The sequence below is a fragment of the Janthinobacterium sp. FT14W genome (assembly GCF_009208755.1).
Lineage (GTDB): Bacteria > Pseudomonadota > Gammaproteobacteria > Burkholderiales > Burkholderiaceae_D > Janthinobacterium > Janthinobacterium violaceinigrum.
On the sequence record NZ_WFLL01000014.1, the window covers coordinates 1 to 115343 of the forward strand.

101 protein-coding genes and 1 tRNA gene (1 of these 102 running past the window's edge) are annotated in these 115343 nt (G+C 63.6%); 40 read left to right on the forward strand and 62 right to left on the reverse strand.

Features of this window, described 5'->3' with window-relative positions; translation table 11 throughout:
• Window positions 1-68 precede the first annotated feature (68 nt).
• The 5 genes from GCN74_RS11740 to GCN74_RS11760 all read left to right on the forward strand — a co-directional run bounded on the left by GCN74_RS11740 (window position 69) and on the right by GCN74_RS11760 (window position 2529).
• Window positions 69-269 carry a hypothetical protein gene (locus tag GCN74_RS11740; RefSeq protein WP_152256858.1) on the forward strand — a complete coding sequence of 67 codons (201 nt, stop codon included), beginning with the start codon at window positions 69-71 and terminating at the stop codon, window positions 267-269.
• 25 nt (window positions 270-294) lie between these two features.
• The gene (locus tag GCN74_RS11745) at window positions 295-501 is read left to right on the forward strand and encodes a DUF4224 domain-containing protein (RefSeq protein ID WP_152256859.1); all 207 of its coding nucleotides are present in this window, start codon (window positions 295-297) and stop codon (window positions 499-501) included.
• On the forward strand, window positions 498-1613 hold the full coding sequence (locus GCN74_RS11750; protein ID WP_152256860.1) for a tyrosine-type recombinase/integrase: 1116 nt from the start codon (window positions 498-500) through the stop codon (window positions 1611-1613). The genes GCN74_RS11745 and GCN74_RS11750 overlap by 4 nt, the downstream gene beginning before the upstream one ends.
• Before the next feature lie 243 nt (window positions 1614-1856).
• On the forward strand, window positions 1857-2144 hold the full coding sequence (locus GCN74_RS11755; RefSeq protein ID WP_139091618.1) for a BrnT family toxin: 288 nt from the start codon (window positions 1857-1859) through the stop codon (window positions 2142-2144).
• A complete protein-coding gene (locus GCN74_RS11760) occupies window positions 2125-2529 on the forward strand; it encodes a BrnA antitoxin family protein (protein WP_223278990.1) in 405 nt (134 codons plus the stop codon). Before GCN74_RS11755 ends, GCN74_RS11760 begins: the two co-directional genes overlap by 20 nt.
• A 172-nt stretch (window positions 2530-2701) precedes the next feature.
• On the opposite strand, the gene GCN74_RS11765 is transcribed toward GCN74_RS11760, so the two are convergent.
• From GCN74_RS11765 to GCN74_RS11785, 5 genes are all read right to left on the reverse strand, one after another.
• Window positions 2702-2778 (reverse strand) — tRNA-Pro (locus GCN74_RS11765).
• Between the two features lie 102 nt (window positions 2779-2880).
• The gene (locus GCN74_RS11770) at window positions 2881-3495 is read right to left on the reverse strand and encodes a TetR/AcrR family transcriptional regulator (RefSeq protein ID WP_152256861.1); all 615 of its coding nucleotides are present in this window, start codon (window positions 3493-3495) and stop codon (window positions 2881-2883) included.
• Window positions 3496-3557: 62 nt separating this feature from the next.
• The gene (adeC, locus tag GCN74_RS11775; protein WP_152256862.1) at window positions 3558-5006 is read right to left on the reverse strand and encodes an AdeC/AdeK/OprM family multidrug efflux complex outer membrane factor; all 1449 of its coding nucleotides are present in this window, start codon (window positions 5004-5006) and stop codon (window positions 3558-3560) included.
• Between the two features lies 1 nt (window position 5007).
• On the reverse strand, window positions 5008-8172 hold the full coding sequence (locus tag GCN74_RS11780) for an efflux RND transporter permease subunit (protein ID WP_152256863.1): 3165 nt from the start codon (window positions 8170-8172) through the stop codon (window positions 5008-5010).
• Between the two features lie 15 nt (window positions 8173-8187).
• A complete protein-coding gene (locus GCN74_RS11785) occupies window positions 8188-9402 on the reverse strand; it encodes an efflux RND transporter periplasmic adaptor subunit (protein ID WP_152256864.1) in 1215 nt (404 codons plus the stop codon).
• 445 nt (window positions 9403-9847) lie between these two features.
• Here GCN74_RS11785 and GCN74_RS11790 point away from each other — a divergent pair, with 445 nt between their 5' ends.
• Together GCN74_RS11790 and GCN74_RS11795 are read left to right on the forward strand one after the other, a co-directional pair.
• Window positions 9848-11335 (forward strand): ATPase domain-containing protein, encoded by a 1488-nt coding sequence (locus GCN74_RS11790; RefSeq protein ID WP_152256943.1) that lies wholly within the window; start codon window positions 9848-9850, stop codon window positions 11333-11335.
• A gap of 8 nt (window positions 11336-11343) precedes the next feature.
• Window positions 11344-12879 (forward strand): ATP-binding protein, encoded by a 1536-nt coding sequence (locus GCN74_RS11795; RefSeq protein ID WP_152256865.1) that lies wholly within the window; start codon window positions 11344-11346, stop codon window positions 12877-12879.
• A 3-nt stretch (window positions 12880-12882) separates the two neighbouring features.
• Here GCN74_RS11795 and GCN74_RS11800 read toward each other — a convergent pair whose 3' ends face one another.
• Window positions 12883-14769: an MFS transporter gene (locus GCN74_RS11800; protein ID WP_152256866.1), complete on the reverse strand. Its 1887-nt coding sequence runs from the start codon at window positions 14767-14769 to the stop codon at window positions 12883-12885.
• A 244-nt stretch (window positions 14770-15013) separates the two neighbouring features.
• Between GCN74_RS11800 and GCN74_RS11805 the strand changes: the two genes are divergently transcribed.
• Both GCN74_RS11805 and GCN74_RS11810 read left to right on the forward strand, forming a co-directional pair.
• Window positions 15014-18223 carry a DUF2339 domain-containing protein gene (locus GCN74_RS11805; RefSeq protein ID WP_152256867.1) on the forward strand — a complete coding sequence of 1070 codons (3210 nt, stop codon included), beginning with the start codon at window positions 15014-15016 and terminating at the stop codon, window positions 18221-18223.
• Entirely contained in the window at window positions 18220-19722 is a 1503-nt protein-coding gene (locus GCN74_RS11810; RefSeq protein WP_152256868.1) for a DUF3999 family protein, read from the forward strand. The genes GCN74_RS11805 and GCN74_RS11810 overlap by 4 nt, the downstream gene beginning before the upstream one ends.
• Window positions 19723-19809: 87 nt before the next feature.
• On the opposite strand, the gene GCN74_RS11815 is transcribed toward GCN74_RS11810, so the two are convergent.
• Complete coding sequence (locus tag GCN74_RS11815) at window positions 19810-20604, reverse strand: helix-turn-helix domain-containing protein (protein WP_226939001.1); 795 nt, start codon at window positions 20602-20604, stop codon at window positions 19810-19812.
• Window positions 20605-20764: 160 nt separating this feature from the next.
• Between GCN74_RS11815 and GCN74_RS11820 the strand changes: the two genes are divergently transcribed.
• The 3 genes from GCN74_RS11820 to GCN74_RS11830 are packed head-to-tail and all read left to right on the forward strand — an operon-like array spanning window position 20765 to window position 22422.
• Window positions 20765-21187, forward strand: a complete 423-nt coding sequence (locus GCN74_RS11820) for a hypothetical protein (RefSeq protein WP_152256869.1) — start codon at window positions 20765-20767, stop codon at window positions 21185-21187.
• Between the two features lie 27 nt (window positions 21188-21214).
• A complete protein-coding gene (locus GCN74_RS11825) occupies window positions 21215-21631 on the forward strand; it encodes a hypothetical protein (RefSeq protein WP_152256870.1) in 417 nt (138 codons plus the stop codon).
• Window positions 21632-21636: 5 nt separating this feature from the next.
• Window positions 21637-22422 carry a DUF2145 domain-containing protein gene (locus GCN74_RS11830; protein WP_152256871.1) on the forward strand — a complete coding sequence of 262 codons (786 nt, stop codon included), beginning with the start codon at window positions 21637-21639 and terminating at the stop codon, window positions 22420-22422.
• Here the strand turns inward: GCN74_RS11830 and GCN74_RS11835 are convergent.
• The 6 genes from GCN74_RS11835 to GCN74_RS11860 all read right to left on the reverse strand — a co-directional run bounded on the left by GCN74_RS11835 (window position 22419) and on the right by GCN74_RS11860 (window position 29612).
• Window positions 22419-23465: an AbrB family transcriptional regulator gene (locus GCN74_RS11835; RefSeq protein WP_226939002.1), complete on the reverse strand. Its 1047-nt coding sequence runs from the start codon at window positions 23463-23465 to the stop codon at window positions 22419-22421. The two genes, GCN74_RS11830 and GCN74_RS11835, sit on opposite strands and share 4 nt — an antisense overlap.
• A 2-nt stretch (window positions 23466-23467) precedes the next feature.
• On the reverse strand, window positions 23468-24541 hold the full coding sequence (locus GCN74_RS11840) for an ABC transporter ATP-binding protein (RefSeq protein WP_152256873.1): 1074 nt from the start codon (window positions 24539-24541) through the stop codon (window positions 23468-23470).
• Window positions 24542-24561: 20 nt separating this feature from the next.
• Entirely contained in the window at window positions 24562-26352 is a 1791-nt protein-coding gene (locus tag GCN74_RS11845; protein ID WP_152256874.1) for an ABC transporter permease, read from the reverse strand.
• Window positions 26353-26420: 68 nt separating this feature from the next.
• Entirely contained in the window at window positions 26421-27518 is a 1098-nt protein-coding gene (locus GCN74_RS11850; RefSeq protein ID WP_152256875.1) for an ABC transporter substrate-binding protein, read from the reverse strand.
• Between the two features lie 48 nt (window positions 27519-27566).
• Complete coding sequence (locus tag GCN74_RS11855; RefSeq protein ID WP_193317050.1) at window positions 27567-28547, reverse strand: Bug family tripartite tricarboxylate transporter substrate binding protein; 981 nt, start codon at window positions 28545-28547, stop codon at window positions 27567-27569.
• Window positions 28548-28550: 3 nt separating this feature from the next.
• Complete coding sequence (locus GCN74_RS11860; protein ID WP_152256876.1) at window positions 28551-29612, reverse strand: porin; 1062 nt, start codon at window positions 29610-29612, stop codon at window positions 28551-28553.
• A 214-nt stretch (window positions 29613-29826) separates the two neighbouring features.
• Between GCN74_RS11860 and GCN74_RS11865 the strand changes: the two genes are divergently transcribed.
• From GCN74_RS11865 to GCN74_RS11880, 4 genes are all read left to right on the forward strand, one after another.
• A complete protein-coding gene (locus GCN74_RS11865) occupies window positions 29827-30549 on the forward strand; it encodes a response regulator (protein ID WP_152256877.1) in 723 nt (240 codons plus the stop codon).
• An 8-nt stretch (window positions 30550-30557) separates the two neighbouring features.
• Complete coding sequence (locus GCN74_RS11870; RefSeq protein ID WP_226939003.1) at window positions 30558-32060, forward strand: sensor histidine kinase; 1503 nt, start codon at window positions 30558-30560, stop codon at window positions 32058-32060.
• Between the two features lie 168 nt (window positions 32061-32228).
• The gene (locus GCN74_RS11875) at window positions 32229-32789 is read left to right on the forward strand and encodes an outer membrane beta-barrel protein (RefSeq protein ID WP_152256878.1); all 561 of its coding nucleotides are present in this window, start codon (window positions 32229-32231) and stop codon (window positions 32787-32789) included.
• A 145-nt stretch (window positions 32790-32934) separates the two neighbouring features.
• Entirely contained in the window at window positions 32935-33300 is a 366-nt protein-coding gene (locus GCN74_RS11880; protein ID WP_152256879.1) for a ribonuclease E inhibitor RraB, read from the forward strand.
• 63 nt (window positions 33301-33363) lie between these two features.
• On the opposite strand, the gene GCN74_RS11885 is transcribed toward GCN74_RS11880, so the two are convergent.
• Both GCN74_RS11885 and GCN74_RS11890 read right to left on the reverse strand, forming a co-directional pair.
• Window positions 33364-34686 (reverse strand): homoserine dehydrogenase, encoded by a 1323-nt coding sequence (locus tag GCN74_RS11885; RefSeq protein WP_152256880.1) that lies wholly within the window; start codon window positions 34684-34686, stop codon window positions 33364-33366.
• 72 nt (window positions 34687-34758) lie between these two features.
• Window positions 34759-35988, reverse strand: coding sequence for a pyridoxal phosphate-dependent aminotransferase (locus tag GCN74_RS11890; RefSeq protein WP_152256881.1), 1230 nt, complete (start codon window positions 35986-35988; stop codon window positions 34759-34761).
• Window positions 35989-36413: 425 nt separating this feature from the next.
• Here GCN74_RS11890 and GCN74_RS11895 point away from each other — a divergent pair, with 425 nt between their 5' ends.
• The 9 genes from GCN74_RS11895 (at window position 36414) to GCN74_RS11935 (ending at window position 46411) form a co-directional block, all read left to right on the forward strand.
• A complete protein-coding gene (locus tag GCN74_RS11895) occupies window positions 36414-36806 on the forward strand; it encodes an Mth938-like domain-containing protein (protein ID WP_152256882.1) in 393 nt (130 codons plus the stop codon).
• Window positions 36803-38476 (forward strand): glycosyltransferase family 39 protein, encoded by a 1674-nt coding sequence (locus GCN74_RS11900; RefSeq protein ID WP_226939004.1) that lies wholly within the window; start codon window positions 36803-36805, stop codon window positions 38474-38476. Before GCN74_RS11895 ends, GCN74_RS11900 begins: the two co-directional genes overlap by 4 nt.
• Window positions 38477-38682: 206 nt before the next feature.
• Window positions 38683-39819 (forward strand): DegT/DnrJ/EryC1/StrS family aminotransferase, encoded by a 1137-nt coding sequence (locus tag GCN74_RS11905; protein WP_152256883.1) that lies wholly within the window; start codon window positions 38683-38685, stop codon window positions 39817-39819.
• Between the two features lie 11 nt (window positions 39820-39830).
• Window positions 39831-40826, forward strand: coding sequence for a glycosyltransferase (locus tag GCN74_RS11910; RefSeq protein ID WP_152256884.1), 996 nt, complete (start codon window positions 39831-39833; stop codon window positions 40824-40826).
• The gene (locus GCN74_RS11915) at window positions 40826-41743 is read left to right on the forward strand and encodes a formyltransferase (RefSeq protein ID WP_152256885.1); all 918 of its coding nucleotides are present in this window, start codon (window positions 40826-40828) and stop codon (window positions 41741-41743) included. The genes GCN74_RS11910 and GCN74_RS11915 overlap by 1 nt, the downstream gene beginning before the upstream one ends.
• A gap of 21 nt (window positions 41744-41764) precedes the next feature.
• The gene (locus GCN74_RS11920) at window positions 41765-42817 is read left to right on the forward strand and encodes a bifunctional UDP-4-keto-pentose/UDP-xylose synthase (protein WP_152256886.1); all 1053 of its coding nucleotides are present in this window, start codon (window positions 41765-41767) and stop codon (window positions 42815-42817) included.
• The gene (locus GCN74_RS11925; protein WP_152256887.1) at window positions 42817-43776 is read left to right on the forward strand and encodes a polysaccharide deacetylase family protein; all 960 of its coding nucleotides are present in this window, start codon (window positions 42817-42819) and stop codon (window positions 43774-43776) included. The genes GCN74_RS11920 and GCN74_RS11925 overlap by 1 nt, the downstream gene beginning before the upstream one ends.
• Window positions 43777-43850: 74 nt before the next feature.
• On the forward strand, window positions 43851-44321 hold the full coding sequence (locus tag GCN74_RS11930) for a peroxiredoxin (RefSeq protein WP_152256888.1): 471 nt from the start codon (window positions 43851-43853) through the stop codon (window positions 44319-44321).
• Window positions 44322-44611: 290 nt separating this feature from the next.
• Window positions 44612-46411 carry a PhoH family protein gene (locus GCN74_RS11935; RefSeq protein ID WP_152256889.1) on the forward strand — a complete coding sequence of 600 codons (1800 nt, stop codon included), beginning with the start codon at window positions 44612-44614 and terminating at the stop codon, window positions 46409-46411.
• Between the two features lie 90 nt (window positions 46412-46501).
• Here the strand turns inward: GCN74_RS11935 and GCN74_RS11940 are convergent, their stop codons facing one another.
• Window positions 46502-48184: a serine hydrolase gene (locus tag GCN74_RS11940; RefSeq protein ID WP_152256890.1), complete on the reverse strand. Its 1683-nt coding sequence runs from the start codon at window positions 48182-48184 to the stop codon at window positions 46502-46504.
• Here GCN74_RS11940 and GCN74_RS28725 point away from each other — a divergent pair.
• The 4 genes from GCN74_RS28725 (at window position 48183) to GCN74_RS11955 (ending at window position 50426) form a co-directional block, all read left to right on the forward strand.
• The gene (locus GCN74_RS28725) at window positions 48183-48335 is read left to right on the forward strand and encodes a hypothetical protein (RefSeq protein WP_193317051.1); all 153 of its coding nucleotides are present in this window, start codon (window positions 48183-48185) and stop codon (window positions 48333-48335) included. The two genes, GCN74_RS11940 and GCN74_RS28725, sit on opposite strands and share 2 nt — an antisense overlap.
• Window positions 48336-48380: 45 nt before the next feature.
• Window positions 48381-48905, forward strand: coding sequence for a membrane protein insertion efficiency factor YidD (gene yidD / locus GCN74_RS11945; protein ID WP_152256891.1), 525 nt, complete (start codon window positions 48381-48383; stop codon window positions 48903-48905).
• 268 nt (window positions 48906-49173) lie between these two features.
• A complete protein-coding gene (locus tag GCN74_RS11950) occupies window positions 49174-50115 on the forward strand; it encodes a bestrophin family protein (protein ID WP_152256892.1) in 942 nt (313 codons plus the stop codon).
• 110 nt (window positions 50116-50225) lie between these two features.
• Window positions 50226-50426 carry a heavy-metal-associated domain-containing protein gene (locus tag GCN74_RS11955; protein WP_152256893.1) on the forward strand — a complete coding sequence of 67 codons (201 nt, stop codon included), beginning with the start codon at window positions 50226-50228 and terminating at the stop codon, window positions 50424-50426.
• A gap of 44 nt (window positions 50427-50470) precedes the next feature.
• Here the strand turns inward: GCN74_RS11955 and GCN74_RS11960 are convergent, their stop codons facing one another.
• The 8 genes from GCN74_RS11960 to GCN74_RS11995 form a co-directional block, all read right to left on the reverse strand.
• The gene (locus GCN74_RS11960; protein ID WP_193317052.1) at window positions 50471-51199 is read right to left on the reverse strand and encodes a glutathione S-transferase family protein; all 729 of its coding nucleotides are present in this window, start codon (window positions 51197-51199) and stop codon (window positions 50471-50473) included.
• Window positions 51200-51220: 21 nt separating this feature from the next.
• Window positions 51221-51640 carry a Cu(I)-responsive transcriptional regulator gene (gene cueR, locus GCN74_RS11965; protein WP_152256895.1) on the reverse strand — a complete coding sequence of 140 codons (420 nt, stop codon included), beginning with the start codon at window positions 51638-51640 and terminating at the stop codon, window positions 51221-51223.
• A gap of 1 nt (window position 51641) precedes the next feature.
• Window positions 51642-54089 (reverse strand): heavy metal translocating P-type ATPase, encoded by a 2448-nt coding sequence (locus GCN74_RS11970; RefSeq protein ID WP_152256896.1) that lies wholly within the window; start codon window positions 54087-54089, stop codon window positions 51642-51644.
• Between the two features lie 105 nt (window positions 54090-54194).
• Window positions 54195-54911, reverse strand: coding sequence for a FecR family protein (locus GCN74_RS11975; protein ID WP_319633459.1), 717 nt, complete (start codon window positions 54909-54911; stop codon window positions 54195-54197).
• A 4-nt stretch (window positions 54912-54915) separates the two neighbouring features.
• Window positions 54916-61551: a YDG domain-containing protein gene (locus GCN74_RS11980; protein WP_152256897.1), complete on the reverse strand. Its 6636-nt coding sequence runs from the start codon at window positions 61549-61551 to the stop codon at window positions 54916-54918.
• A 16-nt stretch (window positions 61552-61567) separates the two neighbouring features.
• Window positions 61568-63178: a ShlB/FhaC/HecB family hemolysin secretion/activation protein gene (locus tag GCN74_RS11985; RefSeq protein WP_152256898.1), complete on the reverse strand. Its 1611-nt coding sequence runs from the start codon at window positions 63176-63178 to the stop codon at window positions 61568-61570.
• Window positions 63179-63389: 211 nt separating this feature from the next.
• A complete protein-coding gene (locus GCN74_RS11990) occupies window positions 63390-65660 on the reverse strand; it encodes a CHASE2 domain-containing protein (protein WP_193317056.1) in 2271 nt (756 codons plus the stop codon).
• Window positions 65660-67282, reverse strand: coding sequence for a GAF and HD-GYP domain-containing protein (locus GCN74_RS11995; RefSeq protein ID WP_152256900.1), 1623 nt, complete (start codon window positions 67280-67282; stop codon window positions 65660-65662). Before GCN74_RS11995 ends, GCN74_RS11990 begins: the two co-directional genes overlap by 1 nt.
• A gap of 187 nt (window positions 67283-67469) precedes the next feature.
• Between GCN74_RS11995 and GCN74_RS12000 the strand changes: the two genes are divergently transcribed.
• The gene (locus GCN74_RS12000) at window positions 67470-68366 is read left to right on the forward strand and encodes an MBL fold metallo-hydrolase (RefSeq protein WP_152256901.1); all 897 of its coding nucleotides are present in this window, start codon (window positions 67470-67472) and stop codon (window positions 68364-68366) included.
• 46 nt (window positions 68367-68412) lie between these two features.
• Here the strand turns inward: GCN74_RS12000 and GCN74_RS12005 are convergent, their stop codons facing one another.
• The 7 genes from GCN74_RS12005 to rpsF all read right to left on the reverse strand — a co-directional run bounded on the left by GCN74_RS12005 (window position 68413) and on the right by rpsF (window position 73223).
• Window positions 68413-69423 carry an inorganic phosphate transporter gene (locus GCN74_RS12005; protein ID WP_152256902.1) on the reverse strand — a complete coding sequence of 337 codons (1011 nt, stop codon included), beginning with the start codon at window positions 69421-69423 and terminating at the stop codon, window positions 68413-68415.
• Between the two features lie 42 nt (window positions 69424-69465).
• Window positions 69466-70092, reverse strand: coding sequence for a DUF47 domain-containing protein (locus GCN74_RS12010; RefSeq protein ID WP_010400015.1), 627 nt, complete (start codon window positions 70090-70092; stop codon window positions 69466-69468).
• Between the two features lie 94 nt (window positions 70093-70186).
• Window positions 70187-71572 (reverse strand): replicative DNA helicase, encoded by a 1386-nt coding sequence (locus tag GCN74_RS12015; protein WP_034750488.1) that lies wholly within the window; start codon window positions 71570-71572, stop codon window positions 70187-70189.
• Between the two features lie 145 nt (window positions 71573-71717).
• A complete protein-coding gene (gene rplI, locus GCN74_RS12020; protein ID WP_034783456.1) occupies window positions 71718-72173 on the reverse strand; it encodes a 50S ribosomal protein L9 in 456 nt (151 codons plus the stop codon).
• Window positions 72174-72200: 27 nt separating this feature from the next.
• Window positions 72201-72491, reverse strand: coding sequence for a 30S ribosomal protein S18 (gene rpsR, locus GCN74_RS12025; protein ID WP_010400024.1), 291 nt, complete (start codon window positions 72489-72491; stop codon window positions 72201-72203).
• 25 nt (window positions 72492-72516) lie between these two features.
• Window positions 72517-72816 (reverse strand): primosomal replication protein N, encoded by a 300-nt coding sequence (gene priB, locus GCN74_RS12030; protein ID WP_086144118.1) that lies wholly within the window; start codon window positions 72814-72816, stop codon window positions 72517-72519.
• A gap of 20 nt (window positions 72817-72836) precedes the next feature.
• Window positions 72837-73223 carry a 30S ribosomal protein S6 gene (gene rpsF, locus GCN74_RS12035; protein WP_010400028.1) on the reverse strand — a complete coding sequence of 129 codons (387 nt, stop codon included), beginning with the start codon at window positions 73221-73223 and terminating at the stop codon, window positions 72837-72839.
• A 275-nt stretch (window positions 73224-73498) separates the two neighbouring features.
• Between rpsF and lexA the strand changes: the two genes are divergently transcribed.
• On the forward strand, window positions 73499-74134 hold the full coding sequence (gene lexA, locus GCN74_RS12040; protein WP_152256949.1) for a transcriptional repressor LexA: 636 nt from the start codon (window positions 73499-73501) through the stop codon (window positions 74132-74134).
• 70 nt (window positions 74135-74204) lie between these two features.
• Here the strand turns inward: lexA and GCN74_RS12045 are convergent, their stop codons facing one another.
• The 16 genes from GCN74_RS12045 to leuC all read right to left on the reverse strand — a co-directional run bounded on the left by GCN74_RS12045 (window position 74205) and on the right by leuC (window position 92110).
• Entirely contained in the window at window positions 74205-75446 is a 1242-nt protein-coding gene (locus tag GCN74_RS12045) for a cystathionine gamma-synthase family protein (RefSeq protein ID WP_152256903.1), read from the reverse strand.
• Window positions 75447-75526: 80 nt separating this feature from the next.
• Window positions 75527-77050 (reverse strand): amidophosphoribosyltransferase, encoded by a 1524-nt coding sequence (purF, locus tag GCN74_RS12050; RefSeq protein ID WP_152256904.1) that lies wholly within the window; start codon window positions 77048-77050, stop codon window positions 75527-75529.
• Between the two features lie 39 nt (window positions 77051-77089).
• Window positions 77090-77578 (reverse strand): CvpA family protein, encoded by a 489-nt coding sequence (locus GCN74_RS12055; RefSeq protein WP_092795381.1) that lies wholly within the window; start codon window positions 77576-77578, stop codon window positions 77090-77092.
• 20 nt (window positions 77579-77598) lie between these two features.
• Window positions 77599-78591 (reverse strand): SPOR domain-containing protein, encoded by a 993-nt coding sequence (locus GCN74_RS12060; RefSeq protein ID WP_152256905.1) that lies wholly within the window; start codon window positions 78589-78591, stop codon window positions 77599-77601.
• Window positions 78592-78615: 24 nt separating this feature from the next.
• Window positions 78616-79914, reverse strand: coding sequence for a bifunctional tetrahydrofolate synthase/dihydrofolate synthase (gene folC, locus GCN74_RS12065; RefSeq protein ID WP_152256906.1), 1299 nt, complete (start codon window positions 79912-79914; stop codon window positions 78616-78618).
• Window positions 79915-80029: 115 nt separating this feature from the next.
• Window positions 80030-80902, reverse strand: a complete 873-nt coding sequence (accD, locus tag GCN74_RS12070; protein ID WP_152256907.1) for an acetyl-CoA carboxylase, carboxyltransferase subunit beta — start codon at window positions 80900-80902, stop codon at window positions 80030-80032.
• A gap of 199 nt (window positions 80903-81101) precedes the next feature.
• Entirely contained in the window at window positions 81102-81899 is a 798-nt protein-coding gene (gene trpA / locus GCN74_RS12075) for a tryptophan synthase subunit alpha (protein WP_152256908.1), read from the reverse strand.
• 114 nt (window positions 81900-82013) lie between these two features.
• A complete protein-coding gene (gene trpB / locus GCN74_RS12080; protein WP_152256909.1) occupies window positions 82014-83264 on the reverse strand; it encodes a tryptophan synthase subunit beta in 1251 nt (416 codons plus the stop codon).
• Window positions 83257-83940 carry a phosphoribosylanthranilate isomerase gene (locus tag GCN74_RS12085; RefSeq protein WP_152256910.1) on the reverse strand — a complete coding sequence of 228 codons (684 nt, stop codon included), beginning with the start codon at window positions 83938-83940 and terminating at the stop codon, window positions 83257-83259. Before GCN74_RS12085 ends, trpB begins: the two co-directional genes overlap by 8 nt.
• Before the next feature lie 28 nt (window positions 83941-83968).
• A complete protein-coding gene (gene truA, locus GCN74_RS12090; RefSeq protein WP_152256911.1) occupies window positions 83969-84772 on the reverse strand; it encodes a tRNA pseudouridine(38-40) synthase TruA in 804 nt (267 codons plus the stop codon).
• Window positions 84773-84845: 73 nt separating this feature from the next.
• The gene (locus GCN74_RS12095) at window positions 84846-87311 is read right to left on the reverse strand and encodes a FimV/HubP family polar landmark protein (protein ID WP_413541538.1); all 2466 of its coding nucleotides are present in this window, start codon (window positions 87309-87311) and stop codon (window positions 84846-84848) included.
• Window positions 87312-87561: 250 nt separating this feature from the next.
• Window positions 87562-88689, reverse strand: a complete 1128-nt coding sequence (gene asd / locus GCN74_RS12100) for an aspartate-semialdehyde dehydrogenase (RefSeq protein ID WP_152256913.1) — start codon at window positions 88687-88689, stop codon at window positions 87562-87564.
• Between the two features lie 45 nt (window positions 88690-88734).
• Window positions 88735-89805 carry a 3-isopropylmalate dehydrogenase gene (gene leuB, locus GCN74_RS12105; RefSeq protein ID WP_152256914.1) on the reverse strand — a complete coding sequence of 357 codons (1071 nt, stop codon included), beginning with the start codon at window positions 89803-89805 and terminating at the stop codon, window positions 88735-88737.
• 11 nt (window positions 89806-89816) lie between these two features.
• The gene (gene leuD, locus GCN74_RS12110) at window positions 89817-90464 is read right to left on the reverse strand and encodes a 3-isopropylmalate dehydratase small subunit (protein ID WP_152256915.1); all 648 of its coding nucleotides are present in this window, start codon (window positions 90462-90464) and stop codon (window positions 89817-89819) included.
• Window positions 90465-90515: 51 nt separating this feature from the next.
• Window positions 90516-90638, reverse strand: coding sequence for a lipoprotein (locus GCN74_RS12115; RefSeq protein ID WP_010400408.1), 123 nt, complete (start codon window positions 90636-90638; stop codon window positions 90516-90518).
• 68 nt (window positions 90639-90706) lie between these two features.
• Window positions 90707-92110: a 3-isopropylmalate dehydratase large subunit gene (gene leuC, locus GCN74_RS12120; RefSeq protein ID WP_152256916.1), complete on the reverse strand. Its 1404-nt coding sequence runs from the start codon at window positions 92108-92110 to the stop codon at window positions 90707-90709.
• 338 nt (window positions 92111-92448) lie between these two features.
• Between leuC and GCN74_RS12125 the strand changes: the two genes are divergently transcribed.
• Window positions 92449-93579: a S41 family peptidase gene (locus GCN74_RS12125; protein WP_152256917.1), complete on the forward strand. Its 1131-nt coding sequence runs from the start codon at window positions 92449-92451 to the stop codon at window positions 93577-93579.
• Between the two features lie 76 nt (window positions 93580-93655).
• Here the strand turns inward: GCN74_RS12125 and GCN74_RS12130 are convergent, their stop codons facing one another.
• Both GCN74_RS12130 and GCN74_RS12135 read right to left on the reverse strand, forming a co-directional pair.
• A complete protein-coding gene (locus GCN74_RS12130; RefSeq protein WP_152256918.1) occupies window positions 93656-95533 on the reverse strand; it encodes a chemotaxis protein CheA in 1878 nt (625 codons plus the stop codon).
• Window positions 95533-96396 (reverse strand): protein phosphatase CheZ, encoded by an 864-nt coding sequence (locus GCN74_RS12135; RefSeq protein WP_152256919.1) that lies wholly within the window; start codon window positions 96394-96396, stop codon window positions 95533-95535. The genes GCN74_RS12130 and GCN74_RS12135 overlap by 1 nt, the downstream gene beginning before the upstream one ends.
• A gap of 465 nt (window positions 96397-96861) precedes the next feature.
• Here GCN74_RS12135 and GCN74_RS12140 point away from each other — a divergent pair, with 465 nt between their 5' ends.
• The 6 genes from GCN74_RS12140 (at window position 96862) to GCN74_RS12165 (ending at window position 101394) form a co-directional block, all read left to right on the forward strand.
• On the forward strand, window positions 96862-97329 hold the full coding sequence (locus GCN74_RS12140; RefSeq protein ID WP_152256920.1) for a universal stress protein: 468 nt from the start codon (window positions 96862-96864) through the stop codon (window positions 97327-97329).
• A gap of 156 nt (window positions 97330-97485) precedes the next feature.
• Window positions 97486-98130 carry a response regulator transcription factor gene (locus GCN74_RS12145; protein WP_034750556.1) on the forward strand — a complete coding sequence of 215 codons (645 nt, stop codon included), beginning with the start codon at window positions 97486-97488 and terminating at the stop codon, window positions 98128-98130.
• 341 nt (window positions 98131-98471) lie between these two features.
• Window positions 98472-99275, forward strand: coding sequence for a Crp/Fnr family transcriptional regulator (locus GCN74_RS12150; RefSeq protein ID WP_152256950.1), 804 nt, complete (start codon window positions 98472-98474; stop codon window positions 99273-99275).
• Between the two features lie 244 nt (window positions 99276-99519).
• Complete coding sequence (gene hemP, locus GCN74_RS12155) at window positions 99520-99717, forward strand: hemin uptake protein HemP (protein WP_034750559.1); 198 nt, start codon at window positions 99520-99522, stop codon at window positions 99715-99717.
• 85 nt (window positions 99718-99802) lie between these two features.
• A complete protein-coding gene (locus tag GCN74_RS12160) occupies window positions 99803-100129 on the forward strand; it encodes a hypothetical protein (RefSeq protein ID WP_152256921.1) in 327 nt (108 codons plus the stop codon).
• 38 nt (window positions 100130-100167) lie between these two features.
• Window positions 100168-101394 carry a DUF2325 domain-containing protein gene (locus GCN74_RS12165; RefSeq protein ID WP_152256922.1) on the forward strand — a complete coding sequence of 409 codons (1227 nt, stop codon included), beginning with the start codon at window positions 100168-100170 and terminating at the stop codon, window positions 101392-101394.
• 43 nt (window positions 101395-101437) lie between these two features.
• Here the strand turns inward: GCN74_RS12165 and GCN74_RS12170 are convergent, their stop codons facing one another.
• The 6 genes from GCN74_RS12170 to GCN74_RS12195 all read right to left on the reverse strand — a co-directional run bounded on the left by GCN74_RS12170 (window position 101438) and on the right by GCN74_RS12195 (window position 106544).
• Window positions 101438-101989: a glutathione peroxidase gene (locus GCN74_RS12170; RefSeq protein ID WP_152256923.1), complete on the reverse strand. Its 552-nt coding sequence runs from the start codon at window positions 101987-101989 to the stop codon at window positions 101438-101440.
• Between the two features lie 71 nt (window positions 101990-102060).
• Window positions 102061-103425 carry a sulfite reductase subunit alpha gene (locus tag GCN74_RS12175; protein WP_152256924.1) on the reverse strand — a complete coding sequence of 455 codons (1365 nt, stop codon included), beginning with the start codon at window positions 103423-103425 and terminating at the stop codon, window positions 102061-102063.
• Window positions 103426-103437: 12 nt separating this feature from the next.
• Complete coding sequence (locus GCN74_RS12180) at window positions 103438-104478, reverse strand: FAD:protein FMN transferase (protein WP_152256925.1); 1041 nt, start codon at window positions 104476-104478, stop codon at window positions 103438-103440.
• 26 nt (window positions 104479-104504) lie between these two features.
• Window positions 104505-105329, reverse strand: a complete 825-nt coding sequence (locus GCN74_RS12185; protein ID WP_152256926.1) for a DUF4198 domain-containing protein — start codon at window positions 105327-105329, stop codon at window positions 104505-104507.
• Window positions 105330-105342: 13 nt separating this feature from the next.
• A complete protein-coding gene (locus GCN74_RS12190) occupies window positions 105343-105858 on the reverse strand; it encodes a DUF2271 domain-containing protein (protein WP_152256927.1) in 516 nt (171 codons plus the stop codon).
• A 32-nt stretch (window positions 105859-105890) separates the two neighbouring features.
• A complete protein-coding gene (locus tag GCN74_RS12195) occupies window positions 105891-106544 on the reverse strand; it encodes a PepSY-associated TM helix domain-containing protein (protein WP_152256928.1) in 654 nt (217 codons plus the stop codon).
• 283 nt (window positions 106545-106827) lie between these two features.
• Here GCN74_RS12195 and GCN74_RS12200 point away from each other — a divergent pair, with 283 nt between their 5' ends.
• Both GCN74_RS12200 and GCN74_RS12205 read left to right on the forward strand, forming a co-directional pair.
• Window positions 106828-107325 (forward strand): pyridoxamine 5'-phosphate oxidase family protein, encoded by a 498-nt coding sequence (locus GCN74_RS12200; RefSeq protein ID WP_152256929.1) that lies wholly within the window; start codon window positions 106828-106830, stop codon window positions 107323-107325.
• A gap of 82 nt (window positions 107326-107407) precedes the next feature.
• Window positions 107408-108010 (forward strand): DUF2239 family protein, encoded by a 603-nt coding sequence (locus GCN74_RS12205; protein ID WP_152256930.1) that lies wholly within the window; start codon window positions 107408-107410, stop codon window positions 108008-108010.
• A 15-nt stretch (window positions 108011-108025) separates the two neighbouring features.
• Here GCN74_RS12205 and GCN74_RS12210 read toward each other — a convergent pair whose 3' ends face one another.
• The 7 genes from GCN74_RS12210 to GCN74_RS12240 all read right to left on the reverse strand — a co-directional run.
• Complete coding sequence (locus GCN74_RS12210) at window positions 108026-108289, reverse strand: hypothetical protein (RefSeq protein ID WP_152256931.1); 264 nt, start codon at window positions 108287-108289, stop codon at window positions 108026-108028.
• 242 nt (window positions 108290-108531) lie between these two features.
• The gene (locus tag GCN74_RS12215; protein ID WP_152256932.1) at window positions 108532-108894 is read right to left on the reverse strand and encodes a KGG domain-containing protein; all 363 of its coding nucleotides are present in this window, start codon (window positions 108892-108894) and stop codon (window positions 108532-108534) included.
• 382 nt (window positions 108895-109276) lie between these two features.
• Window positions 109277-109675, reverse strand: coding sequence for an MAPEG family protein (locus tag GCN74_RS12220; protein WP_152256933.1), 399 nt, complete (start codon window positions 109673-109675; stop codon window positions 109277-109279).
• A gap of 50 nt (window positions 109676-109725) precedes the next feature.
• Window positions 109726-113130, reverse strand: a complete 3405-nt coding sequence (locus GCN74_RS12225; RefSeq protein ID WP_152256934.1) for a PAS domain S-box protein — start codon at window positions 113128-113130, stop codon at window positions 109726-109728.
• Window positions 113127-114251, reverse strand: coding sequence for a hybrid sensor histidine kinase/response regulator (locus GCN74_RS12230; protein ID WP_152256935.1), 1125 nt, complete (start codon window positions 114249-114251; stop codon window positions 113127-113129). Before GCN74_RS12230 ends, GCN74_RS12225 begins: the two co-directional genes overlap by 4 nt.
• Window positions 114252-114357: 106 nt before the next feature.
• Entirely contained in the window at window positions 114358-114987 is a 630-nt protein-coding gene (locus GCN74_RS12235) for a chemotaxis protein CheB (RefSeq protein ID WP_152256936.1), read from the reverse strand.
• Window positions 114988-114991: 4 nt separating this feature from the next.
• On the reverse strand, window positions 114992-115343 hold the final stretch of the coding sequence (locus tag GCN74_RS12240; protein WP_152256937.1) for a CheR family methyltransferase. 470 nt of this gene lie beyond the right edge of the window; the window shows 352 of its 822 coding nt (coding positions 471-822); its start codon lies off the right edge, out of view — the gene reads right to left on this strand; its stop codon occupies window positions 114992-114994.

Genomic DNA, 115343 nt, shown 5'->3' on the forward strand with positions numbered 1-115343 from the left:
GGGAGCTGTTTCCCTTCGACGACGCCTTAACCGATTGTGGATGCACGGACTAGAAGGAGATTACGAAAATGGACCAATACAAAGAATTCTGCCGGCTGCGCGACTACCGCAAGCCTGGCGTCGAAGTGCCTCAATACACGGAGGCAGAGGCGTTTTCCTTGGCCACTGGTCAACCAGGCTACGACGACCATTCTTCTGTGGGTTTGACCTACGTCGGCGTGCTGGACCACAGCGCCCGGCACCAATTCGAGCAGACAAGAACTATTTGATGAAGAAGAAAGGAGAAACACAGATATGAGCGAATTGGCATTGAGCGATCAAGAGGTTATCGACCTGACGCACTACCGGCGCGCGGCAGAGCAGCTGCGCGCCTTGAGAGAAATGGGCGTCCCCGCCACCAGATTGCACGACAACACAGTGCGCGTGCTGCGCATGCATCTGATCCATCCCGCCACGATGCCGGCGGCTCCCGCCCCTGTAAGGAAATCTGCCCGAAAATGAATCGTCACCGCAAAACCAATCGCGGCCTGCCGCGCCGGGTCTATCTGAAAAACGGCGCGTATCGCTACCTGGCGGCCGCGCCCATGCGTAACCCGGCCAATGGCAAAATACAGAGCTGGATTCACCTTGCCTACGCGGTCGAGGGCGAAAGCAAGATGCTAACTGCGCTGGCCGCGCTGCTGGGCAGTCCGCAACTTGTGGAAGGCTCGATGCCACATGCCTGCGTGGAGTTCAAAGAAAATAAGCTGGGCAGCTACGGCAAGGACACGCAAGATGCCTACCGTCGTTACTTAGACGTGATCGCCGACGAGTTCGAAGAATTCCACGCATCCCAGGTGACAACCAAGGACTGCGCCGGCTTCTTGCGCGACAACTTCAAAAACACGCCGAACACAGCGAAAAAGTACGCTGCACTGATGAGCCGCTTGTTCAAGTTCATCATCGGTGAGCTGGGCTTGCGCCAAGACAACCCTATCGATCAACTCGACATGTCCAGCTACAAGACCGGACGACGCGAGGTGCTGGCCACGCATGCGCAAGTGCAAGCGATACGCGAAGCAGGCATGATGAGCAAGGAACGCAAAGGCACGGGCTTGAGCATCCCGACGGCCAGCGGCCCCATGTTCGCCTGCATCATCGACATGTCCTACCTGCTGTGGGCACGCGGCATCGATATCCGCATGCTGAAAGAATCACAGATCGAAGATGGGCGGATCAGGATCAAGCCAAGCAAGACGCAAAAAACCAGCGGCAAGGCCGTCGATATCGTTGTCACAGCTGAAATTGCCGAAGTGATCGCCCGCGCCCGTGGATTGAAAATCAAATATGGGCTAATCAGCCAGTTCGTGTTCCCGACACAAAAAGGCGGCGCCTACACCCGGTCCGGCCTCAGTTCGATGTGGGACCGCGCAAAGGAGCGCATTGGCATGAAGGATGACGTGGTATTCCGCGATATCCGGGCTTTGGCGGCCACGGATGCTGCACGGCGCGGCGAGAACCGCAGCGACATTCAAAAGCGCCTGGTGCACACGTCAGGCAAGACCACAGATATCTACATCAAGGAAGTGATTGCGGATGTTTCCGAGATTCCGATGGCCTTACCATGGATCTAAAATACCAAGATCGGCAAAGACCGCGTATATACGCTATGATCTCAGTCCGATGCATACTTTCGCAGCAAGCTCAGGTGTTGCGCTGCGATGAGACAGATCCGAAAAGTACCGAAAAATACCGAAAAAACGTAGTTATCCACAGCTTTTTACAAGTTTACACAAAATTGTCACCGTTTTCTGTTGATAACTACATTGCAATTTGTACTGTGCGGCCTTATATTTTGTATATACAAAGGGGACAAGATGCGGATCATAGTTATTACACCGCGCATTGATCAAAAATTAGACGCCAAGCATGACGTAACACCCGAAGAGGTGGATCAATGCTTCGACAATAAATGTGGCGTAAACTTAATTGATGAACGCGAAGACCACAAGTCAGATCCACCGTCGCTGTGGTTCATCGCCGAAACAAACAAAGGTAGGTTACTCAAAATTATTTATGTTTACCGTGACGGTAAATATTTCCTCAAATCAGCTTTCGAGCCAGGTGCCGGAGATATCGACACCTATGAAAATGAAGGAAAATGAAATTAGCAACATGGAGAAAATGATGAACGCCCCCGTCAAAATTGAAGGTAGTGTAGAGAATTGGGAGTCTGGCGCACTTGGTCGCGACCGAGCACATGCGAAGCGGGCCCCAAAGGAACTTGAGCAACAAATGGATGAAGCACAGGGGCTTCAGGCCATTTCGATTCGCCTGAAGAAAGAACTGATTGAAGATTTTAAGTTTATTGCTAAGCAACACGGCATGGGCTACCAGCCGCTGATGCGTGAAGCGCTGCGACGTTTTGCCGAGTCAGAATACAAGCGTATTGCAGTACAACTTGCAAATGAAAAAGCCGCCAAGGAGGCAGCCTGCCTGCAGGTGTTGGCAGAGCATGAGGGAGAAGCGCCAATGATGGCTGCTGCTTGATCTTACTGCAACTGTGCAACAAAAAACCCCGTCATAGTGCGGGGTTTTTTATTGCCAAGCTCCACCGTAAAACCCCCGACCCAACGGAAAAACCCAGCACCGATATTATACAAACGTATAATATACAGTACTGGGTTTCTATACAGCTTGCGCTGTAACTCCTTGAATCTAATGGTCGGGGCGAGAAGATTCGAACTTCCGACCCCATGCACCCCATGCATGTACGCTACCAGGCTGCGCTACGCCCCGACGAGGTGAGAATTATAGCAGACGCTTTTAGGTTTTTGCCATGCTTTGCGCATGATTCATATCGAACTGCGCAAACTTTTTTGCATGTCCGTGGCAAGCGCCCTATTCGTTCAGCAATAAGGCCGTCAGGATGATGCGAAAACCGGCGATCAGGGGCTCGACCTTGACGTCCGGATTGTGAATGAAACGCACCGGCAATCCCTGGTACAGGGCCACCAGGGCGTTCAGGCGCCCTTGCAGCATTTCCTCGTCGGCCGGCAAGCCCCGCTTGATGCGCGCATCGCGGATGATGGAGAGAAATAACTGACGCGAACGCTGGTCCGAGCATTGCAGCATTTCGGCGATCGCCGGATTGCGCGACGCTTCGGCAAAAATTTCCAGCGGCATCATCCACGTTTTCGGGTCCAGCGCTTCGAGCACATGCTCGCCCGCATTGTCGATCACCGCCTGCAGCGGGTCTTCGCGCTGCGCCAGGTCCTGCATCAGGTTCGACACCCGCTCCGTATTCTGCATGACGAAGGCGGCGATGATCGCATCCTTGCTGTCGAAATAATTATAGATGTGGCCCGCGCTCATGCCGGCCGCTTTCGAGATCTCGGCCATGCTGGCGCCGTGGAAGCCGCGGCGGCTGAAACAGCTCTCCGCCGCATCGAGCACCTGCTTGCGCCGCGTGTTGGCGCGCTCGGGATCCGGATGCTTCTTTTCAACTTGGTTCATGATTTTCCAGTAGCGCGCCGGCCCTGCCCTTGCGGGCAAGGCCGGCGTCGGCGTCCCCGTGATTATTGGACGCCGCCAGCCGCCGCGACGGCTGTCTGCTCAGGCTGCCAACCGCCGCCCAGCACCTTGTACAGGGTCACCAGGTTGGTCGACTTGGCCAAACGCGCCGTGATCAGGCTTTGCTGCGCCGTGTACAGCGCGCGCTGGGCCACCAGGGCGTTCAGGTAGGACTCGGCGCCCTGCTTGTAGCGCGCGTCGTGGATAGTGTAGCTCTTCGTCGACGCCTCCACCAGCGAGACCTGCGACTGCAGGCGCTCGTCGATGGTGCCGCGCTGGGCCAGCGCATCGGACACTTCGCGGAAGGCGACCTGGATCGCCTTTTCATATTGCGCCACGGAGATTTCACGCTGCACCTTGGCGATATCGAGGTTGGCGCGGTTCACGCCGCCATCGAAGATCGGCAGGCTGATCTGCGGAATGAAACTCCACGTGCCGCTGCCCGCCTTGAACAGGCCGGACAGGTTGTCGCTCAGCGAACCGGCCGTCGCCGTCAGCGAAATGCGCGGGAAGAAGGCCGCGCGCGCCGCGCCGATGTTGGCGTTGGCCGCGCGCAGGGTGCGCTCGGCCGCCAGCACGTCGGGACGGCGCTGCAGCACGTCCGACGGCAAGCCGGACGGAATCTCCGCCAGCGCCGTCACCGTGCCGAACTCGCCTTGCGGCAGCAGGTCGGCCGGCACGGGGCCGCCCACCAGCAGGACCAGTGCGTTTTGATCCAGCGCAACCTGGCTCGTGTAGACGGCCACGTCGGAACGGGCCGACTCGACGCTGGTCTGCGCGTCGTACTTGTCCAGGCCCGACGTGGCGCCGGCACTGAAGCGGCGCACGGCCAGGTCATACGACGACTGCTGGCTCTTCAGGGTGTCCTGCGCCACGCGCAGGCGCTGCTGGTCGGCCACCAGGTTCAGATAGGTGCTGGCCACCTCGGCCACCAGGCTGATCTGCTGGGCACGGCGTGCTTCTTCCGTGCCCAGGTATTGCTCGAGCGCGCTGTCGGACAGGCTGCGCACGCGGCCGAAGAAGTCCAGCTCGTAAGCCGACACGCCCAGGTTCGCCGTGTACTGGCGATTGATGGACGCTTCGCCGGTGGCGCTGGCGTTCTTCGGCACGCGGCTGGCCGTCTGGCCGCCCGACGCCGACAGGGTCGGGATCAGGGCGGCGCGTTCGATGCCGTAGGTGGCGCGCGCCTTCTCGATGTTGAGGATCGAGACGCGCAGGTCGCGGTTGTTGGCCAGCGCCAGTTCCAGTACCTGGCGCAGGCGCGCATCGGCAAAGAACTCGCGCCAGGCGATGTCCGCCACCGGCTTGGCGTCGGCGGCGGCCGTGTCGGCCTTGTAGGAAGGACCCGTCGGCCACGCCGTGGGCGCCGGCGCTGCCGGACGCTCGTACGTGGGGGCCAGGCTGCAACCGGCCAGCAAGGCCAGTGCCGCCATCGAGAGTAGCGATTTTTTCATATTAATGTGCATCCTTGGAAAGCGTGACGGCTGGCGCGCCAGGCGTCGCCGGCGTGGCAGGCGCGTCCGGCTTCGAAAAGAAGCCGCGCACCAGCACGAAGAACACCGGCACGAAGAAGATACCGAGGAACGTGGCCGTCAACATGCCGCCCAGCACGCCGATACCGATGGCGTTCTGGCTGCCGGAACCGGCGCCGCTGGAGATAGCCAGTGGCAACACGCCCAGGCCGAAGGCAATCGAGGTCATCAGAATCGGACGCAGGCGCAGACGCACCGCATGCAAGGTCGCGTCCAGCAGCGACATGCCCGATTCCTGCATTTCCTTGGCGAACTCGACGATCAGAATCGCATTCTTCGCCGACAGGCCCACCACCGTGAGCAAGCCCACCTGGAAGTATACGTCGTTCGACAGGCCGAACATCCACGTGCCCAGCACGGCGCCGATGACGCCCAGCGGCACGACCAGCAGCACGGAGAACGGAATCGACCAGCTTTCATACAGCGCAGCCAGGCACAGGAACACGATCAGCAGGGACAGCGCGTACAGCTGCGGCGTCTGCGAGCCGGATTCGCGCTCTTCCAGCGACACGCCGGTCCAGCTGAAGCCGATGCCAGGCGGCAGCTGCGCCACCATCGCTTCCATCGCGTTCATGGCCGCGCCCGTGCTCTGGCCCGGTGCCGGCGTCCCCAGGATCTCTACCGACGGCAAGCCGTTGTAGCGTTCCAGGCGTGGCGAAGCGTAAATCCACTTGCCCGTAGCAAAGGCCGAGAACGGCACCATCTGGCCAGCGCTGTTGCGCACGAACCACTTGTTCAAGTCTTCCGGCTGCATGCGCGATTCGGCATTGCCTTGCATGAACACTTTCTTCACGCGGCCACGGTCGAGGAAGTCATTCACATAGGAACTACCCCAGCCCACGCTCAGCACGCGGTTGATTTCCGAGATCTGCAAGCCCAGCGCGGTTGCCTTCTGCTGGTCGATGTCGATCTTGTACTGCGGCGTATCTTCCTGGCCGTTCGGGCGCACGCCCACCATGGTGGGATTTTGCGAGGCCATGCCCAGCAACTGGTTACGCGCCGCCATCAGGGCGTCATGGCCGACGCCGCCGATATCCTGCAGCTGCATGTCGAAACCGGTGGCGTTACCCAGTTCCAGCACGGCAGGCGGGGCAAAGGTAAACACCATCGCGTCCTTGATCTGCAACAACTTGCCCATGGCGCGGCCCGCCACTGCCGGCGCTTTTTGCGCCACGTCCTTGCGCAGCGCCCAGTCTTTCAGGCGCACGAAGGCGATACCCGTGTTCTGGCCGTTACCGCCGAAGCTGAAACCGGCGACGGCAAACACGGAGGCGACGTTGTCTTTCTCGCTGTTCATGAAGTGGTCTTCGACCTGCTCGATCACTTTCAGGGTGCGCTCTTGCGTGGCGCCCGTCGGCAATTGAATCTGCGTAAACAGGATGCCCTGGTCTTCTTCCGGCAGGAAGGAGGTCGGCAAGCGCATGAAGATGAACACGAGACCGGCCAGCAGCAGCACATACAGCAGCATCGAGCGGGCGCGGTGCGTGATCATGGCGCCGACCAGGCCCTGGTACTTGTTGCTGCTGCTGTCGAAGCTGCGGTTGAACCAGCCGAAGAAACCCTTGTTCGTCGCGTGATGGCCTTTTTCGACCGGTTTCAGCAAGGTGGCGCACAGCGCTGGCGTAAACACCAGCGCGACGACGACGGACAGCACCATCGACGACACGATCGTGATCGAGAACTGGCGGTAAATCACGCCCGTCGAACCGCCGAAGAAGGCCATCGGCACGAACACGGCCGACAGCACCATGGCGATACCCACCAGCGCGCCCGTGATCTGCGTCATGGACTTGCGCGTCGCTTCCAGCGGCGACAAGCCCTCTTCGCTCATCACGCGCTCGACGTTTTCCACCACCACGATCGCATCGTCGACCAGCAGACCAATGGCCAGCACCATGGCGAACATGGTCAAGGTGTTGATCGAGTAGCCGAACGCGTTCAGGATGCCGAAGGTACCGAGCAGCACGACCGGCACGGCCATGGTGGGGATCAGGGTGGCGCGGAAGTTCTGCAGGAACAGGTACATCACCAGGAACACCAGGATGATCGCTTCGACCAGGGTCTTGACCACTTCCTCGATCGACAGTTTCACGAACGGGGTGGTGTCGAACGCCACCTGGTAGCTCATGCCTTCAGGGAATTGCTTGCTCAGGTTGCCCAGCATGGCTTTCGCCGCGTTGGCCGTATCGAGCGCATTCGCGCCCGTCGCCAGCTTGATCGCCACGCCGGTGGCCGCATGGCCGTTGTAGCGGGCCACGGTATTGTAGTTCTCGCGGCCCAGTTCCATGCTGGCCACGTCCTTCAGGTACACCATGGCGCCGTTGGTCGTGGTTTTCAGCAAGATGGCGCCGAACTGCTCGGCCGTCTGCAAGCGGCTTTGCGCCGACACGGTGGCGTTCAGCTGCTGGCCCTTGACGGACGGCGTGCCGCCCAGCTCACCGGCCGACACTTCCGCATTCTGCGCCTGCACGGCCGTGATCACGTCCGTCGGGGTCAGGTTGAAGCTTTGCAGCTTGGCCGGGTCGAGCCAGATACGCATCGCGTACTGCGAACCGAACAGGGTCACGTCGCCCACGCCCGCTACGCGGCTGAGCGGATCGACGACGTTGGCGGCCACGTAGTCGCTCAAGTCGGTCTGGTCCATCTTGCCGTTTTCGGAAATGAAGCCGAACACCATCAGGAAGTTCTTCGTGGCTTTCGACACGACGAGACCCTGCTGCGTGACAGCCGTCGGCAGCAGTGGCGTGGCCAGCTGCAGCTTGTTCTGCACTTGCACCTGAGCGATGTCAGGATTGGTGCCGCTGGTGAACGTCAGGGTGATGCTGATGCCGCCAGTCGCATCGCTCGACGAAGCCATGTAGCGCAAGCCGTCGATACCCTTCATCTTTTGTTCGATGACCTGGGTCACGGCGTCTTCCACGGTCTTGGCGGAGGCGCCAGGATAGGAGCCGCTGATCGAAATCGACGGCGGAGCAATGCTCGGGTACTGCGCGATCGGCAGGCTGAGGATCGAAATCACGCCGGCAAGCATGATGACGATCGCGACCACCCAGGCAAAAATCGGGCGGTCAATGAAAAAACGGGCCATTAATATTCTCCTGAATTAGTGGGCGCTGGCAGCCGATGCTGCGGCAGAAGCGGCAGCGGCGGGCGCAGGAGCAGCTTCGGCCTTGGCCGGCACGGCAACGGCCGGGGCGCCTGGCTTGATTTTTTGCAAGCCTTCCACGATCACGCGGTCGCCTGCAGCCAGACCGGACGTCACCAGCCAGTTGGTGCCGACCGTGCCGCTGGTGGTCAGCACGCGCTGCTCGACCTTGTTTTCCTTGTTCAGGATCATGGCGGTGGCCTGGCCCTTCTGGTTACGCGTCACGCCCACTTGCGGCACGGTAATGGCTTTTTCATCCACGCCCGTTTCCAGCTGCGCACGTACGTACATGCCTGGCAGCAATTCGCCTTTCGGGTTCGGGAACAGCGCGCGCAGGATCACGTTGCCGGTGGTCGGGTCGACCGTCACGCCGGCGAACTGCAGCTTGCCCGATTCGCTGTACTTGCTGCCATCCGGCAAGATCAGATCGACCTTGGCCTGGCCTTCGCCCACTTTTTTCAGCGAGCCGTCGGCCATCTGGCGCTTCAGGCGCAGCAGGTCCGTGCTCGACTGGGTAACGTCGACATAGATGGGATCGAGTTGCTGCACGGTGGTCAGCGCGTCGGCCTGGCCCGCCGTGACCAACGCGCCGGCCGTCACGGTCGAGCGGCTGGTGCGGCCGCTGATCGGCGCCGTCACGGTGCTGTATCTCAGGTTGATGTTCGCCGTTTCCAGCGCCGCGGTAGCAGACTCGACGTCGGCCTTCGCTTGCTCGAACGCGGCCACGGCATCGTCGTATTCCTGGCGGCTCACGCCTTCGATGGCGACCAGCTCCTTGTAGCGCGTGGCTTTCGGGCCGGCCGTCAGCAAGTTGGCCTTGGCTTTCGACAACGCGGCCTTGGCCGAATTGTAGGCAGCCTGGTAGGTGGCCGGATCGATCTGATACAGGGCCGTGCCCGCTTTCACATCGCTACCTTCGACGAACAGGCGCTTCTGGATCAAGCCGCCCACCTGCGGGCGCACGTCGGCGACCTGGTAGGCATTCGTGCGGCCGGGCAATTCGGCGCTCATCGGCAACGCGGCCGGATTAACAGTAAACACGACCACCTGCGGCGCTTGCTGCGCGTGAGGTGCTTCCTGCTTTTTACTGCAGCCGGCCATGATTACAGTGGCGCACAGAACGGCAATAGCGCCGCTCGTACGCGGCGACGTCAAGGAAAAGGTTGGTTGCATCTTGGACTTTCTGAAAAAGAAGCTGGCTAGTGTCGTTAGAAATGACTAAATTTATTAACGCAGGTCAAAGAATGAACGATCATTCTAAAATCGTCAAGCATCGTTACAATTGAAACATAGTAACCATCAAGCGAATTAAATTATCAATGAAGCAATGAAATGAGGACAGCGACAGCGGCAGCACGCCAGCAAAGTTGAGCAGAAACAAGGCGAGCGATGCAAAAAAAGGCAATGCGGAAAAGGTGGATTGGGTGATTACTTTAGCAGGGTCAAGATTTCTTTGCTGAACTGGCCGACAAGGACGCAACACCATCCCTCGTGGCAGGCGTGGCAAAATAATTATTTACCAATGGTATCGAAAAGACATCCCTCGCCGGACGCGCTAATATGGTGGTCACGGTCTGGCACAGCAGGAGGGGCGATGACGGCACAGGCGCAAAGCAGCATGCAGGACGATGGCGCGGGCGGCCCGGGCGCGCCGCCGCTGCTGTCGACGGGCGTTGCCGGCCTCGACACCATTCTCACGGGCGGCTTGCTGGCCGAGCGCCTGTACCTGGTCGAAGGCGAACCGGGCACGGGCAAGACCACCCTGGCGCTGCAATTCCTGGCCGAAGGGGCGCGCAGCGGTGCGTCCGTGCTGTATATCGCCCTGGCCGAATCGGAAATCGAATTGCGCGACGCCGCCCTGTCGCACGGCTGGAACCTGGGCGGCATCGCCATCGAAGAAGTGGCGCCCAGCGACGACATCCTCGATCCCGGGCGCCAGTACACCATCTTTCATCCGTCGGAAATCGAACTGGCCTCGACCAACCAGCGCATCCTGGCCGCCATCGAAAAGCACCGCCCGGCCCGCCTCGTGCTCGACTCGCTGTCCGAACTGCAGCTGCTGGCGGAAAACCCGTTGCGCTACCGGCGCCAGGTTCTGGCTTTGAAGCAATACCTGGCCAGCCGGCACTGCACCACCCTGTTGATCGATGACCGCTCCGCGCTGGACGACGGTTTGCAGGTGCGTAGCGTGGCCCATTGCGTGATCTCGCTGGAACGGCAGAACCAGGCGTACGGCAACGACCGGCGCCGCGTGCGCGTGGTGAAATACCGGGGCGTGCCGTTTCGCAGCGGCACGCACGACTACAAGATTTCCCATGACGGCCTGGTCGTCTATCCCCGCCTGGTGGCCGCCGACACGCGCCGCGACGGCAACCACCGGCGCCTGTCGAGCGGCATCCCCGAACTCGACCTCATGATAGGCGGCGGCCTGGAAGAAGGCATGAGCACCCTCATTTCCGGCCCCGCGGGCAGCGGCAAGTCCACCCTGGCGGCGCAATTCGTGCACGCGGCCACCGAGCGGGGCGAACCGTGCGCCATGTTCCTGTTCGAGGAAGCGCGCAGCAAGCTGCTGAACCGCGCCGGCAACGTGGGCATGCGCCTGCAGGCGGCGCTCGACGCAGGCCTGCTGAGCGCACAGCAGGTCGATCCGGCCGAGCTGACGCCGGGCGAATTCGCCCAGGCCGTGGTCGACGCGGCGGAACGGGGCGCCCGGGTCATCGTCATCGATAGCCTGAACGGCTACATGCATGCCGTGCCCGACGAACGCTTCCAGAGCACCTACCTGCATGAGCTGCTCAATTACCTGGGCCAGCGCGGCGTGGCCACCCTGCTCGTCGGCGTGCAGCAGAACATGCTGGGCACTTCGATGTCCACTTCGGCCGACGCCAGCTACCTGGCCGACAGCGTCGTCATGCTGCGCTACTATGAAACGGAAGGCGAGGTGCGGCAAGCCATTTCCGTCTTCAAGAAACGTGGCAGCGCGCACGAACGCAGCATCCGCCGCTTCGAGATCAGCCCGCAGGGCATCCGCATCGGTCCGGCCCTGGCCGGCTTTCATGGCATCCTGTCGGGCTTGCCTACCATCGGCGGCACGCCCTTCCCCTAGGAATCGCCATGGAGCAGCGCATCCTGATCTACGCGACGGCCGGCCAGGACGCCAGCCTGGCCGGCACGGTATTGGCTGGCAGCGCCATCGCCAGCCACGCCTGCAACTCCCCCGGCGAACTGGCCGAGCAGCTGGCGCTGGGCGCAGGCGGGGTGCTGACGGTGGACGAGGCGCTGCATGCCGGCGTCTACTCCGTGCTCGATGCCTACGCCCGCCAGCAGCCGGACTGGTCCGACTTGCCCATCACCGTGCTCACGCACGCGGGACTCGATTCCCTGCCCTTGCAGCAAGCCATTGCCACCCTGGGCAACCTGACCTTGCTGGAACGCCCCGTGCACATACTGACCCTGATCACGTCGGCGCACGCCATGCTGCGCGCGCGCCAGCGCCAGTATCAGGTGCGCGAGACGCAGCGGCGCAAGGATGAATTTCTTGCCAGCCTCGGGCACGAACTGCGCAATCCGCTGGCGCCCATCCAGTCTTCGGTGGCCCTGCTCAGGCACCTGTACCCGGCCTCGGAGCAGGTGGGCAAGGTAAGCGACGTGATCGAACGCCAGGTGACGCACCTGACGCGCCTGGTCGATGACTTGCTGGACGTGGCGCGCATTACCAGCGGCAAGGTGTTGCTGCAGCTCAAGGATTTCGAACTGCAGCAAGTGCTCGACCACGTGACCGAGCTGTGCCAGCCGGCCGCCAGCAGCCGGCACATCAGCATCGCACTTGCCATGCCGCCGCAGGCCGTCACGCTGCACGCCGATTATGCGAGGGTGGTACAGATCTTCGCCAATATCGTGTCGAACGCCGTGAAGTTCACGCCGGACGGCGGCCACATCCGGATTACGGCGCGCCTGGCGCAGGGCCAGCTGCAGGTGGCCATCGAAGACGATGGCATCGGCATCGAGCCGAAGGCCATTCCGCGTCTCTTTTCCATGTTCGAACAAGGCCCCACGGTGGCGGGCCAGATGGCCAGCGGCCTGGGTATCGGCCTCAGCCTGGCGCGCCAATTTGCCGAAATGCATGGCGGCAGCATCGAGGCCCAAAGCGACGGCCCCGGCCGCGGCAGCCGCTTTATCGTCACCTTGCCGGCCAGCGCCGGCAACGCCCTGGGCCCCACGGCCGCCGCCGGCAGCGCGTCGCCCGCCGGCGCGACGCTGCCGTTGCAAGTGCTGGTAGTGGACGACAACCGCGACGCGGCCGATTCCCTGCAGAGCCTGTTCCAGCTGGAGGGCTATGCCGCCAGCGTTGCCTATGACGGCGCGCAGGCGCTGGCGGCCGTGGATATGGCGTGGCCGCAACTGGTCGTGATGGACCTGGGCATGCCGGACATGGATGGCTATGAAACGGCACGCCGCATGCGCCGCAAGGCACAGGGACGCGACGTGCTGATGATCGCCCTGACGGGCTGGGGCCAGGGCGAGGCGCGCTCGCGCACGGAGCAGGCGGGTTTCGACCATCACCTGACGAAACCCGTGGATTTCGCCGCCATCGCCGCCCTGCTCAGTGCGCACCTGGCGCAGCAGGCGGCGGCGGGACGGCCGCAGTGAGCGTTACTTCCACTTGCCCCGCAATTCCTGCACCTTTTGCTGCAGCAATTCCGGCGTGGCGGCCTCGGGCGGCACGGGCATGCCCACGGCCAGCGACAGACGGGAACGCAAGCCCGCCTTGAAGGCGCGCTCGAACAAATGGCCATTGCGGTGGCTCAACAAATGGCCCCACAAGCCGCGCAGCGCCAGCGGAATCACGGGCACCTTGCTGCGCTCGACGATCTTGGCGATGCCACCCTTGAATTCGCTGATCTGGCCCGTGCGGGTCAGCTTGCCTTCGGGGAAGATGCACACCAGCTCGCCTTCATGCAGCGCTTGCGCGATATCGATGAAGGCCTTTTCCATCAGGAAAGGATCTTCCTTGGCCGGCGCGATGGGAATGGCCTTGGCCGTGCGGAAGATCCAGCCCATCAGCGGCATCTTGAAGATGCGGTGGTCCATGACGAAGCGGATGGGGCGTGGGCTGGCCGCCATGATGACAATGGCATCCACATAGCTGACGTGATTGCATACCAGCACCGCCGCGCCTTCCGCGGGGATGCGCTCGCCATCGACCACTTTGACCCGGTGCACGGTCTGGATAAGAATCCACGCGAGGAAGCGCATGAGGAATTCCGGCACCAGCGAGAAGATGTAGGCGGCCACCAGCGCATTCAGGATGGCCGTGACGAGGAACAGCTGCGGGATCGTAAACCCCTGGCCCAGCAGCACGATGGCCACGCCGGCCGCCGCCACCATGAACAGGGCGTTCAGGATATTCATGCCGGCAATCGTGCGCGAAATGTGTTTCGGGTCGCAGCGCGTCTGGATCAGGGCGAACAGGGGCACGATGAAGAAGCCGCCGAACACGCCGATCATGACGATGTCGAGCAGGATGCGCGGCACGCCCGCCTGGCTGACAAAGGCCAGCGCGTCGACCACTTGCGTATTCGCATACGCATTGCTGGCGAAATACAGGTCGATGCCGAACAGCGACAGGCCGATGGAGCCGAACGGCACCAGGCCGATTTCAATCTTGTGGCCGGACAGGCGTTCGCACAGCAGGGAACCCGTGCCGATGCCGACGGAAAACACGGTCAGCAGCAGCACGAACACGCTGTGGTCGCCATGCAGGAAATCCTTCGAATACACGGGGAACTGGGCCAGGATCAGGGCGCCGTAAAACCAGAACCAGGAGTTGCCCAGCATGGCCAGGAAGACGGGGCGGTTCTTGCGCGAGAAATTCAGGTTGCGGAACGATTCGGCGACGAAGTTCAGGCTGACCTTCAAGGCCGGCTCGGGCGCCGGCGTGCGCGGCACGCGGTAGCTGGCGATCAGGCCGAACACGGCCACGGCAATCGTCGCGCCCGCCACCAGCTCCACGCCCAGCGGCTTGTGCACGATCAACACGGCGCCGAGGATCTCGCCCAATAGAATGCCGACAAAGGTGCCCATCTCGATCAGGCCATTGCCGCCAACCAATTCTTCAGGCTTGAGCTGCTGCGGCAGGTAGGCATACTTGACGGGACCGAACAGGGTCGAGTGCACGCCCATGCCCACCACGGCGGCCACCAGCAGCCACAGCGTATGCGTCATCCAGCCGGCGGCCGCCACGGCCATGATGGCCAGTTCCATCCATTTGACGAAACGGGCCAGGCCCGCCTTTTCAAACTTGTCGGCCAGCTGGCCCGCCGTGGCCGAAAACACGACGTAGGGCAGGATGAACAGGCCGGGGATCAGATTGGTGATGGTGGACGGATCGAGCGTGGTCCAGCTCAGCGCATCGTAGGCGAGGATCACCATCAGGGCCGTCTTGAACAGATTGTCGTTGAAGGCGCCAAAGAACTGGGTCCAGAAGAAGGGCCCGAAACGGCGCTGCGACAATAAGGAAAACTGGCTGCTTTGACTCATGGCATGGGGACTGGCTATTAAGGAATTGCTAAAATACAGCACTATCCTGCGCACGACAATCTGAATGTCGTCATCTTGCTTGGCATCAATATGAAAAGCCCGCTCCGGCTCCATGCCTGCCTTGCCGCCGAACACACTTCCTGACACTTGCCCTGACACGACAGAAATCGCTTGTTTCTTGATAATAAGGTAATGTGCGCATACCTCGGGCGCCTTCGCCCTGCCCTTTCAGGAAAGCTGCCCCATGTTTGGATTGATCACGCTGTTCATCCTTGGCTTGCTGATTACCGGCTTCGTGCTGGTGCTGCAGTACCGCCGCAAGGTGGCGGATCTGGAATTGCTGACGGCCCGCCTGCGCAAGGAAGTCGACGGCATCCACAAGCGCCTGCAAACGCTGGAAGGCCAGGGCGAAGCGCCCGCTGCCGTTCCCGCCGTGGAGAGCGCTGCGCCGCCGCCGGTACCAGTGCCGGCGCCTGTTGCGCTTGCCCCGCCGGTGCCTGCGCCGCCACCGCCAGCCGCCCCCGCGCCGCAAGCGGCCGCAAGCGAGCCCGTCGCCCTGGCAAAGGCCGCGCCAGCCGCCACCTCCGCACCGGCACCATCGGCGCCGCCGCCCCCCGCCAGGCCCGCCCCTGCCGCGCCAAATACCCCGTCGTGGATCGCGCGCCCCGACGGCCTCGTTGCCAAGGCGAAGAACTGGCTGTTTACGGGCAACCTGGTGGCCAAGCTGGGCTTGCTGATCCTCTTCCTCGGCGTCAGTTTCCTGCTCAAGTACGTGTCGGCGCAGGTGACCGTGCCCATCGAACTGCGCCTGGCCGGCATTGCGCTGGCCGACATCGCCCTGCTGGCCTGGGCCTGGCGCATCCGCCTGAAACGCCCCGGCATCAGCCTGCCGCTGCAGGGCACCGCGCTGGCGATATTGATGCTGGTGACGTTTGGCGCCTTCCGCCTGTATGAACTGATCCCGGCCGGCCTGGCGTTCGCCGTGCTGTTCGTGCTGACGGCCTTCACGTGTCTGCTGGCCGTGCTGCAAAACGCCGTCTGGCTGGCCGTCTTCGGCATCGTGGGCGGTTTTGCCGTGCCCTTGCTGGTGTCGACGGGCAGCGGCAACCATATCGGCCTGTTCAGCTATTACGCGCTGCTCAATGCGGGCGTCTTCGCCATCGCCCTGCGACGCGCCTGGCGCGTCCTGAATGTGCTGAGCTTTGGCTTCACCTTTGTCGTCGCCACCACCTGGGGCCTGCTGCGCTACACGCCCGAGCACTACCTGTCGACGCAGCTGTTCCTGATCCTGTTCGTGCTGTTCTATGTCGGCATCGCCATCGCCTACTGCGCGCGCCAGGCGCCGCGCCTCAGGCATTACGTGGATGGCACCCTCGTCTTCGGCACGCCGCTGGCGGCCATGGGCCTGCAGTACGGCCTGGTGCGGCACTTTGACTTCGGCCTGGCGTTTTCCGCGCTGATTGCCGGCCTGTGCTACACGGGACTGGCCGTGGCGCTGTGGCGCAGGAATGGCTTCAAGCTGCTGGCCGAAGCCTTCCTCGCGCTAGGCATCGTCTTCGGTACCCTGGCCATCCCGTTCGCCCTCGACGGCCGCTGGACGTCGGCCGCCTGGGCGCTGGAAGGCGCGGGCATCGTCTGGGTCGGCTTGCGCCAGCGCCAGATCCTGGCCTGGGCTTTCGGCCTGCTGGTGCAGGGAGCCGCCTGGCTTGCCTTCCTCGGCGCCATGCTGGAACTCGATACGGCAGCGGCCCTGCACGCCAACATCTGGCTGGGTTGCGCGCTGCTGGCCGCCGCCGCGCTGGTGATGGCCTACAATTTCCGCCGCCACGGCAGCCACTTGCATCCCGAATTCATGAGCAGCCTGTCCGTGCTGTTCCTGACGGCCGCCACCGTCTGGCTGCTGGGCGGCATCTGGAGCGAAGTCCTGCTGCGCACGGAAGCGGCCACGCAGCTGAACCTGCTCACCGTCAGCGCGCTGGCCGTGGCCGCCCTGCTGGCGTGGCTGGCGCGGCGCGAGCAATGGCATGCGCCGCGCGCGCTGCTGCTGGCCGTGCAGGTACTGGCCGGCATGATCATGTTCAGCCGCGCCAGCTGGGTCTGGGACCAGCATCCGGCCAGCCTGTTCGAGGGCTCCTTCCTCAGCGCCCTGCTGCTGGGCGCCGCCGCCTTTGCCAGCGCCCGCATCCTTGCGCTGCGCGCGCGCGGCGGCGACGAGCTGCTGGCCCTGGTCGCGCGCCCCCTGCTGGCCTGGAGCGGCTTGCTGTGGTTTGCCGCCATCCTCGTGCCATTCGTCAGCTGGCTGCTGCGCCTGCTCGACGGCGACCTGTCCCTGCAGCCGCACGCGGGCGAGCACTGGCTGGCGCTGTACCTGATTGCCGTGTGTATCACGACACCCGTGTTCGCCATCCTGGCGCGGCGCCTGGACTGGCCGCAGCTGCGCTGGTTCAGCGTGGCCGCCTGGCTCGGCCTGGGCCTGTGGAGCGCCAACCTGCTGCTGGCGCTGTACCTGCGCGATTACCTGCCCGGCGACTTGAGCTGGCTGGCCCTGGCCAGCGCCCTGGCGGCCGGCGAATACCTGCTGATGGCCTGGCCGCAAGCGGGCTGGCAGCTCGATGCGCGCGCGCTGCGCCTGCTGCATACGCTGCGCACGGCCGCGCCATGGCTGATGCTGTGGCCCGTGGGCGCCATGCACGTCAACGCCTGGCTGGCGGGCCATGCCGGCAGCGTCAGCCCTGCCTGGGCCCGCTACTTGCCGGCCTGGGCCATGATGCTGGCCCTGGCCTGGCTGATCCGCCGCTGCCGCGCGGGCGCCTGGCCCGTGGCGCCGATTGCGGCGTGGTACCAGTGCACCCTGATACCGCTGGGCGCGCTGTGGTCGCTGCTGCTGATCGCCGCGTGGAATATCGTCGACGACGGCGCCATGGCGCCCCTGCCCTATTTGCCGCTGCTCAATCCGCTGGACCTGAGCACGGGCTTTGCCATCCTGCTGGCCATTGCCAGCTACCGTTTGCTGCCAGCAAGCCAGGTCCCCCTGCCCGCCCTGTGGCAAGCACGTTTGCCTGCCGTGGCCGCCTGCTGCGTGTATGTCTGGTTCAACCTGATGCTGCTGCGTACGGTCTCGCACTACCTGGGCGTGCCCTACACCTTCGATGCCATGCTGGCCTCGCAGTTCGTGCAAGCGATGCTGTCGCTGGTGTGGAGCGTCACGGCCCTGCTGCTGATGCGCCACGCGGCCCGCCGGCAGCGGCGCCAGCAGTGGAGCCTGGGCGCCGTGCTGCTGGGGCTGGTCGTACTGAAACTGTTCGCCATCGACCTGTCGAACGTGGGCGGCATCGAACGCATCGTGTCCTTCGTGGGTGTGGGCTTGCTGATGGTGTTGATCGGCTACCTGGCGCCTTTCCCCAAGGCTGCCGCGCCGGCCGCGCCGGCTGCACCACAGCAAGGAGCAGCATGAAAGCGTCACTCCTCTTTTGCAACATGCTGCTCATGGGTGCCGCGCTGGCCGCGCCAACGGGCCAGGCGCCGGACCGGCCGCATGACTATGGCTGGAGCATGCCCGTGCATGTACCCGCTGGCGCAGGCATCGTCCAGCTGCCCCTGCCCCGGGAAGTCTACCTGCACGCCAGCTCGGCCAGCCTGGCCGACGTGCGCCTGTTCGATGGCGACGGCAAGCGCCTGGCCTATGCCATGGTCGCGCCTTCCGCGCAATCGGCCACGCAGCGGACCAGCATTGCGGCGCGTATCTTCCCCGTGACGGGCAGGTCCAGCCTTGGCGTGCAGGGCATCGATATCCGCACGGCGGACGATGGCCGGCTGCTGTCGGTCAGCACGCGGGCCGGCACGACGGCCGGCACGGCCGCGCTGCAGGCGCTGATCCTCGACCTGGGCAAGCAGGCGCAAGGCAGCCGCATTGCCGCCCTGCGCTTCACGGCGCCAGCCCGCACGAACAATTACAGTGCGCAAGTGCTGCTGGAAGTAAGCGACGACCTGAAGCAATGGGACGCCATCGGCACCACTACCCTGAATTGGCTCAGCAACAACGACACGCAAACCCTGGCCAACGACAGCATCGCCTTCGCGCCGCGCGCGTTCCGCTATGCACGCCTGAGCTGGCAAGCGGGCGAACCGCGGGCCTTTGAAGCGATCACGGCGCAAGCCGTCAGCGAAACGGAAGTCGCCGCGCCCCGCGCCGCCATCGTGCTGCAAGGCGTGCCCGGCCAGCAGGACCATGAATGGCGCTATCCCGCGCCCATCGCCATTCCCGCCGACAGCATCGCCCTGCAATTTACGCAAAGCAACGTGGTCTTGCCCGTGACCCTGGGCGTGTATCGCCAGAACAGCTACGTTCCCCGGCACCGCCTGCACCTGCGCCAGCAGACGCAAGCGGTACAAGGCGCGTATTTTGATGCCTTGCTGAGCACCACGTTTTACCGCATCGGCCTCGATGGCAAGGAAAGGATCTCGGGCGACCTGGCCATGCCCGTGACGCAGACGGCACTGTGGGTCATGCAGACACCGGCCGAACACCCGCTCTCCGCCGGCAATGCGCCCGCCTTGCGCCTGGGCTGGACGCCGGCCACCATGGTATTGCTGGCCAGCGGCAAGCCGCCCTATCAACTGGCATTCGGCAAGAGCGATGCGGCAGCCGTGGCGCAGCCGCTGTCGCAGGTGGCGCCCGGCTTCCAGGCCGATGAATTGCTGGCCCTCAAAACGGCCAGCACGGGCCCGCTCCAGGCCAACGGGAGCAAGGCGCCTGCACCCGTCGCCAGCCAGGATGCAGCACCATGGCGCCTGGCCGCGCTGTGGGCCGCCCTGCTGCTGGGCGTGGGCGTGCTGGGCTTTTTTGCCTGGCGCTTGCTGAGCCAGATGAAACAGGAGCAAACAGATCCGGAACAAGCGGGCCAGGAACAAGCCGACCAGGAGAAAACGGACGGCGGCAAGCAGCGCGGCTAGCGGCCAGGAAGCGCCTGCCTACTGGCTTGCTGGCTGGCGTGATGTGCTGGGCTAACTGGCTGGCTGGCTGGTTGGCTGGTTGGCTGACTAGCTTACTGGCCGACTAGGCTGACTGACCAACTGGCTAACTGGCGCAGCCGTATGCCGCAGCAGCGCCTTGAACGTCTGCGGCATCCACGGCCGCGCCGCCAGCATGAAGCTGATGGCCAGGCGCTCATCGCCGGGCAGGCGCGCGTCTTCCTGGTGTTGCTGCGAAAATTCCACCGCCACTTGCTTCAGGCGCTCCAGCAAGGCCGCCGTGGATTTCTTCGACAGCATCACGTTCACCAGGCGCAGCAATTCCGTCTCGCCATCGAACTGGGAATTCAAATAGTCGCCATACGCCTCCTGCTTGAAATACGTGTGGATGGGGCCGTTCGGTATCCACGCAAACGTGCGCGCCACCAGCAGTTTGACCCGGTTATTCGGCAGCAGTTCCAGGAAACCGATCTTGTCGAGGCGCAGCAGGTATTTGACGGCTTGCGCTTCGCTGATGTCGTAGATGGCGACGATCTGTTCCAGCGGCAGCAAGTTCAGGGCGGAGACGGCCACCACGAACAGCCGGGTGTCTTCGATGATTTCCTTTTCCTGCGCATACGTCAGCCCCGTGATCAGGGTGGGGGCGGCCTGCGCCGTCTGCACGGCCAGCGCCAGCTGCTGGAAATCGCTGCCGATGGCCACCAGTATCTGGTCCAGGCGCTGCAGGGTAAATTGTTTCTGCGAAAACATCCGCTTGACGCTGGCTTCAGAGACGCCGATGCGCTGCGCCAGCTCGGCATAGGTGACGGCGCGCGCCTTCAGCAGGCGTTTCAAGGCTTCGATCAGGGCGTGGGTTTGCGGCATGCACTTCCTTTATAAAAATAGCATCGATTCAAGCGGCAAAAAAGTAGCGCAATACGCTACCTGCGGTATGCCTTCCCGCTACGAGTAGCGTTTTCATTGACCAATTGCCCACAGTCTACAATGATGGCGTTGCCACTTGGCACACTTGAAGGAGAAACACATGAAACGCCTGCTGCCCCTCTGCCTGTCCCTGTCGCTGCTGACGTTCTCCATGGCCGCCCCCGGCCTGGCGCACGCCGCCGCGTCCGAGAACCTGTCGAAAGGCTCGCAAAACCTGAGCCAGGGTTCCGCCATCGTTGTCGCCGGTTCCATGTCGATGCTGGTCGCGTCCGGCCAGGTGGTGGTCGCCAGCGTGGAAACGGTGGGCGAAGGCATCGTCATCGTGCTCAAGGGTGCTTCCGAAGCGGGTGGCGCTTCCATCCAGATGAGCACGCAAGCGGCCAAGGGCCTGTCGCTGGCGGCCGGCACGGTGGTCAATGTGGTGGCGCTGTCCACCGGCCATATGCTGGTGCTGTCCGGCAAGGCCATCGCCTTCATCCCGAACGAACTGGGCAAGGCGCTGCTGCACCACTCGAAAGTGTAACCATCAACAATGAAGAACGGACATCCCATGAAACACCTGCTCGCCACCGCCCTGCTGTGCGCCACCACCCTGGCGCCGCTGGCCCAGGCCGCCAACTCCGACACCGCCAACGCGTCCGACAACGCCAGCATGGCCTCGGCCATCGTGCTGCTCGGTTCCATGTCGGTGCTGGCCGCCGCCGGTGAAGTCGTCGTCGACAAGGTGGAAGATGTGGCCGACGGCAGCGTGCTGGTGCTGAAGAGCGCGACCAAGGGGGCGTCCTCCGCCGCCACGGCTTCCGTCAAGCTGAGCCAGAAAGCCATGCAAGGCCTGTCGCTGGCAGCCGGCACGGTCGTCAACGTGGTGGCCGTCTCCACGGGCCACGTGCTGGTGCTGTCGGGCAAGACCATCGCCTATGTGCCGAATGCAGCCGGCCAGGCCATCCTCCACCATTCGAAAGCGTGAACCCCATGAAACGCCTGACCGTGATTGTCATCAGCCTGGCCCTGGCCGGCGCCGCCCATGCGGGACGCTCGTGCGAGGAAAAGCAAACGGATGCGACCACCCTCGTCAAGTCGATGGACCTGGCGCAAAAGACCCTGCAAGCGCTCGATGGCTCGGGCGCACAGGTGGCGCTGGTGGCGCGCGCCGGGCAGGACTTGTCGAAATACAATCTGCGCTATTCGCACATGGCCCTGGCCTGGCGCGACCACCCGCAAGGGCGCTGGCTGGTCGTGCATGAACTCAATGAATGCGGCACGGCACAATCGTCGCTGTACAACGAAGGCTTGGGCAATTTCTTCATGGATGACGTGTTCATGTATGAAACGCTGATCCTGGTCCCGGGCCAGGATACGCAGCAGCAACTGGTGCGCCTGCTGACCAGCAACACGCCGAAGCGCCTGCATGAGCCGCACTACAATATGCTGGCCTACCCGTTTTCCACCAAGTACCAGAACTCGAACCAGTGGGTGCTGGAAAGCCTGGCCGCCGCCAGCAACGAGCCGGGCAAGATCGAAACGCGGGCCGAAGCGCAAGGCTGGCTGCGCGGCGCCAGCTATGCGCCGCAAACGCTCAGCATCCCCGCCGTCACGCGCCTGGGCGCGCGCATGTTCCGCGCCAATATCGCCTTCGACGACCATCCGTTCGAGCGCCGCATGACGCGCCAGATCGACGTCGTCACCGTGGACTCCATCGTGCGCTTCATGCGCCAGCGCGAGCCGCAGATACAGGAAATCGTGGTGCGGGGAAATTAGAACCGCTGCAGCAGGCGAAACAGCGGACCGATCGCCAGTACCAGCACCACCATGCGCGCCACGTGAAAGGCCGTGACGATGGGCACGCCCAGGTGCAGGGTCTTGGCCGTCAGCGACATCTCGGCGATGCCGCCGGGCGAAGTGGCCAGGATGGCCGTGCCGGGATGGATGGCCAGCCAGTGCGACAGGCCCAGTCCGAAGACGGCCGCCAGCAACAGCATGAGCACGGTGCACAGGGCCACGCCGGCCAGGTAGCGCGGGGCCGCATGCAGGAAGGCGGGGCTGAAGCGCGTGCCCAGCGCGATGCCGATGAACAGCTGGCCCGCGCGTATCACCCACTCGGGCAGGCGCGACAGATGGATGCCGCAGGCCGTCAGCAGCAGTGCCGCCAGCAGCGGGCCGATGACCCAGGCGTTGGGCAGCCTGCCCCGTTTGCATGCGAGAGCGCTCGATACGGTGACGAGTACCAACAGCGCCAGCCCGCCATGGTCGATCAGCGCGGCGCCGGGCACGAAGCTTTCATGTCCCGCTTCCAGCCCGTGGCTGCCCCAGTAGCGCACGCCGAACGGGATGGTCGCCACCACCAGCATCATGCGCAGGCTGTGCGCGGCGGCCACCTTGCCCACGTCGGCGCCATGGCGCTCGCTCTGCACCGCCATCTCGGACGCGCCGCCGACGGCCATGGCAAAGAAGGCGGTGGCGTGGTCGACGCCGGACAGGCGCCGCAGCAGCATGGCGCCCGCAGCGCCCAGCGCCAGCGCGAACAGCACGGCGCCGGCGATCCACGGCGTGTAGTCGAGCAGCACGGCCAGCACGGGCGCCGTGAAATACAGGCCCAGCGCCGTGCCGATGGCCCATTGGCCCGCCTCGCGCACGCGCACGGGGCAAGCCAGTTCGCGCCCCGCCAGGCGCAGCCCCGCCGTGGCAAACAGGGGGCCGATCATCCACGGCAGCGGCGTGTGCAGCCACAGGCAGATGGCGGCGCCCGCCAGGCCGGCGGCCAGCGCGGCGCCGACGGCGCGCCAGCGAGGCCGCCACGGCACCGTTAAAACACCCAGAGCTTGTCGGCCGGCATATGCAGCCAGTACTTGCCCGCTTCGAGCTTGTGGCGCGAATAGGCGCGCAGGCTGATGTTCTCGGCGCCGCCCCGCTCGAACAGGCATTCCCAGCGGTCGCCCAGGTACATGCAGGTCAGCAGCGGCAGCTCGATGGCGTTGTCCACCTGCGTGGCGCTGATCTTGACTTCCTCGACGCGTATCATGGTCGTCACTTCCGTGCCCACGTTGGCGCCGCGCGCCACGCCCTGCATGGAGGCGCCGTCGACGAGCAGCCGCACGGCGCTGCCGTCGCGCTGCACCACCTTGCCGGGCAGGCGGTTGTTACTGCCCATGAATTCGGCCGTAAACAGGGTGTCCGGCGTTTCATACATGCTTTGCGGCGTGCCCTGCTGCTCGATCTTGCCGTTATTGAGCAGCAAAATGCGGTCGGAAATGGCCATCGCCTCGCCCTGGTCATGCGTGACCATCAGGGCCGACAGGCCCAGGCGCACGATCAGTTCGCGCAGGAAGGCGCGCGCTTCCTCGCGCAGCTTGGCATCGAGGTTCGACAGCGGTTCGTCGAGCAGGATCACGGGCGGGTTGTACACCAGCGCCCTGGCGATCGCCACGCGCTGCTGCTGGCCGCCGGACAGCTGGTGCGGATAGCGCTCGCCCAGGTGCCCCAGTCCCAGCTGCGTCAGCACTTCCTTGATGCGCGCGGCGATTTCCGTGCTGCCCATCTTGCGCAATTTGAGGCCGTAGGCGACGTTGTCGAACACGGTCTTGTGCGGCCACAGCGCGTACGACTGGAACACCAGGCCCAGGTTGCGCTGCTCGGCCGGCATCTCGAAGTGCTTCGCGCCATCGTAGACATTGCGCTCGCCGATCTGGATGGTGCCCGCCTTCGGGCTTTCCAGTCCCGCGACGGCGCGCAGCAAGGTGGTCTTGCCGCTGCCCGAAGGTCCCAGCAGGGCGACCACTTCGCCCTTTTTCAGGTGCATCGAGACACCCTTCAGGATGGGGTTGGCGGATGCGCCCGTGCCGTAGTCCAGGTGCAGCTCATTGACGGTCAATTCATTCATGATGTGGTCTCAGTCTTCTATTAATTATGGAGTTTCACGCCGAAACGCAAGGCGATGCCCAGGCCGATGGCCACCAGGGTGATGTTGATGAAGGACAGCGCCGCCACCAGGTCGGTCGAACCGCCCGCCCACAGCGACACCAGCATGGCGCCGATCACTTCCGTGCCTGGCGAGAGCAGGTACACGCCCGTCGAATATTCGCGCTCGAAGATCAGGAACACCATCAGCCAGGCGCCCAGCAAGCCGTACTTGATCAGCGGCAGGGTCACGTCGCGCGTCACCTGGCCGCGGCTGGCGCCGACGGCGCGTGCCGCCTCTTCCAGTTCCGGCCCCACCTGCAGCAGCGCGGTGGAAATCAGGCGCATGCCGTAGGCCATCCACACCACCGAATACGCCAGCCACAGGGCGAAGATCGTCGAGCGCAGTTCGCGCAGCACGGGGATCACATGGCCGCTGAGCCACAGGGCCACGCCGTTGTCCATGCCCTTCAATACGCCATCGAGCCAGGCCGGCACGAACAGGAACACCCACAGGAACGACAGGCCGGCCAGCAGGCCCGGCACGGCGCGCGGCACCAGCACGCTGTAGTCGAGCAGGCGCGTGATGCCGTCCTGCTTGCGGTGCATGGCCAGCGCGATAAAGCTGTAGCAGCCCACGGCCAGGGCGCCGCCGACGACGCCGATCAGGATGGTGTTGACGATGCCGCGCACCAGCGAGGGCTGGTCGAAGATATCGCGGAAATGCTGCAGGGTCAGCACGTCGGCCAGGTGCACGCCCTCGCCCCAGTACTGCACGAAGGAGCGCAGCACGATGCCCGTCAACGGCAGGATGATGGTGAAGACCAGCCATCCCGCCAGCAAGGCGAACGCCAGCCACTTCCAGCGGCCCAGCGGCATGGCCTTGCTGCGCGCGCCCTTGCCCTTGATCGACACATACTTGTTGGCGGACTTGAGCAGCCAGCGCTGTATCATCACCAGCGGCATGGTCACCATCACCAGGCAGACGGCGACGGCGGCCATCAGGTGGTACGACGGCGTGCCCAGCTTGTTCGTCAGCTTGTACAGATAGGTCGGCAGCACCAGATGGCCTTCCGGGTCGCCCAGCACCAGCACCAGGCCGAACACTTCAAAACCGAGGAAGAACACCAGCACGCCCGCATAGGCGAGCGCCGGCATGATCATCGGCAGCGACACATTGAGCATCACCTGGACGGGCGAGGCGCCGGCCACGCGGGCCGCTTCTTCCACGTCCGAGCCCAGGCTTTTCAGGGCCGACGAGGCATACAGGTAGACGTGCGGCACGTGCGTCAGGCCGGCGATGATGACGATGCTGGTGAACGAATAGATATTCCAGGGCACGAAGCCGAGCAGCTCCTTGGCCCAGATCGAATAAAAGCCCACGGGGCCCATCGAGACGACGTAGCCGAAGCCCATCACCATCGGCGAGACGAAGATGGGCACCAGCAGCATGGGCGCCACCCAGCCGCGCCCCGGCAGGTCGGTGCGCACCATCAGGAAGGCCAGCATGCCGCCCAGCGGCACGGCGATGACGGTCAGGCCGAAGGCCAGCATCAGGCCATTCTTGAAGGCCATGGAGAAATCGGGATCATCGAAGATGAAACGGTAGGAATCAAAGCCGAATTCGCGCACGGGCATGAAGAACGGCGCGTTCAAAAAGCTCTGGTAAAAAATCAGGAAGAGCGGCAGGAAGATGGCGATCAGCGTGATCGTCACGACCACGCCGCGCGGCCAGTTCAGGCGCGACAAGAGAGAGCGCGACCGTGCAGGCAGCGGCAGGATGGCAGTTTGCATGATGAATCCAATGAATGAAGGGTGCGGCGTGCGCCCGCAAGCCAGGCTCGCGGGCGGCTAAGTCGGCGTTATTTTTTGCCGGCTGTTTCTTTCCATTGCTTCAGGAAGGCCATGCGCTTGGCAGGTCCCAAAAATTGCAGGATGATCGGATGCACGGGAATCGGCTTGACGTTGGCCGCGCCGATTTCCTTGATCAGTTCAGCCGACGTCGTTTCGCCCGTGACATCGGCGCGGATGGCAAACAGCTTGGCGCCGTTGGCGATGATGGTCTGGCCGCGGTGCGACAGCACGTAATCGAGCCACAGCTTGCTGGCGTTGACGTTCTTCGCGTTCTTGTTGATGAACTGCACGCGCGACAGGATCAGGGTGTAATCCTTGGGCAGCACGACGCCGATCGATGGATCGGTCTTGGCGCGCACCAGCGCATAGGAACCGAGCACGTTGTAGCCGATCAGATTTTCACCGGACGAGATGCGCTCCATCATGGTGCCCGTCGACGACTGCACGCGCACCTTGGCCGTGCCGAACGCGTTTTGCAGCGCCAGGAATTGCGGGTATTCCTTGGCATCCTGCGCCATGAACATGAAGCCCACGCCCGATTTCTCGATGTCGTAGGTGGTGACCTTGTCCTTGAATTTCGGCGTGGCGATCAGCTTGACGAAATCGTCGTGGTTCTTCGGCACTTCCTTAGCATCGAGCAGGCGCTTGTTGTAGACGATGGCGGCCGGCTCGAACGTGGTGCCGTAGGCCTGGTCGTCCCACATCGCCCAGCCGGGAATCTTCGACGCTTCGACGGACTTGTATTTCAGGGCGTAGCCATCCGAGGCCAGGCGCATCTGCAGGTCCATCGCCGACGACCACATCACGTCGGCCGTGTTGCCGCCGGCGGCCACTTCGGAAATGAAGCGGTTGTACACTTCGGTGGAATTCATGTCGTTGTATTCGACCGTGATGCCCGGGTACAGGGCGCTGAAATCCTTGATCAGCGGCGCGGCGGCCTTGCTGTCGGTGGCGCTGTAGATCACGACCTTGCCTTCCTTCTTGGCCGCATCGATGATCTTCTGGTAATCGGCCGGATAGCCGGCCGGCACTTGCGCGAAAGCGGCGCCGGCCAGGCTGGCAAACGCGGTGGCAAGGGCGGCTTGAAGCAGGGTCTTGGTTTGCATGGGGTTGTCTCCGTCTGTGAAATAGATTTTTTTAAAATGGGATGCCGTTCAGCGCATGAGCCCAAGTTCCGTCGCCTGCCGCGCATATTCATCGACGGCCTTCCTGACATACGCGGTCAGCTTCGCTCCCGTCAGCGCGAACGGATACAGGCCGGCCTGCGCGCGCCATTCGGCGAACTGCGGCGTGGCCATGGCGCGCTCGAACGTGGCGACCCAGCGCTGGTAGTCCGCATCGGGCACCTGCGGCCCCATCCACACGCCGCGGATGATGGGCCAGACCACGTCGACGCCCTGCTCGCGCGCCGTCGGCACGCCGGCCAGCACGCCCGGCAGGCGTTTTTCCGACAGCACGGCCAGCACGCGCGCATGGTTGGCGCTGGCGTTCAGCGTGGCTTCGGACGTGTCGCCCGAGACCACCTGCACGTAATCGGCCTGCATCGCCGTGAACACTTCGCCGCCGCCTTCCAGCGCGACGAAGCGCAGCACTTTCGGATCGATGCCCGCATGGCGCGCCACCAGCGCCATCTTCAGCCAGTCCTGGCTGCCGATGGTGCCGGAGACGCCGATCAGCACCTTGTCCGGATGCTGGCGCAGCGCGGCGATCAGGTCGGCCAGCGTCTTGTAGGGCGAATCGCTGCGCACGGCGATCATGCCGTAGTCGGCGCCCAGCGCCGCCACCCAGCGCACGTCGCCCGCCTTCGCATTGCCGAACTTGCCCTGTGCCAGGTTGAGCAGCGAACCGCCCGAAAACGCCACCAGGGTGTTCGGCTCCGCGCGGCGCCGTTGCGAGGCCATCGAATGCCATGCCACGGCACCGATGCCGCCGGGCAGATAACTGATGCGCATCGGCGCCATGGCGGCTGCCGCGCCCTCCTGCGCCAGGCCTTTTTTCGCCAGCTTGCAGGTCAGGTCCATGGCGCCGCCCGGTTTGGACGGCACCACGCACTCGGCTGGTGCGGACGCCTGCGCCCCCGCCACGGCGGGCAGCAGGCACAGCAAGGACAGCAACAGGGAGCGCAGCGTCGTCATGGCTTAGAAGCGGTGCTGGATGCCGGCGATCAGGCCGCGCTGCGTGTCGCCGAAACCGGCATCGTCGCGCGACAGGCTGACCAGCTGGTTGTGCTTGGCCTTGGCGTAGGCGCCGGCCACATACAGGTCGGTGCGCTTGGACAGGGCGTAGCGCAGGCGCGCCACGTACATGATCGGATCGGCATCGAGGTTGGCGGCCACGTTTTTCACGTCCTGATAGTAGATCACGCCCGTCAGGGTGATGACCGGCGTGGTCTTGTAGCTGACGCCGCCCCAGTACAGGGTGCCGCGCACGTCGGCCTTGCCGGCGGCAGCGGGATCGAGCTTGTAGTCGCGCGCTGCCGCCTGCACCTTCCACGGGCCGTCGTCATACATGGCGCCCAGGTGGTACACGGTGGTCTTGTCGCGCGCGCCGCCGGCGATGGCGTTGCCGTTGACCTGTTCATACGTGGCCAGCAGGCTGACAGGTCCCGTCTTGTAGGTGACGGCGGTCGACAGCTTGGCGCTGTCCGAGGCGCCCGTCGTCTGTTCGCCGAAGCCGTACGATGCGCCGTAGCTGAAATCGCCCGTCTTGCCCGAGTACTTGACCATGTTGTCGAAGGCCGTCGTCATGCCGTACTTGCTCGGCCCCGTCGCGTTGCCCGAGGTGGCCCACGAGTAGTACGGCGCATACGCCATCGGATCGAACGGCAGCACGAAGTCATATACGGTGGTGAACGAGCGGCCCAGCACGACGCGGCCGAATGCGCCTTCCAGGCCCACGTTGGCCTGGCGCTTGAACAGCGCGCCGTCGGCAGCGCCCGTGTCGACCAGGATGCCGCCTTCCAGATTGAACACGGCTTTCAGGCCGCCGCCCAGGTCTTCGCTGCCCAGGATGCCCCAGCGCGAGGTGTTCATGCCGCCCGAGCTCACTTGCGTCATCGAGCTTTTGTTCGGACCGGCATTGCTGGTGGTGCTGACGCCCGCGTCCAGGCGGCCGTACAGGGTGACGTTCGATTCGGCCTGGGCGCTGCCTGCAGCGGCGAGTACCGCCATGGCGGCCAGCGAGAATGCAGTTTTCTTCATGTAGAGTGTCTCCCTTAGATATAGTTATTAGTGATATGCCTGATCAATTTCATGAATCAGGATCACACTATATGAGCGCGATCCTTTCAATTCGCTTTCAGACTGACAGGTGTCGCCGGCCAGCCACAAGCCATACCAACAAATTCATTGCCGCCCCTGTCGGCGCAGCGCCGGCAGGCTTACACTGCATCGTTTCAAACGAATGGCGGAGACCATGCGCATATTATTAGTGGAAGACCATCTGGAGCTGTCGCACTGGCTGGCAAAGGCCCTGCGCGACGCGCACCTGACGGTGGAGACCGCCCACAACGGCGCCGATGCCGACGCCCTGCTGCACACGCAGGAATACTCATTGGTGCTGCTCGACCTGACCCTGCCGAAGATGGACGGCCTGGACGTGCTCCGCCGCCTGCGCGCGCGCGGCGGCACGCGCGGCAAGACTCCCGTCATGATACTGACGGCACGCGGCGGCCTCGATGAAAAAGTGCAGGGCCTGAACCTGGGCGCCGACGACTACATGGCCAAGCCGTTCGAACTGGCCGAACTGGAAGCGCGCGTGAAAGCCCTGCTGCGCCGCAGCCAGGGCAACGAAGCGCTCGTGCACGCCTGCGGCGCCCTCAGTTTCGACACCGTCACGCGCATGTTCAGCTATGCTGGCGCCCCGTTTCCCCTGACGCCGCGCGAACACGCGGTGCTCGAAGCGCTGATCACGCGCTCGGGGCGCGCCGTGTCGAAGGAAAAACTGTTCGACGAAGTCTTCGCGCTGGCCGACGACGCCAACCTGGACGCCATCGAACTGTACATCCACCGCGTGCGCAAGAAGCTCGAAAACGGCGTGGAAAGCGGCTCGCCCGACGGCGCCGTCATCACCACGCTGCGCGGCATCGGCTACCTGCTGCAGCCGCGCAGCGCCATGGCGCCGGCCGCGCCGAAATGAGCGCCGCCATGCAGCACCCGCGTCCGCGCCCGCCCCTGCTCGAGCGCCTGCGCCGGCGCTGGACGCAGGGCCGGCCGCTGGGCAGCCTGCGCAGCCAGTTGCTGCGCTGGCTGCTCATTCCGCTGGTGATGCTGGTGCTGCTCGATGCCGTTTTCGTCTACCGCAACGCGCTCGACGCGGCCGACATGGCCTACGACCGCTCCCTGCTGGCGTCGACGCGGGCGCTGGCCGAGCGCGTCTCCATCGTGGGCGGCAAGGTGGTGGCCGAAGTACCCTACGTGGCGCTCGACAGCTTCGAGACCGACACCCTGGGCCGCATCTACTACAAGGTCACGGGCATCAACGGCGAACTGGTGTCGGGCTATGGCGACCTGCCGCCCGTGCCGAAAAACGTGCCCCGCTCGCAAAACTATCCGGCCCTGGTGCGCTTCTACCACGCCGACTACCACGGCAAGCCGATCCGCATCGCGGCGCTGCTGCAGCCCGTGTATGACGATTCGATGCGCGGCATCGCCCTGATCCAGGTGGCCGAGACGCTGGACGCGCGGCGCGGCCTGTCGAACCAGATCCTGTTCGATACCCTGCTCTGGCAGGCAGCGATGATACTGGTGATGGGCGCCCTCGTGTGGTTTGCCGTGCGCCTGGTGCTGCAGCCGCTGATGCGCCTGAAAACGGAAGTCGAGACGCGCACCCTGTCCGACCTGTCCGACGTCGATCCCGCACTCGTGCACCGGGAAATGCGCCCGCTGGTGAGCGCCATGAACGGCTCCATGTCGCGCCTGCAGCAGCTGATCGCCAGCCAGCGCCGGTTCATCGCCGACGCCTCGCACCAGCTGCGCACGCCGCTGACGGTGCTGAAAACCCAGGCCGAGCTGGCCATGCGCGAATGCGACCGCCAGGCGGGCGCGCCGCCGGACATCGCCGCCTTGCGCGACATCGTGCGCTCGATCGCCGCCACCACGGATTCGACGGTGCTGCTGGCCAACCGCCTCCTGACCCTGGCACGCATCGAGCATGGCGGCGACAGCCTGGCCATGGAAACCGTGCCGCTGCGCGACGTGGCGCAGCAGGTAGGGCTGGAAATGGCCATGGCCGCCGTCGGCAAGCATATCGACCTGTCGCTGGAAGCGCCCGACGAAGCGCCCGTGCATGGCCAGGCCCTGCTGCTGCACGAACTGGTGGCCAACCTGGTCGACAATGCGCTGCGCTACACGCCGCACGGCGGCAACGTGACCCTGCGCGTGCGCGTGACGGAAACGGATGGCGCCAGCGCCGAAACGGTGCTGGAAGTGGAAGACAGCGGCGCCGGCATCCCGCCGGCCGAACGCGAGCGCGTATTCACGCCGTTCTACCGCGTGGGCGCGGCGCTCGAGAGCAACCCCGGCGGCGCCGGACTGGGCCTGGCCATCGTGCGCGACATCGCCGCCCTGCACGGCGCCCGCCTGGCGCTGGCGACGGCGGCGAATGGCCACGGATTGAAGGTCAGCGTGCATTTCGGAGGCACCGCATGATGGCCGGCACAGATAGTTCTTCGATAGCAGCTGTTGCCCAAAAACAACACATAATTTATTTCTAATATTTTTAAGATAATTGCCTTACATAAACATATTCATCCCTATACAATTCGGCTCCCATTAAGCGGCGAGACAGTCTCTCCGCATTAATTACCTAGGATTAATATGAAAAAGCAATTGTTTGCAGTAGTCGTCGGCGCCGCCCTGGCATTCCCTTTGTTCGCACAAGCTGAAAACATTTATGTCGGCGCGAATGTGGGCCGTTCGGAATTGAAATTGTCGGGTGATGAAGTTTCGGGCAAAGAAAACAAAACCGGCTTTAAAGCTTACGCTGGCTACGATTTCACGCAAAACTTCGGCGCAGAAGCAGGCTACGTCAATTTCGGCAAACTGAAAGAAAGCGAAGGCAAGGAATCGCTGAGCATGGAAACCAGCGCTTTCTACGTAGCAGCCACGGGCACACTGCCACTGAACGAACAATTCTCGCTGTTCGCAAAAGCTGGTGTAACACAAAACCACACCAAAGTTAAATTGAACTTGGTCGGTTTCAACGCCAGCGGCTCGAAAAACAAAACTGCCGCCCTGTTTGGCATCGGCGCAGCTTATAACTTCAATAAAAACCTGTCGGCCGTTGCCGAATACGAAAACTTCGGCAAAACGCTGAGCCAGGATGGTATGAAACTGAAAGCCGACCTGCTGTCGATCGGCCTGCGTTACAAGTTCTAATTCACGCTCACGCGAATTGGAATCAAGCCGTTTTTAACGGCTGATAAAAAAACCGGCATGCAGCCGGTTTTTTTATGGGCGCATGGCGTACACGCGGCATGAATGCTAAGATCGCGCCCTGAGATTTTAATGAAGGCAGATTGCCATGATGACCAAAGAAGACGTAAGCGAACTGTTCGCCAACATCGCCGAGAACGCGCCCTGGGACCTCTCCCAGCCGCTGCTGTGGGGCTATTACTTCACCAATCCCACGTCCGAACCGCTGGAGCAGGCGGCCGCCCTGCTGGCCATCCAGGGCTACCGCCCCGTGGAACTGTACCAGCCGGAACTCGACGATCCGGCGGCACCGCCCGTGTGGGTGCTGCACGTGGAAAAGGCCGAAGTGCATGGCGTCGACAGCCTGCACGCGCGCAATGGCGAACTGATGGCGTTTGCCCAGGAAAACCAGCTGGCCAGCTATGACGGCATGGACGTGGGCCCCGTCGGCGCGCCCGCCGCGCCGCAGCTGTAAGACAGTCATCGGATGAAAAAACGGCGCCCGCGGGCGCCGTTTTGCATGGATCGCCGCAAACGGTCAGCTGAGGTTTTCCAGGCGGATCTTGGTGACCGTGCCCACCACGCTGTTGAGCGCTTCCATCTTCTCGATGGCGGCCGTGACGTTCTTTTCCTGCGTCTGGTGCGTCAGCATGATGATGTCCGTGTGCGTCTCGCCTTCGGCCGGCTCTTTTTGCAGCATGGCGTCGATCGAGATGCTGCGCTCGGCCAGGATGCGCGTCAGGTCCGCCAGCACGCCCGGCTGGTCGGCCACGTGCATGCGCAGGTAGTAGCTGGTGGTGATTTCCGACATCGGCAGGATGGCGATGTCGGTCATCGCGTTCGGCTGGAACGCCAGGTGCGGCACGCGGTGTTCCGGGTCGGCCGTGGCCAGGCGGGTGATGTCGACCAGGTCGGCGATCACCGACGAAGCGGTCGGCTCGGCGCCCGCGCCGCGGCCCGAGTACAGGCTGGCGCCGACGGCGTCGCCATGCACCAGCACCGCATTCATGGCACCTTCCACATTGGCGATCAGGCGCTTGGCCGGGATCAGGGTCGGATGCACGCGCAGTTCGATGCCTTCCACGCCATTGACGGTGGTGCGCCTGGTGATGCCCAGCAGCTTGATGCGGTAGCCCAGCTGCTCGGCGTAGCGGATGTCGACGGCATTGAGGTTGCTGATGCCTTCCACATAGGCCTTGTCGAACTGCACCGGAATGCCGAAGGCGATGGCGGACATGATGGTGGCCTTGTGCGCGGCGTCGACGCCTTCGATATCGAAGGTGGGATCGGCTTCCGCGTAACCCAGTTCCTGCGCCTGTTTCAGCACGGTGGCGAAATCGAGGCCCTTGTCGCGCATTTCGGACAGGATGAAATTGGTGGTGCCGTTGATGATGCCGGCGATCCATTCGATGCGGTTGGCCGTCAAGCCTTCGCGCAGCGCCTTGATGATGGGGATGCCGCCGGCAACGGCCGCCTCGAAGGCCACCATCACGCCCTTGTCCTGGGCGGCGGCGAAGATTTCATTGCCGTGCACGGCCAGCAGTGCCTTGTTGGCCGTGACCACGTGCTTGCCGTTGGCGATCGCCTGCATCACCAGGGTTTTCGACAGGTCGTAGCCGCCGATCAGTTCGACGACGATGTCGATCTCGGGATCGTTGACGATCAGGTGCGGATCGCTGACGACCTTGCAGGCGCCGGCGACCAGCGCTTCGGCGCGCGCCACGTCGCGCACGGCGACGGCGACGACTTCGATGCCGCGGCCCGCGCGGCGCTTGATTTCTTCCTGGTTGCGTTTCAGGACGCTGAACGTGCCGTAACCGACATTGCCCAGGCCCAGCAGGCCGATCTTGATGGATTTCATAGTGTGCTTGACTGCTCATAAGTGGCGCCCCGTTGGGCGGCGCCAGGTTGATCGATATTGCTACTGGCCGGCTCAGCCCCGGCTGTGACGCTTGCGGTAACCTTCGAGGAAGCGCGCAATGCGGCCCATGGCCTCGGTCAGGTCATCGGAATTGGGCAGGAAGACGACGCGGAAATGGTCGGGCGCGATCCAGTTGAAGCCCGTGCCCTGCACGATCAGGACCTTCGCTTCGGCCAGCAATTCATAGGCAAACTGCTGGTCGTCGGCGATCGGATAGATCTCCGGGTCCAGGCGCGGGAACATGTACAGCGCGGCCTTCGGCTTGACACAGGTGACGCCCGGAATATCCGTCAGCAGCTTGTGCGCCAGGTCGCGCTGTTTCAACAGGCGCCCGCCCGGCCCCACCAGGTCTTGTATGCTCTGGTAGCCGCCCAGCGCCGTCTGGATGGCAAACTGCCCCGGCGCGTTGGCGCACAGCCGCATCGAGGCCAGCATGTTGAGGCCTTCGATGTAATCCTTGGCGTGGCGCTTTTCGCCCGAGACCACCATCCAGCCGGAGCGGTAGCCGCAGGAGCGGTAATTCTTCGACAGGCCGTTCATGGTGATGAACAGCACGTCGTCGGCCAGCGAGGCGATCGACACGTGCTCGGCTTCGTCGTACAGCACCTTGTCGTAGATCTCGTCGGCGAAAATGATCAATTGGTGCTGGCGCGCCAGTTCGACGATCTGCAGCAGCACGGACACCGGGTACAGCGCGCCCGTCGGATTGTTCGGGTTGATGACGACGATGGCCTTGGTGTGCGGCGTGATCTTGCGGCGCATGTCCTCGATGTCGGGATACCACTCGTTCTGCTCGTCGCACACATAATGCACGGGATTGCCGCCCGACAGGCTGACGGCGGCCGTCCACAGCGGGTAATCAGGCGCCGGCACCAGCACTTCGTCGCCGCTGTTGAGCAGCGCGTTCATCGACATGACGATCAGTTCCGAGGCGCCGTTGCCCAGGTAGATGTCATCGATGGTCACGCCGGCGATATTCTTGCCCTGCGTGTAGTGCATGACGGCCTTGCGCGGCGCGAACATGCCTTTCGAATCCGTATAGCCGGCCGCATTCTGCAGGTTGAGCATCATGTCGCGCACGATCTCGTCGGGCGGATCGAAGCCGAATACGGCCAGGTTGCCGATATTGAGCTTGGTGATCTTGTGGCCTTCTTCTTCCATTTGCCTGGATTTTTCCAGGACCGGGCCGCGGATGTCATAGCAGACGTCCGCCAATTTATTCGATTTCTGAATCGGTCGCAAAATAAATCCCTGTCGTGATGCGGCGCGGAGAACCAAGCTTGCAGCATGGTAGCCGCGCCAGAACTGTGAACCCGTGAAACTGCAATGCGAAAGACTGCAAGGCGAAAACAACCATTCTCGCCGAAAACAGGCCATTTTATCAAATTAAACATGGTGAACGGCCGCATTTGACGCCGATTCTGCCACGCCGGGCCATTTGAACGGCAAGCGGGCGGGCGCCCTCTTCATCTTCCCTTAATCTTGCCCCATTACCATGGTACAAGCACGCACTGCCGCTGTGGCGCCGAACATTGCGATTTGGAAAGGATGTTGCTTTTCAGTCGCTCTTTTCTGTCATTTATGGCATGCTTACGCCCTTGGCCGCGGCCCCCAGTTTGGCCCCGCGCGTACCGATCAACCGACACGACCAGCCCCCCGATATCGCCATGAAACTCCATGCCAGCAGCACCCAACAATACCAGACTGTCACCGGCTATGACGAAAACGGCGTCGAGATCAATGCCCAGCCGTACAACTACAGCCTGATCGTCATGCCGGAAACGCCGCCACGCGCGTGGGAAGTGGCCAGTTTCGAGCAGCTGAACGAGGCGCATTTCGCGCAGATCCTGGCCGACGCCCCCGACGTGGTCATCCTCGGCACGGGCGAGCGCCAGCGTTTCGTGCATCCGAAGCTGACGGCCGCGCTGACCATGCGCCGCATCGGCGTCGAATGCATGGATAGCCAGGCAGCTTGCCGCACATACAACATCCTGATGGGCGAAGGCCGCAAGGTCACCCTGGCCCTGATCCTGGCCCCGGGCGCGGGCAGCGCTGCATGAAGCTCAATATTAACGAACTGCACTCGTCGCGGGTGCTGATGTGGTCCCTGCTGGGCATCTTCATCGTCGTCACCCTGTATGCGCTGGGCGTGCGTACCCTGGTACCGCCCGACGAGGGCCGCTACGCGGAGATGGCGCGCGAAATGTTCGTCACGGGCGACTGGATCACCACGCGCCTGAACGGCATCAAATACTTTGAAAAACCGCCGCTGCAAACGTGGATGAATGCGCTGACCTTCGCCGCCTTCGGCCTGGGCGAATGGCAGGCACGCCTGTGGACTGGCCTGTGCGGCATCATCGGCGTGTGCATGACGGCGTATGCGGGCAAGAAAGTGTTCGGTCCCCGCGCGGGCCTGTATGCGGGCCTGGTGCTGGCATCGAGCCTGTTCTGGCTCGCTTCCGGCCAGATCAATTCGCTGGACATGGGCCTGTCGGGCATGATGACGCTCACCCTGGGCAGCCTGCTGGTGGCCCAGCGCGACGAGGCGACGGCGCGCGAGCGGCGCAACTGGATGCTGGCCTGCTGGGCCAGCATGGCGCTGGCCGTGCTGGCAAAAGGGCTGATCGGCATCGTGTTGCCGGGCGCCGTGCTGGTGCTGTATTCGCTGTGCGCGCGCGACTGGCGCATCTGGACGCGCTTGCACCTGGTCAAGGGCTTGCTCGTCTTCTTTGCCATCGCCACGCCATGGTTCGTGCTGGTCGCCCTGCGCAATCCGGAGCAGCCGCATTTCTTCTTCATCCACGAGCACTTCCAGCGCTTCCTGATGAAGGGCCACAAGCGCGAAGGCGCCTGGTACTACTTCCTGGTCCTGCTGATCCCCGGCACCCTGCCATGGATAGGCGTGCTGCCGCAAAGCCTGGCCGCCGCCTTCCAGCGCCAGGATGGCGCTTTCCAGCCCCGCTTGATGCTGCTGGTCTGGGCCGTCTTCATTTTCTTCTTCTTCAGCTATTCGACCTCGAAGCTGCCCGGCTACATCGTGCCCATCTTCCCCGCGCTGGCGCTGATGGTGGCGCTGTACCTGGAATCGGCCTCGCGCCGCCAGCGCATGCTGGCCGCCGGCCTGCTGTGCGTGCTGGGCGCGGCCATCCTGATCGGCGGACCGATCGCGTTCGGCAAGGCCAGCGCACGCGATGCGCAAGCCCTGATCGCGCTCAAGGGCTACCAGCCCTGGCTGATGGCGGCCGGCTTCTTCGCCCTGGCCGGCGGCGCCCTGGCCCTGCTGCATGCGCGCCAATTACGCCGCGACATGACCGTGCTGACGATCGCCGGCGCCGGCTTCCTGGCCACGCACTGCATCCTGGCCGGCTCCGAACTGTACGGCCAGAACCGCGCCGGCACGGACATGCTGCCGCAGATCCAGGCGGAACTGACGGCCGATACCAAGCTGTACTCGGTAGGCATCTATGAACAGTCGCTGACCTATTATCTGCAGCGGCCCGTGATCCTCGTCGATTACTGGGATGAGTTCACGTTTGGCCTGAAACAGCAGCCCGAACTGTCCATGCCGACCATCGAGCCGTTCATTGCGCAGTGGACCAACGATGCCAATGCGGGCGTGCACGACATGGCCATTATCAGCCTGAACCGTTACAAGGATTTGCAGCAACGTGGCGTGCCCATGCGTGTCATTGCCGAAGATGCGCGCCGCATGGTCATTGCCAACAAATAAATAGTTAACAGGGGCGCGAGGCAGTACGGATCGCGCCCCCGGCCAGCTTTGCCCCGCCCCCGCACCAGCAGGATTTTTCACCGCTGAATGGGCTGCGCCACCATACTAACGATATAAAATAGCCATGCCTGCCGGCGGCCCTGACCGTACTGGCAGCCTTGGCGATACCGATACCCTGACAAAATACAGACCCAAGAACCGCGCCCATGACCTCTACCCTGCCCTTTTTGCCTTTTTCCAAACCCACCATCGATGAAGCGACCATCGCCGCCGTCGGCGAGGTGCTGCGCTCGGGCTGGATCACCAGCGGCCCGAAAGTGCAAGCCTTCGAAGCCCAGCTGTCCGAATATTTCGGCGGACGCCCCGTGCGCACCTTCAATTCGGGTACCTGCACCATGGAAATCGCGCTGCGCATCGCCGGCATCGGCCCCGGTGACGAAGTCATCACCACGCCCGTGTCGTGGGTAGCGACGGCCAACGTCATCATCGAAGTGGGCGCCACGCCCGTGTTTGCCGATATCGACCCCGTCACGCGCAATCTCGACCTCGACAAGCTGGAAGCGGCCATCACGCCCCGCACGAAAGCCATCATTCCCGTCTACCTGTCGGGCCTGCCCGTCGACATGGACCGTTTGTACGCGATTGCCGACAAGTACAAATTGAGAGTCGTGGAAGACGCGGCGCAAGCGTTCGGCTCCACCTGGAAAGGCAAGCGCATCGGTTCGTTCGGCGACTTCGTCTCGTTCAGCTTCCAGGCCAACAAGAACATCACCACGGGCGAAGGCGGCGCGCTGGTCCTGAACAACCTGGAAGAAGCCAAGCTGGCCGAGAAATACCGGCTGCAGGGCGTCACGCGCAGCGGCGTCGACGGCATCGACGTAGATGTGCTCGGCGGCAAATACAACATGAGCGACATCATGGCCGCCATCGGCCTGGGCCAGTTTGCCAATATCGAAGCGATCACGGCCCACCGCCGCGCGCTGGCACGCCACTATTTCGCGCAATTCGGCAGCGATTTCGAAGCGCAGAGCGGCGCCCAGCTGCCCGTGCAAGACTTTGAGAACAGCAACTGGCATTTGTTCCAGATCATCCTGCCCGACAATGGCCCCGGCACGCGTGCCGCGTTCATGCAGCAAATGGCGCAGCAAAACGTGGGAACGGGCTATCATTACGCACCGATCCACTTGTTTACCATGTACCGCGAGCGCGGCTTTACCGAGGGCATGTTCCCCGTCTCGGAAAAGATCGGCCGCCTGACCGTGACCTTGCCGATGTTCTACGCCATGACGACACAGGACGTGGAACGGGCCGTCGCCACCGTCAAATCCATCCTCATCAAGTGAGCAGCGCGCCGATGAAACCTGAACTGTCCATTATTATTCCCATCTACAACGAGCAGGATGGCCTGGCCAGCCTGTTCGCGCGCCTGTATCCGGCCCTGGACGCCTTGCAGACCAGCTACGAGATCCTCTTCGTCAATGACGGCAGCCGCGACAATTCGGTGGCCATCCTGGCGGAACAGTTCCGCCAGCGCCCCGACGTCACGCGCGTGATCTTATTCAACGGCAATTATGGCCAGCACATGGCCATCCTGGCCGGCTTTGAAGCCTCGCGCGGGCAGATCATGATCACGCTCGACGCCGACCTGCAGAATCCGCCCGAAGAAATCGGCAACCTGGTGGCGAAGATGCGCGAAGGCTACGATTACGTGGGTTCGATCCGCCGCAAGCGCCAGGATTCCGCCTGGCGCACCCTGGCCTCGAAGATGATGAACCGCTTGCGCGAGCGCATCACCAACATCAAGATTACCGACCAGGGCAATATGTTGCGCGCGTATGGCCGCAATGTCATCGACCTCGTCAACCAGTGCGCCGAAGTCAATACCTTCGTGCCCGCCCTGGCCTACACGTTTGCCCGCAAGCCCACGGAAATTACCGTCGAGCACGAGGAACGCTCGGCCGGCGAGTCGAAATACTCGCTGTACAGCCTGATCCGCCTCAATTTCGACCTGGTCACGGGCTTTTCGCTGATTCCCCTGCAAATCTTTTCCATGCTGGGCATGGCGATGTCGCTGGGTTCGGCATTGCTGGTGATCTTCCTGCTGGTACGCCGTTTCCTGCTGGGCGCGGAAGCCGAAGGCGTATTCACCCTGTTTGCCATCGCCTTCTTCTTCATGGGCGTGATCCTGTTCGGCATCGGCCTGGTGGGCGAATACGTGGGACGCATCTTCCAGCAAGTGCGTGCCCGTCCCCGCTATGTGGTGCAAACCATCTTGCAGGACGGCATGCCCCAGGCGGAAGCCGAGGTGCCGTCGTATGTGCGCCTGGAAAAACGCCAGGTGGGCCGCTGATGGGCGCCCCGCGCGCCGTCGTCTTCGGCTACCACAATGTGGGCGTGCGCTGCATCAAGGTGCTGCTGGCCGGCGGCGTCGATATCGCCCTGGTCGTCACGCATGAAGACAGCCCCACGGAAAACCTGTGGTTCGAATCCGTCGCCAGCCTGTGCCGGGAAGAAGGCATTGCCTACATCACGCCCGGCGATGCCCGCGCGCCCGAACTGCTGGCGCAAGTGCAGGCAGCCCGGCCGGACATGCTGTTCAGTTTTTACTACCGCCACATGTTGCCCGCTAGCATCTTGGAAGTCGCTCCTGCCTACAATATGCACGGCTCGCTGCTGCCGCAGTTCCGCGGCCGCGCGCCCGTCAACTGGGCCGTGCTGCATGGCGCCACGGAGACGGGCGCCACCCTGCATGAAATGACGGTCAAGCCCGACGCCGGCGCCATCGTGGCGCAGACGGCCGTGCCCATCCTGCCCGACGACACGGCTTTCGAAGTCTTCGGCAAGGTCACCGTGGCGGCGGAACAGACGCTGTGGGGCGTGCTGCCGACCTTGCTGGACGGCACGGCGCCACGGCGGTTGAACGATCTGCGCCAGGGCGGCTATTTTGGCGGCCGCAAGCCGGAAGATGGCCGTGTCGACTGGAAGTTACCCGCGCAACAGGTGTACAACCTGCACCGGGCCGTGGCCCCCCCCTATCCCGGCGCCTTCACCGAAGTCAACAATGTCATTTACATCATCGAAAAAGCCCGTTTGAGCAAGCGTTCCGCAGGAAGTTTGCCACCGGGCTTGGCGGTAGTGGATAATTGCATCTTTGGCGTCTGCGGAGACGGCCGCATGCTGGCCATTTCCGCGCTGAGGGCTGCCGGGGAGCCGGTTTCGGCTCAGCAATTGCAAGCAAGTCTGACCGCCCGCGTCAGCACACACTGATATCACACAAGAGAATCTCATATGAAAAAAGTCCTCATCTTAGGCGTCAACGGCTTCATCGGCCACCACCTGTCCAAGCGCATCCTGGAAACCACCGACTGGCACGTGTATGGCATGGACATGAACACGGACCGCATCACGGAATTGCTGGAAGATGACAACTACAAGTCGCGCATGCACTTCTTCGAAGGCGACATCACGATCAACAAGGAATGGGTCGAGTACCACATCAAGAAATGCGATGTGATCCTGCCGCTGGTGGCCATCGCCACCCCATCGACCTACGTCAAGCAGCCGCTGCGCGTGTTCGAACTGGACTTCGAAGCCAACCTGCCTATCGTCCGCTCGGCCGCCAAGTACGGCAAGCACCTGGTCTTCCCGTCGACCTCGGAAGTGTATGGCATGTGCCACGACGAAGAATTCGATCCGGAAAACTCGGAACTGATCTGCGGCCCGATCAACAAGCCGCGCTGGATCTATTCGAACGCCAAGCAGCTGATGGACCGCGTGATCTGGGGCTACGGCATGGAAGGCTTGAACTTCACCCTGTTCCGTCCGTTCAACTGGATCGGCGCCGGCCTGGACTCGATCCACACGCCGAAAGAAGGTTCCTCGCGCGTGGTGACGCAATTCTTCGGCCACATCGTGCGCGGCGAGAACATCTCGCTGGTCGACGGCGGCGCGCAGAAACGCGCGTTCACCTATATCGACGACGGCATCGATGCATTGATCCGCATCATTGCCAACAAGAATGGCATCGCCAGCGGCAAGATCTACAACATTGGCAATCCGGTCAACAATTACTCGATCCGCGACCTGGCCGGCATGATGCTGACCCTGGCTGCCGAGTACCCGGAATACGCCGAAGGCGCGAAACACGTGAAAATCGTGGAAACGACGTCGGGTGCCTACTATGGCGCCGGCTACCAGGACGTGCAGAACCGCGTGCCGAAAATCACGAATACCTGCGAAGAACTGGGCTGGGTGCCGACCACCACCATGGCCGATTCCCTGCGCAATATTTTTGACGCCTACCGCAGCCAGGTAGCCCAAGCCAAAGCCTTGATGGATTAATGTTGAGCAAGCCGTTCCTGACCCTGAAGATCGACGTCGATACCTATCGCGGCACCCGCGAAGGCATGGGCAATCTGGTGCGCATGCTGGCCGCGCACCAGGCCAAGGCCACCTTTCTGTTCTCGCTGGGCCCCGACCACACGGGGTGGGCCTTGCGGCGCGCCTTGAAGCCCGGTTTTTTCAGCAAGGTGTCGCGCACTTCGGTGGTCGAGCACTATGGCTTGAAAACATTGATGTACGGCACCCTGTTGCCGGGACCCGATATCGGCAAGCTCTGCGCGGCGCAAATGCGCGCCGTGCGCGATGCCGGTTTCGAGTGCGGCATCCACACCTGGGATCACACCCTGTGGCAAGACAATGTGGCCAGGCGCAACGCTGCCTGGACCATCAACATGATGCGCAAGGCCGCCAGCCGCTACGAGCAGGTGTTTGGCGTGGCGCCGCACACGCACGGCGCGGCCGGCTGGCAAATGAATGTCAGCGCCTTCGTCGAACACGATACGGCAGGCTACCGCTTTGCCTCCGATGGCCGCGCCATGCTCGACGCGCGGGGCGCCATGCTGCATCCGACGAATGGCCCGCACCGCGTGCGCAATGGCAACACGATACTCAGCTGCGTGCAATTGCCCACCACCCTGCCCACCCTCGATGAGCTGCTGGGCTGCGAAATCGACGGCAAACTGATCACGACCGGCAATGTCGCCGCGCATATCCTGTCGCTGACGGCGGAAAATCCGCGCGACCACGTATATACCTTGCATGCGGAACTTGAAGGACAGAAACTCGCCCCCATTTTCGAACAACTGCTGGCTGGCTGGAAAGCCCAGGGCTACCAGTTTGCAGCGATGGGCGATTATTATGAAAAGATAAAAAATACGGACTTGCCCGTTTGCCCCGTCACCTGGGATGAGTTGCCTGGGCGTTCCGGACGCCTGATTGTGCAGGGCAAAGCGGCTTGAATGCTGTATTGTTGCACCTGGATGCGTTGCCAGATAAAAAACAGCGCTGATGATCACCGTTCAGGAGAGAACCTGTGGCTGATAGCCAATCCCTCGTTAGCATACCCGACTTTAGCGCCGCCATGACCAGCGGCAAGACCTTTCAGTTGCTGGGCCGCCCGGCCAAGGCCACGGTGCTGTTTTTCTATCCGAAGGACAACACCCCTGGTTGCACTACTGAAAACATCGCCTTCCGTGACGCCTATCCGCAATTTACCGCCGCCGGCGTGGAAATCTACGGCATCAGCCGCGATTCCCTGCGTTCGCACGAAAGCTTCAAAGCCAAGCTGGACCTGCCGTTCGAGCTCATTTCCGACCCGGACGAAGCCGTTTGCCTGCTGTTTAACGTCATGAAGATGAAACAGATGTACGGCAAGACGGTCCGCGGCGTCGAACGCAGCACGTTTGTGATTGACGCCCAGGGCCGATTGGTGAAAGAATGGAGAGGCGTGAAGGTCGCAACTCACGTGGAAGAAGTGCTGGAATTCGTGGCGCGTCTGAATTGATCGGCTGTTTTGATCACATGCGCGTTGCCAGCTTCCAGCGAGCTTAGTTCAACCGCAGTCCAGTTCACGCTACCTATCGCCATTTTGAGTCAACGAAGCGCCTCCACCCACTCCGCCAGGCGGGCCTGCAGCCCGCCGATGGCGTCCATGACCGGCCATGCCGCCGGCCTTCCGGCAGTTATTCGTCCTGTAGCATTGTTGTTTCCCCCGCATCCACCCCATGAGAAGTGCCGCCAGAAGCTGGCTGCCCATGGGCGATTCATTCCAGAAATTTTTTGATTGAGATCCTGATGCCACTGCCAAAATTACCGAGCAAGCCAGCCACCATCCTGGCCACCCAAGATTACCCAACCGCAGGCGCAGCGCGCCCGGCCACCAAAACCCCGGCAGCCAAGAAAGTGGCTGCACCGATTATTGAAGCGGCGATCGCCGAAGTTGCCAAGCCGGTCCGCAATGCGGCCACGAAGATCAAGCAAGTGGCGGCCCTGATGGTCGCCAAGCCGGCGCCGGCTGCGGCCGCCCCCGCTGCCGCGCCTGCCGCCCCTGCAAAAGCCTCGCCGGCGGCAAAAGGCAAGGTCACGCCGATCAAGTCTGTCAAGCAGGCCGAGCAGCCGCATCCGGCCAAGCACAAGGCCGTGGAAGTGCAGCTCAAGTCGTCCGCCAGCCGCGCCGCCGACCAGCGCGGCATCAGCAAGCTGTTCGTGCTCGACACCAACGTGCTGATGCACGATCCATCGTCGCTGTTCCGCTTCGAGGAACACGATGTGTACCTGCCGATGATGACCCTGGAAGAACTGGACAACCACAAGAAGGGCATGACGGAAGTGGCGCGCAATGCCCGCCAGGTCTCGCGCACCCTCGACGCCCTGATCAGCAATACGGATGACGACGCCATCGAGCACGGCATCCCTCTGTCCAAGCTGGGCAACAAGGATGCCAAGGGCCGCTTGTTCTTCCAGACCCGCCTGCAAAGCGCCGACCTGCCGGCTGGCTTGCCTGTTGGCAAGGCCGACAACCAGATCCTGGCCGTCGTGCGCTCGCTCGAGGCGGAACAGGATGGCCGCCCCGTCGTGCTGGTGTCGAAGGACATCAACATGCGCATCAAGGCGCGCGCCCTGGGCTTGCCGGCCGAAGATTACTTCAACGACCATGTGCTGGAAGACACGGACCTGCTGTACTCGGGCATCGTGCAATTGCCGGACGACTTCTGGAACAAGCACGGCAAGGACATGGAATCGTGGCAGGAAAGCAAGAACGGCTACAGCTCCACGTTCTACCGCGTGACGGGCCCGTTCATTCCATCGCTGCTGGTCAACCAGTTCATCTACCTGGAACCGAAAAACGGCGAAACGCCGTTCTACGGCCAGGTAAAACAGATCAACGGCAAGACGGCCGTGCTGCAGACGCTGCGCGACTTCAGCCACACGAAGAACAATGTGTGGGGCGTGACGGCGCGCAACCGCGAGCAGAACTTCGCGCTGAACCTGCTGATGAACCCGGAATGCGACTTCGTCACCCTGCTGGGCCAGGCCGGTACCGGCAAGACCCTGCTGGCCCTGGCCGCCGGCCTGGCGCAGGTGCTGGAAACCAAGCTCTACAATGAAATCATCGTGACCCGCGTGACGGTGCCCGTCGGCGAAGACATCGGTTTCCTGCCAGGCACGGAAGAAGAAAAAATGTCGCCATGGATGGGCGCCTTCGACGACAACCTGGAAGTGCTGAACAAGTCCGACTCCGATGGCGGCGAATGGGGCCGCGCGGCAACGCAAGACCTGATCCGTTCGCGCATCAAGATCAAGTCGCTCAACTTCATGCGCGGCCGCACCTTCGTCAACAAGTTCCTGATCATCGACGAAGCGCAAAACCTGACGCCGAAACAGGTCAAGACCCTGGTCACGCGCGCCGGTCCCGGCACGAAGATCTTGTGCCTGGGCAACATCGCCCAGATCGACACGCCATACCTGACGGAAGGCTCGAGCGGCCTGACCTACGTGGTCGACCGCTTCAAGGGCTGGACCCACAGCGGCCACGTCACCCTGGCCCGCGGCGAGCGTTCGCGCCTGGCCGACCACGCCAGCGAAGTGCTGTAGGTTGTACCGGGCAGCGCCAGCCGCCTGCCTATCGAAAAGCCCCGCCTGCAGCGATGCCGGCGGGGCTTTTTTCATGCCTGCAAAGTACGCTTAATTCACCCGCCTGGCCGGCATGTCCTGCCCTTCCTGGCGCAGTACCAGCTGCTCGGTCTTGCCGTCGGCATTCTTGCTGAAACGCACTTCTGCATCGACTTCGTTCGAGAAGAAGGCCGTCTCGCTCATGGGCAGCATGGCCAGCTTGCGGAAACCCGTCACCTGGGCAAAGAACTTGTCGCCCTCGCGCGTCACTTCCAGGTACACCTCGGGCGCCAGCGCGTAGCGGCCCACATAGGCGTCGAATTGCGCGGGCGTCATGGCAACCACGGCCCGGGCCGGCTTGACGGCGCTGGCCCGCTCATGCACGGACTTCGACTCGCCGCCATCGTTGAGGATCAGCTGGGCTTCGCCTTTCGGCCCCCGCTCGAACTCGGCAGTGGTGAGCGTGTTTTCAATCAGAAAACCATTGGGCGAGTAGGCCAGCATGCGCTGCGCCGGGCGTCCTGTGCGCTGCAGCAGCAAGGCGCCTTCGAAGTTGCGGATCGTGTAGCCCGCCTTGTCATTGATGGCGTACACGCCCGCATACGCATCGAGGATGGCGGGCTTGAGCGTGATGACCTTGATCTCCGGATAGGGCCGGCCCACGGCGATGGCGGCCGCCTTGCGGGCCACCACGTCCGGGTCGACCAGGCCCGTGTCCGAGTTTTCCAGCACGGCCACGTAGACTTTTTCCTTCGGCAAGCGCATCGCATACGTGGCAAACCCATTGATGCCGCCGCTATGGTGGATGACGGGGGTGTTTTGCCAGGTACCCACCTTCCAGCCCAGGCCGGAACGGGTCGCCTTGCCATCGTTCAGCCTGGCCGGCGTGAACGCCAGCTGCCAGGTGGCGGCCTTGAGCAGCTTGCCATCCGAAATGGCCGCATCCCAGCGCGCCAGGTCGTCCACGGTGGAAACGAGGGCGCCGGCCGCATATGGCTGCGTCATGCTTAGGGGCAAGTTCGGCACATAGGCCTCGCCCGAACGGATATGCCCGGCCGCGCGCTTGGCAGGCTGGCGCTCGTGGCCTTCATAAGCCGTATCGTTCATGCCCAGCGGCACGAAGATCTGCTGTCCCACAAACGTGGCATACGGCTGGCCCGACGCCTTTTCAATGATCGCGCCCAGCAGGAAATAGCCGGAGCTGCTGTAGTTCCACCGCGTGCCCGGTTCAAAGTCGGGCGGATCGTTCTTGAAGAAGTCGATCATCTGCGCCACGCTCAAGTCTTTCGTGCTGTTGGGCACGAATTCCGGCTTGCGCGTGTAGTCGTGGATGCCGGACGTGTGCGCGAGCAGCTGCCCGATCGTGATTTTCCTGCCGTGGGTCGGGTAATCGGGCAAGTAGGTCGTGATGTCATCGGTGATGGCCAGCTTGCCCTGGTCGGCCAGCAGCAGGATGGCGACGGCCGTGAATTGCTTGGAAATCGACCCCAGGCGCAGCGTCATGTCCGGCGTCAGCGGCGTGCCTTCCTGCACGCTGGCCAGGCCATACGCCTTGCGCAGCAGCGGCTGGCCATCCTTGACGACGATGACGACGGCGCCGGGATCGCCGGCCTTGTAATACGGCGCGATGCTGGCGTCGATTTGCGCAGCCAGCGCTTGCTGCTGCTGGCTCAGGGGCGCTGGCTGGCCGGCCCAGCCGGCTGGCGCTGGCAACAGGATCAGGGTGGCGAGACAGATGCTGGAAATTTTAAACATGCAGATCACTTTCACAGGAAGGATAAACAAGCTTGGTCGCTCCCCTGGCGGCGGCTATCGGGATGGCGTATTTGCTTTAGGAAATATTTCCAAATCGCTCATTCAGCCTAACAGACGCGATCTGCGCAATTCTATCCATTTGTCACATTGACAATTCACGCTGGCCCAACGCTATGCATTTCGGCCTAGCTGTCGTATGCTCGAAGCATTGCCTGACGGCCATCGCAAAGGATGCATCATTTTCACGCTCGATACCTGCGGCAAGCACCTGGCCCTGTGGGCCATTCGCGCCTACCAGCGCTGCTTATCTCCATGGAAAGGTTATTCCTGTGCCTACCGCATGCTGAACGGACGCGACAGCTGTTCCGCCTACGGCTACCGGGTCATCGCCCGCCATGGCTTGCGCACAGGTTTGCCCTTGCTGCAACGGCGCCTGCGCGCCTGCGGAGAACGGCATCGCCAGCACCTGGCGCTGCCGCCACCGGCACGGCGCAGCGTGCGGCGCCAGGCACAGGCAGGGTATTGCGATCTGCCTGCGCCCGATTGCGGCGAGTGTGCCTGCGACTGCGCCGATATCGCCAGTCTGGCCGATTGCAGCTGGCCGGGCCGCGGCAGGCACCCGAAGTGGTTCCGCAACGACTATGCAGCCAGTGCCGCATTGAAACGGCAGCAGGAAGAACACCGCAAGAAGCTCCGGCAAGGACGGGATGCAGGCCACTGAAATTCACGCGCCAATTTACAAATGAAATATTCATTCATAAAATGAATAATACCCATTATCACTGTGAATTGGCGGGAAGCGGAACGGCGGCCTATACTCATGCCGTCTCCCCTACACTGCGTCCCATGCACACCCAGCTCAGCCCGCACACACTGCGGGCTTTTTGTTCCCGGCACTTGCCACTCTGCCATTCCACACAATGGTTTTTCCATAACAAGAACAGGGCGCGGTGTCTCCCGCCAGCCCAGCACCCGACAGGGAGCCCAGCATGATCGTGCGCGAGCGTCCATCGGCGCTAAGGCTGTTCCTCGTGGTGCGCGGCTCCGTCCTGCCGCGCATCCGCACCACCCTCATCGTCAACACCCTGATCGCCACCCTCGTCACCTGGTGCCACGGCACCCTGTTCGATCACAAGGTCATCCTCACCACCATCCCGTTCACCCTGATCGGCTTGCCCCTGGCCATCTTCCTGGGCTTTCGCAACACGGCCGCCTACGACCGCTATTGGGAAGCACGCAAGCTGTGGGGCGAACTGGTGTTGCGCAGCCGAAATTTCTCGCGCCAGTGCCAGACCATGATACGCAGCGACACGCCGGCCCACGCCAGGCTGGGCCTGGACGATGTCCGCGTGCGCATGATTTACCGCACCATCGCCTTTTGCCACGCGCTGCGCCACCAGCTGCGCGACACGCGCGGGCCCGACGAATTGCAGCCGCTGCTGCGCCCCGCCGAATGGGACGCCGCTTGCAAGGCCGCCAATCCGTCCGACTACCTGATGCTGCAGATGGGCCACGACCTGGCCGGCTGCGTCCAGCAGGGCCGTATCGACAGCATCCTCGCCACGCAGATCGATAACACGGTCTCGGCCATGGTGGCGGCGGGCGCCTCGTGCGAACGCATCCGCAGCACGCCGATTCCCTTCTCGTACTCGCTGCTGCTGCACCGCACGGCGTATCTGTACTGCTTCCTGCTGCCCTTCGGCCTGGTCGATTCGCTGGGCTTCATGACGCCCTTCGTCGTCGCCATCGTCGCCTACACTTTCTTTGGCCTCGATGCCCTGGGCGACGAGATCGAGGAACCGTTCGGCGAAGACGCCAACGACCTGCCCCTGTCGGCCATGTGCCGCGCCATCGAAATCAGCTTGCGCGAGTCCGTGCAAGACGACAATCTGCCGCCGCCCATGCAAGCACACGACTATCTGCTCCATTGATGGCCTGCGCCGTTGACATACGAGAAGAAACGCGATCCCGCTTCCGCTTGACCTTACCACCGGGGCAAGGATTACAGTGGAAGCACTTAACCATTGAAGGAGTGCTTGCCATGTATCAGTTACAAGTTGAAAACATGAGCTGCGGCCATTGCGTCGGCTCGGTCACGAAGGCGGTGCACAGCATCGATCCGCAAGCGCAGGTGCAGATCGACCTGGCCAGCAAGCGCGTCACGGTGGAATCGCCGGCCGAACTGGGCGCCATCAGCGCCGCTATCGTCGATGCCGGTTATCCCGTGACCAGCGCGCAATAAACAGCAAGAACACGACAGCCGGCCTATGCGCCGGCTGTTTTTGTTTACCCGTCCAGTTCAGGGTAATGGCGGAAGATGCCGTCCTCATTGAACGAAACGCGGCGCTTCGACCGCAGATAGCGGGCGATATTCGGACGCGCCGCCACGGCGTCGTGCAGCGCGCACAGGGCCGGGTACCGGGGCGCCAGGCGCGCCATGGCTTGCGGAAACGCATAGCGCAGGCCCGCCAGCATCTGGAACAGCGACAGGTCGCCATACGTGAGCCTGGCGCCGACCAGATAGCGGCCGCGGCTGCCATTGCTCAGCAAGACTTGCGTGAAATAATCAAGAAACCTGGGCAAACGTGTTTCGCGGAAATCCGCGCTGCGCAGCATGGCCGCCTGCTTTTGCTCCGCGTAATATTGATTCATCGACAGCGGGTGGTGCGTGTCGTGCACTTCCGTCAGCCAGTCGGCCATCGTCAGCTGCAGCTGGTTCAGCCACAGCCGGCCGCTTTCCGCGCGCGGCGCCAGGCCCAGGCGCCGGCCCAGGTACAGCAGGATGTTCGGCGTCTGGCCGATCAGCAAGTTGCCGTCGCGCAGCACGGGCGGCGCGTAGGCGGCATGGGGCACGCTGGCACCGTCGAGGCAGGCCAGCATGGCGGGCATGCCCTGCCCCTGGCGTGCGGGCAAGCGGGCGATGTCGCGGTAGTCGGCACCCGCCTCTTCCAGCGCCAGGCGGATGAACTCTCCGCGTCCCTGGATCGTGGGCCAGTAGTACAGTTCATAGGCCATACCCACCTCCGTCGATTTACATCAATGGCAACATGCTTTCACGTCCGCTTCGCCGGCCAGCCCCAGGCTTTGCAGGATGGGGCAATCGGGCTTGTCGTCGCCGTGGCACGATTGCGCCAGGTGGGCCAGGGTATCGCGCATTTCCGTCAGTTCGGCGATGCGCTGATTCAAATCGGCTACGTGGGCCAGGGCGATGCCTTTCACGTCCGCGCTGGCGCGCTGGTCGTTTTGCCACAGCGACAGCAGCTCGCGGATCTGCTCCAGGGAAAACCCCAAGCCCCGCGCGCGCTTGATGAATCGCAAGGCGTGCAAGTCGTTCGGCGTGTAGATGCGGTAACCCGCGTCGCTGCGGGCGCTGGGTTTTAATAAGGAAATGCTCTCGTAGTAGCGTATCATTTTCGCCGATACGCCCGTTTCGCTGGCTGCCTGGCCGATATTCATCCTATGACTCCTTGCTATGCGCGCTACCTGCATGATTGCGCGCTTTCCAGCGGCGCAGCAGCAGGGCATTGCTGATCACGCTGACAGAACTGAAGGCCATCGCCGCACCCGCCACCATGGGGTTGAGCAGGCCGAACGCGGCCAGCGGAATGCCGATCAGGTTATAAATAAAGGCCCAGAACAGATTCTGCCGTATCTTGCTGTACGTGCGGCGCGAGATATCGATGGCATCCGCCACCAGGGCCGGATCGCCGCGCATCAGGGTAATGCCGGCCGCATGCATGGCCACGTCCGTGCCCGTCGACATGGCGATGCCCACGTCGGCGGCCGCCAGCGCGGGTGCATCGTTGATGCCGTCGCCCACCATGGCCACCTTCGCACCCTCGCCTTTCAAGGCAACGATTTTAGCGGTTTTATCGGCCGGCAGCATTTTCGCCGCCACCGTGTCGATGCCCAGGGCCTTGCCGACGGCGTCCGCGCTGCCCTGGTTATCCCCCGTCAGCATCACCGTGCGGATGCCCAGGCTGTGCAGATGGGCAATCGCCTGCTGCGCGTTGGGCTTGACCTGGTCGGAAAAGGCGAACAGGCCCAGCAATTGTGTGCCCGTCGCCAGCCACGAGATCGTGTTGCCCGTGGCTTCCAGGGACAGGGCCTGGGCCGCCAGCGGCGTCATGTCCACCTGTAACTCCTGCATCAGCCGCGTGCTGCCCAGCTTCAACTCCAGGCCGTCGACCTGGGCCGCCAGTCCCCGGCCCGGCAAGGCCGACAGGGCCATGGCGGGCAAGGGGGCGATGTGGCGCAGGGCAGCAGCATCGAGTACGGCCGTAGCCAGGCTGTGCTCGCTGCCGCGCTGGATGCTGGCCGCCAGCTGCAGCAGCCGCGTTTCCTCGATGCCATGCGCATGCAGGGCCGCCAAGGCAGGTTTTCCCACCGTCAGGGTGCCCGTCTTGTCGAACACGACGGTATTGACGGCGTGCGCCACTTCCAGCGCTTCCGCATCCTTGATCAGGATGCCGTAACGGGCAGCAACACCCGTGCCCGCCATGATGGCCGTCGGCGTGGCCAGGCCCAGCGCGCAGGGGCAGGCGATGACCAGCACGGCCACGGCATTGATGATGGCGTTTTCCAGCTCGCCCGTGGCGAACCACCAGCCCAGCATGGTCAGCAGCGCCAGCACCAGCACCACGGGCACGAAAATCGCGCTGACCTTGTCGACCAGGTGCTGGATGGGCGCCTTGGCCGCCTGCGCATCTTCCACCAGGCGGATGATGCGCGACAGGGTCGTCTCGCCGCCCACGGCTTGCGTGCGCACCAGCAGCAAGCCGTCCGCATTGATGGCGCCGCCCGTGACCTTGTCGCCCACATGCTTATCGACGGGCAAGCTTTCACCCGTGATCAGCGACTCGTTGATCTGGCTGGCGCCTTCCACCACCACGCCATCGACGGCCACCCGTTCACCGGGACGTATCACCACCAGGTCGCCCACCTTGACCTGTTCCACGGGCAGGTCCAGCTCGATGCCATCGCGGCGCACGCGGGCCGATTCCGGGCGCAAGACTTGCAGCGCGCGAATGGCCGAGGCTGTCTGGCGCTTGGCGCGGCTTTCCAGCCATTTGCCCAGCAACACCAGGGTGATGACGACGGCCGACGCTTCGAAATACAGATGCGGCAGCATCTCGCCCGCCGTCAGCCACTGGTAGACGGACAAGCCGTACGCGGCGCTCGTGCCGAGCGCCACCAGCAGGTCCATATTGCCGCTGCCCGCGCGTGCCGCCTTCCAGCCCGCCTTGTAGAAGCGCGCGCCAAAATAGAATTGCACGGGTGTCGCCAGCGCGCATTGCAGCCAGCCGGGCAGCATCAGATGGATGCCGGCCCATTCGAGCAGCATGGGCAGCATCAGGGGAAAGGCGAGGATGGCGGCCAGCGCCACTTTCAGGCCGTCGCGGTTGGGCAGCACGGCGGGCGCGCCGGCCGGGCTGGCGGCGGGCACCGTGGCGTCATAGCCGGCCTTGCCGATGGCGGCGACCAGGGTGCCCGCCTCCAGGCCGCCCGTCACGGTGATGCGCGCGCTTTCCGTGGCCAGGTTGACGCTGGCGGCCAGCACGCCCGGCACCTTCAGCAGGGCTTTTTCCACCCGGCCCACGCAAGAGGCGCACGTCATGCCGGCGATATCGAGGTCGATCTCGCGCTGCGCCACCGTGTAGCCGGCCTTTTCCACGGCCGCCTGCAGGGTGGCCAGGGGAATCGGCGTGCTGGACGTGACTTTGGCCATTTCCGTGGCCAGGTTGACGCTGGCCTGGGTCACGCCGGGCACGGCGGCCAGGGCCTTTTCCACGCGGCCCACGCACGAGGCGCAGCTCATGCCTTCGATGGCCAGCGCCTGCGCATGCGCGGCACCGGCAGAAGGAGGAGGACTGGAATTGGCGGGAGCGAGTGCGGTCTGGTGCATGGCAGATCCTGTACGAAAGAGTAACGAATAGGGTCAGGATCTGCTATCCCATGATGGGAAGGTCAAGCCCTATTTGCACGGTGTGCCGGGCTTGCTTGACGATGCTTAACGCACGACGCAATCGATGGCGGCCGGCTTGCCGCTGGCGGCGCCCGTGCTCGATAGCGGCGATGCCGAAAACGCCGGCGGCGGCGTGAACGGGATGCCGGGATTGGCCGGCAGGATCACGGGCGGCTGCTGGAAGCTGGGCGTGAAACCAAATTGCCCGGCGGCAAAATTTTGCGTCCCGCCCGGATTGGTCACATGAATCAGGCCATCGAGCACCTGGACATACAGGCCCGGCGCCCTCGCCCCTCCTCCCGGCAGCGGTACCGTGGGCACCGGCGGTGCCGAGGGCGTTACATAGCTGGCAACAAACGTCGTGCCGCGGATGCCGATGGTGGCGGCCGGCGTCTTCATCTCGAAGCGCTCCTTGTTGCGCTTGCCCAACAAGCCCGTAACGGAACGCAAGCCCCCCTTGAGCAGGCTGAAGATGGCGTGGTCGCCATCGGGCTGTTCGGCCACATAGCTGAATTGCTCGATCACGAAACTGGTATTCGGCTTCAGGGTGATTTCGCTATTGTCGATCAGCTTGATCAAGGCATAGGTCTCCTTTTCCGTCAGCAAGGTGTCGCCCTGCTCGACTTCGGACTTGATGGCCAGGATTTTCACCTTGCCATCGGCCTTCCTGGCCATCAGCGGACCACTCAGCTGCATCACCGTGCCCGCCACCTGTCCCGCCCAGGCGTGCGCGCCCGCGCACATCAGGGCCAGCCACAACAAGGCCTTAATTGCAGTACATTTTTTTAGCGGCATCATCGTATTTGTATCCTGTGGGTTTATCTGTAGCATCGGCAACATCTTTGCTGTCTTTCTTCTTGTCATCATCCTTGGCTGGCGACGCGGATGCGAGCGGGTCGTCGGCACGGTCGGCCTGCTTGATGATGCGCAAGGCGTCAACGATGGCGGCACTGGCGCTGGCATCGATGGCGGGCTTGTCGGTGGCGGTCGCCGGCAGGAAGATGGCGTCCGCCATGTTCACCGTGCCATTCGGCGCCAGCAAGGTCACGCCGGTGCGCTGGCGGTTGATGCGCACGCCCGGCGTGCCCGTGATGCTACCCGCTTTCGCCAGCACGCTCATGCCGGACGCGGCCGGCAAAGTGACACTTGCCGATTCCGCAAAGCGCACATTGGCACCCGCGCTGGCGCTGAAATTGCCGCCGCCGAGAACCTGGGCATTGCCTTCGAGGCGGACGTCGCCGCCAGCCGCCAGGCTGATGTCGCGCGCCGCTGCCAGCTGCGCGCCATTGCCCAGCACCACGTCCGTGCTGGCATTGAGCGCAATATCGTTGCCCTGGATCTTGCCGTTGACGGTGACGGGGCTGTGCGCCGTCACGCTCACGTTGCCGCCGTTCGCATTGATATTGCCAGCGGCGATGGCGCCCGTGTTGTCGATGGCGATATTGCCCGCCCCCGTGACCAAGGTTCCCAGGACCAGGCTGCCCGGCGCCGAGGTATTGTTCAGCGCAATGCCGCCTCCTGCGCTGTTGCTGGCGGTAAAACTGCCCACCTGGTTGCCCGCATTGCCCAGCACGATGCCGTTTTGCGCCTGCGCAGCCAGGCTGCCGGCCAGCAGCGCACCGTCCTGGCCAATCGCACCGTTCAGGGCACTCAATTTCACCTCGTTGGCCGCCAGGCTGGCAAAGCGCAAATCGCCACTCGCCTGCGTGATGGCCAGCTGGCCCGCCAGCCGGATGGCGCCGGCCGTCTGGCGGAAGCTGTTGGCGACGAGCAAGTTACCATTGCCGCTCAACACCCCGCCGCCTTGCGCATAACGGTCGGCCGACAGGCTGCCGTTCAGCAGCAGGCTGCCGCCGTTGATTTCCAGGCCGGCCAGACCGCCCAGCACGGAGCGGTCGAGCGCGCTTTCACCGAGAGTCAGGCTGCCGCCCGTCAACAGCAAGCCCGACGCCGAGTTCAGGTTTTTAAGGATGGTGCTCCCGGCCGCCGCGCTGTAGGTCACGATGCCCTTGCTGTTGCTGAAATCGACAGCCAGCACGTTCGCGCCTTCCGGCACCACGCCGCCGTCCCAGTTGGCGGCGTCGCTCCACAAGCCGTTGCCGTTGCCGATCCACGTGGACATCTGCTTCTGTGCGATCGATGCCTGCGTCGTGCCGCCCGTCGTTTCCAGGGTATAGTTGCCCGCATCGGCGCCCGCCAGGCGGAAGCCGCTGGCCGTCACCAGCTTGCCCGCGCCCGCGTTCTTGTCGGCAAAGCTGCCGCTGCCGCCCACCACGCTGACCACATCCTGGCCCAGCACGCCGTTTGCCGACGCGCTGACCGTCGCGGAAGTCGTACCGTCATACACCTTGCCGGCCGCGCTCAGGCCGGCCAGGGTCAGGCTGGCGGGCGTAATGCTGGCCAGCAAGCCTGTCGGCAAGACGATAAAGTAATTGCCCGCATCGGCGCCCGTCAGGGTCGCGCCGCTCAGCTGCACGGCCTTGGCCGCGCCCACGTTCTTGTCCGCAAAATTGGCCACTGCCGAGGCCGTCAAGCTGTCGCCGGCAAGACGGTCATCGCCCAAGACCAGGCTGGCGCCCGTCGTGCCGTCGTAGACCTTGTTGCCCGCCACGCCGGACAGGTTCAGCGCGCGCGCGCCGATGTCGGCCGTGGTGCTGCCGGAGCGGGCGCTCAGCACATAGTTGCCCGCATCGGCGCCATCGAGGCCCACATTCGTCACGTTGACGGTTTTTCCCGCCCCCGCGTTCTTGTCGCCAAACGCGGCGCTGCCCGCCACCGTCAGGCTGTCGCCGCTGACCCGGTCGTCGCCGAAGCCGACCTGCGCGCCCGTCGTGCCGTCATAGGTCTTGTTGACGCCGTTAAAGCTCACGTTCAGGATACGCGCCGTAATATCGGCCGTCGTACTGCCCGCATTGCTGCTCAACACATAGTTGCCCGCATCGCCGCCGCTCAACGCCACGTTCGTCACACTCACGGCCTTGCCGCTTCCCGCGTTCTTGTCGCCAAACGCGCCATTGCCGCTCACGCTCAAGGCGTCTCCCTGGATGCGGTCGTCGCCGAAGCCGACCTGCGCGCCCGTCGTACCGTCATAGGTCTTGTTGACGCCGCTAAAGCTCACGTTCAGGACGCGCGCCGTGATGTCGGCCGTCGTGCTGCCAGCACTGCTGCTCAACACATAGTTGCCCGCATCGCCGCCGCTCAACGCCACGTTCGTCACACTCACGGCCTTGCCGCTTCCCGCATTCTTGTCGCCAAACGCGGCGCTGCCCGCCACCGTCAAACTGTCGCCGCTGACCCGGTCGTCGCCGAAGCCGACCTGCGCGGCCGTCGTGCCGTCATAGGTCTTGTTGATGCCGCTAAAGCTCACGTTCAGGATGCGCGCCGTGATGTCGGCCGTCGTGCTGCCCGTGTAGTCGTTGAGCACATAGTTGCCCGCATCGGCGCCCGTCAGGTGACCCGTCGCCACCTGGTAGTCGACGCTCTTGCCGCTGCCCACGTTCTTGTCGCGGAAGCTGCCCAGCAAACCGGCCATGCCGACCTGGTCGCCCGCCACCAGGCCTTCAAAATAGCCATTCAAAGCCGCTTGCAGCGTGCCATCGTAGACGCGGCTCTGGGCGCCCGTGACGCCATAGTTGAGCACGCGCGCCGTGATATCCGCCGTGCCGTCCTGCGTGCTTGCGGCCAGGCTGTAGTTGCCCAGTTCATTGCCGCCCAGGACCAGGCCGCTGGCATGCACGGCCTTGCCGCTGCCCGCGTTCTTGTCGAGGAAGGCGGCGCTGCCGCTGATGCTGATGTTATCGCCGGCAACCACATTGCCCAGCACGAAGGTGGCACCGTCATAGCCCAGGTTGCCGTCATACACCTTGCCATTGCCGCCGATGCCCACCGTCAGGATGCGCGGCGTGATGGCATAGGTGGTCGTGCCGCCCAGGGTGATGTCGTACTTGGTCGACCACAGCCCCGTCAGGCCGTAGGTGCCCACATTGCGTGCATTGCTCCCGTAGCCGAGGCTGCCATTGACGCCCGTGTCGCCATCGAGCAATCCCACGTAGCCTAGCGTGCCCAGGAAGGCGGCCAGCTGGCCATCGTAGACCTTGCCGCTGGCATTGTCCGACACGTTCACTTGCAGCGGTTTCAGGAAGGCCTTCAGCATCGGCGTCGTATAGCCATCGTAGATGCGCCAGACGCTGCTGAAATTGAAATCGTTGAAGCTGCCCTGCTGCTGCATCTGCGCCGTGGTGCGGCCGCTGGCGCCGCCCTGGTCCATCTGGATGCCGGCCGTCTCATAGTTCCAGAAGCCAAACGCGATACCCGCGCCCGCATCGGCGCGCCCCACCAGGCCGCCCACCGTGCCGCCCGCAAAGCCGCTGCCGGCCACGGCACCGCTGCTGTAGACGTGGCTGGCGCTGCTGCCCGCCGCGCTCCAGCCGATCAGCCCGCCCAGGTTTGCGCGCGGCACCGCCACGTCGCCATCGGCCGACACGCCGACGGCGCCGGTGGCGTAGGCGTCGCTGATGCTGCCGCCATTGCGCCCCGCCAGGCCACCGATATTGGCCGCGCCGCGCGCGCTGCCCGTGGCGTAGGACTGCGCTATGGCGCCGTCATTGTTCCCCACCAGGCCGCCGACCTTGTCGCGCGCGCCCGTCACGTCGCCCGTGGCGTAGGCGGCATCGATACTGGCACCGGCCAGGTTCGCCCCCACCAGCCCGCCGATGCTGCCGCCATTGGCCGCATTGACACCCGCGACGTTGCCGCTGGCGCTGGCATTGCGCAGCGTGCCGCCGTTGCTGCCGACCAGGCCGCCGACGGCGCTGGCGCCGCTGACGGCGGCGCTGCTGCGCACGCTGTCCAGCGTCCCGCCCACATTCAGGCCGACCAGCGCGCCGACATTGTTCACGCCCGCCACGCTGCCATGTTGCAGGGCCAGATTGCGTACCGTCCCACCCTGCACCTTGCCGAACAGGCCCACGCCGGAGCTGACGGTCGGGTTCAGGGCATTGATGTACAGGCCATTGATGGCAAAACCGCCGCCGTCGAACATGCCCGCATACCCTGCGCCGTCGCCGCCGGCGATGGGCGCAAAACCGGCGCCCTGGTTCCAGCTGGCGGTGCCGCCGGCGTCGATATTGCCCATCAGCCGGTAGTTGTTGCCCAGCCCCAGGCTGCCGATGCCCTGCAAGCCGTAGATATCGACGATCTGGTACGGCGCGGCCGTGCCGCCGTCGCCGCCGCTCACGCGCAGGAAGCTGGCGCCCGGCGCGATGGCGAAGCGGCTGGCCGAGAAAGCGGCCAGGCCGGGCGCATTTTGCGTCCACGCGCCGCCGTCGAGGGCAAACAGGCCGCCGACCGTGACGGCGCCCGTGGCCGTGATGGGGGAAGCTGAATTGAGGCGCAGGTCGCCCGCCAGACTGATCGCATTCGAAATGCGCATGCCGCCCGTGTTGCTGCCGTCGCCGATGCTCAGCGAGGACGCCGAGATGCCGGCCAGTTCGGCCGCGTCCAGGCCCAGGGCGCCGCCGGACTTGCTGCCCAGGTCGATGAGGCGCGAACTGCTCAGTGGCTTGATGGCCACGCTGGCGCGCCCGCCTGTGCCGCCGAAATCCAGCGTGCCGCCGATGCTGATGCTGTCGGCCTGCAAGGTCACCGTCTGGCCGGCGGCGCCGCTGCCCGTCAGCCTTGCGCCGCCGCCCGTCAGATTGATTTCGCCGCCCGAGAAATTGGCGCGCAGGGACAGGTTGCCGCTGCCGACGCTGACCGCGCCGCTGCCCGCCACGCTGGCGCCGGACAGCGACACATTGCCGCCGTTCGTCGTGATCGGCGCGTTCAGGTGGATATTCGCGCCGGGCCCATACGCGCCGCCGCTGCTGGCGTCGTTGGCCGACAAGGTCACATTGCCGCCGTTGGTGCTGATGGCCGCATACACATTGATCGTCTCGCCCGCCGTGGCGCTCAGGCCGATGCCGGGATTGAGCATATTGACGGCGCTGCTGAAATTGATGCGGTGCTGGGCCTGCAGGGTCACGTTGCTGTTGGCGTGAGAAATCACGTCGGCGCCGATGCTGGTGCTGCTGGAGGGCGGACCTTCGGCAAACTCGTCCACGTCGCCGAGGCTGCCGCCGCCGCCCTGTACCACATCGATATCGTAGGGATCGAGCAGCCAGCTGCCGCGCTTGCCGCGGCGCGCGCTCGTATCGACGCGGATGCCGTCCACGGCCAGGGAATGGCCCGAGGTTTCCACGAAGCCGCCGTCGCCGCCCTGGGCGCCGCCGCGCGCGGAAATACTGCCGTGCACCTGCGCCGAGTCATTGCCCCAGGCGATGACCTTGCCGCCGTTGCCGTTGCCGGTGGCATCGGCGGCTACCGTGGCGTCCTTGCCGATGAGCACCTGGCGCGCATTCTGCACGGCCGCGTTCTTGCCCTGGTAATCGCCGCCCAGCAAGACCGTGCCGCCGCCCGTGGCGCCGCTGGCATCGATGCGCGCATTGCCCAGCAAGCCCACCTGCTCGCCCAGCACCTGGATCTCGCCGCCCTTGCCGGCCGCGCCCGTGGCGCTGGTGACGCTGCCCCCTTCGAGCAGCGCCTTGCCGCTGGCCTTGAGCACGATGCGCCCTTGCTCGCCGACGACGGCGCTGTTCGCGTTGAGCACGCCGCGCTGGCTGACCAGCGCACCCGCCATGCCGATGCTGCCGCCCTGGGCGATGATCTGGCCCAGGTTCAGCGCCTGGTCGGCTGGCGCCGAAACCAGCACGCGCAATTGCGGATTGCCGGGGTCGGCCAGCTGCACGCTGCGCCCGGCCGCCAGGATCACTTCGCCGTTCGGCGCCGTGATGATGCCCGTGTTCTCCACGTTCGGCGCGATCAGCAGCACTTGCCCGCCCTTGCCCCCGTTGATGGTGCCGGCATTGCCGACGCTGCCGGCCACGCCGCCCGCCGTGAACTGGCGCTTGCCGGCCAGGAAGTCCTCGTTCGTCATGCCCAGGCTGGATGCCACCAGGCCGTTCACGTTCACTGTCGCGCCCTGGCCGAAGACGATGCCGTTCGGATTGATCAGGAATACCTTGCCGTTCGATTCCAGGCTGCCCAGGATCTTGCTGGGGTCTTGTCCCGTGATGCGGTTGAGCACGGCGCTATTGCCGTTTTGCTGGATGAAGCGCGTGATTTCGCCCGCATGGATGGAAAAACTCTGCCAGTTGATGATGGTGTTGGGCGTGTTCGTAATCGAGAACACATTGCCCTGCTGGTTGAACGTGGCCTGCCCATTGACTACCTGCGGCAAGGCGGGATTGGCCTGCGCCGCGCCGAAGCAGCCGGCGAGCAGCAGCGCCAGCGCCGTGCGGCGCAAGGGCGGCGCAAAGGGTGGCGTCAGGATGAAAACGGAGGCGTGCTGGACGTGAGTGTGCATGGTGTTCATCCTGATGCTAGTAGGCCAAGGCGAGGCGGAAATGCAGGCGGTTGGCGCCCCGCTGTCCCGTGTCGCCGCCATTGCCGACATGGGCGTAATCGAGTTGCAGATTGGCGTAGCGGCTCAGCAGCAAACGCAAGCCGAGCCCGCCGCTGCTGATGCCTTGCGAAGCGCTTTCGCCGGGTAGCGCATGGTTGCGGCGCAGCCAGGCCGTGTCGTAGAAAGCCAGCGCGCGGCATTGGTAGCCCAGCGCCTGGCCGCACCAGTTCGGCGTGTACAGTTCCAGGTTCAGGTTGACGCCCGAATCATTGGCCACCTCGCGTTCGGCAAAGCCCCGCACGGACGCGGCGCCGCCGGCGCCGAACTGCTCGCCCGGCACCAGCGCGTCCGGCGTGACCTGCGCATTGACCAGCGCGCGCCATTGCCAGTCGCCGGCCAGCACGCGGCCCGAGCTGGCGCTCAGGCGCACGGTGTTGTAGGCCGCCTTCGCATGCGCGCGCACGCGGTCGAAATCGGCTTGCGCGCCATGCTTGCCACCGGGAATATTGTGCGCGAACGTGACGGCCACGCTGGTCTCGCCCGTGGGCAAGGTCCAGTTGCCGATGTAGCTGACGCTGAGCGGATGCACGGTGACGTCGGCGCCCAGTTGCATGCCGAACAATTGCACGCTGTTACGGTAAGCCTTGTAATCGATGCCATACACAAGCTTGGGTTCGAAATCGTCGCTGCGGGCAAAGTTCTGGTTGTAGCGGATGCCGGCCATGCTGCCCTGGCCGCTGACGGCCAGGTCGAAGATACCGGCCGAAACGCTGCCCGAATCGACGTTCGAATAGCTGGCAAAGAAATCCATCGAGTCGCCCAGCGCGTACAGCGGCAAGTGGTAGCCGGCGCCGTACACGCCCACCTTGTCGGGCTTTTCCAGGCTGCTCGTGTATTGCAGGCTGGCGACATGGTCGCGGCCGAACAGGTTGGCGTGCTGCAGCACCACGCCCACATGCGTCTTGCCCGTCTGCGCACTGCCCGTATTGTCCACGTTGAGCATGGCTTTCCAGGCCTTTTCATCGGCCACCGTGACGATGGCGTCGATGGCGCCCGCCGGCTCGTCGGCCTGCAGGCGCACTTCGATCTTGCGCGCCGGGTTTTCATTGGCCAGCTTCAGGCTTTGCGACAGGGCCGGCAAGTTCGGCGTCTCGCCTTCGCGCAGGGCGGGCAAGGCGCGCCGCACGTTGGCCTCGTCGACGTGGGTATTGCCGCTGATGGCCACCTTGCCCAGCGGCGTTTGCAGCACGTTCAGGCGCACCACGCCCCGTTCCAGTTCCTGCTCGGGCAGCTGCACCTGCACGGCGCTGTAGCCGCGCGCGCGGTAAGCCCCTTCCAGCGCTTCGACGGCGCGGGCAATGTCGGAAAAATCGCGCTGCGCGCCCGTGTGGGGCGCCAGCAGCGCCTGCACCTGCGCGGACGTGAGCAGGGTATTGCCCTGGACATCGAAGCGGCGGATTTCGAAGCGCGGCACGCCGTCCTCCTGCAGGGCAGGAGCAGCTTCATCCATGGAAACGGCGGCGCCGGCGGCGCCGACGGCGAACAGCAGCGCGGAACCCGCAAGCAGGTGCACCAAACGATATGTCATGTGAAGGATTTCTTGTGTAACCGGACCAGCGCGCCGCCCGCAGGCGCCAGCGTGCCCGGCAATGGATTGAAGACAAATTTTAGACGGCTTTTAGTTTCCAGTCAGAAATTTCTAACATTACTCCCCTGATTTTCATCGCAGCGCAACAAACGGTGCGCCGCGATGCTGAACAATCACGCAATTCCTTATATTTTCGACAGCAGGAGCACGCTTACTTGCTGCTCAATTCAGTCACGCCATCCCAGCCGGCAGGCGGCGGCGCGCTGCGATAGCGCTGCAGGCGCAGCGCGTACTGGCGGTACAGCCCATCGTCGGGGAAGTCCGCCTGCAACTGCGCCAGTTGCGCGTCGGCGGCCGCCCAGTCGCGCGCGCGCAGCAGGGCCAGCACCCCGTGCCAGCGCTCCAGCTGCGCCAGCTCCGCCTCGCCGGCGTCGGCCAGCAGGCAGCGCGGCTCGAAGATGGCCACCGCTTCCTGCTTGCCCAGCACTCTTATCCGGTCGAGTTCGCGGTACAGGAAATCCGGCGCGCCAGCGCGCGTGGCGGCGCCCACGACGATGCCCACGCCATACAGCTTGCTGGCCCCTTCCAGGCGCGCGGCCAGGTTGACGCTGTCGCCCATCACCGTGTAGGCGCGGCGGATGCGCGAACCCATGTCGCCCACATGCATGGGGCCCGTATTGATGCCGATGCCGATGCGCAGGGCCGGCCAGCCGCGCGCGGCGAAATCCCCGTTCAGGCGCGCCGCGCTGTGCTGCATCAGCAGGGCGCTGGCCACGGCCCGGCTGGCGTGGTCGGCAAAGGCGACGGGCGCGCCCCAGAACGCCATCACGGCGTCGCCGATGTATTTGTCGAGGGTGCCGCCATGGCTGTCGCGGATATCTTCCGACATGGCCGTCAGGTACAGATTGATGTATTCGCGCAGCACCGCCGGCGCCAGCTGCTCGGAAATGGCCGTAAAACCGCGCACGTCGGCAAACAGCACCGTCAGTTCGCGGTTCTCGCCCTCCATCGTGTAGCGCTGCGGATCGTCGGCCATCTCGGCCACCAGTTCGGGCGCCACATATTCGCCGAAGCGCGCCACCAGCGCGCGGCCCTTGCGCACCTCGAAAAAATAGCCCCACGCCAGGTTGACGATGAACAGCGCGACGATCAGCAGCAACAGCACGGCGCCGCCCAGCACCAGGTCGTGCACGGCGTACAGATACAGGTTGATGGCGATGGCGGCCGCCAGCGCGCCCACGGTGGCCAGCATCACGCCGGCCGGCGGCAGCACGGCCAGGGCGCCCGCCAGCAGCAGGCCAAACAGCACGATCTGCACCAGCTCGAACGCCAGCGCGTAGTCAGGGCGCGCCTTGAAGCGCCCGTCGAGCATGGACTTGATCAGGTTGGCGTGCACTTCCACGCCCGGGTATTCCGCATTCACGGGCGTGGCGCGGATGTCGTTCAAGCCCGGCGCCGTGGTGCCCACCAGCACGATGGCCCCTTTCAGCAGCGCGGGCGCAACCGTGCCGGCCAGCACGTCGGACGCCGACACATAGCGGAAGGCGCCGCCGACGGGGCCGCCCGCGCCGCGGTACTGCACCGTGGCGGTCAGCGCTTCACCCACGGGTATCGTCATCGCGCCGCGCGGCGTGAACAGCATGAGGTGTTCGAGCCCGCCGCTGGCCAGCTCGCGCGCCGACAGGGTATCGGCCGTGCCCGTGAAACGGGGAGCGATGGCGCGCGCCTGCAGGTAGACGGCCACGGTGGCCAGCGACAGCGACGGATAATAGCCGTCGCCGATGCGCTGCAACAGGGTCGAGGAGCGCACCACGCCGTCCGCATCGGTGAGCGCCGTGAAGATGCCGGCGCCCTGTGCGGCCGCCTGCAGGGGCGCGATATTGGCTTCGTAGCCGCGCGCCACGTAGGCCGTGACGGCGCGCCCGTTCAAATCGGCCACGGTGAAGGCCGGCTTGGGCAGCACGCCCTTTCTTTGCTGCTCCGAGACGCTGTAGCCGAGCACCACGGGCTGGCCGCGCATGGCCTCGGCAAACAGGCCATCGTAGTCCATGGCCGGGCGCAGTCTTTCCAGCTGCGCCGGCAAGCCGGCCACGCCAGCCAGTTCGCCCCGCGCCAGGCCTTGCAGCACGGCGTAGCCGGAACTGGTGTCCGCTTCGGGAAACGAGATATCGAAGCCCAGCGCGGCCACGCCGTAATGCGCGGTGAGCTGGCGCACCAGGCGCGCCTGGATGTCGCGGCTCCACGGGAAGCGGCCCACCCGGGCCAGGCTTTGCTCGTCGATGTCGACGATGACGATGCGGCGGTCCAGCTGCGGCGTCTCGGCACGCATGCGCCAGTCGCCCAGCATGGCGTCGAGCCGCGCGATATTGTCATTGCCGGCCAGGCACGCGATGGCGGCCGCCACGCTCAGGAGCACGCCCAGCAAACAGCGCGCCCCATGCTTGCGCAAGGTCTGCGCCAGCGCCGCGCGCCAGGCCCGCATCACGGCGTGTAGCCCGGAATGGCCGCCTCGTCGACGGCATCGATCTGGCTCGGATGCATGTGCTTTTCAGCGAAGGTCAGGTACACCTTGCTGCGGATGAAAACGTCGAACAGGTCCGGATCGATATGCCCGTTCAGGCTGAAATTGCCGAGGATGCGCAAGGATTCGGACAGCGGCTTGCCCTTCTTGTAGGGCCGGTCGCGCGCCGTCAGCGCCTCGAAAATATCAGCGATGGCCATCAGCCGCGCCGGCACCGACATCTGCTCCTTCGTCAGTCCCCGCGGATAGCCCTTGCCGTCCATGCGCTCGTGGTGGCCGCCCGCATATTCGGGCACCTTCTGCAGGTGCTTGGGCCACGGCAGCGCCTCGAGCATGCGGATCGACACGCTGATATGGTTGTTGACGATGGCCCGCTCGGCTGCCGTCAGGGTGCCGGCGCGGATGGTCAGGTTTTCCGTCTCGTCGGCGTCGAGGAAATCGCGCAGCTGGCCGTCCGCCGCGCGCCAGCGGCGCTTGGCGATCTGCCGCACTCTTTCCTGGTCGGCCTGCGCCATGCTCTCGCCGCCGACGTTCGCCGTGCGGATGAAGTCGCGCTCTGCGCGCAGCGCGGCCAGCTCCCGTTCCAGCGCCTGCCCGATGGCGTCCGCCTGCTGCGGCTGCGCCGCCTGCTGGCGCAGGGCGGCGATCTCGGCGTCGCGCAGCAGCACTTCGTAGCGCGTGTCGATCAGGGCGATGCGGTCGAAAATCGTCTCCAGCTTGGTGGCCTTGTCGACCACGTGCACGGGCGTGGTGATCTTGCCGCAATCGTGCAGCAGGCCGGCCAGCCACAGCTGCTTGCGCTCGTTGTCGCTGAGGCGGAAATCGGCCAGCGGCCCCGTTTGCGTGGCGTGCGCGGCATCGGCCAGCAGCATCGTCAGCTCGGGCACGAACTGGCAGTGCCGCCCCGTGTACGGCGACTTTTCATCGATGCCGATATTGATCAGGGTAACCAGCGATTCGAGCAGCTCTTCCAGCTGCGAGATCAATAATTGATTCGTCAGCGCCACGCCCGCCTGCGCGGCCAGCGCCTCGATGAAGCGCTGGTCGGTGGAGGAAAAGGCGCGCACCTGGCCCGTGTCGCCATCCTTGGCATTGACCAGCTGCAGCACGCCGATCAGATCGCCCTCATGGTCACTCATGGGCACCGTCAGGATCGATTGCGTGTGGTAGCCGTGGTGGCGGTCGAAGTCGCGCATGCCGGAAAAATTGAAGCCTTCGTCGCGGTACACGTCGGCGATATTCACGCTGCGGCGCAGGTTCGCCGCATACGCGGCCACCGACGCCAGGTTGGGCTGGCCCGCCTCGTCGAACAGGGGCACGCCCGGCAAGCCCATGTCGGCGCCCTGCACAATGCCCAGGCTGTCGTTGACGCTGATGTCGAACGCCAGCTGGCGGCCCTCAAGCGCGGGCCGGTACAGGGTGGCGCCATCGGCCCCGCTCATGCTTTTTGCCAGCAGCACGATGCGCTGCAGCAGCGCGCCGATGTCGTGCCCCTCGCCGCCCAGGCCGTGGCCCAGCGCGACACTGAGTTCAGTCAATTGCTCCAGTCTGTGGGCGATCTTCTCAGGGTGCAACTGAGGCATGTTGGTGGCAATCAGGTAAGGATGGGGAAATCGGCAAGCGCCAGTGTAACGGCCGCCCTGCGCACTGTACATTACTTACTTGCAACAAAATGAAATAACTTTCCGTATCGCAACACACACAAATGTTGCCGCCAATTTCATTAATTAGAATAGAATCAACAATAATTACACTGTAACAAGGTACTGAATGAAATTCACGTTCAGGGGCGTGCGCGGCTCCATCCCCTCCCCCGGCCCGCGCACGGCGCGCTATGGCGGCAACACCACGTGCATCGAAGTACGCACCGACGACGACAGCCTGATCATCCTCGACGCGGGCAGCGGCATTTTCTCGCTGGCGCAGCAACTGCCGCCGGGCCTGCCCGTCGACGCCCACGTCTTCATCACGCACAGCCATTGGGACCACATCCACGGCTTGCCCATGTTCAGCCCCCTGTTCGTGGCCGGCAACCGCATGCGCCTGCATGGCGCCCTGGACGCCATCAGCGGGCGCGGCATCGAGCACGTGATGGCGGTACAGCTGCAAAACAGCTATTTCCCCGTCAGCGAAGCGGCCATGGCGGCCAGCATCGAGTACCGCACCCTGGCACCCGGCGAAGCCGTCGAGGTGGGCGGCGCGCGCGTACGCGGCGCGGAGATGAACCACCCCGTCGTCAACCTCGGCTACCGCATCGACTGCGGCGGCGCCTCGCTGTTCTTCAGCGGCGACCATGAACCGTTCTACAACCTGCATCCGCCCGGCCATGCCGAGCACGCGGACTGCGCTGCGCGCAATGCGCAGCGCCAGGCGGGCATCGACGCCTTGATCGCCGGCGTCGATGCGCTGATCATGGATTGCTCGTACACGCGCGAGGAATACCCGGGCAAACAGGGCTGGGGCCACGGCACCTTCGACGCCGCCTTCGACCTGGCCCTGCGCTGCGGCGCACGGCGCCTGTACTGCACCCACCACGAACCGACGCGCAGCGACGAGCAGCTGGAAGCCGTGTTTGCCGACGTGATGGGCCGCTATGCGGACCGCCTGGCCGGCCTGCAGGTATTCCTCGCCTACGAAGGGCTGACGGTGGAACTGGCCCGCGCATAAAAAAAGGGAGCCGCAAGGCTCCCTTTTTACTGGCGTTGGCTATCCATTACATGATGTGGTGGCCAATCCACCATGCCACTGCGGCAACGAAGGCGGAAGCGGGGATCGTGAAGATCCAGGCCCACACGATATTGCCTGCCACGCCCCAGCGCACGGCCGACATTTTTTGCGACGAACCGACGCCGACGATGGCGCCCGTGATGGTGTGCGTGGTCGAGACGGGAATGCCCAGCGCCGTCGAGACGAACAGGGTGATCGCGCCGCCCGTTTCGGCGCAGAAGCCGCCGACCGGTTTCAACTTGGTGATCTTCTGGCCCATGGTCTTGACGATGCGCCAGCCACCGAACAGGGTGCCGAAGCTGATGGCCGTGTAGCACGAGATGATGACCCACATCGGCGGCATGGCGTCGGCCGCGCTCGAGTAGCCGGCGGCGATCAGCAGCATCCAGATGATGCCGATGGTTTTTTGCGCATCGTTGCCGCCGTGGCCCAGGCTGTAAGCGGCTGCCGATGCCAGCTGCAGGCGGCGGAACCACTTGTCGACCTTGCGCGGCGTCGAGCGCACGAAGATCCAGGAGACGAGCAGCATCATGATCGAACCGAACACAAAGCCCAGCACCGGTGCGATGACGATGAAGGCCACCGTCTTCCACAGGCCGGCCGCGACCAGCGCGCCCGTGCCGGACTTGGCGACTGCCGCGCCCACCAGGCCGCCGATCAGCGCGTGCGAGGACGAAGACGGAATCCCGTAGTACCAGGTAAACAGATTCCAGAAGATGGCGCCCATCAGCGCGCCGAAGATCACGTACTGGTCGATCACCGCCGGATCGATGGTGCCCTTGCCCACCGTGGCGGCCACGGTCAGCTGGTGGAACACGAAAATGGCGACGAAGTTGAAGGTGGCAGCCATGGCAACCGCGGTCTGCGGTTTCAATACGCCCGTCGAGACCACCGTAGCGATCGCGTTGGCGGCATCGTGGAAGCCGTTCATGAAGTCAAACAGCAGCGCAAGGACGATCAACAGGCCTAGCACGTAGATGCTGATTTGTATGGTCATTGTAGTTTCTTTTCTGATTCTGGTTCAGGACAGGCCCAACGCTTACGCGTTTTCGACGATGATGCCTTCGATAATATTGGACACATCTTCGCAACGGTCGGTGACGGTTTCCAGAATTTCGTAGATCGCTTTCAGCTTGATCAGGTTGCGCACGTCCGGTTCGTCGCGGAACAGTTTGGACATGGCGGCGCGCATCACGTGGTCGGCGTCCGATTCCAGGCGGTCGATCTCTTCGCAGATGGCGACGATCTTGCGCGAGTTGTCCATGTTGTGCAGCATGGCGACGGCGTCGCGCACTTTTTCGGTACAGGCCAGCACCAGTTCGGCCAGGCGCTTGGCTTCCGGCGTGACGGCTTTCAGGTCATACAGCGAAACGGTTTGCGCCGCATCTTCCAGCAAGTCCAGAATGTCGTCCTGGCGCGTGATCAGCTGGTGGATGTCATCGCGGTCGATCGGCGTGATGAAGGTCTTGTGCAGCATTTCCACGGTGGCGTAGGTGACTTTGTCCGCCTGTTTCTCGATGCTTTCGATCGCATGTACGCGGTTTTCCAGGTCGTCGAAATTGGTCATCAGGCCGAGCATCTCTTTGGCGCCCTTGACGCACAGTTCCGCGTGCTGGTTAAACAATTCAAAAAACTTGCCCTCAGTGGGCATCAAGCGTCCAAACATGTCATTCTCCGTTAAGCATTGAGTCGTGTTATTTACTACAGAAAGCCGCCCCGTAGTCGGGGGCGGCCGATGGAATTGCCAGTGCTGCTGAGTCTTAGTCGCCTTGGTAAAGCGCCAGGCCACCACTGTAATTGCCAAATTTGGTGTACTGCCCCATGAAGGTGAGGCGGATGCTGCCGATTGGACCGTTACGTTGTTTACCGATGATGATTTCGGCCGTTCCCTTGTCCGGCGAGTCGGGGTTATACACCTCGTCGCGGTAAATGAACAGGATCACGTCGGCATCCTGCTCGATAGCGCCCGATTCGCGCAAGTCGGACATGACGGGACGCTTGTTCGGGCGTTGTTCCAGCGAGCGGTTCAGCTGGGACAGGGCGATCACGGGACAGCCGAGTTCTTTCGCCAGGCCTTTCAAGCCCCGCGAAATCTCGGAAATCTCCGTGGCGCGGTTATCGCCCGGCGTATTGGCCGACATCAGTTGCAAGTAATCGACGATGATCAGGCCCAGCTTGCCGCATTGACGCGACAGGCGGCGCGAGCGGGCGCGCAATTCGATCGAGTTGAGCGCCGGCGTTTCATCGATGTACAACTGGGCGTCGTTCATCTTCTGGATCGCATTCGTCAGGCGAGGCCAGTCTTCGTCGTTCAGGCGGCCCGTGCGCAGACGGTGCTGGTCCAGCTGGCCGACGGAGCCCAGCATACGCATGGCCAGCTGGGCGCCGCCCATCTCCATCGAAAACACGGCCACGGGCAAGCCGCTGTCGATGGCCACGTTCTCGCCGATGTTGACGGAAAACGCCGTCTTGCCCATCGATGGACGGCCCGCCACGATCACCAGATCGCCCGGCTGCAGACCGGAGGTCATGCGGTCGAGGTCGATGAAACCGGTGGGCACGCCCGTGATTTCACTCTGGTTGTCGCGGCTGTACAGTTCGTCGATGCGTTCGACCACTTGCGTCAGCAGGGGCTGGATGGCAGTCCAGCCCTGGGCGCCGCGCGCGCCTTCTTCGGCGATGGCGAAAATCTTCGACTCGGCCTCGTCAAGCATCTGCTTGACTTCCTTGCCTTGCGGGCTGAAGGCCGTGCCCGAGATATCGTCGGCGACGGTAATGAGTTTGCGCAGCACGCCGCGGTCGCGCACGATCTCGGCGTAGCGCCGGATGTTCGCGGCCGATGGCGTGTTTTGCGCCATGGCGTTCAGGTACGCGAGTCCGCCCACATCATCGGCCTTGCCGAGCTGGGTCAGGGTTTCAAAAACAGTAATGACATCGGCTGGCTTGGAAGCGTTAACCATCTTGACGATTTGCTCGAAGATGATGCGATGGTCATAGCGATAGAAATCCTCCGCATGCATGAAGTCGGCGATGCGGTCATACGCCGCATTGTCGCGCAGCAGACCACCGATAACGGATTGTTCTGCTTCGATCGAGTGCGGCGGAATACGGAGGGAATCCAGTTGCGGATCAGAGGGGGCGTTCATGGCGCGAATTATACCTGCTTCGGCGTACTGGCAAAAATAAAGGGCTGAAATTGCGCGAAAAAAAGGCCACAAAAAAGCCGGGCGAACCCGGCTTTTCATAGTGCTTTACTGTACGGTAGCGCTTGCGGGCCAGGCCCGCAGACGATTACGCGTTCGCGTCTGGTACGACAGCGATAACAACTTCCACGACCACGTCGGTGTGCAGAGCAACCGAAACGTTGTGCTCGCCAACGATCTTCAGCGGGCCGGTAGGCATGCGGATTTGTGCTTTTTCAACAGCAAAACCTTGCTTGGTCAGCGCTTCAGCGATGTCGAAGTTGGTGACGGAACCGAACAGACGGCCATCGACGCCAGCTTTTTGAGCAACTTGAACGGTCAGGCCGCTCAGTTTTTCACCTTGGGCTTGCGATGCGGCCAGTTTGGCAGCAGCAGCTTTTTCCAGTTCGGCGCGCTTGACTTCGAATTCAGCCACAGCGGTTGCCGTAGCACGACGTGCCAGGCGTTGCGGGATCAGGAAGTTACGTGCGTAACCGTCTTTGACTTTGACGACTTCGCCGAGGTTACCGACGTTTACAACTTTTTCTAACAGAATGATTTGCATAGTTCTTCTCCAGGAATATCTGACCGATTAAGCGTGGTGCAGATCGGTGTATGGCAGCAGCGCGAGGAAGCGAGCGCGCTTGATTGCGGTGTCGACTTGGCGCTGGTAGTGCGCTTTGGTACCGGTCAGGCGTGCTGGCATGATCTTGCCGTTTTCCTGGACGAAGTCTTTCAGCGTGTCGACGTCTTTGTAGTCGACTTGCTCAACGTGAGCTGCCGTGAAGCGGCAGAACTTCTTACGTTTGAACAAAGGGTTTTGCTGTTTGCGTTTTTCTTTAAGCTTGAGCTTATTTTTGTCGAACTTTTTACCGAATGCCATGTCAGGCTCCTGTATCTAAAATGCGCTAGTCGGGAATGACTGCACTAAAATCAATGATGTGAAACACCAAACTCTTGCTGTTGCGGCTTTTTCTGGCCAGGAAACCCGTGAACTGATAGACCCCGCCCAAGCTTGCCTGACTGAACCGGCCTGAGATTTCGCCAGCGGCTAGCGCGGCAACATCAAACTCGGTCAAACGGGCAATCCCTGCTTCCATCTGCTGCGAACTGTGCTGCAATACTGCATTCACAATCGGCAGCCCTGCCGGGGTATAGCGCAATATTTCGCGCTCGGCAATGATGGCGGTGACTTGTAGCTGGTTCAGCGCACGATCCTGGTCAAAAATTAAGCGGCTGCGGCTGGAGCGGCTGCTGGTGCTTCGGTGCGGTGGCTTTTGGCCGCGTCTTCGCGTTGTACCGATTTCATCATCGGCGAAGGAGCTGTTTCAGCTTTCTTCATTTTAACGGTCAGGTGACGCAACACGGCATCATTGAATTTGAATGCTGTTTCCAACTCGACCAGGGTCTCGTTGTCGCATTCGATGTTCAGGCAGATGTAGTGTGCTTTAGGCAGCTTTTGGATCGAGTAAGCCATTTGACGGCGGCCCCAATCTTCCACGCGGTGAACCGAACCGCCGCGGGTGGTTACGCTGGCTTTGTAGCGTTCGATCATCGCGGGCACTTGCTCGCTTTGGTCCGGATGGACGATAAAGACTATTTCATAATGACGCATGCAAACTCCTTCAGGTCGGATTGATAATCGCCCACCCCGGCGTCAAGACGGGTGTGGGAAGGTCAGCCGAAGATTATAACCGCCTTTTGCAAACGTTTCAACCATTCCCTCCACCAGCGCCCGGAAAGCCCGTGCGCCGTCCTGTTTTTTAGCCGTGGGCGACTATTTCTTGCGAAATCCACGCAAAACACGGAAATCCCCTTGCATAGTAGGCGATACTGTACAAAAATACAGACTGTTCATATAGACAGCATTTTAGTATGCACCCACCGCTCATGATCAAGCTGACAGCACGACAAGAACAAATCCTGAACCTGATCAAGGACGCGATCGAAAATACGGGGTTCCCTCCCACCCGTGCCGAAATCGCCAATGAACTGGGTTTCAAGTCGGCCAATGCGGCCGAAGAGCATTTGCAGGCCCTGGCCCGCAAGGGCGCCATCGAGATTTCGCCCGGCACCTCGCGCGGCATCCGCCTGATCGGCGCCGCCGCCGAAGCGCTGCCGTCGAAAGCGCCGGCAGCGCTGCTGATGTCGCTGCCCCTGATCGGCCGGGTGGCGGCCGGTTCGCCCATCCTGGCGCAGGAAAACCTGGAAGCGAGCTACAACGTGGACCCGGCCCTGTTCTCGGCCAAGCCCGACTTCCTGCTCAAGGTGCGCGGCTGGTCCATGCGCGACGCCGGCATCATGGATGGCGACTTGCTGGCCGTCAAGAAAGTCGACAGCGCCAAGAATGGCCAGATCGTCGTCGCCCGCATCGGCGACGAAGTCACCGTCAAGCGCTACAAGAAGACGGGCTCCGTCATCGAATTGCTGCCGGAAAACCCCGACTTCAAGGTGATCACCGTCTCGCCGGAAGATGAGTTTGCCCTGGAAGGGCTGGCTGTCGGCCTCATGCGCAGCTGGCATTAAATCACTGCAGGCAAAAAAAGGGCCGCAACAGCATGACTGTTGCGGCCCTTTTCACATGGCGCGCGGCTGCTTAGGCGTCCAGCGCGTTTTTGAAATCGTCGAGCAGATCAGCCTCATCCTCGATGCCCACGGAGACGCGGATCAAGGACTCGGCAATGCCCATGCTGGCGCGCCGCTCGGCGCCCATCTCATAGAAAATCGTGTGGGCGACGGGAATGACCAGGGTGCGCGTGTCGCCCAGGTTGCTGGCAGGAATGGCCAAATGCAGGCGATTGAGGAAATCGAAGCAGTCGATGCCATCCTTCAATTCAAAGCTGAACAGAGAACCGTAGCTGCGGAACAAGTCCGTCGCCAGCGCATGCTGCGGGTGCGACGGCAAGCCCGGATAGTGCACGGCCGCCACTCTCGGGTCCGCCTGCAGCATGGTGGCCAGCGCCAGCGCGTTCGAGCAGGTGCGGTCCATGCGCAAGGCCATGGTTTCCGCGCCGACGGCGATATGGTGCGCCGCTTCCGGGCCCAGCGAGGCGCCGAAGTCGCGCAAGGCCTTGGCGCGGATCTGCGCGATGCCCCATTGGGGCGGCGCCGCCTTTTTATAGTTTTCAAAGATGTTCGGGTACTGCGTCCAGTCGAACACGCCCGTGTCCGTCAAGCTGCCGCCCAGCGCATTGCCGTGGCCGCCGATGGATTTCGTCAGCGCATTCACCACCAGGCCCGCGCCCACGGCTTTCGGGCGGAACAGATACGGCGTCGTCATGGTGTTGTCGACGATGTACAGGATGCCCTTCTCGCGGCACAAGTCGCCGATTTTCTTCAGGTCGGCAATCTGCGTACGGGGGTTGGCGATGGTTTCCACAAACACGATGCGCGTGGCCGGCGTGATGGCGGCCGCCACATGGGCCACGTCGGTGGCGTCGACGAACGACACGGCTATGCCCTGCCCCGTCACCGTTTGCCACAGGCTGTTGGTATTGCCAAACAAAAAGGCCGACGACACGACATGGTCGCCCGCGCGCAGCAGCGATTGCACCACGGCGCCGATGGCGCCCATGCCCGTGGCGAAGCACAGGGTCGCCACGCCGTCTTCCATCTTGTTGACCTTGTCTTCCAGCGCGGACACGGTCGGATTGCCCTGGCGGCCATAGCGGAAGCCCGGCTCCTTGCCCTGGAACACGGAAGCGAGCTGGCGCGCATCGGCGTAGCCGAAGGCAACGGAGGTGTGCACGGGCTTGTGCAGCGAGCCGTGCTCGATGCCCTTGCGGCGGTCGTTATGCAGGATGGTGGTGGTAAAGCCGTAGGTTTTATTGGTGGTCATGGTGGATGCAGGAGACTATTAACCCAAGACAAAAGCTGGGGTCAGACCCGGCGGGTCTGCCCCCAAAAGCAAGGCGCCGATTACGCTTCCGTTGTCGCCAGGTTCAGGTTCAACTGGGAACGGGGCGTATCTTCGGGCGCTGCCGCCTTCGGATGGTGGCGCGCATATTCCAGGCGGTCCAGGTACTCCTGCGACACGTCGCCCGTCACATACACGCCGTCGAAGCACGACGCCTCGAAGTTGGTCAGGGCCGGGTTGACGTCGGCGATCGCCTGCTTGAGCGCGCCGATATCCTGGTACACCAGGTAGTCGGCCGTGATTTCGCGGCACACTTCTTCCGTCGTGCGGCCGTAGGCGATCAGTTCGTCGCGCGTCGGCATGTCGATGCCGTACACGTTCGGGAAGATCACCGGTGGCGCGGCCGAGGCGAAGATGACTTTCGTCGCGCCCGCTTCACGCGCCATCTGCACGATTTCACGGCTGGTGGTGCCGCGCACGATGGAATCGTCGACCAGCAGCACGACCTTGTCCTTGAATTCGGACGGGATCGCGTTGAGCTTCTGGCGCACGGATTTCTTGCGCGCCGCCTGGCCCGGCATGATGAAGGTACGGCCGATGTAGCGGTTCTTGATGAAGCCTTCGCGGTACTCGATGTTCAGCGCCATGGCCAGCTGGATGGCGGCCGGACGCGAGGAATCGGGAATCGGCATGACCACGTCGATATGCACGCCTGGCAGTTCGGCGCGGATCTTTTCGGCCAGGTATTCGCCCATTTTCAGGCGCGTGGCATACACGGAGGCGCCGTCGATGACGGAATCGGGACGGGCCAGGTAGACGAATTCGAACACGCAGGGATTCAGGCTGGCATTGTCGGCGCACTGGGCGCTGTGCAATTGCTTGTCGGCATCGATGAAGACGGCTTCGCCGGGACCGATGTCGCGCACGAAGCGGAAGCCCATGCCTTCCAGGGCCACGGATTCGGAGGCGATCAGGTATTCAGGACCTTGCTCCGTTTCATTGATGCCCAGGCACAGCGGACGGATGCCGTGCGGGTCGCGGAAGGCCAGCAAGCCCACGCCGGCGATTTGCGCCACGGCGGCATAGCCGCCCTTGACGCGGCGGTTCAGCACGGTAACGGCCTTGAAGATGGCTTCCGGGTCCAGGTTCAGGCCCGTCGTCGCTTCCTGGATTTCATGCGCCAGCACGTTGAGCAGCACTTCCGAGTCGGAATCGGTATTGATGTGGCGGCGGTCGTTCTTGAACATTTCCAGCTTCAACTGTTCCCAGTTGGTCAGGTTGCCGTTGTGCGCCAGGGTGATGCCGAACGGCGCATTCACATAAAACGGCTGTGCTTCCTCTTCGCTCGACGAACCGGCCGTCGGGTAGCGGCAGTGGCCGATGCCCGTCGTGCCTTGCAGCGAACGCATGTTGCGCGTACGAAAGACGTCACGCACGAGGCCATTGGCCTTGTGCATGGAAAACATACTGCTGTGATTGGTCGCAATCCCTGCCGCATCCTGACCGCGATGTTGCAAAAGCAACAATGCATCATACAGCAATTGATTGACAGGTTGATGGGAAACGACGCCGACGATGCCACACATGGTGTGCTCCTAAACTGTGCTACTGATTTTAAAAAAAATTCAAAATTTCACATGCTGCGCGTAAGCGGCAGGCAGATAAGGCTTGATGGCGCGCGCGCCCTGTTCCGCGAGCGGGCTGAGCAGCGCGTTTTTCCAGAACGGCTGCTGCGGTATGGAAGTCATGCCGCACAAGATGACGGCGGTCAGCACGATCACAAGGCCCCGCGCCACGCCGAACAGGCTGCCCAGGGTGCGGTCGGCCAGGCTCAGGCCCGTCACCTTGACCAGCGCGTCCACCGTCATGGACAGCAATCCCATCAAAATGCGCACGCCGATGAACAGCACCACGAAGGCCAGCAACAATCGGACGGCTTCGCCCGGCACGGCTTCCGGCAGGAATTTCGCCAGCGTGGCGCCATAGGCGTTGGCAATGACGAAAGCCACGATCCAGCTGACCAGTGACAGTATTTCCTTGACCAGGCCACGCATCATGCTGATCAGCACGGACGTCACCAGCACGAACAGCACCAGGTAATCGAAGATCGTCACGCGCGTTCAGCCTTGCAAGATCACGCCGGTACCAGGCTGCCGCCCAGGCCCAGCTTTTGCAGCTTGGCACGGGTCTTTTCGGCGTCTTCGCGGCTGCCGAACGGCCCCACGCGCACGCGGATGCGCTCGCCCGCCGGGCTGGAGACTTTCTGCGTGTAGGACTTGATGCCCGCTTCGCGCAGCTTGTCCTGCAATTCGTCGACCTTGTCCTGCGTTGCCAGCGCCGCCACCTGCACCACGAACTTGCCGCTGCCGGCGTCATGGGCTTTCTCTTGCGGCTTGTCCAGTGGCTTGCCTTCCAGAATTGCCATGGCGCGCGCCGCATCGTCGGCCGATTGCGCCGGCTTGGCAGGTTTCGTTTCAGGCTTGGCTTCCGGCTTCACCTCGTGCTTGGGTTCCGGTTTCGGCTCCACCTTGGCCTCGTGCTTCGGTTCCGGTTTGGGCTCGTGTTTCGGCTCAGGCTTGGTCTCCACCTTGACAGGCTTGGGCTCGGGTTTTGCTTCTGATTTCGGCTCGGGTTTCGGTTCCACATACGCCGGCTTGACGGGCGCAGGCTGGACGGCTGCCAGCACGGGCGCGGGTGCCGGCGCGGGCTTGGCCGCCGGCGGCAGGGGCGCGTCGACGATTTCCTCGGACTGGTCCAGGCCGTTGTTCGCCGCGGCCTGGGCCGGGACGGCTGGCACGGGCGCGGGCGCAGCGGCCTTGTCTTTCGAGGGAATGTCGATGGCGATATCGTTGAAAGGCGCCTTCGGCTCGGAATCGAGCAGCATCGGCAAGCCGACGGCGACGCCCAGGGCCAGGGCGATGGCCCCGACCAGACGGCGGCGTGCGCGCTTTTTTTCAGGCAAGACCGGGTCCGGCGCTTCCTTGCCGCCACGGCGCGATCCGCCGCCACCGGAGGTGTTGGCGGCGCGCTTGCGGGTCGGCGACTGTGCTTCGCCAGGGACATAAAAGCCGCTGTCTTCGCCAGAGGATTCTTGCTTGTTTTTAAACAGTTTCGAGAACAAGCCCATGCGTGATTTTCAGTCGAGTGCGTTTCAGTGAAGTGAGGATTTTCGGGCCTTCATCACGCCGGCAACGGTGAGGAAAGAACCAAAGACCACAATTCTATCATTCTCACCGGCCCGGCTCATTGCATTTGCAAAAGCTTGTGCCGGATCATCGAAAATAGACACAGTATGTTCGCTGCTGTCGGGCTTATCTTCCAGCATGATCTGCACCTTGGCGGCCAGCTCGGAAGCCGTGGCCGCGCGCGGCGAAGGCAGGCCCGTCAGGCACCAGTGGTCGACGTGCTCACCCATCGCGGCCAGTACGCCATCGATATCCTTGTCCAGCATGGAGCCGAACACGGCATAGGTGTACGGGTGGAAACCCATATTGCCCAAGTTCTGGTTCAGCGCCGACGCCGCATGGGGGTTGTGCGCCACGTCGAGGATCACGCTGGGGCGGCCAGGCAAGACCTGGAAGCGGCCCGGCAGTTCCACCGTCACGAGGCCCGTGCGCACTTCCTGCGCGCCCACGGGCAGCTTCAGCTTCAGCACTTCCAGCGCGGCCAGCACGGCCGTCGCATTGAGGATCTGGTTGGCGCCACGCAAGCTCGGATACGCGAGCGAATTGCGGCGCTGCTCGCGCCCGCCGTAGTTCCACTGCTGCTTGTCGCCCGAATAGTTGAAATCGCGGCCCATCAGCCACAGGTCGGCGCCGATGGCCTCGGCATGGTCGATCAGCGACTGGGGCGGCACGGGGTCGCTGCAGATGGCAGCCTTGCCCGGACGGAAGATGCCCGCCTTTTCAAAGCCGATCGCTTCGCGCGTGTCGCCCAGGTAATCCGTGTGGTCGATATCGACGCTGGTGACGATGGCCACGTCGGCATCGATCACGTTGACGGCGTCCAGGCGCCCGCCCAGGCCCACTTCCAGGATCGCCACGTCGAGACTGGCCTGCGACAGCAGGTGCAGGATGGCCAGGGTGGTGAATTCGAAATACGTGAGCGGCGTATCGCCCCGCACGGCTTCGACGGCATGGAAGCTGGCGACAATTTGTTCATCGCTGGCCATCTCGCCCAGCACGCGCGCGCGCTCATTGAAATCGAGAAAATGCGGCTTGATGTACAGCCCCACTTTGTAGCCGGCGCGCAACAGCACGGATTCCAGCATGGCGCAGGTGGAACCCTTGCCATTCGTGCCCGCCACCATGATCACGGGGCAAGTAAACGCCAGTTGCATGCGCGCCTTGACGGCTTGCACGCGGTCCAGGCCCATGTTGATCTGGGTTTCCGAATGACGGTTTTCCAGCATGGCGAGCCAGTCCGGCAATGTGGTGGGGAGCTTGTGCATGGGAGACTTCTTGAAAAGAGTGCGCGGGGCGGGAAAGACATGAGACCCAAACCGAAGACTGGGGTCGGATTCTGAGGGTCCGACCCCGGCAGTTCAGGTTTTGGGGTAAATCAAATTACGCAAGTACTTCGACGGCCTGGTTCTGCAACAAGGCCAGCAGGCGGGCGATTTCTTCGCGCATCTTGCGGCGGTCGACGATCATGTCGACGGCGCCCTTGGTGACGAGGAACTCGGCGCGCTGGAAGCCTTCCGGCAGTTTTTCGCGCACGGTGTTTTCAATCACGCGGGGGCCGGCAAAGCCGATCAGCGCTTTCGGTTCGGCAATGACCACGTCGCCCATGAAGGCAAACGAGGCGGACACGCCGCCCATGGTCGGGTCGGTCAGCACGCTGATGAACGGCAATTTCTTTTCCGACAGCTTGGTCAGCATGGCCGTGGTCTTGGCCATCTGCATCAGCGACAGCAAGCCTTCCTGCATGCGCGCGCCGCCGGTGGCCGTGATGCAAATAAACGGCACTTTCTGTTCCAGCGCGATCTGCGCGCCGCGCACGAAGCGCTCGCCCACCACGGAGCCCATGGAGCCGCCCATGAATTCGAATTCGAAGCACGCCACGACCACTGGCAGGCTCATGATGGCACCGCCCATGACGACCATCGCATCCGTCTCGCCCGTCGCTTCCATGGCGGACTTCAGGCGGTCAGGGTATTTCTTGCTGTCTTTGAATTTCAGGGTATCGACGGGCAGGATTTCCTGGGCGATTTCATAGCGGCCACCCGCGTCGAGCAGGCTGTCGAGGCGTTCACGGGCGCGGATGCGCATGTGGTGGTCGCATTTCGGGCACACGTGCAGGTTCGATTCCAGGTCCGTACGGTACAGCACGGCTTCGCACGACGGGCACTTGACCCACAGGCCTTCCGGCATGGTCTTGCGCGCGCCAGCATCAGAACGCTGTATGCGCGGTGGCAGCAGTTTTTCCAACCAACTCATATTTTCTCCTTGGGCCCTTGTAGGGGTAGCGTCGATGGACGCCCCCCGGCAGACGGTCAACGGCGACACCCCCGTAGGGCGCCACCAAAAATTTTATCTATTGCACAATAACAGGCAAATCAGTGGCCGAAGTGTAGCCGTTTATCGCCGGGCTGTCGAACTTTGCCGCCAACGCATCTTGCGTAAACGGCAAGCTTGCTCAGGCGTCCAGTGCGGCGCGGATGTCCGCCGTAAAGCTGCGCACGGCGTCCACGGCGCCCCCTGCCGGGGCATTTTCTATCTCCTGGACGATGCGGCTGCCGATCACGACGGCATCGGCCACCTTGGCAACGGCCTTGGCCGTGGCGCCATCGCGGATGCCGAAGCCCACGCCGATAGGTAATTTTACATGCTGGCGGATGGCCGCAAGGCGTTCCGCCACCTGTTCCGTATCAATGTTGCCCGCACCCGTGACGCCCTTGAGCGACACATAATAGCTGAAGCCTCCGCCAACCTTGGCCACTTGCGCGATGCGCTCGTCGGTCGAGGTGGGCGCCAGCAGGAAGATCAGGTCCAGGCCCGCTGCCCGCATGGCGGCCGCGAATTCCTCGCACTCTTCCGGCGGATAATCGACGACGATGGCGCCATCGGCGCCGGACGCTTGCGCTGCAGCTATAAATGCGGCGCTGCCGATGCGCTCGATGGGATTGGCATAGCCCATCAGCACCACGGGCGTCGTCCGGTTCGTTTCGCGGAACTGACGCACATAGCCGAATACGTCATGGATGCCGACGTTGAATTTCAGGGCCCGCTCGCAGGCGCGCTGGATGACGGGGCCTTCGGCCATGGGGTCGGAAAACGGCACGCCCAGCTCCAGCACGTCGGCGCCGCCCTCGACGAGCGCATGCATCAGGGGCACGGTGGCGTCGGGGCCGGGGTCGCCGGCGGTAATGAAGGTAACCAGGGCGGTCTTGTTGTTGGATTTTAAGTTAGCAAAGGTAGCGGAGATACGGGACATGATGAGCTTTCTTGACGGTAAATGGATGGAATATTGTTCAAACCCAACTGCAAATACCGGGGTCGGACGGGGACGCCGAGTCCCTGAGGGTCCGCCCCCGGCTCTGCCTTGGGGTTAAGAGAAATTCAATCCCATGCGTTCCGCCACGGTATGCATGTCCTTGTCGCCGCGGCCCGACAGGTTGGCCAGTACAACTTTATCTTTCGGCAAGGTAGCCGCCAGCTTGGCCGCGTAGGCCAGCGCGTGCGACGACTCCAGGGCCGGGATGATGCCTTCGATATGGCAGCAATCGTGGAATGCCTGCAGCGCTTCCTCATCCGTGATCGACACGTACTGGGCGCGGCCGGAATCCTTCAACCACGCATGTTCCGGCCCCACGCCCGGGTAGTCGAGGCCAGCCGAGACGGAATGCGTCTCGATGATCTGGCCGTTCTCATCCTGCAGCAGATAGGTGCGGTTGCCGTGCAGCACGCCCGGGAAACCGGCCGTCAGCGAGGCCGAGTGCTTGCCCGTCTCCAGCCCTTCGCCGGCCGCTTCCACGCCGATCAGCTTGACATCGTTCTGGTCGATATACGGGTAAAAGATGCCCATGGCGTTCGAGCCGCCACCGATGCAGGCCAGCACGTAGTCGGGCTGGCGGCCCGTCATTTCCGGCATCTGCACCAGGCATTCCTCGCCGATCACGGACTGGAAGTCGCGCACCATCATCGGGTAGGGATGGGGGCCGGCCACGGTGCCGATGATATAAAAGGTGTTTTCGATATTCGTGACCCAGTCGCGCATGGCTTCGTTCAGCGCATCCTTCAAGGTCTTGGAGCCGGATTCCACTGGCACGACGGTGGCGCCCAGCAATTTCATGCGGTACACGTTCTGCGCCTGGCGCTTGACGTCTTCGCTGCCCATGTAGACCACGCATTCGAGGCCGAAGCGGGCGCAGATGGTGGCCGTGGCCACGCCGTGCTGGCCCGCGCCCGTCTCGGCGATGATGCGCGGCTTGCCCATGCGCTTGGCCAGCAGGGCCTGGCCGATCACGTTATTGATCTTGTGCGCGCCCGTGTGGTTCAAGTCTTCGCGCTTGAAATAGATTTGCGCGCCGCCCGCCATTTCGGACCAGCGCTTGGCGTGGTAGATGGGCGACGGGCGTCCCACGAAATGTTTCAGCTCGTAGCGGAATTCTTCCAGGAACTCCGGGTCAACGCTGTAGCGCGCATAGGCGTCCTTCAGCTCGGCCAGTGCGTGCGTGAGCGTTTCGGCAACGAAGGAGCCGCCATACGGGCCGAAGTGGCCCCGTACGTCGGGAAAAGGATAATCGGTAGCGTGGAACAATGCGGCGGCGGCGCCGGGCGCTGTGGTGTGGTCATTCATGGTTGTTTCCTCTGGCAATGATGGCATCGGCATCCTGCACCGCGGCGATAAACGCGCGGACACGGGACGCGTCCTTGATGCCCTTGGACGCTTCGACACCACTGCTGATGTCGACGGCGTAAGGGCGCACGCGCACCACTGCGTCAGTCGCGTTTTGTACGCTCAAGCCACCACTTAAAACGACCCGAGGCGCGAGTTCTTTTGGAATGAGGGACCAATCAAATACCTTTCCTGCGCCACCATACGCATCCACATAGGTATCCAGCAAGAGGCTGGCAAACAAGGGACTGGCGGCGCGATAGCGCTGTTCGTATTCTAGCAAATCTTCAAAGCGTGTGTCGGGTTTGACGCGGAACACTTGCGTAAACGGCGTATTCACGGCGGCGGCCAGCGCGGCGCTGTGTTCGGGCGTCTCGTCGCCATGAAATTGCAGCAGCGACAGGGGCGCCACGGCCCTCGTAGCCCGCACCTCGTCCACCGTGGCGTTGACGAACAGCCCCACCGTCGTCACGTACGGCGGGATGGCCGCAATCAGGCCCGCTGCCTGTTCAGGCGTGACATGGCGGGGGCTTTTCGGATAAAACACGAAGCCGATGGCATCGGCGCCCGCCGCCACGACGGCCTGGATATCTTCGACGCGGGTCAGACCGCAGATTTTGATACGTGTGCGTGGCATGTTGTTCCTTAATTCGACTTGATATCAATCAAAACCAGGGCAAGGCACTGCTGCCATCTTGCGGCAATGCCCACTGCGAATCGTAATCGATCTTCGCCAAATACAGGCCGTCCGGCATGAAGGTAGGCGCCGCCGCGTGACGATCCTTGCGTTCCAGCAACTGCCCCAGCCATTCCGGCTTTTCCCGGCCCGAGCCCACATACACGAGCGAGCCGACCAGGTTGCGCACCATGTGGTGCAGGAAGGCGTTGGCCGTGATGGTAAAGACGATCAGTTCGCCACGGCGCACGATCTGGATGTCGTGCATGAGCTTGACGGGCGACTTGGCCTGGCATTGCGCGGCGCGGAAGGCCGTGAAATCGTGCCAGCCCAGCAGCGGCTGCACGGCTTGCCGCATCAGTTCCACGTCCAGCGGACGGAAAAAGAAGCCGGCACGCCCTTCCATCAGCGGCGAACGGGTTGCGTTGTTGTACAACACATAATGATAGGTGCGCGCGCGGGCGCTGAAACGGGCGTGGAAGAAATCATTGACCGTCGGATCGCCCTCGAGTTCCCTGGCCCAGCGTACGGCGATGGATTTCGGCAGGAAGGCATTCACGCCCCGCACCCATGAGTGCACGTCGCGGTTCAGCTCCGTATCGAAGTGCACGACCTGTTCGAGCGCATGCACGCCCGTATCCGTGCGGCCGGCGCAGGTGGTGGCCAGGCGCACGCGGGCAAACTGCTCCAGCGCGTTTTCCAGCTGGTCCTGCACCGTCTGCCCGTCTTCCTGTTTCTGGTATCCATGCCAGGCCGTGCCGTCGTACTGCAGACCGAGGACGATACGCTTCAATGGCGTTGCTGTCGTAATATTTTGCATCGAAGCATTATACCGGCGCAGCAGCCTGCCGCGCCGGCGGGTATTGCTAACTGAGTAGTGCGCGCATAGTATTGGCTTTCTTCACCTGCTCTTCGCTGCCGCCCTTGATGACTTCATCGATCAGCTCGCGCGCGCCTTCCTTGTCGCCGATTTCCTGGTAAGCGATCGCCAGGTCCAGCTTGGTATCCATTTCCATGTGGATGGCCGACAGCGGATCGTCCACGCCCACGCCGGCCGTCTTGCCATCGTCGAGGTCCAGGTCGATGCCGGACAGGTCGAACTCTTGCGCGGGCGGTATGGCTTCCGGCAAGGCGGCTGGCGTTTGCGCGTCGTCAAACAGGCTGTCGACGGAAGGCTCGGCCGCCGCGACGGGCGCCGCCGGTGCCGCCGCCGGGGCCACCGGTTCGTCGAGGTCGAAATGGGCCAGGTCCACATCCTTCAGCGGATCGGGCAAAGGCGTCAAGCCCGCGCCCACGCCGTTCACGGGACCGGCTGGCGGCTCCAGGTCCAGGCCGAAATCCATGCTGGCGTCATAGTGCGCATCGTGCGCGGGCGACTGCGGCAGGCTGTCCGGCCCCGGCATGACGATAGGGTCGCTGGTGGAAACGGGCTCGAAATCGAGACTGTCGAGGTCGAAATCGAGGGGATCGCGCGCATCGCGGACCGCCACGGAGGACGCTGGCTCGGACGACGGCGCCGCTGCAGCCAGGTCGTCGGGCAAGTCCATGCTCTGGCCATGCAGCTCGTCGCCGGCCCCCTTGCTGAGGCTGACGACGGCGTCGTCTTCCGTATCGCCATACAGCGGGTTGGTGGGATCGAGCGCCAGGCCCAGCGCAGCGGCCTGCGGCCACTCTTCGCCCTGGCCGCGCGTCAGGCTGTACAGCTCGCTGGCCTGGTCTTCAAACGCGCGCACGTCGTTGCGGGCCGAATAGATTTCCAGCAGCTTCAGGCGGGCCGCATGGCGCTCGGGGTGGATGCGCAAGGCTTCCTTGAGGATATCTTCCGCCTGGCCATCGCGGCCGTAGGCGATATACACGTCCGCTTCGGCGACAGGGTCGGTTTCATTACCTTCCAGCAAGCTGGCACCCGCTGCGGCAGCCGCGCCGGCAGCGGCGGCGCCCGTGCCGAACAGGTGGTTGCTCGCTTCGGACTGCTGGTCTTCGGGCGCCAGGCCGGCCGGCGGCGCCACGGGCGCTTCCGGCTCGAACACGGGGGCGATATCGTCCTGGGCGGGCGGCGCCTCCTTGCGGCGGCGCGCGATCACCAGCGCGGCCACGGCGGCCAGCAGCGCGGCCAGGCCGATGCCGATGGCGCCCAGGTGGTCGCTGATCTTGTCGGCAAACGTGGGTTCCAGCGGCGATGGCTTCTTGACCAGCGGCACCGGTTTCGCTTTCGGCACGGGCGGCTGGGCTTCGGCCGGGGCACTGGCAATGGCGCTGGCCGATGCACTAGCCGATGCGCTGGCGGGAGCCTCGGCCGGCTTGGCGGGCGATGGCGCACTCTTGTCGGCCATGGCCTTGCTCTTCACGGCCATCAGCTTTTCCAAATCGCTGACGTTCTTTTCCAGCTCTTTGACGCGGGCGGCCGCTTCATCGACCTGCTTGGCCTTGGCAATCTTGTCTTCTTCGCTGGCAACGGCGCTCTTGCCCGCCGACTTGGCTGCCGGTTCCGCCTTCGACAGCTTCAGCTTGTCTTGCGACTCGCTCACGGCCGTCGGCTTTTCCTGCACCTTGGTCGCGCCGATCTTGCCGGCCGTGCTATGCGCCGCCTGCGCCGCCTTGACCGGCTTGCTTTGCGACACCTGCCCCGCCAGCTTGTTGCGGTAGGCTTCGAAATCGACGGCATGCGCCGTCACCACGCCCTTCGCTTCCGCCGCATCGGTGGCGCGGATGGCCTCCGTGCCCGGCACGGCCAGGATGCGGCCCGCCTGCATGCGGTTCATGTTCTCGCCCTTGAAGGCGTCGGGATTGGCGCGGTACAGGGCGACGAGCATCATGTCGAGCGAGACGCCCGACGGCTTCAGGTCGCTGGCGATGCGGCTCAGGGTGTCGCCCGGCCTGACCTTGTATTCGCCTGCCGCCTTTTTCGGCTGCGCGGCATCGGCGGCGGGCTTGCCCTTGCCCGGCTCCACTGGCGCCGTCACTTGCGCGCCGCGCGTCTGGCGCGCTTCGGGCGTGTCGAGCACGAAGGCATACTCGCGCACCTGGCGGCCGCTCTTGCTGCTCAGTTCCAGCAGCAGGTCCACCATGGGTTCGGCCACGGGCTGCGCCGAGCTGATGCGGATGAAGGACTTGCCGTTGCGGTTTTCCACGGCAAACGTCAGCGCGTTCAGGGCGGGATTGAATTCCACATTGGCCTGGCGGTAGGCGTCCGGCGGCGCCAGCTTGGCCAGCAGGCTGGCCGCCTCGCCTGGCTTGACGGCCGATAATTCGACCTCGGCGCGCAGCGGCTGGCCGGCGGCGGACAGCACCGTGATCTTGCCCAGCTCGGCTGCGGATACCGCCGGTGACAATAACACCGCACAGGCGACAGCGCTGCTCAGTGTTTTAATGGCAAGGGAGGCGACCCGGGGACGAGTGTGTACAGGCATAGTTGGCGGCATCTTAGTTGACATGGGAAAACTGTTACTTTTCCAGAGGTATCAACATATCATCATGCCCAGAGCTATGCAAGCTCCGCATGGTTGAGCCTTGACAGGCTCAGGATGAAAAAAAAGCCGGGAAAACAGCCCCGGCTTGATCTGGATCAGCAAATTATTGCCATTACGCGTCCAGCAGGATGCGCAGCATGCGGCGCAGCGGCTCGGCCGCGCCCCACAGCAATTGGTCGCCCACGGTGAAGGCGGACAGGTATTCGCCGCCCATGCTCATCTTGCGCACGCGGCCGACGGGGATCGTCAGGCTGCCAGTGACGGCGGCCGGCGACAGGTCGCGCACGGACGCTTCGCGCGTGTTCGGCACGAATTTCACCCATTCGTTGTTGCTGGCGATGATGTCGTTGATTTCATCGAGCGGCACGTCTTTCTTCAGCTTGATGGTCAAGGCTTGCGAATGGCAGCGCATGGCGCCGATGCGCACGCACAGGCCGTCGACGGGAATTTCCCTGGTGCCGAAATCGATGCCGCGTCCCAGGATCTTGTTCGTTTCCGCACCCGCCTTCCACTCTTCCTTGGACTGGCCGTTGCCCAGGTCCTTGTCGATCCACGGGATCAGGTTGCCGGCCAGCGGCGCGCCGAATTGCTTGATCTCGTCCGGGGAATAGCCGTGCTGGGTGGCCAGCACCTGGCGGTCGATTTCCAGGATGGCGGAAGCGGGGTTGTCCAGCAGCGCCTTGACGGAAGCGTTGATGGTGCCAAACTGCGTCAGCAGCTCGCGCATGTGCTGCGCGCCGCCGCCCGATGCCGCCTGGTAAGTCATCGACGTCATCCAGTCGATCAGGTCGTGCTGGAACAGGCCGCCCAGGCCCATCATCATGCACGACACGGTGCAATTGCCGCCGATGTAGTTCTTGACGCCCTTGCCCAGTGCATCCTTGATGACGTGCAGGTTGACGGGGTCGAGCACGATGACGGCGTCTTTCTCCATGCGCAAGGTCGAAGCCGCATCGATCCAGTAGCCGTTCCAGCCGGCAGCGCGCAGCTGCGGGAAGACGGCGCTCGTGTAGTCGCCGCCCTGGCAGGAAATGATGATGTCGCACTTGGACAGTTCGGCGATGTTGTTGGCATCCTTCAGGATGGTTTCATTCTTCGCCATGGCCGGCGCCGCGCCGCCCGTGTTCGAGGTCGTGAAAAACACCGGTTCGATGTGGGCGAAATCGCCCTCTTCCTGCATGCGCTGCATCAGGACCGAACCGACCATACCGCGCCAACCTACCAAGCCAACTAATTTCATTACCATTCCTCAAGATGAGACGGCGACTGCCGTCATTAGACTATTTTATCCCAGTGCTTTTACAACTGCATCACCCATGGCCTCGGTACCGACCAAAGTCGTGCCCGCTTCATGGATATCGGCCGTGCGCAGGCCCTGCGCCAGCACCCGCTTGACGGCGCCCTCGATGCGGTCCGCCTGCTCTTCGCGGTTCAGCGAATAGCGCAGCATCATGGCCGCCGACAAGATCGTCGCCAGCGGATTGGCGATGCCCTTGCCCGCGATATCGGGCGCCGAACCGTGCGATGGTTCGTACAGGCCCTTGTTGCTGGCGTCGAGCGAAGCGGACGGCAGCATGCCGATCGAGCCCGTCAGCATGGCGGCCGCGTCCGACAAGATGTCGCCGAACATATTGCCGGTCACCATGACGTCGAATTTCTTCGGCGCCCGCACCAGCTGCATGGCCGCGTTATCGACGTACATATGATCCAGCGCCACGTCCGGGTATTCCTTGTGCACGTCGATGACGATGTCTTTCCAGAACTGGAAGGTTTCCAGCACGTTTGCCTTGTCCACGCTGGTCAGGCGCCTGTCGCGCTTTTGCGCCGCCTGGAAGGCCACGTGGGCGATGCGGCGAATCTCGCCTTCCGCGTAGCGCATGGTGTCGTAGCCTTCGCGCTGGCCCTTGAACGGACCGTCCGGGCACTCGCGCACGCCGCGGGGCTGGCCGAAATAGATGTCGCCCGTCAATTCGCGGATGATCAGGATATCCAGGCCGGACACCACTTCCGGCTTCAGGGTCGAGGCGCCCGCCAGTTCCGGGTACAAAATGGCCGGACGCAGGTTGGCAAACAGGCCCAGGTTCTTGCGCAAGCCCAGAATTGCCTGCTCCGGACGGAACTGGCGCTCCAGATTGTCGTACTGGTAGTCGCCCACGGCGCCGAACAGCACGGCATCGGCCGCCTTGGCCAGGGCCAGGGTGCCTTCCGGCAAGGGGTGACCATGGGCCGCATAGCCGGCGCCGCCCACGGGCGCCGTTTCCAGCTCGAACGATTCGCCCAGCACATTCAGGACCTTGACGGCTTGCGCGACGATTTCAGGACCGATGCCGTCGCCGGGTAAAATTGCAATTTTCATATTTTTATCGATTAGATGACGTTGGCGAGCCAAGGCTGATTGTTCAAATGACGCTCTTCGAAGGCGCGGATATCGTCCGCGTGGCGCAGGGTCAGGCCGATATCGTCGAGCCCATTCATCAGGCAATACTTGCGGAAGGCGTCGATCTCGAACGCATACGACACGGAACCGTTGCTGGTGCGCACGCACTGCTGCTCCAGGTCCACCACCAGCTTGTAGCCGGGGAAAGCCTTGACTTCATTGATCAGGTGGTCGACCTGGCTTTCCGACAGCACGATGGGCAGCAAGCCGTTCTTGTAGCAGTTATTGAAGAAAATATCGGCAAACGATGGCGCGATGATGGCGCGGAAACCATATTGATCGAGCGCCCACGGCGCGTGTTCGCGCGAGGAGCCGCAGCCGAAATTCTTGCGCGTGAGCAAGATCGAGGCGCCCTGGTAGCGGGGCTCGTTGAGCACGAAATCGGGATTCAGCGGGCGGCGGCTGTTGTCCTGGCCCGGCTCGCCATGGTCGAGGTAGCGCCATTCGTCGAACAGGTTGGGGCCGAAGCCGCTGCGGTGGATCGATTTCAAGAATTGCTTCGGGATAATCGCGTCGGTATCGACGTTGGCGCGGTCCAGCGGCGCCACCAGGCCTTCGTAAATCGTAAATTTATCCATGCTGTTTCTACTCGGTAGGACGCGCGGCGCCAGGCGCCGGCACGTCGCGGTTTATTTTCCGCCGGCGCCAGTGACAACCTGACCGACTTTCTGCACATCGCGGCCGATGCCGGAGACGGTGTTGCAGCCAGACAAGATGACGGTGGCGATGAGGAGGGCGAAGAGTTTTTTCATGATGAGTTCTCGATAATCAATAAGGGACTAAAACTGCTAGTGTAAACCAGCGGCGCCAGTCCCTGCCGTCATCGCAATCCCCGCACGTCGACAAAGTGGCCGGCGATGCCCGCCGCCGCCGCCATCGCGGGCGACACCAGGTGGGTACGGCCGCCCTGCCCCTGCCGGCCTTCGAAGTTGCGGTTCGACGTGGACGCGCAGCGTTCGCCCGGTTCCAGGCGGTCCGCATTCATGGCCAGGCACATGGAACAGCCCGGCTCGCGCCACTCGAAACCGGCATCCTTGAAGATGCGGTCCAGTCCCTCGCGCTCCGCCTGGTCTTTCACCAGGCCGGAGCCGGGCACCACCAGCGCCAGGGTGACGTTGGAGGCGCGGTGCTTGCCGCGCACCACGGCGGCGGCCGCGCGCAAGTCCTCGATGCGCGAATTGGTGCAGGAACCGATGAAGACCTTGTCGATGCGGATGTCTTCGATGGCTGTGTTCGGTTTCAATGCCATGTAGACGAGCGCCTTTTCCATCGCATCGCGCTTGACGCTGTCTTTTTCCTGGTCGGGATCGGGCACGCGGCCATCGACGCCGATCACCATTTCAGGCGAGGTGCCCCAGGTCACTTGCGGCACGATGTCTTGCGCGTTCAAGGTGACGACCAGGTCGAAACGGGCGCCAGGGTCCGAATGCAGGGTGCGCCAGTAGGCCACGGCGCGCTCCCAGTGCGGACCGGCCGGCGAAAACGGGCGGCCCTTGACGTAGTTGATCGTGGTGTCGTCCACGCCGATGATGCCGGCACGCGCGCCCGCCTCGATGGCCATGTTGCACACCGTCATGCGGCCTTCCATCGACAGGGCGCGGATGGCCGAGCCGCCGAACTCGATACAGTAGCCCGTGCCGCCGGCCGTGCCGATCTTGCCGATGATGGCCAGCACGATATCCTTGGCCGTCACGCCGGCCGGCAAGGCGCCGTCGACCTGCACCAGCATGGATTTGGATTTCTTTTGCAGCAGGGTCTGCGTGGCCAGCACGTGTTCCACTTCGGACGTGCCGATGCCGTGCGCCAGCGCACCGAACGCGCCGTGCGTGGACGTGTGCGAATCGCCGCAGACCACCGTCATGCCGGGCAAGGTCGCGCCCTGTTCGGGGCCGATCACATGCACGATACCCTGGCGCTTGTCGTTCATGTTGAAGTACGTCAAGCCATAGTTCCTGGCATTCTTGTCCAAGGTTTCCACCTGCAGGCGCGAGACGGGATCGGCAATGCCGTCGACCCGGCTGGTGGTGGGCACGTTATGGTCGGCCACGGCCAGGTTGGCGGAAATGCGCCATGGCTGGCGGCCGGCCACGCTTAGCCCGTCGAAGGCTTGCGGGCTGGTGACTTCGTGCAGCAAATGCCGGTCGATGTACAGAATTGTCGTGCCATCATCTTCGGCCCGCACAACGTGGGATTCCCAAAGTTTGTCGTAAAGCGTCTTCATCATGATATATGCAGCGTTGCCACAGCCTGTTTAAGTGATCAAGTGATACCAAGTCCTACGGTGATCCACAAGGATTATGCCATATATCAGGGAATACAGAACCGAAACAGGCAAAAGCGTGGGATTGGCGATACAAAGTTTGGCCGCCTTGTTGGATATGAGCTGGAAATTGCCGATATCGCCTCCCCGGCGACATTACAAGCCCATCCGCATGCAGCCTGCCGAAGGACTGACGGCGAGGGCAGAAACCGATACTTTCTTCCCAATCTTTCGTGTATTGTGTTTCGACAATAATCAGCGGCGCGCGCCTCCGCACGCGCCCACCACCGATGGGGACCTGAATGAAACTGCATTCCTGGGCGCTGGCCGCCCTCACCCTGGCCAACGCGCATGCGGCGGCGGCCACGCCGGGCGAACTGTGCGTGCAGGACTTGCGCGCCATCCCACCATTCCTGCTGGAAAACGATACGGGCGCACGCGCCCACCTGGCGCAAAAGGGCCAGGCCTACTTCGACCTGGCGCTGGCCACGGCCAGCACGGCGGCGGCCAGTGCGGCCGACGACAAGGCCTGCAATGCCATCCTGGAAAATTATGTGGGCATGTGGCGCAAGGGCCATCTGCACGTGAAAGGCGGCAGCGCGCAGGACGTGGCCAAGCCATCCCCCGCCCAGCCTGCCGCGCCGGGACAGCCTGCACCATCGAAGGAACCGTCGCTGCAAGTCTTGTCCGGGAATACCGTGCTGCTGAACTTGCCCAGCTTCCACGGCCGCTACCGCGCCGCCGTGGCGACCCTGCTCGACACGCACCGCGCGGCGCTGGCGTCACGCCCCAACTGGATCCTCGACGTGCGCCGCAACGGCGGCGGCAGCGACAGCACCTATGCACCCCTGCTGCAATGGATCAGCTCGGACGAAACGGTCAGGCTGGGCGCCGAATGGCTGTCCACGCCTGCCAATATCGCGGGGCAAGAGAGCGTCTGCGCCTTGCTGGCGCCGGGCGACAAGGCGTGCGCCGACTTTGCGGCCCAGGCCGTGACACAGATGCGCTCCGTCAAGCCGGGCGAGTATGTGGCGCAGAACGGCGCCGACCTCGTCAGCTACGCGCGCCAGGACACGCCGGAGCCACGCCGGCCCGTGCGCGTGGCCGTGCTGATCGACCGCGACTGCGCCAGTTCCTGCGAGGAATTCCTGCTGGCGGCGCGGCAAAGTTTTCACGTGAAATTGATCGGCCGTAACAGCCATGGCGCGCTCGACTATTCCAACCTGCGCCTGCACGCGCTGCCGTCCGGCGTGCGCCAGCTGCAATACGCCACCTCGCGCTCGGCCCGCCTGCCGCACCTGCAGGTCGACCTCGATGGCATCATGCCCGACATATATTTGCCGCCGCCGAAGGACGAGGCTGCGCGCGCCCAGGAAATCGTGCGCGTGCAGCGCTGGCTGGAAGGCGGCACATTACGTCCGGATAACATCTGACGCCGCCGGCGCCATAAAAAAAGCCCGCTACACGTAGCGGGCTTTCTCATGAGTACAACGATATTGTCAGGCGTCCTCAGGCCGCCAAGCGGACGCTGCTGCGGCAGCCGTCCATCAGGAACGACAGGCCGACGACCAGCACCAGCTCGCCTTCGGCCGAGCGGGCCGTGCCCGTGATGCCTTCCACGGTGATGGCCGTCATCGGCTTGATCACCAGGTCGGCCGTGCCATCGACGGCTTCCACAGCAAGGATGTACGGCTGCGGCGCGGCGACCACGATGCCCACGCGCTCGCTGCACGACTCGTAGCCCAGGGCGCCGGCCAGCGACCGTACGGGCAATGGACGGCCCTGGTCTTTCAGCACGGGCGCGCCGCCCACTTCCATGAAGGTTTCCGGCAATTCGACGACGCGCTGCACCACCGCCATCGGCAGCGCCAGCGCGGCGCCCGAGGTGGAGACCAGCATGGTCGGCACGATGGACAGCTCGATCGGCAGGCGGATGGCGAACTTGGTGCCCTTGCCCAGCGCCGACTCGATGTGGATGGCGCCGCGGTTCTTCTCCACGGCCGTCTTGACCACGTCCATGCCCACGCCGCGTCCGGAAACGCTGGACGCCACTTCCTTGGTCGAGAAGCCCGGCAGGAACACCAGCTGGAAGCATTCGTCGTTGCTCAACTGCGCGTTTTCGCTGATCAGGCCCTTTTGCTGGGCCTTGCTGCGCAGGAAGACCGGGTCCATGCCCTTGCCGTCATCCTGCAGCACGATCATCACGCTATTGGCTTCCTGCCATGCCTTGAGCGAAATATACGATTTGGCGGGCTTGCCGGCAGCCAGGCGCGCTTCCGGCGATTCGACACCGTGGTCGAGCGAGTTGCGCAGCATGTGCACGAGCGGATCGTACAGGCTGTCGACCACCACGCGGTCGACTTCCGTCTCCGCGCCTTCGATGGTCAGCTCGACATCCTTGCCCAGGTCTTTCGCCAGTTCGCGCACCAGGCGCGGGAATTTCTGGAACAAACGGCCCACGGGCTGCATGCGCGTGGCCAGCGTGGCCCGCTGCAGTTCCGTCGAGTAGCGCGACGCGCGTTCCAGGGTTTCCGCCAGGGTCGCCATCAAGGTGGCGGCCTGGCCTTCGAATTTGAATTGCAGCAAGCGCTCGAGCAGCACGGCAGCCTGGTTGGCGGCCTGCACGGATTCGCCGGCCACTTCCAGCAGGGCGTCGAGCTTGACGGCGTCGACGCGGATGCTGTCTTCCTTGACGGGCGCGGCATGGCGCACTTCCGGGCGTTCCTCGCGCCGTTCCGCGCCATCCCAGGCCTTGGCAGCGGGCTTGGCGGCAGCCGCAACAGGCGCGGCGGCCACCGCGGCAGGTGCAGCGGCCACGGCGGCCACCGGTGCGGCAGCGACCTGGCTGCCGGCCGGCACGACGGCGTTATACATGCCTTCCCAGTCCAGGCCGTCGGCGCTGGCCGTGGCGGCGGCAGTGGCGGCGGCAGGCGCTTCGGCCACCTGGGCAACGGCCACGGCCACTTCCGCCACGGCGGCGGCAGGCGCAGGCGCGTCCATGCCCTTGCCTTCGATGGCGTTCGTCAGGATGTGTTCCAGCTCTTCCGGCATGGCCGGCAAGCTTTCCGGCGCGGCGCCATTGGCCAGCTCCGTCAGCTGGTCGGCCACGAAGCCGGACGCCTGCAGCGCCGCCTCGATGGCGATCGGGGTCACCGGCGCGGCGCCCGTGCGCAAGGCGTCGAACAGGTTTTCCGTCAGATGGCAGGCCGCCACCAGCGCGGGCAAGCCCATGAAGCCGGCGCCGCCCTTGATGGTGTGGAAGGAACGAAACACGGCATTCAGTGTTTCCTTGTTGTCCGGATCACGCTCGAGGCGCAATAAGTGCTCTTCAACATTAACCGCAAGATCCATCGCCTCAACGACGAAATCCTTGAGCATATCGTCCATTAGAATCCCAAATCCGCAAGAAGGTCGTCTACATTATCCTGGTCCAACGCCACCGACGGCACGGACGGGCCCTGCATCAGCGGCGCGTCCTGCTTCTGTGCGAGTTTCTCGCGCACTTCGGCCGGCGCGTTGTCGCGCAGCAACTGGGCAAGCTCGTGCTCCACCGTCTTGGTGATGTTGACCACTTTTTTGATCAGCTGGCCCGTGATGTCCTGGAAGTCCTGCGCCATCATGATTTCCAGCAAGCGCGCTTTTTCCGCTTCCGTCGCTTCCGCAACGGCTTGCGCGAACTGGCGCGAATCGCCGGCCAGGGCCTTGAATTCTTCCAGGCTCAGCTTGCCATCGAACAGCGCCGTCCAGCGGCCGTCCATGTCCTTCGCCTTCTTCGACAGCACGTCCTGCGCCGGCATGCCTTCGTCGAGCGTATTCAGGACCTTGTTGGCGGCCTGCTCCGTCAGGGTGGCGACATATTCCAGGCGGTCCTGGGCGTCGACGATCTGCGACGACGCTTCCGTCAGCGCCTTGTCGTAGCCCAGTTCGCGCAGCGAATCGTGCAGCAGGCGCACGATGCCGCCCAGGCGCTCGAACATGGGCTTGTCGGACTGGTCGACGGGATCGGCCGCTTCGTCCGGCGCGCCTGCGGCGGCGGGCGCTGCTTCCGGCGCGGCTGGCGCGGCGGCGACTGGCGCCGCGGCGGCTGCCGGCACGGCGGCGCTGGCCGAGACCGCATCGAACAGCGCGTCAAAATCGTCATCCGCGATCACGGCTGCGGGCGCGGCGGCCGGCGCGGGCTGGGGAGCGGCCGCGCTTTGCGCAGATACTTCATCGAATAATGCATCGAAATCATCAGCGGCGTTGGTCATATCCCTGCTTCTCCATAATTTGTCAAAATTCCGCCTGAACTGTGCGTTTTACAGACTGATACCCACAATTTCTCGATTAAGATGATTTGAGGCAATACCGCTGCGATGGTGCGAGTGTAGCAGGGCGCCGCCCTGTTGGTAAATCTCAAAACGCGCTTCCTGGTGCAAAGCTGGCCCGCAAGAGCTTTTCCACCAGGAAATAAGTGTTCCTGCTGTTGTATTTTGAAATACTACCATTGGCGTGCGTGCAAGACCACGCGCCGCACAAGAAATCCTGTGCCCGGGCGCCTGCGCAACGGCGCCAGGCGGACTCCGCGCAGCCAAACACGATCTTTCTGCCAATGTTGTCTATACTGAAGGTGCAGTAGTATTGATAATTATCAAGTCTTTACATGAATACAATGCTGCCGCCGCGTCTACAATAAGAGGCGTTGCGCGCGCTGAGTCACCGCCAAAGGACCTGCCATGTATAAGAAAATTCTGATCGCCACGGACGGCTCCACCGTCTCCAACTTGACGGCCTGTGCCGGCGTTGCCTTTGCCGAGCAGATGCACGCCGACATCCTTGCCGTGTACGTGGCGCCCGAATACCAATACCCGGTGTACATCGAAATCATTCCGCCGAGCTATCCCAGCGAGGAGGAATACCGCATCGCCATGCGCAAGGCGGGCGCCGACCACTGGCAGCCCATCCTCGACGCGGCCGCCAAGCGGGGCCTGGTGGCGACGGGCCTGACGGCCTTTTCCGACAGCCCGGCCCTGAAAATCGTGGAAGTGGCGCAATTGCAGCAATGCGACCTGATTTTCATGGGCTCGCATGGCCGCAGCGGCTGGGGGCAGTTGCTGCTGGGTAGCGTGACCAACAAGGTGCTGTCGCACTCGAAACTGCCGGTGCTCGTGCACAGGCTGATCAAGGAACCCGCACCGAAATAAACGGTCACATGGCCACGGGGGCCGCTGTTACCGGCAGGTACAGCAAAAAGGCAAACGTGCGGCCATTTCAGTTAAAATGACAACGTTTCCCGTTTTTTAACATTTAATTGTCCGGTAACGGACACAGCAGATTACACGCCTCCAGATTGCGCGCCTATGATACGTATTGTGATTGCCGACGACCACACCATCATGCGGGAAGGATTGAAGCGCATCCTCGACGGCGCGCCGGACATCGACATCGTGGGCGAAGCCATCGACGGTTTTGAAGTGCTCAACCACGTGCGCCAGGGCGGCTTCGACCTGTTGCTGCTCGACCTGTCGATGCCGGGGCGCAGCGGCGTCGACCTGATCCGGCAAATCCGCAGCGAGGCGCCCAAGCTGGCCATCCTGATCCTCACCATGCACGAGGAAGAGCAATATGCGGTGCGCGCCATCCGCGCGGGCGCGCAAGGCTACCTGACCAAGGAAAGCGCGGGCACCCAGCTGGTGGGCGCCATCCACAAGGTGGCGTCGGGACGCCCTTACATCAGCGCCGAGGTGGCCGAGCAACTCGTGCTCAACATCATGATGCCGAATGAAAGCCTGCTGCACAAACAGCTGTCGGACCGCGAATTCGAAGTCTTTTCCCTGCTGGTGGCAGGCAAGTCGATCACGGAAATTGCCAACAACCTGCACCTGAGCGTGAAAACGGTCAGCACGCACAAGACGCGCATCATGCAAAAGATGGGCATGAGTTCGCTGTCGGAAATGGTCCAGTACGCCGTAGCGCACCGCCTGCTCTCCCCCTTCAAGACGTGAAACCGGCGGCGCGCGCCCGCGCGCCGACAGTAGGAACAATCCTACTTCAGCTACCACAGCTCCTACTGCCATATTCAGCCACTGCTGATATTAATTGCATACGATTGTTGGCATACTGAAACCAGTAATCAAGTTGCTGGGAAGTTACTTCATCACACAGCAAGTCTTCAGCGAATTGAGCATTACCTGCCAGGACGCGCGCCGCCGGCCCTTTGCCGCCCCGCCGCCTTGCGCACTCCGTCATTCAACTCTGAACTACCTGTCACCAGGAGATGAACATGCTGTCCACGCAAACGCCTGAAACCCGCCCTGCAGCACCATCGCTGGCCCCCTCGTCTCCGATGGAAGCGGGGCGCCAGCGCCAGGGGCGGCTCTGGTCGAACCTGAAGGAGGTGTGCGACCTGCTGCATATCTCCAGTGCCTGCACCATCGCCGCCGACGAACTGCTGTTCCAGCACGTGCAGTTCAAGACAGGCCAGCGCGTGCATACGATCGGCCAGCCGTTCGACACCCTGTACATCGTCAATTCGGGCTTCCTGAAAACCGTGCTCATCGATGAATTCGGCAATGAACAGGTGCTCAGCTTTCCCATGAAGGGCGACATGCTGGGCGTCGACGGCATCCACTCGCGCCATTACTCGTCCGAAGCGGTGGCCCTGTCCGACTGCGACCTGATCCTGCTGCCGTTCAAGAAGCTGACGGCACTGGGCCGTGTCCACCTGGAACTGGAAAACGTCATGTACGGCGTGATGAGCCGTGAACTGGTGCGCGAGCAAGCCATGATCGGCATGCTGGGCGCCCTCAGCGCCGAAGCCCGCGTGGCCCGCTTCCTCGTCTCGCTGGCCGACCGCTTTGCGCAGATGGGCTATTCGAGCAAGCTGTTCAACCTGCGCATGACGCGCCATGAAATCGGCAGCTACCTGGGCCTGACCCTGGAAACGGTCAGCCGCACCCTGTCCGCCTTCAATGAGATCGGCCTGATCACGGTCGACCAGCGCACGATCGGCATCAAGGATCCGGACGCCCTGAAAACCCTGCGCCGCCTGCCGCCCTCGCGCTCGCGCGCCAAGCAGCTGGCCGCCGCCAAGCTGAAGGCCGACACCACCGCAACGGCCGCCGCGGCGCAATTGCTGGCCACCATTTAAACCCCACTCCGATTTCTTCAAGCTTGGCACAGGCTTGACCCGGCCAAGGCGCGCAAACGCCTTGCCGGGTCTTTTTTGCTGCCGCCCCGCCCTTGCGCGCCCCGCCTGCGGCTGCCCTCTCCTCCAGCGTGCCGCGCCAGCGCAAAAAAGCGCGGATTCCACACAAATAAGCCTTGCTTTTCGGGCCACATTCAACAATAATGCAAATACGAATCATTCTCAACTGAGATAAAGAAAGCCCAACATGCAAAGCTCAAAACCAGCCTTGATCCAGGATGCCGCTACCGCCCACGTCCGTCCTCCCGTCAGCATGGCCCAGCCGGCGCGCCGCATCACCAGCGAAGCGCTGCTGCAGCAGGGCCGCGAAGTGGAGATTGAGCACAGCGGCAAGATCTATCGCCTGCGCGTTACCCAATTGAACAAGCTGATCCTGACTGCCTGAAGCAGCACGGCAGCCAGTCACCACACTCGCCAGCCAGTCGCGCCCCGTGCGCGCAGCCAGCCAAACCACCGCACAGGAGTGTTTGATGGCGAACGACCGACCTTCCCCGATGTTTCCTTCTCCGCAGGGCCAGCAGCCTGAATTGCTGCTGTCGGCCGTGCTGCACCTGATGTCGCATTACCATGCGGGCAGTCCCTGCGAGAAACTGGCGGGCGTCATCGAACGCCACCTGCAAGCGCTGTCCGGTTCGCCCGACCTGGGCCCCGTGCTGCAAGCGACCTGCCAGCAACTGTCGCAGCAATGGGCCACCCTGGTGGCGCTGCATCAGCCCATGCCAGCGAAGACCACCTTGTTCGAGCGCCTGGCACGCATGCTGAGCGCCAAGCGCCCTGCCTCACCCCTGCCGCAATAACTTCTCTTCAATACCCCACCGCCTAACAGGATATCGCCATGTGTGACAAAGACAAGTCCCTGCCCGTGATCAGCAATTGTTCCAGCGGCGAGGCCGAAACGGCGGCGCTCGCTTCGCGCCGCCGGCGGCTGTGGGAGCTGTCGCACACCTGCCATTGCCCGCTGGTCGGCGTGGGCTTGCCATTGGGATACCTGCGCAAACTGGTGGGCAAGATGACGGGCGGGCGCGTGCTGGCCGACGACTACGAAGTGCATGTGGGCGCCGTGACGGAATGCGGCGCGCGCAACCGCCTGTCCGAGGCGCTGCAAAAGGAACTCGAACGCCGCTACGCTCCCGTGATCCTGCGCTTTCGCGGCGCCAAGACCACCGGGCAGGTAGCGCAACTGTGGCGCACGGCCGTCGCCAACGGCGACGTGTCGGGCGCCTTCTGGGCCGGCCTGACGCACCCGCGCTGCGACGCGGAGCTGGAAGAACAGATGTGCAGAGACTTGCACATGATCCAGCACCAGGCGGGCGCCTGCGTGCGCGCCGACATGGGCAAGTTCACGGCCTTGCAGGAAGAAAATGTACGCCTGACGCACGAACTGGCCAAGCTGCAACAGCGCAGCCAGGCCATGCTGACGGAAAAAACGGGCGAGCTGGAACGTCAGGAAGCCGTTCTGCTGCGCACGCGCGCCGAATCGATCGGCAAGGACAGCGTGATCGACGGCTTGCGCGCCGAGTTGACGCAATTGCAGGCAGCCATCCCGGCGCTGGAATCGCGCACGCGCCTGGTCGAGCGCCTGGCGCAAATGGATGAGCGCGAAAAGGAATTGCGCCAGCAAATCGCGGAATTGAAACAGGCGCAGCCCCGTCCGGGCGCTGCCGTGCCGCCACCGGCGGCCAGGCTGGAAGTGCCCACGGGCGGCAAGCTGAAAATGCCGATCCGCCTCGTCGATCAAAGCGTGCTGTGCGTGGGTGGACGCAGCGGCAATGTCGCCACCTACCGCGCCCTGATCGAGCGGGTGGGCGCGCAGTTCGCCCACCACGACGGGGGCCTGGAAGACAATGCCAACCTGCTCGATTCGAGCCTGGCGGCGGCCGACCTGGTGATTTGCCAGACGGGCTGCATCAGCCACAGCGCCTACTGGCGCGTCAAGGATTACTGCAAGCGCACGGGCAAGCGCTGCGTCTTCATCGACAACCCCAGCATCTCCAGCCTGGCGCGCGGCTTGCAGGAAGTGAGCGGCGAGATGGAACCGGCCGCGCTGGACGCCGCCGAATAAAGCGTGGGCGGCAGGCGCCGCCCGTGCCTATGCCTGGCGCGGATCAGGCCTGCAACTCGCGCTCGATGGCCTCGCGCAGGATCGCATCGTCGACCGTGGTGTCGGGCGCAAAGCGTCCCACCACCTTGCCCTCCCTGCTGATCAGAAACTTCTCGAAATTCCACAGCACGTCGCCCGGGCGTTCCTGCGTGATGCCGTAGCCGGCCAGCTTGGCGCGGAAATCGCTGCCCGGCTTTTCCTGCGCCCGCGGCTGCTGCTCGACCAGGCGCTGGTACAGCGGATGCTGGCCCGGGCCCTTGACGACGATTTTTTCAAACAGGGGAAATTGCACGCCAAAGGTGCCGCGGCAAAAGTCCGCGATCTCGGCATTGCTGCCCGGTTCCTGGGCGCCGAATTCATTCGCGGGAAAGCCGGCCACCACCAGGCCCTGGGCCTGCTTGTCGGCATAGAGTTTTTCCAGTCCTTCGTACTGGGGCGTCAGGCCGCAGGCGGACGCCACGTTCACCACCAGCACCACCTTGCCGCGGTATGCATCGAGGCTCGCAGGGTCGCCATTGATGCGGCGCAAGGGAATGTCGTAAATACTGTCGCTCATGATGGCTCTCCTTGGATGAAACAGCCATCATAGCCGCCCGCGCGCGAACGCGCTGGCAGCGGCCGGAAACGTCAGTAGACGTCGCGCCGGTAGCGTCCTTCGGCTGCCAGCGCGTCGAGCGCGGGCCGGCCCAGCATGTCTTGCAGGGCCTGGTCGACGCCGCCCGCCATGCCCGCCAGGCTGCCGCAGATGTAGATGGCGGCGCCCTGCTCCAGCCACAGTCTGACTTCGTCGGCATTGCCGCGCAGGCGGTCCTGCACGTAGGTGCGCTCGGCCTGGTCGCGCGAAAACGCCAGGTCCAGGCGCGGCAGATCGCCGCTGGCATGCCAGCCTTCGATCTCTTCGCGGTAATGGAAATCGTGGGCCGCATTGCGCTCGCCAAAGATCAGCCAGTTGCGCCGCTGTCCCGCCAGCACGCGGCTTTTCAAATGGCCGCGCAAGCCCGCGATGCCGCTGCCGTTGCCGATCAAAATCAGGGGACGCCGGGCATTGTCTTCCAGGCGGAAACGCCGGTGCTGGCGCAGGCGCAGCTGCACCACGGCGCCGACGTCCGCCTGCGCCGTCAGCCAGCCCGAGGCCAGGCCCAGGCTGCCATCGGGATGCGCATGCTGGCGCACCAGCAAGTGCACGCCGCCATCGCGCGGGATCGAGGCGATCGAATATTCGCGCGGCTGGGTGGAATCGGCCGGCGCGGCCACCTGCACCAGGTCGCCCGACTGCCATTCCGGCAGGCTGCCAGCCACGGGGGCCAGCTCCACATGATAGATGGCGCCGCCGGCGCTGCCGGGATTGAGCAACTGCCGGTGCGTCAAACGCCAGTCGCCGAAAGCGGGCGCGCTCCAGTCCGGCGCGTCGCTGGTGCCGGCCAGGTGGCTCAGGTGCTGGAACCACTCTTCGATGGCGGTGCCGGCGCTGCGGTCGACCTCGATGTGCCCGAACAGGCGCGACGCGCCCTGCGCCGCCAGCCAGGCGTCCAGCGCGCGGCCGAAGCCGCAGAACTGGCCATAGCTGCGGTCGCCCAGGGCCAGCACGGCGTAGTGCAATTGCGGCAGCGCCAGTTCACCCGTCATCAGGCGCCCCATGAAGGCGGCCGCATTGTCGGGCGCGTCGCCTTCGCCATAGGTGCTGACCAAAAACAGGGCCCGCTCCGCTTGCTGCAGCTCCACGGCCGTCAGTTCGGCCAGCGCGCACAGGCGCACGGGAATGCCGGCCAGTTGCAGACTCTGCGCCGTTTGCGTGGCCAGTTCCTCGGCATTGCCCGTCTGGCTCGCATATGCCACCAGCCAGGCGGGACTGTCGGCCGGCGCCGCCTTCGCGGCAGCGGCGGCACGCCGCTTGGCGCGGGCGCGCAGCCACGGCGCCAGGCATACGCCCGCATAACTGAGGGACAGGGCGGCCAGCAAGGCCAGCCGCGTCGTATCGTGCGTAAAAATCATGGAATTAAATATTCATTCGTCGAGCATGGCCAGCATGTGGCTGCTCAGCGTTTCGTGGTAGCCATGGCCGTCGCGCTGCAGGAAGCGCGCGGCCAGGCCCTGCTCTTCGGCCAGCGCCATGCCGGCATCCAAACCCAGCACCGTCAGGGCCGTCGACCAGGCGTCGGCCGCCATGCATTCGGCGTGCACGACAGTGACGGAAGCGAGTTGATTGGCGATCGGCATGCCGCTGCGCGGATCGATGGTGTGCGAGAAACGAACTGTGCCGTCCTTGAAGAAACGCCGGTAGTCGCCCGAGGTTGCGACGGACAGGCCGTGCAGCGCCAGCAGCATTTCCGGCGGATGCCGTGCATTCTCGGCACTATCGGCGGCGCCATCGACCTGCTCCAGCATGACCCACCACGGCTGGCCGTCGGGCTTGCTGCCGGCGCCGCGCAGTTCGCCGCCCACTTCCACCAGATAATGATGGATGCCCTGGCTGTCCAGGTAGCGGGCCAGGCGGTCCACGCCATAGCCCTTGGCCACGGCGGACAGATCGAGCTGCAAGCCGCCCGGCTGGCGCGCGCGACGGGCCGGCAAGTCCAGTTCCAGGCGGCGGCGTTGCCGCTGCGACAGCAGCAGGGCCACGGTATCGTCTTTCGGCGGCAGGAAGCCGGGCTGGTCGTAGCGGTTGCGGGGGCCGAAGCCCCACAGATTGACGAGGGCGCCCGCGCACGGATCATACGCGCCGCCGGACGCCCGCGACACGTGCATGGCAAAGCCCAGCACCTCGCAAAACGCGGCGGGCAAGCTGTGCCAGCTGCCCGCTTCGGCCCGGTTGAAGCGGCCCAGGTCGGACTCGTCGCTCCAGTGGCTCATTTGCGCCACGACCAGGTCCAGCTGCTGCTGCAAGCCCTGCTGCAGGTCCGCGCTGCCGGCGCGTCCCGGCATGGCGGACTCCAGCAGGCGCACCGACCAGCTGGTGCCCATCGACAGGCCGCGCAAATCCCGGATCGCGGCGCCAGGCGGCGCGACCTCGTCGGAAATATGCTGGGGCAGCAGGACCCGGCGCATCGGCAAGATGGTGAACAGGCCGCCGCTTACTGCGGCAGCACTTCCACGGAAGCCGCGTAGGTGGCACGGCGCTCCGGCATCACGGGCGGCTGGCCGGCTACGGCTGGCGCGGCCGCCGGCCAGGTGCTGCTCAGGTAATACATGCCCGCGGCCGGCACGGTGAACGTGATCTCGCCCTTGGCATCGGTGCTCTGGCGGATTTCGCCCAGCACGCCACGGTAGCGCACGCCGCCTGGCACGAGGCTGAACGCCTGGTTCGCCGCCGGCTTGCCGTCGATCAGGAAACGCCACGTGGCTTTCTCGCCCGCGCGCAAGTCGTTCGGATGCGTGACGGGCACGAATTCCAGGCCCACGCCCGTCGGCTTGAACACTTCCGTGCTGGTTTCGCCATTGCTGAAGAAGGTTTCCAGGCGCGCTGCCGTGCGCGTGATTTTCACGTCTTTCGCATCGGCCGGCAGGTCTTTCTTGAAGGTTTCCTCGTTGCCGCGGAAGCGTTTCTGCTCGCCATTGAGCGTGTAGCTGCCCATCACGTTTTGCGACACGATGGCCGCCTTGTAGGTGCCCGGCTTTTCCATCTTCACGTCGAAGACGCTGCGCAGCCGGCCCGTCAGGGTATTGGCCGGCGTGACTTTCGCGCCGTCCGGGCCAAAGACCTGCAGCGCGTCCAGGCGCAGCGGCTGGTGGTCGATCTCGAACAGGCCGTCGGACACGGCGGCATCCACCGTGACCCAGGCGTCCTTGCTTTCCACCATCGTGCTCGAGGGCACCATCCAGCCCCGGTGGGCGTGGGCGTTCATGGCCAGGCCGGCCAGGGCCAGCGCGATCAGCGGTTTATTCAGTTGCTTGAACATGATGGGTGCGCCTTTATGGTTTGATTTGGACGACGACATTGCCGAGTTCTTCCTTGCCTTTGGCAGGAACGGACTGGGCCGATTTCAGCGGCCACTGGAACGGCACGCGCACCAGTTCGCGTCCGCCCGCTTCACGCGCCGCTTCCACCACCACCTGGTATTCGCCGGCCGGCAGCTTGTCGAGCAAGGCCTTGGCGCCCGGGAAAGTCAAGGTATGTTCGCCCGGCGCGCGCGTGGCGCCGCTGACGCCGTCCACGGGCATGGCCAGGTCGCGGCCGCTCTTGCGCCACCATTGGCGCATGTCCTTGAGCCACTTCTCGCCTGCCTTGTCCTTCTTTTTCACGTCATACAGCACCGTCAGGTTGCCGACGACCTTTTGATCGGCCGTTTCCAGCCATGCCGCCACGTAGGGACGGTGATATTCCGCCACGTTCAGTTGCGGGATTTCAAGCTTGAGGGCCAGGTCGGCCGCCATCGCCGAAGTGCCGATCAGGGGAAGGCCAAGCGCCAGGGAGTAGCGTAATTTCATGGTGTGCCTGTAAAAAGGAAGAATAAAAACGATCAGTGAATAAACAGCAAGGCGATCGCGCAGGGTATCAAGATACCGAGGCCAACCATCGGCCAGGTAAATGGCCGGTTGGCCGCGTGGAACTTCAAAATCAATAAACCCGTCAGGCAAAACACGATGCAGGCGCCGGCAAAGATATCGATGAACCAGTTCCAGGCCACGCCCGTGTTGCGTCCCTTGTGCACATCGTTGAGCCAGGACACCCAGCCCCGGTCCGTCAGCTCGTATTCGGCGGCCCCGTCTTCCAGGCCGATGCGCACCCAGGCGTCGCCGCCCGCCTTGGGCAGCGGCAGGTAGACTTCGTCGGCGCTCCATTCGGCGGGACGGCCGCCCGCATGGAGCGACCACTGCTGCCTGAGCCAGGTCTCGGCGCCAGCGGGCATGGGCGCGTTGGCGCCATCATGCTGGGCCGCATAGGCGGCCAGTTCCGCCACGAGGGGCGCCGGCATGGTCGCCTGCTGGCGCGTGATGGACGGCTTCGACTCTATCTGGCTGGCGTGGTTCAGGGTGATGCCGGTGATGGCAAACAGAAACATGCCCAGCAGGCAAAGCGCTGAGCTGATCCAGTGCCATTGGTGCAAATTCTTCAGCCAGACGGCGCGGCTGGCATTGTTCTTGGCCTTGTCTGCGGCGCCCGCGTTACCCATGGTCCGCTCCCGGCCGGGAGCGCGCCAGATGGCGCGACAAGTCAGTGTGCTTCATTCCCATCCTTCAATCCAAGTCCATGCCCATAGTTCCAAACAAATGATAATGATTATCATTTATTAAGTCAATACATGGGATGCCCCGCCAGGCCGGCGTTTTGTAACAGCTTTGAAACATGGCGCGGCAGGACAGCGGCCATGCGCGCCGCTACGTAAGGTGCCGTACAGAGCCGCGTGCCGCGTCCGCCCATGCTGCTGTTCAGGACCACCATCACGGGAGCAAGCGATGCCATCATATTCCAGCGAGCAACTGGCCAGCCTCGCGGCCAGGATCAAGAATGTCAAATTCGGCATGCTGACCACCAGCGACGACATGCGCACCCTCACCAGCCGGCCCCTGACGCAGCAGCAGGTCGACAATGCCGGGCAGATCTGGTTCTTTGTTTCGGATGAGGCCGCCTATACGCGCGATCTGGCGAACAATCCGCAAGTCAGCGTCAGCTTTGTCGACACGGGCGACAGCCTGTATGTAGCCGTCTGCGGCCACGCACAGTTGCTGAAGGACCGGGCCAAGGCGGAGGAATTGTGGAATCCCCTCGTCAAGGCCTGGTTCCCGGGCGGACTCGACGATCCCAAGCTGTCGCTGCTCAAGGTCACCATCCAGTCGGCCGAGTACTGGGATAGCAGCGCCAGCAAGATGCGGCAATTCTTTGAAATGGCCAAGGCCGCCATTACGGGCGAGACGCCGAAGGACGTGGGCGAACACGGGCGAGTCGATCTATAGCCGAACCGCCATATTTTACCCGGGTGTTATTGACTTTTAATTTAACCCGGGTAAAATTACCTGCATTCCCAAGGAGGCAAACATGCACACGCAAACCCAGGCAACAGCCCAGCTCACCGCTTTCGCGGGCAAACGCAAGGTGGCCGCCGGCCCCTTGCACGCGGTGGCGCAAACCTTGAAAGAACTGGTGACGCGCGATCCCGATGCGCAAATCCTGATTTTCGACGACGCCAGCGGCAGCCAGGTCGACCTGAACCTGCACGGCAGCCTGGCCGACGTGCTGCAGCGCCTGCCGCGCGCAGCGGCGCCGGCACAGGCTGACGCTCCCCCGCCCCCGCGCACGGCGGGCCGCCCGAAGCTGGGCGTGGTGGCGCGCGAAATCACCCTGCTGCCCCGGCACTGGGACTGGCTGGCGACCCAGCCGGGCGGCGCCTCCGTGGCCTTGCGCAAATTGGTGGAACACGCGCAACGGGGCAACAAGGCGCACGACGAACAGCGCCAGGCGCGCGAAGCGGCGTATAAAGTCATGAATGCGCTGGCCGGCGATGCGCCGGGCTTTGAGGAAGCCAGCCGCGCCCTGTTCGCCGGCAAGCAGCCAGCGTTTCTTGTCTGCGTGCAGGAATGGCCAGCCGACGTGCGCGAACACGTCTTGCAGCTGGCCCAGCGGGGATGGGCCGGGGATTAGGCGCAGGCGGACAGTTCAGACACCCGTGCTGCCCGTGGTATCGGGGGCGTCATCGGCGCTCTGCCGGCTCTGCCCGGCGGAACCGGACTGGTGGTGCGGCAAGCGGTCGGCACGCCGCACTTCGCCGATGGAAAACAGATCGTCGCCGATATCGAGCCCCTGCTCGCTATCGACCAGCACAAAGCTTTCGGCCGACTCGGCCGTGCTTTGCTTGCTGCCTGCCGCGGACGGCGTGCCGCCCTGGCTATTGCCGGGCTGCGGCATATTCGAGTTTCCCATCATCTTCTCCCTGATCGTGTATGCGAGTTGACTGCGAGGTGATTGCAAGGTAATTACAAGGTCATTGCGTCGGCCATGGCCCGGCGCAGGCGCCATGGCCGGAGCAGCTACTTCATCATAGTCCATGCCTGCTGCATTGCATCAAAATTTTTCTCGCGGCCGACAGCGCTGCAAGTGACCAGCGGAAATACGCGATTCCCGCTGGCCAGGCCTGCCTTGCTACTGCTTCCGCCGACTTGCGCTTACTTGTTGCGCGAGCCGGACGACCCCGAACCCGCACCGCCGCTTTGCTTGTTGCCGCTGTCGCGGTTGGCATCCTGGTTCAGGCTGGCGTTGTCACGCGTACCGCCGGAGCTGGCGGCACTTTGCCGGTTGGCATCGTTCTTGTGGCTTTGGCTGCCTGCGCGGCGCGCTTCTTCCGACGTGAATTCATGGGCCGTGCCCTTTTCATGGGCGGCGCGCCCCCCTTCGCTGGCGATTTCGCGTTGCTGGGCGGGGTCCATGGAAGCAAAGCCACGTTTGCTGGTATCGCTTTGCTTGCTGCCGCCGCTGCTACTGCTGCCCGTTTTACTACCTTGCTGTTTATTGTCGCTCGATGTGGCCATGATGATCTCCTTGAACGATGGAATCAGAAAACAGTGCAAAACATGCAATTCTTTCCCCTCGCATGGCAAGGGAACCGTCATCTTAGTGCGCGCATAGGGCACAAGAAATAGGAGGATGGCAAAAGCGCATGTAGGATGAGTCCCGCCCGTGGTGGCATAGTTACTTTCAGTTTTCCACCAAAAGTACCAGACACTCAGCAGTTAGCGCGAACGGGGGAAATCGCCGCGTCCGCGGTCACGTACACGCGCTCGCCAACGGCTGGCCTGTCGCCCGTAAAAGCACCAGGCGGGGGCAGGATGGCGCGCCGCCGCCCAGCTGCTGCAGTTGCGCCAGCGGGTCTTTCATCCGCGAGATCAGCGGCGACACCGCCAGGGCAGGATGTCAGGAAGCGAACAGGATGGCCCAGAACAGCATCAGCAAGCCTGCGATCGACACGCACCACACGAGCGTGCGCACGACGGGCACGCCAAACGCGTACAGGGGCAGGTACAGCACGCGCGCGGCCAGGTACAGGGCGGCGCCGTACAGGGTCAGCGCGCTTTCCTGTGCCGTGACGTGGGCGATCAGCACGGCGGCAGCAAACAGGGGCAGGGTTTCAAACAGGTTGGCCTGGGCCCGCTGCAGGCGGCCCGTGATCTTGCCCACGGGCGGGCCGCCGCCGTCGCGCGCGCTCACGTTATAGGCCGTACCCGTTTCGCGCGTGCGGAACAGCGCGGGCAGCAGGATTTGCACCAGGGCCAGCACGAGGGTACAGCCAAGCATGGTCAGTTCAGGAGTCATCAGTTCGCCTCTGCGGGGTGGGACGGGCTGGCCATGCTGGTGCGTGCCCGTCAGGGTTGGTCGAGTGCTGCTTGCAACTCCATCAAATCATACGGCTTGCGCAAGACGCTGGCGGAAAAGCCCAGTTCATCCATCGATTCCTTGCCATAGCCCGTGGAAAAGATGATGCGCATGTCAGGCTTGTCGCGCAGCACCATGCGTGCCAGCGCGATGCCGGACATGCCGGGCAGGCTGACATCGGTAAACAGGATATCGAAGTCTTGCTCGTTGAGCAACTTCCACGCCGCCTCGCCATCGGACACGCCGCTGACCGTATGGCCCAGCATGCCCACCAGCTCGCACACCATCAGCTGGGAATCGAGATTGTCTTCCACCACGAGAATTTTCATCGATGTCGGCATGTCCCCCTGCGGTACCAAGGCATGGCCCGTCAAGTCCAGCCCTGGCGTGCCGCCTCCCAGCACGCTGGCCGCCAGGCTGCCTGCCGCCTGCATGCCGGCCAGCGGCGCGCCGGACCGCTCGAACTGGCGCGCGCGCAATTGCTGCTGGCGGTTGGCCAGCACATGGCGCAGCTTGCGCGCCAGCTCTTCGCGCCGGTACGGCTTGCTGAGCAATTCCACGCCCGCATCGAGCCTGCCTTCATGCACGATGATGTCTTGCGCATAGCCCGAGGTAAACAAGACGGCGATATCGGGCTGCAACTCGCGCGCCTGGCGCGCCATCTCCGTGCTGCTGACGGGACCGGGCATGATCACGTCCGTAAACAGCAAGTCGATCTGCGCGCCGCTGTGCAGCACGGCCAGCGCGCTTTCGCCATCTTCGGCCTTGAGCACCGTGTAGCCGAGCGCGCCCAGCATGTCGACCACGGTTGTGCGCACGCCCACATCGTCTTCCACCACCAGCACGGTTTCCGTGCCGCCCGTGACGACGCCGCTCAATTCCAGTTCCTCGTCCGCCTCGGCCATCAGGGATCGGGGCAAATAGATTTTGACTCCCGTGCCCACGCCAGGTTCACTGTAAATGCGGATATGGCCGCGGCTTTGCGTAACGAAACCATACGCCATCGACAGGCCCAGGCCCGTGCCCGCGCCTTCCGGCTTGGTGGTGAAGAACGGCTCGAACGCGCGCTGCAGCACGGGACCGCTCATGCCGCGGCCCGTATCGGTCACGGACAGCATCACATATTGCCCGGCCGGCACGTCGACCAGGTTGTGCACATACTGTTCGTCGAGCACCACATTGCCCAGCTCGATGGTCAGCTTGCCCACGCCATCCATGGCGTCGCGCGCATTGATGGCCAGGTTGAGGATGACGTTCTCGATCTGGCTGCGGTCGACCAGGGTATTCCACAGCCCGCCGCCGCCCACCAGCGTGATGTCGATCGCTTCGCCCAGGGCGCGCCGCAGCAGCGCATCCATGTTGCGCACCACGCGGGCCAGGTCGGCCACCACGGGCTTCAATGGCTGGCGCCGCGCAAATGCCAGCAGGTGCGACGACAGCTTGGCGCCCCGCTCGACGGCGGCAATCGCCGTCTCCAGGCGCTGGCGCATGAGGCCATCCGTGCCCGTCAGGTGGTGCAGCAAATGCAAATTGCCGGAGATAATTTGCAGCACATTATTGAAGTCGTGCGCGATGCCGCCCGTCAGCTGGCCCACGGCTTCCATCTTTTGCGCCTGGCGCAAGGCATCTTCGGCCTTGGTGCGTTCGTTCACTTCCTGTTCGACACGGTGCTCCAGCGTTTCGTTCAATTCATGCAGCGCTTTTTCCACGCGGCGCCGGTCCGTGATGTCCGTCTTGACGGCGATCAAGGAACGCGTGTGTCCCTGCTCATCGACCAGGCGGCTGACATTGCTCGACACCCACACCTGCGAGCCATCGGGCTTCAGGTAGCGTTTTTCCAGCGAGAACGATTCGCCCGTTTCCACCAGGCGCCGGAACAGCACGTTGTTGCCGGGCACGTCCGCCGGATGCATGATGTCGTTCATGTTCAAACTTAGCAATTCCTCGGCGGAACGTCCCAGCATGCGGCACAGGGCGCCGTTGACGCGCTGGAAACGGCCGTCGAGACCCAGCTCGGACAAGCCCACGGACGCCTGGCCGAAAATGGCCGCCATGCGCTCCTGGCTGGCGTTCAGTTCATCCTCGATCTGGCGCCGCTCCGTCACGTCGAACGACACGCCCACGTAGCGGCGCTGGCCCGGCACGCGGCCCGCCACCACCTCGCCCTGGCGCGCGATCCAGCGCAGCGCGCCATCGACGGGGCGGCGCACGCGGTACTCCACGTATTCAAGGGGATTTTGCGCCAGATCCAGCTTGCTGGGCCCGACCTTCTGCCGGTCGCGCGCATCGACCAGGCTCACCAGCAAGCGTTCCGTCACTTCCTCGCCATCGGCAATGCCCCACTGGTGGCGGAAGGTGGGCGATACGACCATCGCGCCCGTCTCGGGGAACCATTCGAAGGTGCCGATGCCGCCCGCCTGCTGGGCCAGGCGCAAGCGCTCCTCGCCTTCCATGCGCTCGGTGACGTCGATGCCTTCGACGAGGATGCCCGTGACCGCGCCCTCGTCATCCTTGATGGGCTGGTAGACGAAGTCGATCAGGCGCTGGCCCGTCTGCCCATCGGCCGTCTGCAAATCCACTTTGACCTGGCGCCCTTCATACGGTTCGCCGCTGCGGTAGACCTGGTCCAGCAGGCCGATGAAGCCCTGCGCCTTGACTTCGGGCAAGGCCGATTCGACGGTCTTGCCCAGCAGCTCAAGTTCGGGGCGCCCCACCAGGCGCAGATAGTGTTCGTTCGCCAATTCAAATACATGCTGCGGCCCCCGCAGCATGGCCATGAAACTGGGCGCCTGCTGGAACAGGGCGCGCAGCAGCGCGCGTTCCTCGCCCAGGCGGCGGTTGGCCGCGCGCACGGCCTCGCTCTCCGTCTGCAAGGTGCTATTGAGTTCGCCCAGCTCCGCCGTGGCCAGCTTCAGCTGGCGCCCCTCCTCCATGCGCGCCGTCAATTCCAGCGCCGTGCACAGCACGCCGTCCACCTGGCCGTCGGCGCCATGCACGGGCGTATAGAACAGGTCGAAGCAGATATCCGCCGGTATTCCCTCACGCAGCAGCGGCAAGCAGCTCTCGCGGTGCACCTGCGTCTCGCCGCGCAATCCGGCCGCGAGGATGCGCGCGTTCCAGTCCCAGATTTCAGGCCAGACGGCCGGCACCGTGCCGCCCAGCGCCGCCGGATGGCGCGCGCCGGCAATCTGGATGTAGTCGTCGTTGTAAATCATGACGTGCTGCGGTCCCCACATCAGCACCATCGCCATCGGCGAATGGAGCACGATGTCGACGCTGGTGCGCAAATTGGCGGGCCAGCCGTCCAGCGGGCCAAGGCCGGTGGCGGACCAGTCGTGCTGGCGCACCAATTCGCCCATGCTGCCGCCGCCGCGCGGCCAGGCTGGCGCGCTCATGGAGCCAGTCCCGCTTGCACGCACACCTGGCACTTGCGCGGAATGCGCACCGTCGCCACCGTGCCCTGCGTGGCCGTCGAACTGAGTTCGACCGTGCCGCCATGCGCCTTGACGAACATATTCACCGTGTACAGGCCCAGTCCCAGGCCCTGCCCCGTCTTGCGCTTCTCGCCCGCCTGCTGGAACGGCTCGAACAAAGTGGGCAGCAAGGCGGCGGGAATCACGCCGCGATTGAGAATGCGCAACTCGATGCTGTCGGCGGCGCGCCCGTCGAGGGCCAGCTGCACGGGCGTGCCCGGCTCGCCATGCGTGATGGCATTGCATAAGAGATTCGAGATCACTTGCGACAGCAAGCCCGCATCGCACTGCCCGTGCAGCTCGCCCACGCTGCTGACCTCGACCAGCGGGGCCTGGCCGGCCGTCTCGAATTCCTCGACGATGGCGCGCGCCAGCGCCAGGTAGTCGTGCGTGCTGCTGCGCAACTCCATCGTGCCGGAGCGGATGCGCGCCAGGTCCAGCAGCTGGTCGACCATGCGCGCCATGCGCTTGGCGCTGCTTTCGATGCGCTGCGCCGTGACCACCACCTTCGGGTGGTCGCTCATCATCGGCAACAGCATGGCGCCGTTCATCACCACCGACAAGGGCGTGCGCAAGTCGTGGCCCAGCACGGCCGTGAACAGCTCGTTCAAGTGCAGCGCATGCTTGAGCTCATCTAGCTGGGCCGACAATTCGCGTTTCTGCTGGTACAGCTGGACCAGCACCGCCACCTTGCTTTGCAAGGCTTTCACGTCGATGGGCTTGTACAGGAAATCGACGGCGCCCGCCTCGTAGCCACGGAAACTGTAGCTCGGTTCGCGCGACGCGGCCGTGAGGAAAATCAGCGGTATGCTGCGCGTGCGTTCGCTGCCGCGTATCAGTTCGGCCAGCTCGAAACCATCCATCTGCGGCATTTGCACATCGATCAGGGCGAGTGCGACCTCATGCGTCAACAGCAATTCCAGCGCTTGCGCGCCCGAACTTGCCTTGAGGATGACAATGCCGGGCCGTGCCAGCACGGCTTCGGCGGCGACCAGGTTTTGCGCGATGTCGTCAACGACGAGGATATGGATAGGTGCGGTCACGGAGTAGTCTTCAGGCATCGCAACGGCAAGATGCCATCGTGTTTCAATATGGATATAAATATTGCTTCAGTTTTTGCATATATTACACGCACTGCTCCACTCCCATTCACTTGTCTCCGCCTTCGCCGAGCAAGGCCAGGCTGGCGGCCATTTGCGGTAAATCGAGCACGCGGTCGGCGCCGGCCCGCCTGAGCGCGGCGGCCGGCATGCTGCCACAACTGGCCCCCGCTGGCTCCTGCACCCAGGCGCTGCCGCCCAGCTGCCGCACTCTCGCCAGGCCCGCCGCGCCGTCGGCCGAGGCGCCCGTCAGGATGATGGCCAGCATGGCACGCCGGTAGGCGTAGGCGGCCGTTTCCAGCAGGACATCGATGGACGGGCGCGAAAAATACACGGGTTCTTCCTGCGACAGGGAAAAACAGCCATCGGGTTCGACTTGCAGGTGGTAATCGGGCGGGGCGAAGTAGACGGTGCCGCCTTGCAGCGGTTCCTTGTCCTGCGCTTCGCGCAAGGGCAGCTGGCAGCGCTCCGCATACAGCTGCGGCAACTGGCTGGAGCGGCCCGGCGCCAGGTGCAGCACCACCACCACGGCCGCGCGGCAGGTGGCGGGCAAGGCGCGCAGCACGATGCCCAGCGCTTCCACGCCGCCGGCCGAGGCGCCGATGGCGATCAGGCGCAGGCCCGCAGGCGGCGGCGCCACCTCCGAGCTGGGCAAGCCTGCCTGTGCGCTGTGCGGCATCGGCCTAGGCCCGCTGGAAGATGCGTTCAGCCTGGCTCAGCTCGTTGAAGCTGGCCGCATGGCGGCTGAAATGCAGGCTTTCCTTCATGCCCAGGCCCAGGAAGCCCCGGTTCACCAGCGCTTCGTGGAACAGGCCCAGGGTGCGGTCCTGCAAGTCTTTATTGAAGTAAATCATGACATTACGGCAGGAAACCATGTGTACCTCCGAAAACACGCTGTCCGTCGCCAGGCTGTGGTCGGCAAAGACGAACTGGCGCCGCAGACGCCGGTCAAAGATGGCGCCCTTGTAGGCGGCCGTGTAATAGTCGGACAGCGAACGCTTGCCGCCCGCCAGCTGGTAGTTTTCGCTGAACTGG

Excerpts from the sequence above, each read along its gene's own strand:
- GCN74_RS11740 (WP_152256858.1), top strand. The coding sequence starts at position 69 with ATGGACCAATACAAAGAATTCTGCCGGCTGCGCGACTACCGCAAGCCT.
- GCN74_RS11745 (WP_152256859.1), top strand. The coding sequence starts at position 295 with ATGAGCGAATTGGCATTGAGCGATCAAGAGGTTATCGACCTGACGCAC.
- GCN74_RS11750 (WP_152256860.1), top strand. The coding sequence starts at position 498 with ATGAATCGTCACCGCAAAACCAATCGCGGCCTGCCGCGCCGGGTCTAT.
- GCN74_RS11755 (WP_139091618.1), top strand. The coding sequence starts at position 1,857 with ATGCGGATCATAGTTATTACACCGCGCATTGATCAAAAATTAGACGCC.
- GCN74_RS11760 (WP_223278990.1), top strand. The coding sequence starts at position 2,125 with ATGAAAATGAAGGAAAATGAAATTAGCAACATGGAGAAAATGATGAAC.
- GCN74_RS11770 (WP_152256861.1), bottom strand. The coding sequence starts at position 3,495 with ATGAACCAAGTTGAAAAGAAGCATCCGGATCCCGAGCGCGCCAACACG.
- adeC (WP_152256862.1), bottom strand. The coding sequence starts at position 5,006 with ATGAAAAAATCGCTACTCTCGATGGCGGCACTGGCCTTGCTGGCCGGT.
- GCN74_RS11780 (WP_152256863.1), bottom strand. The coding sequence starts at position 8,172 with ATGGCCCGTTTTTTCATTGACCGCCCGATTTTTGCCTGGGTGGTCGCG.
- GCN74_RS11785 (WP_152256864.1), bottom strand. The coding sequence starts at position 9,402 with ATGCAACCAACCTTTTCCTTGACGTCGCCGCGTACGAGCGGCGCTATT.
- GCN74_RS11790 (WP_152256943.1), top strand. The coding sequence starts at position 9,848 with ATGCAGGACGATGGCGCGGGCGGCCCGGGCGCGCCGCCGCTGCTGTCG.
- GCN74_RS11795 (WP_152256865.1), top strand. The coding sequence starts at position 11,344 with ATGGAGCAGCGCATCCTGATCTACGCGACGGCCGGCCAGGACGCCAGC.
- GCN74_RS11800 (WP_152256866.1), bottom strand. The coding sequence starts at position 14,769 with ATGAGTCAAAGCAGCCAGTTTTCCTTATTGTCGCAGCGCCGTTTCGGG.
- GCN74_RS11805 (WP_152256867.1), top strand. The coding sequence starts at position 15,014 with ATGTTTGGATTGATCACGCTGTTCATCCTTGGCTTGCTGATTACCGGC.
- GCN74_RS11810 (WP_152256868.1), top strand. The coding sequence starts at position 18,220 with ATGAAAGCGTCACTCCTCTTTTGCAACATGCTGCTCATGGGTGCCGCG.
- GCN74_RS11815 (WP_226939001.1), bottom strand. The coding sequence starts at position 20,604 with ATGCCGCAAACCCACGCCCTGATCGAAGCCTTGAAACGCCTGCTGAAG.
- GCN74_RS11820 (WP_152256869.1), top strand. The coding sequence starts at position 20,765 with ATGAAACGCCTGCTGCCCCTCTGCCTGTCCCTGTCGCTGCTGACGTTC.
- GCN74_RS11825 (WP_152256870.1), top strand. The coding sequence starts at position 21,215 with ATGAAACACCTGCTCGCCACCGCCCTGCTGTGCGCCACCACCCTGGCG.
- GCN74_RS11830 (WP_152256871.1), top strand. The coding sequence starts at position 21,637 with ATGAAACGCCTGACCGTGATTGTCATCAGCCTGGCCCTGGCCGGCGCC.
- GCN74_RS11840 (WP_152256873.1), bottom strand. The coding sequence starts at position 24,541 with ATGAATGAATTGACCGTCAATGAGCTGCACCTGGACTACGGCACGGGC.
- GCN74_RS11845 (WP_152256874.1), bottom strand. The coding sequence starts at position 26,352 with ATGCAAACTGCCATCCTGCCGCTGCCTGCACGGTCGCGCTCTCTCTTG.
- GCN74_RS11850 (WP_152256875.1), bottom strand. The coding sequence starts at position 27,518 with ATGCAAACCAAGACCCTGCTTCAAGCCGCCCTTGCCACCGCGTTTGCC.
- GCN74_RS11855 (WP_193317050.1), bottom strand. The coding sequence starts at position 28,547 with ATGACGACGCTGCGCTCCCTGTTGCTGTCCTTGCTGTGCCTGCTGCCC.
- GCN74_RS11860 (WP_152256876.1), bottom strand. The coding sequence starts at position 29,612 with ATGAAGAAAACTGCATTCTCGCTGGCCGCCATGGCGGTACTCGCCGCT.
- GCN74_RS11865 (WP_152256877.1), top strand. The coding sequence starts at position 29,827 with ATGCGCATATTATTAGTGGAAGACCATCTGGAGCTGTCGCACTGGCTG.
- GCN74_RS11870 (WP_226939003.1), top strand. The coding sequence starts at position 30,558 with ATGCAGCACCCGCGTCCGCGCCCGCCCCTGCTCGAGCGCCTGCGCCGG.
- GCN74_RS11875 (WP_152256878.1), top strand. The coding sequence starts at position 32,229 with ATGAAAAAGCAATTGTTTGCAGTAGTCGTCGGCGCCGCCCTGGCATTC.
- GCN74_RS11880 (WP_152256879.1), top strand. The coding sequence starts at position 32,935 with ATGATGACCAAAGAAGACGTAAGCGAACTGTTCGCCAACATCGCCGAG.
- GCN74_RS11885 (WP_152256880.1), bottom strand. The coding sequence starts at position 34,686 with ATGAAATCCATCAAGATCGGCCTGCTGGGCCTGGGCAATGTCGGTTAC.
- GCN74_RS11895 (WP_152256882.1), top strand. The coding sequence starts at position 36,414 with ATGAAACTCCATGCCAGCAGCACCCAACAATACCAGACTGTCACCGGC.
- GCN74_RS11900 (WP_226939004.1), top strand. The coding sequence starts at position 36,803 with ATGAAGCTCAATATTAACGAACTGCACTCGTCGCGGGTGCTGATGTGG.
- GCN74_RS11905 (WP_152256883.1), top strand. The coding sequence starts at position 38,683 with ATGACCTCTACCCTGCCCTTTTTGCCTTTTTCCAAACCCACCATCGAT.
- GCN74_RS11910 (WP_152256884.1), top strand. The coding sequence starts at position 39,831 with ATGAAACCTGAACTGTCCATTATTATTCCCATCTACAACGAGCAGGAT.
- GCN74_RS11915 (WP_152256885.1), top strand. The coding sequence starts at position 40,826 with ATGGGCGCCCCGCGCGCCGTCGTCTTCGGCTACCACAATGTGGGCGTG.
- GCN74_RS11920 (WP_152256886.1), top strand. The coding sequence starts at position 41,765 with ATGAAAAAAGTCCTCATCTTAGGCGTCAACGGCTTCATCGGCCACCAC.
- GCN74_RS11925 (WP_152256887.1), top strand. The coding sequence starts at position 42,817 with ATGTTGAGCAAGCCGTTCCTGACCCTGAAGATCGACGTCGATACCTAT.
- GCN74_RS11935 (WP_152256889.1), top strand. The coding sequence starts at position 44,612 with ATGCCACTGCCAAAATTACCGAGCAAGCCAGCCACCATCCTGGCCACC.
- GCN74_RS28725 (WP_193317051.1), top strand. The coding sequence starts at position 48,183 with ATGCAGATCACTTTCACAGGAAGGATAAACAAGCTTGGTCGCTCCCCT.
- GCN74_RS11940 (WP_152256890.1), bottom strand. The coding sequence starts at position 48,184 with ATGTTTAAAATTTCCAGCATCTGTCTCGCCACCCTGATCCTGTTGCCA.
- yidD (WP_152256891.1), top strand. The coding sequence starts at position 48,381 with ATGCTCGAAGCATTGCCTGACGGCCATCGCAAAGGATGCATCATTTTC.
- GCN74_RS11950 (WP_152256892.1), top strand. The coding sequence starts at position 49,174 with ATGATCGTGCGCGAGCGTCCATCGGCGCTAAGGCTGTTCCTCGTGGTG.
- GCN74_RS11955 (WP_152256893.1), top strand. The coding sequence starts at position 50,226 with ATGTATCAGTTACAAGTTGAAAACATGAGCTGCGGCCATTGCGTCGGC.
- GCN74_RS11960 (WP_193317052.1), bottom strand. The coding sequence starts at position 51,199 with ATGGCCTATGAACTGTACTACTGGCCCACGATCCAGGGACGCGGAGAG.
- cueR (WP_152256895.1), bottom strand. The coding sequence starts at position 51,640 with ATGAATATCGGCCAGGCAGCCAGCGAAACGGGCGTATCGGCGAAAATG.
- GCN74_RS11970 (WP_152256896.1), bottom strand. The coding sequence starts at position 54,089 with ATGCACCAGACCGCACTCGCTCCCGCCAATTCCAGTCCTCCTCCTTCT.
- GCN74_RS11980 (WP_152256897.1), bottom strand. The coding sequence starts at position 61,551 with ATGCACACTCACGTCCAGCACGCCTCCGTTTTCATCCTGACGCCACCC.
- GCN74_RS11985 (WP_152256898.1), bottom strand. The coding sequence starts at position 63,178 with ATGACATATCGTTTGGTGCACCTGCTTGCGGGTTCCGCGCTGCTGTTC.
- GCN74_RS11990 (WP_193317056.1), bottom strand. The coding sequence starts at position 65,660 with ATGCGGGCCTGGCGCGCGGCGCTGGCGCAGACCTTGCGCAAGCATGGG.
- GCN74_RS11995 (WP_152256900.1), bottom strand. The coding sequence starts at position 67,282 with ATGCCTCAGTTGCACCCTGAGAAGATCGCCCACAGACTGGAGCAATTG.
- GCN74_RS12000 (WP_152256901.1), top strand. The coding sequence starts at position 67,470 with ATGAAATTCACGTTCAGGGGCGTGCGCGGCTCCATCCCCTCCCCCGGC.
- GCN74_RS12005 (WP_152256902.1), bottom strand. The coding sequence starts at position 69,423 with ATGACCATACAAATCAGCATCTACGTGCTAGGCCTGTTGATCGTCCTT.
- GCN74_RS12010 (WP_010400015.1), bottom strand. The coding sequence starts at position 70,092 with ATGTTTGGACGCTTGATGCCCACTGAGGGCAAGTTTTTTGAATTGTTT.
- GCN74_RS12015 (WP_034750488.1), bottom strand. The coding sequence starts at position 71,572 with ATGAACGCCCCCTCTGATCCGCAACTGGATTCCCTCCGTATTCCGCCG.
- rplI (WP_034783456.1), bottom strand. The coding sequence starts at position 72,173 with ATGCAAATCATTCTGTTAGAAAAAGTTGTAAACGTCGGTAACCTCGGC.
- rpsR (WP_010400024.1), bottom strand. The coding sequence starts at position 72,491 with ATGGCATTCGGTAAAAAGTTCGACAAAAATAAGCTCAAGCTTAAAGAA.
- rpsF (WP_010400028.1), bottom strand. The coding sequence starts at position 73,223 with ATGCGTCATTATGAAATAGTCTTTATCGTCCATCCGGACCAAAGCGAG.
- lexA (WP_152256949.1), top strand. The coding sequence starts at position 73,499 with ATGATCAAGCTGACAGCACGACAAGAACAAATCCTGAACCTGATCAAG.
- GCN74_RS12045 (WP_152256903.1), bottom strand. The coding sequence starts at position 75,446 with ATGACCACCAATAAAACCTACGGCTTTACCACCACCATCCTGCATAAC.
- purF (WP_152256904.1), bottom strand. The coding sequence starts at position 77,050 with ATGTGTGGCATCGTCGGCGTCGTTTCCCATCAACCTGTCAATCAATTG.
- GCN74_RS12060 (WP_152256905.1), bottom strand. The coding sequence starts at position 78,591 with ATGGGCTTGTTCTCGAAACTGTTTAAAAACAAGCAAGAATCCTCTGGC.
- folC (WP_152256906.1), bottom strand. The coding sequence starts at position 79,914 with ATGCACAAGCTCCCCACCACATTGCCGGACTGGCTCGCCATGCTGGAA.
- accD (WP_152256907.1), bottom strand. The coding sequence starts at position 80,902 with ATGAGTTGGTTGGAAAAACTGCTGCCACCGCGCATACAGCGTTCTGAT.
- trpA (WP_152256908.1), bottom strand. The coding sequence starts at position 81,899 with ATGTCCCGTATCTCCGCTACCTTTGCTAACTTAAAATCCAACAACAAG.
- trpB (WP_152256909.1), bottom strand. The coding sequence starts at position 83,264 with ATGAATGACCACACCACAGCGCCCGGCGCCGCCGCCGCATTGTTCCAC.
- GCN74_RS12085 (WP_152256910.1), bottom strand. The coding sequence starts at position 83,940 with ATGCCACGCACACGTATCAAAATCTGCGGTCTGACCCGCGTCGAAGAT.
- asd (WP_152256913.1), bottom strand. The coding sequence starts at position 88,689 with ATGAAATTAGTTGGCTTGGTAGGTTGGCGCGGTATGGTCGGTTCGGTC.
- leuB (WP_152256914.1), bottom strand. The coding sequence starts at position 89,805 with ATGAAAATTGCAATTTTACCCGGCGACGGCATCGGTCCTGAAATCGTC.
- leuD (WP_152256915.1), bottom strand. The coding sequence starts at position 90,464 with ATGGATAAATTTACGATTTACGAAGGCCTGGTGGCGCCGCTGGACCGC.
- GCN74_RS12115 (WP_010400408.1), bottom strand. The coding sequence starts at position 90,638 with ATGAAAAAACTCTTCGCCCTCCTCATCGCCACCGTCATCTTGTCTGGC.
- leuC (WP_152256916.1), bottom strand. The coding sequence starts at position 92,110 with ATGATGAAGACGCTTTACGACAAACTTTGGGAATCCCACGTTGTGCGG.
- GCN74_RS12125 (WP_152256917.1), top strand. The coding sequence starts at position 92,449 with ATGAAACTGCATTCCTGGGCGCTGGCCGCCCTCACCCTGGCCAACGCG.
- GCN74_RS12130 (WP_152256918.1), bottom strand. The coding sequence starts at position 95,533 with ATGGACGATATGCTCAAGGATTTCGTCGTTGAGGCGATGGATCTTGCG.
- GCN74_RS12135 (WP_152256919.1), bottom strand. The coding sequence starts at position 96,396 with ATGACCAACGCCGCTGATGATTTCGATGCATTATTCGATGAAGTATCT.
- GCN74_RS12140 (WP_152256920.1), top strand. The coding sequence starts at position 96,862 with ATGTATAAGAAAATTCTGATCGCCACGGACGGCTCCACCGTCTCCAAC.
- GCN74_RS12145 (WP_034750556.1), top strand. The coding sequence starts at position 97,486 with ATGATACGTATTGTGATTGCCGACGACCACACCATCATGCGGGAAGGA.
- GCN74_RS12150 (WP_152256950.1), top strand. The coding sequence starts at position 98,472 with ATGGAAGCGGGGCGCCAGCGCCAGGGGCGGCTCTGGTCGAACCTGAAG.
- hemP (WP_034750559.1), top strand. The coding sequence starts at position 99,520 with ATGCAAAGCTCAAAACCAGCCTTGATCCAGGATGCCGCTACCGCCCAC.
- GCN74_RS12160 (WP_152256921.1), top strand. The coding sequence starts at position 99,803 with ATGGCGAACGACCGACCTTCCCCGATGTTTCCTTCTCCGCAGGGCCAG.
- GCN74_RS12165 (WP_152256922.1), top strand. The coding sequence starts at position 100,168 with ATGTGTGACAAAGACAAGTCCCTGCCCGTGATCAGCAATTGTTCCAGC.
- GCN74_RS12170 (WP_152256923.1), bottom strand. The coding sequence starts at position 101,989 with ATGAGCGACAGTATTTACGACATTCCCTTGCGCCGCATCAATGGCGAC.
- GCN74_RS12175 (WP_152256924.1), bottom strand. The coding sequence starts at position 103,425 with ATGATTTTTACGCACGATACGACGCGGCTGGCCTTGCTGGCCGCCCTG.
- GCN74_RS12180 (WP_152256925.1), bottom strand. The coding sequence starts at position 104,478 with ATGCGCCGGGTCCTGCTGCCCCAGCATATTTCCGACGAGGTCGCGCCG.
- GCN74_RS12185 (WP_152256926.1), bottom strand. The coding sequence starts at position 105,329 with ATGTTCAAGCAACTGAATAAACCGCTGATCGCGCTGGCCCTGGCCGGC.
- GCN74_RS12190 (WP_152256927.1), bottom strand. The coding sequence starts at position 105,858 with ATGAAATTACGCTACTCCCTGGCGCTTGGCCTTCCCCTGATCGGCACT.
- GCN74_RS12195 (WP_152256928.1), bottom strand. The coding sequence starts at position 106,544 with ATGGGTAACGCGGGCGCCGCAGACAAGGCCAAGAACAATGCCAGCCGC.
- GCN74_RS12200 (WP_152256929.1), top strand. The coding sequence starts at position 106,828 with ATGCCATCATATTCCAGCGAGCAACTGGCCAGCCTCGCGGCCAGGATC.
- GCN74_RS12205 (WP_152256930.1), top strand. The coding sequence starts at position 107,408 with ATGCACACGCAAACCCAGGCAACAGCCCAGCTCACCGCTTTCGCGGGC.
- GCN74_RS12210 (WP_152256931.1), bottom strand. The coding sequence starts at position 108,289 with ATGGGAAACTCGAATATGCCGCAGCCCGGCAATAGCCAGGGCGGCACG.
- GCN74_RS12215 (WP_152256932.1), bottom strand. The coding sequence starts at position 108,894 with ATGGCCACATCGAGCGACAATAAACAGCAAGGTAGTAAAACGGGCAGC.
- GCN74_RS12220 (WP_152256933.1), bottom strand. The coding sequence starts at position 109,675 with ATGACTCCTGAACTGACCATGCTTGGCTGTACCCTCGTGCTGGCCCTG.
- GCN74_RS12225 (WP_152256934.1), bottom strand. The coding sequence starts at position 113,130 with ATGAGCGCGCCAGCCTGGCCGCGCGGCGGCGGCAGCATGGGCGAATTG.
- GCN74_RS12235 (WP_152256936.1), bottom strand. The coding sequence starts at position 114,987 with ATGCCGCACAGCGCACAGGCAGGCTTGCCCAGCTCGGAGGTGGCGCCG.